Annotated in this window: 91 protein-coding genes and 2 pseudogenes (1 of these 93 running past the window's edge); 63 read left to right on the top strand and 30 right to left on the bottom strand. The window is 52.2% G+C overall.

Features of this window, described 5'->3' with window-relative positions:
- Nucleotides 1-1,028 carry the 5' portion of a hypothetical protein gene (locus tag NKF25_RS14955; RefSeq protein ID WP_253227453.1) on the bottom strand. 232 nt of this gene lie to the left of the window's left edge, so the window shows 1,028 of its 1,260 coding nt (coding positions 1-1,028); the start codon lies at nt 1,026-1,028; its stop codon lies off the left edge, out of view.
- A gap of 116 nt (nt 1,029-1,144) precedes the next feature.
- On the opposite strand from NKF25_RS14955, the gene NKF25_RS14950 reads away from it, so the two are divergent.
- The 17 genes from NKF25_RS14950 (at nt 1,145) to NKF25_RS14870 (ending at nt 31,741) form a co-directional block, all read left to right on the top strand.
- Nucleotides 1,145-2,083: a DUF4268 domain-containing protein gene (locus NKF25_RS14950; RefSeq protein WP_253227452.1), complete on the top strand. Its 939-nt coding sequence runs from the start codon at nt 1,145-1,147 to the stop codon at nt 2,081-2,083.
- A gap of 155 nt (nt 2,084-2,238) precedes the next feature.
- Complete coding sequence (locus NKF25_RS14945; protein ID WP_253227451.1) at nt 2,239-3,078, top strand: BrxA family protein; 840 nt, start codon at nt 2,239-2,241, stop codon at nt 3,076-3,078.
- A complete protein-coding gene (locus tag NKF25_RS14940) occupies nt 3,078-6,797 on the top strand; it encodes a hypothetical protein (protein WP_253227450.1) in 3,720 nt (1,239 codons plus the stop codon). Before NKF25_RS14945 ends, NKF25_RS14940 begins: the two co-directional genes overlap by 1 nt.
- A complete protein-coding gene (locus NKF25_RS14935; RefSeq protein WP_253227449.1) occupies nt 6,794-7,384 on the top strand; it encodes a BREX protein BrxB domain-containing protein in 591 nt (196 codons plus the stop codon). Before NKF25_RS14940 ends, NKF25_RS14935 begins: the two co-directional genes overlap by 4 nt.
- Nucleotides 7,381-11,187, top strand: a complete 3,807-nt coding sequence (locus NKF25_RS14930; RefSeq protein WP_253227448.1) for a hypothetical protein — start codon at nt 7,381-7,383, stop codon at nt 11,185-11,187. Before NKF25_RS14935 ends, NKF25_RS14930 begins: the two co-directional genes overlap by 4 nt.
- 80 nt (nt 11,188-11,267) lie before the next feature.
- Nucleotides 11,268-15,476 (top strand): BREX-5 system adenine-specific DNA-methyltransferase PglX, encoded by a 4,209-nt coding sequence (pglX, locus tag NKF25_RS14925; protein WP_253227447.1) that lies wholly within the window; start codon nt 11,268-11,270, stop codon nt 15,474-15,476.
- 2 nt (nt 15,477-15,478) lie between these two features.
- Entirely contained in the window at nt 15,479-17,629 is a 2,151-nt protein-coding gene (gene pglZ, locus NKF25_RS14920) for a BREX-5 system phosphatase PglZ (RefSeq protein WP_253227446.1), read from the top strand.
- Between the two features lie 6 nt (nt 17,630-17,635).
- A complete protein-coding gene (locus tag NKF25_RS14915) occupies nt 17,636-20,545 on the top strand; it encodes a helicase-related protein (RefSeq protein WP_256490540.1) in 2,910 nt (969 codons plus the stop codon).
- 337 nt (nt 20,546-20,882) lie between these two features.
- Nucleotides 20,883-23,861 carry a DEAD/DEAH box helicase family protein gene (locus NKF25_RS14910; protein WP_253227444.1) on the top strand — a complete coding sequence of 993 codons (2,979 nt, stop codon included), beginning with the start codon at nt 20,883-20,885 and terminating at the stop codon, nt 23,859-23,861.
- Between the two features lie 103 nt (nt 23,862-23,964).
- Complete coding sequence (locus NKF25_RS14905; RefSeq protein ID WP_253227443.1) at nt 23,965-24,954, top strand: hypothetical protein; 990 nt, start codon at nt 23,965-23,967, stop codon at nt 24,952-24,954.
- Between the two features lie 769 nt (nt 24,955-25,723).
- Nucleotides 25,724-26,215 (top strand): hypothetical protein, encoded by a 492-nt coding sequence (locus NKF25_RS14900; protein WP_253227442.1) that lies wholly within the window; start codon nt 25,724-25,726, stop codon nt 26,213-26,215.
- A gap of 386 nt (nt 26,216-26,601) precedes the next feature.
- Nucleotides 26,602-27,039: a hypothetical protein gene (locus NKF25_RS14895; RefSeq protein WP_253227441.1), complete on the top strand. Its 438-nt coding sequence runs from the start codon at nt 26,602-26,604 to the stop codon at nt 27,037-27,039.
- Nucleotides 27,036-27,368 (top strand): hypothetical protein, encoded by a 333-nt coding sequence (locus NKF25_RS14890; protein WP_253227440.1) that lies wholly within the window; start codon nt 27,036-27,038, stop codon nt 27,366-27,368. Before NKF25_RS14895 ends, NKF25_RS14890 begins: the two co-directional genes overlap by 4 nt.
- Nucleotides 27,365-27,844 carry a hypothetical protein gene (locus NKF25_RS14885; protein WP_253227439.1) on the top strand — a complete coding sequence of 160 codons (480 nt, stop codon included), beginning with the start codon at nt 27,365-27,367 and terminating at the stop codon, nt 27,842-27,844. Before NKF25_RS14890 ends, NKF25_RS14885 begins: the two co-directional genes overlap by 4 nt.
- Nucleotides 27,845-28,963, top strand: a complete 1,119-nt coding sequence (locus tag NKF25_RS14880; RefSeq protein ID WP_253227438.1) for a hypothetical protein — start codon at nt 27,845-27,847, stop codon at nt 28,961-28,963. It abuts the gene before it with no gap.
- Nucleotides 28,964-29,400: 437 nt separating this feature from the next.
- The gene (locus NKF25_RS14875; RefSeq protein ID WP_253227437.1) at nt 29,401-29,859 is read left to right on the top strand and encodes an ester cyclase; all 459 of its coding nucleotides are present in this window, start codon (nt 29,401-29,403) and stop codon (nt 29,857-29,859) included.
- Nucleotides 29,860-30,679: 820 nt separating this feature from the next.
- Nucleotides 30,680-31,741: a saccharopine dehydrogenase NADP-binding domain-containing protein gene (locus NKF25_RS14870; protein ID WP_253227436.1), complete on the top strand. Its 1,062-nt coding sequence runs from the start codon at nt 30,680-30,682 to the stop codon at nt 31,739-31,741.
- 59 nt (nt 31,742-31,800) lie between these two features.
- Here NKF25_RS14870 and NKF25_RS14865 read toward each other — a convergent pair whose 3' ends face one another.
- Nucleotides 31,801-32,922 carry a hypothetical protein gene (locus NKF25_RS14865; RefSeq protein ID WP_253227435.1) on the bottom strand — a complete coding sequence of 374 codons (1,122 nt, stop codon included), beginning with the start codon at nt 32,920-32,922 and terminating at the stop codon, nt 31,801-31,803.
- Between the two features lie 223 nt (nt 32,923-33,145).
- Here NKF25_RS14865 and tnpA point away from each other — a divergent pair, with 223 nt between their 5' ends.
- From tnpA to NKF25_RS14815, 10 genes are all read left to right on the top strand, one after another.
- Nucleotides 33,146-33,526 (top strand): IS200/IS605 family transposase, encoded by a 381-nt coding sequence (tnpA, locus tag NKF25_RS14860; RefSeq protein ID WP_253227434.1) that lies wholly within the window; start codon nt 33,146-33,148, stop codon nt 33,524-33,526.
- A complete protein-coding gene (locus tag NKF25_RS14855; RefSeq protein WP_253227433.1) occupies nt 33,523-34,797 on the top strand; it encodes a transposase in 1,275 nt (424 codons plus the stop codon). Before tnpA ends, NKF25_RS14855 begins: the two co-directional genes overlap by 4 nt.
- Nucleotides 34,798-34,841: 44 nt before the next feature.
- Entirely contained in the window at nt 34,842-35,030 is a 189-nt protein-coding gene (locus tag NKF25_RS14850) for a hypothetical protein (protein ID WP_253227432.1), read from the top strand.
- A 229-nt stretch (nt 35,031-35,259) separates the two neighbouring features.
- Nucleotides 35,260-35,487: a hypothetical protein gene (locus NKF25_RS14845; protein WP_253227431.1), complete on the top strand. Its 228-nt coding sequence runs from the start codon at nt 35,260-35,262 to the stop codon at nt 35,485-35,487.
- Nucleotides 35,488-35,826: 339 nt separating this feature from the next.
- On the top strand, nt 35,827-36,258 hold the full coding sequence (locus tag NKF25_RS14840; protein ID WP_253227430.1) for a nucleotidyltransferase domain-containing protein: 432 nt from the start codon (nt 35,827-35,829) through the stop codon (nt 36,256-36,258).
- Complete coding sequence (locus tag NKF25_RS14835; protein ID WP_253227429.1) at nt 36,251-36,685, top strand: DUF86 domain-containing protein; 435 nt, start codon at nt 36,251-36,253, stop codon at nt 36,683-36,685. The genes NKF25_RS14840 and NKF25_RS14835 overlap by 8 nt, the downstream gene beginning before the upstream one ends.
- A complete protein-coding gene (locus NKF25_RS14830; RefSeq protein WP_253227428.1) occupies nt 36,658-36,870 on the top strand; it encodes a hypothetical protein in 213 nt (70 codons plus the stop codon). Before NKF25_RS14835 ends, NKF25_RS14830 begins: the two co-directional genes overlap by 28 nt.
- 1,402 nt (nt 36,871-38,272) lie before the next feature.
- Nucleotides 38,273-38,671 carry a type II toxin-antitoxin system death-on-curing family toxin gene (locus NKF25_RS14825; RefSeq protein ID WP_253227427.1) on the top strand — a complete coding sequence of 133 codons (399 nt, stop codon included), beginning with the start codon at nt 38,273-38,275 and terminating at the stop codon, nt 38,669-38,671.
- Between the two features lie 18 nt (nt 38,672-38,689).
- Complete coding sequence (locus NKF25_RS14820; protein WP_253227426.1) at nt 38,690-38,875, top strand: hypothetical protein; 186 nt, start codon at nt 38,690-38,692, stop codon at nt 38,873-38,875.
- A gap of 156 nt (nt 38,876-39,031) precedes the next feature.
- Complete coding sequence (locus NKF25_RS14815; RefSeq protein WP_253227425.1) at nt 39,032-39,208, top strand: hypothetical protein; 177 nt, start codon at nt 39,032-39,034, stop codon at nt 39,206-39,208.
- Nucleotides 39,209-39,636: 428 nt separating this feature from the next.
- On the opposite strand, the gene NKF25_RS14810 is transcribed toward NKF25_RS14815, so the two are convergent.
- Together NKF25_RS14810 and NKF25_RS14805 are read right to left on the bottom strand one after the other, a co-directional pair.
- Complete coding sequence (locus NKF25_RS14810; RefSeq protein WP_253227424.1) at nt 39,637-40,773, bottom strand: DUF1214 domain-containing protein; 1,137 nt, start codon at nt 40,771-40,773, stop codon at nt 39,637-39,639.
- A 398-nt stretch (nt 40,774-41,171) separates the two neighbouring features.
- Complete coding sequence (locus NKF25_RS14805) at nt 41,172-42,311, bottom strand: DUF1214 domain-containing protein (protein ID WP_253227423.1); 1,140 nt, start codon at nt 42,309-42,311, stop codon at nt 41,172-41,174.
- Between the two features lie 1,285 nt (nt 42,312-43,596).
- Between NKF25_RS14805 and NKF25_RS14800 the strand changes: the two genes are divergently transcribed.
- Nucleotides 43,597-44,169 carry a dihydrofolate reductase family protein gene (locus NKF25_RS14800; RefSeq protein ID WP_253227422.1) on the top strand — a complete coding sequence of 191 codons (573 nt, stop codon included), beginning with the start codon at nt 43,597-43,599 and terminating at the stop codon, nt 44,167-44,169.
- A gap of 172 nt (nt 44,170-44,341) precedes the next feature.
- Here NKF25_RS14800 and NKF25_RS14795 read toward each other — a convergent pair whose 3' ends face one another.
- From NKF25_RS14795 to NKF25_RS14785, 3 genes are all read right to left on the bottom strand, one after another.
- Nucleotides 44,342-45,190, bottom strand: coding sequence for an ABC transporter permease (locus tag NKF25_RS14795; protein ID WP_253227421.1), 849 nt, complete (start codon nt 45,188-45,190; stop codon nt 44,342-44,344).
- 2 nt (nt 45,191-45,192) lie between these two features.
- Entirely contained in the window at nt 45,193-46,242 is a 1,050-nt protein-coding gene (locus NKF25_RS14790; protein ID WP_253227420.1) for an ATP-binding cassette domain-containing protein, read from the bottom strand.
- Nucleotides 46,243-46,452: 210 nt separating this feature from the next.
- Nucleotides 46,453-48,096 carry an alkaline phosphatase family protein gene (locus tag NKF25_RS14785; protein ID WP_253227419.1) on the bottom strand — a complete coding sequence of 548 codons (1,644 nt, stop codon included), beginning with the start codon at nt 48,094-48,096 and terminating at the stop codon, nt 46,453-46,455.
- A 677-nt stretch (nt 48,097-48,773) separates the two neighbouring features.
- On the opposite strand from NKF25_RS14785, the gene NKF25_RS14780 reads away from it, so the two are divergent.
- Entirely contained in the window at nt 48,774-49,730 is a 957-nt protein-coding gene (locus NKF25_RS14780) for a VTT domain-containing protein (RefSeq protein WP_253227418.1), read from the top strand.
- Nucleotides 49,731-49,769: 39 nt separating this feature from the next.
- On the opposite strand, the gene NKF25_RS14775 is transcribed toward NKF25_RS14780, so the two are convergent.
- Nucleotides 49,770-50,765 (bottom strand): DedA family protein, encoded by a 996-nt coding sequence (locus NKF25_RS14775; RefSeq protein WP_253227417.1) that lies wholly within the window; start codon nt 50,763-50,765, stop codon nt 49,770-49,772.
- Between the two features lie 250 nt (nt 50,766-51,015).
- Between NKF25_RS14775 and NKF25_RS14770 the strand changes: the two genes are divergently transcribed.
- From NKF25_RS14770 to NKF25_RS14755, 4 genes are all read left to right on the top strand, one after another.
- Nucleotides 51,016-51,513, top strand: coding sequence for a hypothetical protein (locus NKF25_RS14770; protein ID WP_253227416.1), 498 nt, complete (start codon nt 51,016-51,018; stop codon nt 51,511-51,513).
- A gap of 286 nt (nt 51,514-51,799) precedes the next feature.
- Nucleotides 51,800-52,318: a TrkA C-terminal domain-containing protein gene (locus NKF25_RS14765; RefSeq protein WP_253227415.1), complete on the top strand. Its 519-nt coding sequence runs from the start codon at nt 51,800-51,802 to the stop codon at nt 52,316-52,318.
- Nucleotides 52,318-53,535, top strand: coding sequence for a cation:proton antiporter (locus tag NKF25_RS14760; protein WP_253227414.1), 1,218 nt, complete (start codon nt 52,318-52,320; stop codon nt 53,533-53,535). The genes NKF25_RS14765 and NKF25_RS14760 overlap by 1 nt, the downstream gene beginning before the upstream one ends.
- Before the next feature lie 327 nt (nt 53,536-53,862).
- Entirely contained in the window at nt 53,863-54,675 is an 813-nt protein-coding gene (locus NKF25_RS14755; RefSeq protein ID WP_253227413.1) for a diadenylate cyclase domain-containing protein, read from the top strand.
- A gap of 913 nt (nt 54,676-55,588) precedes the next feature.
- On the opposite strand, the gene NKF25_RS14750 is transcribed toward NKF25_RS14755, so the two are convergent.
- Nucleotides 55,589-56,884 (bottom strand): O-acetylhomoserine aminocarboxypropyltransferase/cysteine synthase family protein, encoded by a 1,296-nt coding sequence (locus tag NKF25_RS14750; protein WP_253227412.1) that lies wholly within the window; start codon nt 56,882-56,884, stop codon nt 55,589-55,591.
- A gap of 579 nt (nt 56,885-57,463) precedes the next feature.
- Between NKF25_RS14750 and NKF25_RS14745 the strand changes: the two genes are divergently transcribed.
- The 6 genes from NKF25_RS14745 to NKF25_RS24245 all read left to right on the top strand — a co-directional run bounded on the left by NKF25_RS14745 (nt 57,464) and on the right by NKF25_RS24245 (nt 62,564).
- A complete protein-coding gene (locus tag NKF25_RS14745) occupies nt 57,464-58,138 on the top strand; it encodes a hypothetical protein (RefSeq protein WP_253227411.1) in 675 nt (224 codons plus the stop codon).
- A 345-nt stretch (nt 58,139-58,483) separates the two neighbouring features.
- Nucleotides 58,484-58,669, top strand: a complete 186-nt coding sequence (locus tag NKF25_RS14740) for a hypothetical protein (RefSeq protein WP_253227410.1) — start codon at nt 58,484-58,486, stop codon at nt 58,667-58,669.
- Nucleotides 58,670-58,896: 227 nt separating this feature from the next.
- Nucleotides 58,897-59,148 (top strand): hypothetical protein, encoded by a 252-nt coding sequence (locus tag NKF25_RS14735; protein WP_253227409.1) that lies wholly within the window; start codon nt 58,897-58,899, stop codon nt 59,146-59,148.
- The gene (locus NKF25_RS14730) at nt 59,145-59,624 is read left to right on the top strand and encodes a nucleic acid-binding protein (protein WP_253227408.1); all 480 of its coding nucleotides are present in this window, start codon (nt 59,145-59,147) and stop codon (nt 59,622-59,624) included. The genes NKF25_RS14735 and NKF25_RS14730 overlap by 4 nt, the downstream gene beginning before the upstream one ends.
- A 705-nt stretch (nt 59,625-60,329) precedes the next feature.
- Nucleotides 60,330-61,271: a DMT family transporter gene (locus tag NKF25_RS14725; RefSeq protein WP_256490538.1), complete on the top strand. Its 942-nt coding sequence runs from the start codon at nt 60,330-60,332 to the stop codon at nt 61,269-61,271.
- 180 nt (nt 61,272-61,451) lie between these two features.
- The gene (locus NKF25_RS24245; RefSeq protein ID WP_256490537.1) at nt 61,452-62,564 is read left to right on the top strand and encodes a Xaa-Pro peptidase family protein; all 1,113 of its coding nucleotides are present in this window, start codon (nt 61,452-61,454) and stop codon (nt 62,562-62,564) included.
- 7 nt (nt 62,565-62,571) lie between these two features.
- On the opposite strand, the gene NKF25_RS14715 is transcribed toward NKF25_RS24245, so the two are convergent.
- The 3 genes from NKF25_RS14715 to NKF25_RS14705 are packed head-to-tail and all read right to left on the bottom strand — an operon-like array spanning nt 62,572 to nt 66,065.
- Entirely contained in the window at nt 62,572-63,732 is a 1,161-nt protein-coding gene (locus NKF25_RS14715) for an amidohydrolase family protein (RefSeq protein WP_253227406.1), read from the bottom strand.
- The gene (locus NKF25_RS14710; protein ID WP_253227405.1) at nt 63,725-64,891 is read right to left on the bottom strand and encodes a Xaa-Pro peptidase family protein; all 1,167 of its coding nucleotides are present in this window, start codon (nt 64,889-64,891) and stop codon (nt 63,725-63,727) included. The genes NKF25_RS14715 and NKF25_RS14710 overlap by 8 nt, the downstream gene beginning before the upstream one ends.
- A complete protein-coding gene (locus NKF25_RS14705) occupies nt 64,884-66,065 on the bottom strand; it encodes a Xaa-Pro peptidase family protein (protein ID WP_253227404.1) in 1,182 nt (393 codons plus the stop codon). Before NKF25_RS14705 ends, NKF25_RS14710 begins: the two co-directional genes overlap by 8 nt.
- A gap of 173 nt (nt 66,066-66,238) precedes the next feature.
- On the opposite strand from NKF25_RS14705, the gene NKF25_RS14700 reads away from it, so the two are divergent.
- The 4 genes from NKF25_RS14700 (at nt 66,239) to NKF25_RS14685 (ending at nt 70,231) form a co-directional block, all read left to right on the top strand.
- Complete coding sequence (locus tag NKF25_RS14700) at nt 66,239-67,318, top strand: extracellular solute-binding protein (protein ID WP_253227403.1); 1,080 nt, start codon at nt 66,239-66,241, stop codon at nt 67,316-67,318.
- Nucleotides 67,319-67,350: 32 nt separating this feature from the next.
- On the top strand, nt 67,351-68,421 hold the full coding sequence (locus tag NKF25_RS14695) for a polyamine ABC transporter ATP-binding protein (protein WP_253227402.1): 1,071 nt from the start codon (nt 67,351-67,353) through the stop codon (nt 68,419-68,421).
- Nucleotides 68,418-69,359: an ABC transporter permease gene (locus tag NKF25_RS14690; protein ID WP_253227401.1), complete on the top strand. Its 942-nt coding sequence runs from the start codon at nt 68,418-68,420 to the stop codon at nt 69,357-69,359. The genes NKF25_RS14695 and NKF25_RS14690 overlap by 4 nt, the downstream gene beginning before the upstream one ends.
- 95 nt (nt 69,360-69,454) lie before the next feature.
- Nucleotides 69,455-70,231, top strand: coding sequence for an ABC transporter permease (locus tag NKF25_RS14685; protein ID WP_253227400.1), 777 nt, complete (start codon nt 69,455-69,457; stop codon nt 70,229-70,231).
- A gap of 308 nt (nt 70,232-70,539) precedes the next feature.
- On the opposite strand, the gene NKF25_RS14680 is transcribed toward NKF25_RS14685, so the two are convergent.
- The 3 genes from NKF25_RS14680 to NKF25_RS14670 form a co-directional block, all read right to left on the bottom strand.
- Nucleotides 70,540-70,977, bottom strand: coding sequence for a hypothetical protein (locus NKF25_RS14680; protein ID WP_253227399.1), 438 nt, complete (start codon nt 70,975-70,977; stop codon nt 70,540-70,542).
- Nucleotides 70,978-71,409: 432 nt separating this feature from the next.
- Nucleotides 71,410-71,907 carry a nitroreductase family protein gene (locus NKF25_RS14675; protein ID WP_253227398.1) on the bottom strand — a complete coding sequence of 166 codons (498 nt, stop codon included), beginning with the start codon at nt 71,905-71,907 and terminating at the stop codon, nt 71,410-71,412.
- A gap of 1,688 nt (nt 71,908-73,595) precedes the next feature.
- Complete coding sequence (locus NKF25_RS14670; RefSeq protein ID WP_253227397.1) at nt 73,596-74,108, bottom strand: hypothetical protein; 513 nt, start codon at nt 74,106-74,108, stop codon at nt 73,596-73,598.
- A gap of 45 nt (nt 74,109-74,153) precedes the next feature.
- Between NKF25_RS14670 and NKF25_RS14665 the strand changes: the two are divergent.
- Nucleotides 74,154-74,441: pseudogene (locus NKF25_RS14665) on the top strand (TRAM domain-containing protein); the annotation flags it as partial.
- A 457-nt stretch (nt 74,442-74,898) separates the two neighbouring features.
- Here the strand turns inward: NKF25_RS14665 and NKF25_RS14660 are convergent.
- Nucleotides 74,899-75,549: an HAD family phosphatase gene (locus NKF25_RS14660; RefSeq protein WP_253227396.1), complete on the bottom strand. Its 651-nt coding sequence runs from the start codon at nt 75,547-75,549 to the stop codon at nt 74,899-74,901.
- A 177-nt stretch (nt 75,550-75,726) separates the two neighbouring features.
- Here NKF25_RS14660 and NKF25_RS14655 point away from each other — a divergent pair, with 177 nt between their 5' ends.
- Entirely contained in the window at nt 75,727-76,260 is a 534-nt protein-coding gene (locus tag NKF25_RS14655) for an HTH domain-containing protein (protein WP_253227395.1), read from the top strand.
- A gap of 134 nt (nt 76,261-76,394) precedes the next feature.
- Here the strand turns inward: NKF25_RS14655 and NKF25_RS14650 are convergent, their stop codons facing one another.
- Nucleotides 76,395-76,541: a hypothetical protein gene (locus tag NKF25_RS14650; protein ID WP_253227394.1), complete on the bottom strand. Its 147-nt coding sequence runs from the start codon at nt 76,539-76,541 to the stop codon at nt 76,395-76,397.
- 738 nt (nt 76,542-77,279) lie between these two features.
- Between NKF25_RS14650 and NKF25_RS24480 the strand changes: the two genes are divergently transcribed.
- Together NKF25_RS24480 and NKF25_RS14640 are read left to right on the top strand one after the other, a co-directional pair.
- The gene (locus NKF25_RS24480; protein WP_253227393.1) at nt 77,280-77,504 is read left to right on the top strand and encodes a hypothetical protein; all 225 of its coding nucleotides are present in this window, start codon (nt 77,280-77,282) and stop codon (nt 77,502-77,504) included.
- Between the two features lie 259 nt (nt 77,505-77,763).
- Entirely contained in the window at nt 77,764-78,366 is a 603-nt protein-coding gene (locus tag NKF25_RS14640; protein WP_253227392.1) for an ArsR family transcriptional regulator, read from the top strand.
- A 429-nt stretch (nt 78,367-78,795) separates the two neighbouring features.
- Here the strand turns inward: NKF25_RS14640 and NKF25_RS14635 are convergent, their stop codons facing one another.
- Together NKF25_RS14635 and NKF25_RS14630 are read right to left on the bottom strand one after the other, a co-directional pair.
- Nucleotides 78,796-79,032, bottom strand: coding sequence for a hypothetical protein (locus NKF25_RS14635; RefSeq protein WP_253227391.1), 237 nt, complete (start codon nt 79,030-79,032; stop codon nt 78,796-78,798).
- A 681-nt stretch (nt 79,033-79,713) separates the two neighbouring features.
- A pseudogene (locus NKF25_RS14630) lies at nt 79,714-79,818 on the bottom strand (PEP/pyruvate-binding domain-containing protein); the annotation flags it as partial.
- Between the two features lie 100 nt (nt 79,819-79,918).
- Here NKF25_RS14630 and NKF25_RS14625 point away from each other — a divergent pair.
- Nucleotides 79,919-80,338 (top strand): hypothetical protein, encoded by a 420-nt coding sequence (locus tag NKF25_RS14625; protein WP_253227390.1) that lies wholly within the window; start codon nt 79,919-79,921, stop codon nt 80,336-80,338.
- A gap of 795 nt (nt 80,339-81,133) precedes the next feature.
- Here NKF25_RS14625 and NKF25_RS14620 read toward each other — a convergent pair.
- Complete coding sequence (locus tag NKF25_RS14620; protein WP_253227389.1) at nt 81,134-82,039, bottom strand: ATP-binding protein; 906 nt, start codon at nt 82,037-82,039, stop codon at nt 81,134-81,136.
- A 997-nt stretch (nt 82,040-83,036) separates the two neighbouring features.
- On the opposite strand from NKF25_RS14620, the gene NKF25_RS14615 reads away from it, so the two are divergent.
- The 4 genes from NKF25_RS14615 (at nt 83,037) to NKF25_RS14600 (ending at nt 88,608) form a co-directional block, all read left to right on the top strand.
- Nucleotides 83,037-84,362, top strand: a complete 1,326-nt coding sequence (locus NKF25_RS14615) for an orc1/cdc6 family replication initiation protein (protein WP_253227388.1) — start codon at nt 83,037-83,039, stop codon at nt 84,360-84,362.
- Nucleotides 84,363-85,434: 1,072 nt separating this feature from the next.
- A complete protein-coding gene (locus NKF25_RS14610) occupies nt 85,435-86,661 on the top strand; it encodes an orc1/cdc6 family replication initiation protein (protein ID WP_253227387.1) in 1,227 nt (408 codons plus the stop codon).
- A gap of 698 nt (nt 86,662-87,359) precedes the next feature.
- Nucleotides 87,360-88,253, top strand: a complete 894-nt coding sequence (locus NKF25_RS14605) for a ParA family protein (protein WP_253227386.1) — start codon at nt 87,360-87,362, stop codon at nt 88,251-88,253.
- A complete protein-coding gene (locus NKF25_RS14600; protein WP_253227385.1) occupies nt 88,213-88,608 on the top strand; it encodes a hypothetical protein in 396 nt (131 codons plus the stop codon). Before NKF25_RS14605 ends, NKF25_RS14600 begins: the two co-directional genes overlap by 41 nt.
- Before the next feature lie 335 nt (nt 88,609-88,943).
- On the opposite strand, the gene NKF25_RS14595 is transcribed toward NKF25_RS14600, so the two are convergent.
- Entirely contained in the window at nt 88,944-89,252 is a 309-nt protein-coding gene (locus NKF25_RS14595) for a helix-turn-helix domain-containing protein (protein ID WP_253227578.1), read from the bottom strand.
- A gap of 356 nt (nt 89,253-89,608) precedes the next feature.
- On the opposite strand from NKF25_RS14595, the gene NKF25_RS14590 reads away from it, so the two are divergent.
- Complete coding sequence (locus tag NKF25_RS14590; protein ID WP_253227384.1) at nt 89,609-90,454, top strand: hypothetical protein; 846 nt, start codon at nt 89,609-89,611, stop codon at nt 90,452-90,454.
- Nucleotides 90,455-91,446: 992 nt separating this feature from the next.
- Here the strand turns inward: NKF25_RS14590 and bglX are convergent.
- A complete protein-coding gene (gene bglX, locus NKF25_RS14585) occupies nt 91,447-93,636 on the bottom strand; it encodes a beta-glucosidase BglX (RefSeq protein WP_253227383.1) in 2,190 nt (729 codons plus the stop codon).
- Nucleotides 93,637-93,870: 234 nt separating this feature from the next.
- Here bglX and NKF25_RS14580 point away from each other — a divergent pair, with 234 nt between their 5' ends.
- Nucleotides 93,871-94,536 carry a sugar phosphate isomerase/epimerase gene (locus NKF25_RS14580; RefSeq protein ID WP_253227382.1) on the top strand — a complete coding sequence of 222 codons (666 nt, stop codon included), beginning with the start codon at nt 93,871-93,873 and terminating at the stop codon, nt 94,534-94,536.
- 395 nt (nt 94,537-94,931) lie between these two features.
- Here the strand turns inward: NKF25_RS14580 and NKF25_RS14575 are convergent, their stop codons facing one another.
- Nucleotides 94,932-95,819 carry a glycoside hydrolase family 172 protein gene (locus NKF25_RS14575; protein ID WP_256490534.1) on the bottom strand — a complete coding sequence of 296 codons (888 nt, stop codon included), beginning with the start codon at nt 95,817-95,819 and terminating at the stop codon, nt 94,932-94,934.
- 402 nt (nt 95,820-96,221) lie between these two features.
- Between NKF25_RS14575 and NKF25_RS14570 the strand changes: the two genes are divergently transcribed.
- From NKF25_RS14570 to NKF25_RS14545, 6 genes are all read left to right on the top strand, one after another.
- Nucleotides 96,222-96,533: a hypothetical protein gene (locus NKF25_RS14570; RefSeq protein WP_253227380.1), complete on the top strand. Its 312-nt coding sequence runs from the start codon at nt 96,222-96,224 to the stop codon at nt 96,531-96,533.
- A 76-nt stretch (nt 96,534-96,609) separates the two neighbouring features.
- Nucleotides 96,610-98,136, top strand: coding sequence for a sulfatase (locus tag NKF25_RS14565; protein ID WP_253227379.1), 1,527 nt, complete (start codon nt 96,610-96,612; stop codon nt 98,134-98,136).
- 105 nt (nt 98,137-98,241) lie between these two features.
- The gene (locus NKF25_RS14560; protein ID WP_253227378.1) at nt 98,242-98,985 is read left to right on the top strand and encodes a ThuA domain-containing protein; all 744 of its coding nucleotides are present in this window, start codon (nt 98,242-98,244) and stop codon (nt 98,983-98,985) included.
- 152 nt (nt 98,986-99,137) lie between these two features.
- Entirely contained in the window at nt 99,138-99,866 is a 729-nt protein-coding gene (locus NKF25_RS14555; RefSeq protein ID WP_253227377.1) for a TIM barrel protein, read from the top strand.
- A gap of 251 nt (nt 99,867-100,117) precedes the next feature.
- A complete protein-coding gene (locus tag NKF25_RS14550) occupies nt 100,118-101,503 on the top strand; it encodes a glucoamylase family protein (protein WP_253227376.1) in 1,386 nt (461 codons plus the stop codon).
- A 626-nt stretch (nt 101,504-102,129) separates the two neighbouring features.
- Nucleotides 102,130-102,411 carry a hypothetical protein gene (locus NKF25_RS14545; protein ID WP_253227375.1) on the top strand — a complete coding sequence of 94 codons (282 nt, stop codon included), beginning with the start codon at nt 102,130-102,132 and terminating at the stop codon, nt 102,409-102,411.
- Between the two features lie 216 nt (nt 102,412-102,627).
- On the opposite strand, the gene NKF25_RS14540 is transcribed toward NKF25_RS14545, so the two are convergent.
- The 7 genes from NKF25_RS14540 to NKF25_RS14510 form a co-directional block, all read right to left on the bottom strand.
- On the bottom strand, nt 102,628-103,590 hold the full coding sequence (locus NKF25_RS14540; protein WP_342766334.1) for an oligopeptide/dipeptide ABC transporter ATP-binding protein: 963 nt from the start codon (nt 103,588-103,590) through the stop codon (nt 102,628-102,630).
- Nucleotides 103,591-103,727: 137 nt separating this feature from the next.
- Nucleotides 103,728-104,786 carry an ABC transporter ATP-binding protein gene (locus tag NKF25_RS14535; RefSeq protein WP_253227373.1) on the bottom strand — a complete coding sequence of 353 codons (1,059 nt, stop codon included), beginning with the start codon at nt 104,784-104,786 and terminating at the stop codon, nt 103,728-103,730.
- Entirely contained in the window at nt 104,786-105,817 is a 1,032-nt protein-coding gene (locus NKF25_RS14530; RefSeq protein ID WP_253227372.1) for an ABC transporter permease subunit, read from the bottom strand. The genes NKF25_RS14535 and NKF25_RS14530 overlap by 1 nt, the downstream gene beginning before the upstream one ends.
- Complete coding sequence (locus tag NKF25_RS14525) at nt 105,804-106,820, bottom strand: ABC transporter permease (RefSeq protein WP_253227371.1); 1,017 nt, start codon at nt 106,818-106,820, stop codon at nt 105,804-105,806. Before NKF25_RS14525 ends, NKF25_RS14530 begins: the two co-directional genes overlap by 14 nt.
- A gap of 273 nt (nt 106,821-107,093) precedes the next feature.
- Entirely contained in the window at nt 107,094-108,872 is a 1,779-nt protein-coding gene (locus NKF25_RS14520) for an ABC transporter substrate-binding protein (protein WP_253227370.1), read from the bottom strand.
- A gap of 139 nt (nt 108,873-109,011) precedes the next feature.
- Complete coding sequence (locus NKF25_RS14515; RefSeq protein WP_253227369.1) at nt 109,012-110,115, bottom strand: Gfo/Idh/MocA family oxidoreductase; 1,104 nt, start codon at nt 110,113-110,115, stop codon at nt 109,012-109,014.
- Nucleotides 110,112-110,933 carry a sugar phosphate isomerase/epimerase gene (locus NKF25_RS14510; protein WP_253227368.1) on the bottom strand — a complete coding sequence of 274 codons (822 nt, stop codon included), beginning with the start codon at nt 110,931-110,933 and terminating at the stop codon, nt 110,112-110,114. Before NKF25_RS14510 ends, NKF25_RS14515 begins: the two co-directional genes overlap by 4 nt.
- Before the next feature lie 189 nt (nt 110,934-111,122).
- On the opposite strand from NKF25_RS14510, the gene NKF25_RS14505 reads away from it, so the two are divergent.
- From NKF25_RS14505 to NKF25_RS14495, 3 genes are all read left to right on the top strand, one after another.
- The gene (locus NKF25_RS14505) at nt 111,123-112,244 is read left to right on the top strand and encodes a Gfo/Idh/MocA family oxidoreductase (protein WP_253227367.1); all 1,122 of its coding nucleotides are present in this window, start codon (nt 111,123-111,125) and stop codon (nt 112,242-112,244) included.
- Between the two features lie 169 nt (nt 112,245-112,413).
- Nucleotides 112,414-113,178, top strand: coding sequence for a sugar phosphate isomerase/epimerase (locus tag NKF25_RS14500; RefSeq protein ID WP_253227366.1), 765 nt, complete (start codon nt 112,414-112,416; stop codon nt 113,176-113,178).
- Between the two features lie 647 nt (nt 113,179-113,825).
- Entirely contained in the window at nt 113,826-114,584 is a 759-nt protein-coding gene (locus NKF25_RS14495) for an IclR family transcriptional regulator (protein WP_253227365.1), read from the top strand.
- The last annotated feature ends 759 nt before the right edge of the window (nt 114,585-115,343 follow it).

Here is a 115,343-nt window from a genome sequence, read left to right as displayed (position 1 = left end):
ATGTCGTATTCGGATTCACCAGTGAGTATCGGTTCAAAGAGTCCGCCACCGAATTCAGGTGGACGGCCAAATGCCTCTAAGTCCTTACGGGCTTTCCATGGTTTCGCCAATACGTCGTAGAACAAGCTTAGGAGACATGTACTGTAGAACGAACCCTGAAATCGATTCAGACCGTTGTTGCTCTGTCGCCACTCGTCGTGGAGATCGATCTCTAGGACATCGCGATCACGCATCAGTCGAATGAACGCCAATCGGTCAAGTGTGAGTGCAGCGAATGCTGTTCGCTCTGCTTCAGTCGCACCACCTGGAGCATCAACGGCGTCAACGAGTGGAGTATTGACACCATTGTGGTCGTAGTCACCTTCACCAATGAGTACCTCAGAATAGAGATCATGGAACTGGGAGAGGCCACCAGTGGCTCGTCGGACGTTGTGATGGCCGAGTTGCTGGAAGAACCGCGCCAAGACGCCTTCCGGGTTGGGAAGTCCGGTGAGATCTGAATAGGTGACCATATCGTTCTCACGGGCGGCGTATTGGACGACTGGTTTCAGACTTTGTGATTCGACGACTGGGTCGAGAGTGACACGGCCGTTGTCTCGTTCTTTGAGTTCGTATAAACCCCATTCGAACCCATCAGTGGCGATCCCATATTCATGCCGAGCCGAGTCAAGATAGCTCAGAAGTTCCGTTTTTGCGGTATCGATATCGTTGACCGCCTTATTTTCGCCAATCACATTTGCAGGGAGGTTATCTACTCGGAAGTCTGGGTACTCATCGTCACCACCTGCTGGGGAGTTTGGCCGAGGGATGACCTCGTATCCGAGAATGTTGAGAACTGGCCAGATAAGGTGGTCTTCTACAAAGCGTTCTGGAAATTGCCGGATATCTGTACCATTGAATTCTTCTTTTCCTTCGATGATCTCACCGAGCCTGTTAGGGGGGATGTTTCTCTCGTCGAGTTCACCGAGAAATGCATCGACGGTTTCCTGAAGAGCGGACACAGCATCGGCGATAGTTGCAGAATCCATCTAAGTGAAGTTTGAATACTTATTTGTATTAATATTTTTATATTCAGTCAAACTACTTACGGCTGGTTCTCTACCGGGGCATCAACATTTACATTCAGTCTGTAATGATATAGAATATGTTTCCCCAGAAACTACATTCAGTTGAATATCTCAGTGCAAACACTATTTGGGATCACGAGGAACACGATTTTACACCATGGATTGTCGAGCATATCGACCAACTCGGGAGAGCAATCGGAATCGAAATCGATGAGATTGAACGGGAGGACGCTGTCGGCGGATATAGCGCAGACATCACAGGGACGGAGGTGAACACTGATGGAAAGGTCGTCATCGAAAATCAGTTTGGAACCACCGATCACGATCATCTCGGGAAACTTCTCACCTATGCTGCCGGGATTGATGCAGAGTTCGTTATTTGGCTTGCAGAGGAATTTCGAGATGAACACCGCTCAGTGCTTGAGTGGTTGAACACGAGTGCTCCAGGAGGTGCGATGTTCTTCGGTGTGAAACCACGAGTACTGCGTCTGAATGGTGCTGAGCAACTAGGGTTCGATTTTATGGTCGTCGTCGAACCCAACGATTGGGAACGGAAACTACAGGACTCAGAGTCATTAACTACGCGAGAGCAAGCATACAAGGACTTCTTCTCGGAGCTGGCGGATGCGTATGAAGACGCAAACCCGCGTTGGTATCGAGTTAAGGCACAACCACAGGGTTGGTTAGGGTTCGGTGCTGGAGTAAGTGGCTGCACATTTAATTGGGCATTTCATCATGGGCCGGAGTTGGCTGTTGAACTTTACATCGACACGAGCGACAAAGAACGGAACGAAGCCATCTATTCCGAACTCAAAACTGACCAAGATGTGATTGAGGCTGAGTTGGACAACGTGGTCTGGGAGCAACTTCCGGACAAGCGAGCGTGTCGGATCAAGGTCGCACAGCCAATCGATGATCACATTGAGGGGCTGAGTGCGATGCAAAAGGAGTCTCTTATTGAGTGGGCTGTTCAGGAAATGGATGCGCTTCGGGCTGTGTTTGAACCTCGGCTGTAGTATGAGTAAAGCTTTCTTAGACCTGCAGATTTCGTTAATTCCGATGTATTTTGAGATACAAAATCACATTAGACCTAACAATGCCAGTACTATGCTATTGGAACATGCCTCCGTATAAACAAAAGATAAAGTACATCGGTTTATTCTACCAACGTATGACTCTCGTATCCGATGGGGGTAGACCCTCCTTGACTCCCTTATCTGGTCAACTCTCCGCGGAAGAGGTGAATATGGATTTGACGATGTGTGGTCTTCTTATCGAACGAGCCGAGAAATTGGCGCAACTCTACCAGGAAACCAGAAACTGGAACGAAGTCAAAGACATCTGGTTTTCTGAACGTTTATCGAATCGAAGTACGAAAGGAAGCTCGCAGAAGATCTACCGCGTCCTAACATCACGACTCAGAAACGCCCCTTCCAGCCTTCCGAATCCAGCCACTCTTCCAGCAGTGCTTGATGAGTGTACAACGACCCGCGACAAAGCTCAAATACTCTATCTCTATCTCGTTGCAGATGACTCGCTCGTTCGGTACGTCGTTCACGAATATGCTGCTCGACTTGCTGAAGAACAGCATGAACCTCTCGACTTCTCCAACGAGACGCTTACCCACCTTCTCAGTCAACTCGAATATTCGAACGGTGATTCATTCGACTACGCTGATTCGACGATGGAACGATGGTGTGAGGGTTTCAGATCTGTGATGCGCGAGATTGGTGTGCTTGAAGGGCAACAATCAGTTGTCGGGTCATCTCCCTCATTAGGAGATATTCCACTACTGGTCGCGATGGGCTATTCGTATGAGGATGCTGAAGATGATTGGATCACCACACCACGAGGATTGCTCTATCTCTTTCAACCGGAGAATCGCTGGGAGGAACTTTTCGACCGGGTTGCAAACACCGATGCGTGGGAATACGTCGAGCTTCACGGCGCTCTCGACTTGCGACCCACCGACGAACCATATTCATGGATCCGTGATGGGGGTGAGGTCTGATGGTGGACAGGGGTTGGTTCGACGACCTCCCAGATGACTTCGAGGAGTCAATCCGTATCGACCGGGACGAACAGGATCACCGCCAACAGGCGATTCGGTCGTATCACATGACCGCAGACTCCCAGCGATTCGTCACGAATTTCGTTGACCGGATGCTCGGTCAGTCAGATGATATGCGAACGGGCTCGAACTACTGGCTCTACGGCTACTACGGAAGTGGGAAGAGTCACCTTCTGACGGTCCTTGATGGACTGTTGGACTCCGACTGGATCGATGGACAACGAGACTCCGTCTGGTCAGATCTTGTTCAAGAGTCTGGTCATAAGGAATTCGAGCAACTCGGCGAGCACTGGCGAACGATCCATGACGAGTTCTACGTCATCCCGATCTCAGTCAATCTCTTGAAATACCAAGGGCAGAAGCAGCGAAGCTTCAGTGAGATCGTTCTTAAACATGCCCACCAAGACCCAGATTTGACCGGAGTCGACGATGATATCTCTGAAGGATTGTCTTCTCAGCTCGACGTTGCCTACTTCGAGAAATGGTTCCGGACGACAAATGTCTGGTCTGACCGAGAGAGCCGTGCAGAAGTTGTCCTTGAAAAAGTCAGAACAGCCTCCGGGAACTACGACTGGAAATCAGATGGTTTCTGGAAGGACGTCCAGAAATACGGAGTACTGGCAGATGTCGTCCTGCCTCAACTCTTCGAGGAGGTTAATGGCACCCGTGATGGGTATACAGACCTACAGCCATCCGACATCGATCCAGAGGAAGTGGTGAGCAGGCTGGAAGAACTTCGGACCGAACGAGAGGCGGAGCTAGAGAAACCTGTAAAGCTTGTACTGCTTCTCGACGAGGTGAGTCTCTTCATCGGAACCGACTTCGAGCGCCTGACTGAGCTCCAGACGCTTGCCGAGAACGTCGACGACATCGGCGATGGCGACATCCAGATGGTTGCGACCGCACAGGCGAAGATCGAAGATGTCCAACCGAAGTTCGCCGCACACGGTGCCGACTTCAGCATTGTCAAGGATCGCTTCCCGCACCGCTACCAGCTCCCCAGCAAGCACGTCGGTGAAATCGCGAAACGACGACTTTTCAAGAAATCAGAGCACGGGGAAGCGGCGATTCGAGAGCTGCTTGATGAGGCCTCAGTGAAACCGACCGAATCGCTGGTCTACAACGAAATTAAACAGAACACAAAACCGCCACTCGACAAAATTGATGTCGAAGAGCTCGTCGAATTCTATCCGTCCCTTCCCTACCATGCGCCGTTGTTCCTTGAGATTCTATTCAATCTCCGGCAGGAGGCCAATGACCCAGCCAAATCGATCTTCTCTGGTACTGCTCGTGCGATCCTCGCACTCATGCATAGCCTCCTGAAAACATGGGTCGAAGAGAGAGATGCTGACGAAGTCATCAATCTCGTGGATTTCTATGAGCTAGTCAAGCCAGAGCTTCGGGAGATACTTACGCAGGACATGCGCGTTATCGAAGGCTCAGATGCAAGTCGAGGAATTGTAGATGAAGTCGAAGAGGGGACACTGGAAGAATTCGATCTCGCCGTGGCGAAAGCCGTCTTGCTGTTACAGCATGTTCATGACATTGTTCCACTCAATGAGGGGAATATCGCGGTTTCTGTGATGGCCGATCTAAACGGGCGCTCTTGGATCAGTACCCAGAATCGTGTCGAGGAGTCTCTTGGTCGCCTTCAGAAGTACATTCGACCAACTGAGGATGAGACTGGAGCACGATATCGGTTTGCCACTCAAGAAGAACGGATTATCTACGACGACACAGAGGCGAATGAAGCCGATCCTGACTGGGATGCTGTTCTGAAAGCTCTTGACGAACATCTCTGGGAACGGATTACTCAGGATCTCTCGCTTCCAGAGTCAGTGCCATATGGAGACTCTGGTGACGAGTATCCTATTGCGTATGGATTCAGTATCGACGATACTGACTTCGATACAACTGTCGAAGCTGACGGTGGGCTGAACGTATCTATCGAAGTGCAGGGAGTCCGTCCAGATCACACGTCTGATAAGAAGGATGAAGAGACGCTCTACTGGTCGATTGATACGGAGGGTCTGGATGATCTCCGGAAACACATTGTTAACTGGTGGGCCCTGCGTGATGCCATCTCGACGCTCAATGCGCCTCCTGCTGTCGAACGTGATCTCGATCGACGAGCAAGTGCCGTTCGGAGTAAGCTCGTCAGTGCAATGCAAAGTGGTTCATACACAGTGAAAGACAGAACGGATATCAGTGGACTCTCTAAAGCGGTACAAACCGCTGTTGACGTTGCATACCCCGATGACTTCCATCCGATGATGCTACAGGTGACAGACGATCGCCTGCAAGAGTTAACAGAACTCTCTACGGAGGATCCACTTCCTGCATGGGCACAGACAATTCAAGTTCCGTCGTCCGATCCGTCTGCAAGTCAAGGGAAGAAATCGATTCAGCGTAATGTGATGGCTCTCACTGGACGGCAGTTGAAAGACCGCAAAGATGGCCTCAACATGAACACGGTTCTCGACGGAATTGCCTCAAAAAAGCCATTCTATGATGACGCTCGTCCAGCACTCTGTGCGATAATCTGGGGATTTTGCCGAGAGGGGCGATTAGTCCCTGTCGACGAAGACGGCAACACGTTGGAAAATTCGGCAGTCCTCGATCAAGCTCGTCTCTCGACAACGAGACTAAAGCTGCTTCCGCGAAAGCCAATCGGGAAGCTCCTCGAACGGGGTGGATTCAAGGATACGATCGAAACGGTCGCAGATGGGCTCATCCACCTCCAGGAAGCGAACCAACAGTTACGCTCGTCACTCACTGGGTTGCAGGAGGACGTCCAGTTGGTCGTCGATACTGACGTACATTCAGATGCAGTCACTGGATTGCTTGAAGCATTCATAGACGAGTTAGCCGATCGAATCGAAGCAACCTCCGATCGATTGGCTGTCATCAGATCACAGGGAGACGGTCTCGGAGATGCAATCGAACAGACGAACGAAGCACAGGAATGGCTCGACGAAGTGATCGACGTTTGGAATCGACGTCTTGAGTCGCTCTATCGGTTCGATGCACAGCTTACCGCAGGTGCTGCTCGGTTCGAATGGGTAGACGAGGAAATGCAGTCGTTAGTCGCTACTCAACGTGAAGCGCTCGACGGTTTCAACGGGGAGTGGTGGACAACGGATGGCTGGAAATCGCTCGTGAGTGAGACGACGGCGGGACTCGGTACAGACCTCCAGAAATCCTGGGATGACTACGTCGCAGAACGTGGGGTTAGCGACCTCGTCGACCGTATCGCAGACCATCCCTGGGTTATCCCCGCAACTGAGTTGCCGACAGGAGTACAGATAGCATTCGAGCGAACCTACATTACGCCACTCCGCGAGCTCCGACAATGGTACGAAACGATCGACGAGGCCATATCGTCGATCTCCACAAGCGATGAGGACACCGTGATTTCGGCTGCTGACGACATGTCTGGCGCGGAATCACTCGCTGATGCTATCGAGTATGAGGTGGAGGAACTGGAGTCTAGACTTGACCAACTCACCGAAATTGTTGGCGATCGAGCTCCAGATGACATCGACCAGATTGGTGTGCTTCCTGACGACCGGCAGAATATCGATCGACGACTTGAGCGCCTGGTCGAGAGCCGAGAATTGGACATCGAAACGACAGACTCGGGGGTGATCATCCGATGACGGACTCCCCGTACAGAGCGTTCAAAGAGAAGCTCTGCACGTTCGCCGACGGCCAAGCCGGGATCCGGAATCCGTTCGTCATCGCTGCTGTCGATCCAAAAGTCGAACACCGAACTGCAGACCGGCTCAGTTCGTGGGCGACAGGAGCAGATGAAACACCAGCTATCGATGACGGTGTAACCGTCCAGCCAGTCTGGCTCGACGAGCTGCTTCCACAGACCAAAGTGTACAACCTATGCGTGGCGCTAGGTGGTGAGACGACTCCGAAGCGTATCGAGGGGACGATGCAAGATCGGCTCGCCGAAGAACTTGTCCAGGTGATGATCGAGCAGGAAATAGACGCAAGAAGATTGGAGACACAACAGCATATCGTCCTACTCCTCAATCTCGGCAGTCTGTACCCGTTCACGCGTGCGTCTGAACTCCTTGATGAACTTGACCGCCGAAACGTTAGGTCGACAATCGGGATTCCATTCCCGGGTGACGTTATCGGTGGAAAACTGAGTTTCTTTGGCGGCGATTCACGCCATTACTACCCAGCGCATCAGATTGATGGCCAGATTCAGGAGGTGCATCTCCAACAATGAGTATCAACGATCTATTCAGCAGTGATCCGACGCGACCACTTGAAGAAGTACAGAAGGTCAATGCTCGTGAACGAGCAGCAAATGACGTCAAAGAGTTCTACGAGACAGATAGTGCAGAGCATGTCCTCACCGAACTCGGGAAGGTAATCGAAAGGTATCCGGGAGAAGCAGCCCGATTCCTCTACTTACATGCGACCTTTGGATCTGGGAAGACCCACCTGCTGAAGCTCATCGGTCTCGTTGCCGATAGCGAATCAGAATTTGCGTCCTTGGGTAACGAACTCGCAAAACAGTGGCCTGGTTTCGATAACCTCGCCCAATCGATCAAAACGTCACACGTTGACCGACTGAAACCGGTATTTTTGAATCTACTGGACCGCGATGCCTCGAAGGAGCCACCACTTCCATTTCTCATCTTCGAGGCCATCGGTCGCGAACTTGGATATCCGACTGACCCGAACTGGCTGCTTGAGTGGGCCTGGCGCGTGGATATGGAGTACGATGGTGTCTGGGATGCGCTTTGTACAACAGAATACGACGGTCAAACATTCAACGACGTGCTCGAAGAGCGTGCTTCGCTGCGGCGATGGCTCTACGAGACGCTCCCATCACTAACGGAGACAACAGGAACCGAACTCAATAGCCGTGACGGGGTGAAAGCATCTATCGAGAAAGCCGAAGACGAGGTCAATCCCGAATCGTTCGACCCCGATGAACTGGTCGAACGTGTCGAAACTGTGACCGAGGCTCTGAACAAGAAGGGATCGAATACCGAACTTCTACTTGGACTCGATGAGGTTGCACTCTTCGTCGGTGATAGTCGCCATCGTTATCGTGAATTCGAGGAGACGATGGAAGCACTCCAAAATGGGCCAAATCCAGTCGTCATTACTACAGGACAGTACTCGCTTCCAAAAACACGGGAGAGCCTCATTGGAGAACCTCCTGAGAAGCACTGGACGTACCAACAGGTGCCGCTTGAAGGTGCAGACACGGAAATCATCGTTCGGAAACGGTGGTTGCAGAAGAATACAACTGGCGAGAAGCGAGTCTCCTCACTCGTTTCGTCGATGCCCGATGTCTCGTTAGAGGCATATTCACCAATCGAGAGTACCGACCCTGACCCGGTCGAATCCTACCCGTTCCGCGAGTATGATCTGACCCTGTTACGGAAAGTGATGCAAGAACTGATTACCCAAGGTCGGGCTACAGAACGTGATTACATCCAGGGACGAGCATTGTTGGTGCTGGTGCGGTCGCTATTCACCAAATTCGGCTGGGCCACGGCGGAGGAAGGGAAGCTCGTCACGTGGGACGAACTATTCGACCTACTCGTCGAGGAGACGACCTATGTGCCGCTTTGGGTTCAGGAGATGCTCGACAACACGCTGATCCCGACATTCGATGGCAACGAGGATGCATGGGAAGTGCGCGTATCGAAGGCCCTGTACCTACTGAATCAGACGCCTGCCGTCCCGGCGACGCCGGAAAATCTGGGACGACTGATGCTCGACGATGTGAACGCGTCGATAGACGACGCTGTCGAGGAGACCCAGTCGGCGCTCAACACGCTCGTCGACAAGCGGAAGGTGCTCACGGAGACCAACGAACAGGGCGACAAGGTATACACGTTGGTCTCAGAGAAACAGGAGAGCATCCTGAGCCGAGCGCAGACGAAAGCTGAACAGATTTCCCCGCACCAGCTCTCTGCGTGGCTGGAGACGCGGCTTCGCGAGAACGACGACTTCTTCCGGAGCGATAACAGCCTCCACGAAGCCGACGTTGGTGACGAGCGACGTGTTCCACTCCGATACGAGTATTCGATTCTCGATCCAGTTGGCCGAGCCCCCACGACCGAGTACGATGCCGTCCGAATTCGTGTGTTAGCGGATGACCCAGATACTGTCACCGACCAGGTGGCGACCTGGCAGGAAGTGAATGATGGACGCGAGGGCGGTGAACACATCCTCATCTCGATTGACGTCCAAGAGACGACGCTCGACAGAATCCGCAACGTCATTGGGATGGGGCAGGTGCTGGAAGAGGAGACAGAGAGCCACGAGGAACTCGAACGGGAGCACCGGACAGATAAACGGCGTCTGGAGTCATCCGTGAGCGACCTCCTCGAGAACGCATCCGTCTACACGGTTGATGACTATCGCGGTGAGCGACCGAATATCCTCGAGGAAGTTGTACAGGACCAGGTGCAGGTCGTCTTCGGTTCGACGCGGAAGGTGCTCTCACGACCACTCGTCGAGGTCGACGATGCGAAGGGACTGGCGAAATTCTTCCGAGGAAGTGGCAGCTGGCCGCTCGGAGACAGCGATGCCGTGATGCTGGGCGTCGATACATCGAGTACAGAGATTTCAGACACTGGCTGGTGTCGAGAGTTCACCGACGAGTACGAGTCACAGACCGCAGTAGACGTCGAGACACTACTCCAGCAGACACGAACGGCGAATGGTGACTATCGGGGGACACCACAGGAATCGATTGCCGCGTTGCTCATCACACTCGCGACGTCTAACGAGAAAGTCGCGCTCAAGCAGGATACCGACTACGTGACTGATCCTACGTCGATTGGTCGGCAAGTGCGGACGAAGGGAGGCCTCACTTCGCTCCAGGTACGGTTCGGCGTCGATACGGTCAACCCCAAAGAGATTCGCAAGGTCGTGTCGACGGTCCTCGGCCACGATCCAGAAGGGAGCGACCTAGATGCGTGGGTAGCCGAACTAGCCTCGTGGGTAGAAGCTAATAGCGTCCTCGTCAAGCGGACGTTCAAAGGAGTCTCCAGAGAGTTCGGCGTCTCTCTGGATTCTCTGGAGACCGTACTGGAACCGGCGTATAGCGGCGATGACTTCACCACATCGGAGTTGGTTGAAGACGATGTCCAGTCGGAGGCAGAGACGTTCGCAGATGCACGCGAACTCTTTGCTGTTGAAGATGGAGAGAAGGCGCTGTGGGAACAGTTCACCGCCACCCTCGATCTGCTGGAAGAGCTGTACCCAAGCGCGACAATCACGTCGCGGATGCAGACGACCGCAGAGAGTGGATCCGTGCCGACGAAATCGACAGTGAACTCACGGCTGGCAGATGCGACTGGACATCGCGTCGACGAGCTTACGACGCAGTATCGTCGGGTGACCGGGGAGAGGTGTGATGTCTCTAATCCCGAGGGGATTTGTGCGGAGTTGACTAAGTGGATTCGAGAGAACGAATCGGTAATACAGACTCTTCTCAACGATGTCACCGCCACGTTCGACAGCATCTCGTCCGGTAACCTCGAATCGGTATTTGAAGTCGCGTGGGGCGGAGACGAGATCGAAGAACGCGAACTAGTTGGCTCCTCTATTGAACAGCAGCTTGAAGACTTTGAAAAGGGTCGAGATATCCTGAGAGGTGATCCAAGTCTATGGTCGCAGTTAGAAGCAAGGTACAAAACGCTCCATACTGAATACCTGGAGTCTCCCACCACGAGGTCAGTCAAGACTGCGCTGGATGCCTCACGTCCACCATCGATCGAAGAAGTTCAACGACTCATCGATATGCCGATTATCGGGGGAGATGACGTATGGGGCGATCTCCGACACATTGCCGAAGAGCTCAGGCAAGAGCTTCCGAACACCAACGTCACCAATGAAGTGACGGCGTTCGTCGACGCGAACGACCGACCCACCGACAAACGAGCGACAGAACTCCTCGACGAAGCAGAAGAGCTGCTGGCCAGGATGCGTAAAATCAGAGAAGCTCTAGACGATGTCGAAGAAGGCAGCATCGTGCTAATCGAACCAAACCAAAATTAATCGTCTGAAAATAAGTTTGAGAGTTTGGCAACATTAAAGACACTCCTGTCAGTCGGTGTTAGCATACTGAGTTACATTCTATGGAAGTCGATTCACTCTCTCAACGGAAGGCGCAATTGGATAAGGCCGAACGCGAACATCTCGAAGATGTCGTCGAGGATTTGCGTGAGCGGGTTGAGAACAACGTCCGATATCAACTGACGCAGAAAGGCCTCAACGACGAGCCGGAGAATGCGGACGGACTTGACGAAGACACACAGCAACTCGTTGAAGCAGTCAAACTCGAAGCCGTCGACAGCCACACCTGGGACGAGGCGTTCGAGCAGTACGTCACAGGTGTCGGGTACACCATTGTCAACCGCCTCGCAGCGCTGCGCTGTATGGAGGTCCGTGACTTCGTCAACGAGGAGGTCACCGTCTTCAAAGAGAACGGCCTGACGCCTGCAGCAGAGACACTTGTCCACGAAGAGTTCCTGTTAGAAGATGAGGCCATCCTCGAAGCCTACCACAATGCCTGTGATGAGTTGGCCGAGGAGATCGAAATTCTCTTCGACCGTTCATCGGCTTACAGTCTGATCGACCCAGACGACGACACGTTCGAGGAACTGTGCGGGATGCTCGACGAGGTCCCCGACGAGGTATGGCGTGCGGACGACGTGCTTGGATGGATCTACGAGTACTACAACCGTCCTGTCGTCGAAGCACTCGACACCAAAAACACCCTCGAGCCCGACGACGTCGGCCCTGCGAACCAGTTCTATACGCCTCATTGGGTTGTGCGGATGCTTGCTGACAATAGCCTCGGGAAGCTCTATCTCGAAGCAACCGGGCAAGAGTCAGCGGTCCCTGCAGCTGAAGAACTCTCCATCGAGGAACGGAAAGAGCGTCTCGTCACTCCCGAGGACGCACCTGGCGTCCCGGAACTCTGTACCTATCTCATCGCCGACGAGGACGAACAGGACGCACCGTCGTTCGATCACCCCTCGGAGCTCCGCGTCATCGATCCCGCCTGTGGGAGTGGGCACTTCCTCCTCTACGCCTTCGACATTCTGGAGCGCATCTGGTGGGCGGAAACTGACCTTGATCGAAGCGAGATTCCGGCGAAGATCCTCGAACACAATCTCTACGGCGTCGACATCGATTTGCGTTCCTGCCAGCTCTCGGCGTTCAATCTCTACCTGAAGGCCCGGACCCGAGCTGAGGTAGAGGATGGAGGCTTCGAGATGCCCAACGTCGGCATCGTCTGTGCCAACGCTCGCGTGGCCGAAGTCGAGGAGGCTGTCGCCGTTCTCGACGAAATTACGGGTGAGGGAACAGATGTACGCGAGGCACTCGACGAGATTATTGGGGAGTTCCAAACGACGGAGGCGCTCGGGAGCCTGCTGGACGTCCAGAGCACACTCTCGGAGGAATTCATGGACCAGCAGACAGATATCATGGAGTGGAGCGGCGAAGGTCCGCACACGTTGAACGGGTTCCTGAGACAACTGCGGGAGGCTGTTGATGAGCGTACGTCCGATTCTTTCGGCGAGCAGAACCTCCGGAGCTTCCTGAATCTGCTTGTGGTGCTGACGCAGGACTACGATGTAGCGTTAATGAATCCTCCATACGGGATGCGAGGTAGGATGCCAGGCGGCGTCAAGTCATATGTGAAAGAACACTACGATTACTATCCGGAGTACTATATTAACTTCTTCGAGGTCTGCGAGCGTCTTTCTAAGACCCACGGACGAGTCGGGATGTTAGTCCCGTGGTCTTTCATGTTCCGCAAAGTTTTCCAAACATTCCGGGAAGACTTCGTTGGAAGCAATCGCGACTTCGACTTCCTTGCGGAATTCGGATACGATATCCTGGACAATGCGACTGTTGGCACGGTTGGAACGGTGGTCAGAACCGAAACAGACGGAGATAGTCAAGGGGACTTCATTCGATTGCACGACGTCCTCAAAGCTGAAAAGGAATCGACATTCATTTACGCCGCATTTGTCGAAGAATTCGACGGTGCAATCAGACGACGCTACCGACGTGACACCTCCGAGCTGGCGATGGTTCCGGGCACACCTATTTCGTACTGGGTTCCAACGGAGCTTCGGGAACTCTATCAGGCAGAAACTGTTCTGGACGCGGACAATGCTGACCTGCCCGAGAGAGACAGTATCGGGCTCGTAAAACAGGGGCTAGCGAGCGGAGATGACGGTCGCTTCCTCCCAGAATTTTGGGAAGTCGAAAGTAGCCACACGACATTTACGCCTGTCTCGAATGGGGGGCAGGATACGTGGCTCCTTCCGAAGAATACACAGAGTATCAACTGGAAAAACGATGGTGAAGAGGTTCGCAGATATTCGGGCTCGTATATCCGTAGCCCTCACCTGTATTTCTCGGAAGGAATTACCTTCAACCGTCGGAAACGAAGCGGGCGTCACTTCGGATATATGCATCCCGAATCGGTATTCACGGAGTCGGGGACCGCGATCTTTCCGGATGATGAGGACCCGTGGGCTCTGATTGCGTATCTCAACAGTAGACTCGTAACGTATCTCAAGTTGGCGCAGACGTTCGAGCGGAAGTGGGAGATCGGGACTGTTTCTCGCCTCCCCGTTTCAGACGCAGTCTTCGAGAACCGGGCAGAACTATCGAATGCAGCGAAGACACAGGTCGCCAAGGTTCTTGCACGGCGGAGCATCGACTTCACCTCACCACACTTCTCGGGGAGCCTCGCTGCTCAGATGCTGGGGTACGGTAATCCGCATCCGCCCGACCATCCACATCGAACCCTGCTGGAGGACATCGACTGGGAGACTCCACCAACGGTCAGTCCCGAAACTAGCTTCGACAAAATCGCTACACAGGGTGAGCAGTATCTCCACCGACTCAACCGGGGCCTGGAACGAGTTGCACGGGAGACAGACGTCCTCTTGTTCAATCAGTTTGAACTCGAAGAAGAGCTCCAAACCGAAATTCTTCAGGAAGTTGAACTTCGAACAATCGACAATCCCCTCACTGAGCTGGAAGAAAGCGAACAGGAGGGGACCTATGCCGAGCTAGAAGTATCAGTCGAAAGTGTAGTGAAAAACCTCCTCCACCAACTTTGTATAGACACTCTGATCGAAAGTGACGATGATATTGTCCCAATTTCGGCTGTGGAGGATGAACCAGACATTCTAACACTTATCGAGAGGAAAATGCAGAACCTGTTCGGCGAGCACGCTTCAGCACGCCTCGCAGAGGCTGACCTGGTTCTCGGGAGTCAGACCGCCGACGAGGAAGCGTACCCGAACCTCCGCAAGTGGCTCGAAGACGATCTATTCGACTACCACGTGTCCACGTTCGACCGCACGCCAATTCTGTGGCGACTCACCACTGGACGGCTCGTCTCCGACCCGGAGGGGGAAGGGTTCGCCTGCCTCGTTGACTACCACCAACTCGACGAAGGTGTCTTCGACCGGCTTCAGAATAGATACCTCGAACCGCGAAAAGCCCTCCTTCGGGAGCGACGAAGTGCCGCGAACCGACGACGTGGTGACGAGTCGCTCTCTGCCTCAGAGAAGGCCGCAGCGGCCGAAGAGTATGCCCACTGTGAGAGCGGTCTCGAACAGATTGGTGTCTTCGAGGAGCGACTGTCTGAGTTAGCCCAATCGTCGCCGCGTGAGTGGCCCGAGGAGAATCAACAGACGGCAGCGGATGCTGTACAGTCAGTGGCCGACTTCAGAGATGAGACCGCGTCACGTCTGGAGACGCTCGAGGAACTGGCCGAACTCGACGACGTCGACATGGGCGATCTATTCAGCCCGTCGTTCTACGAGACGGTACAAGAGAACAAGGAGGAGTGGATCGACGCCTTGGACGATCTCCAGTCTGCGTTCGAGGCCTACGCGGACGATGGTTCCGAGCCAGTCGAAGCACACCTCTACGATCTCTTCGAGTACTACGACGATCTCGTCGGTTCCACGCACTATGCGAGCAACGGAATTCTGTTCATGACGTACTACTTCGGGAAGTTCGAGGACGACGGACAAGCCAAAATTGGCGACGGAGGTATCACTGAACGCCAACGTCTACTTTCCGAGTTGGCGACTGGGCTCGACGAGTACGAAGAGCTCGCAAACGAAATTGCCGAGGCGTGTGACGCTGTTGCGAGCGATATTTCCTCCGGCTGGGAAGACCGAGCGTTAACAGAGATCACAACTGCGGGATACCGACCAAACAGGAAGCACGGCGTTGAGATCAACATTCGGCCACTCGCCGACGCAAAGATCGTCCCGAAGACGGTGGAAGACGACGTTCTCTGATCATGCCTGCGACGAAGACCCTCCCACAGTGCGCTCACGACGCCATCGAGAGCGCTATCGACGAGGCGGCCGACGAAGACCCCGTCATCCTCTGGTGGGACGACGGCGGCTATCTCCGAGACATCGTCGAACACGCGAGCACCAAACTCCACTGTGAGTTCCGTGCGGCCGGTCAGACGCCGTTAGATCTCCGTGCAGACGCCCCACGAGATCAAACCGTCTGGTACGTTCCCCAGCCCAGCAGCGACGACGTGGACTGGTTCAAGGACGTTGAACACACGGGCGGCGTCGTCGAGCAACACATTGGTGAACTCGCGGCACGCTGCTTCGGGAACGACCGCCTTCATGCGGCGACGATTCGCACTGCCTACGAAGACGCCGAGGACCGCGAGAAGGTTTCCCAGACGCTCTACGAGGAACTAAACGGTGAGGGCGGCTTGCCGTCGCTCCAGGGCCTCCAGACGAAGATCGTGCTGGACGGCCACGACGACCCGGTGCAATTCGTCCTCGAACATGGCACGGGGAACCTCCCCGATGGCAACGACCTGCTGAAGATTCGTGACCTGCTCGTCGACGACGGCGTCGCGGCTGTCGAAGGGGAATCCGACGCTCACACCATCGTCGAGCGAACACGCCGCTGGGCGGTCGCTGAGTGGCTCGTCGACGAAGGACTCGAGAAGACCCTGCTCCCGGAGGAATACCATCCCGAACCCAACACGGGATTCGGTGTGTCCAGACCTGAACTCCGCTCGGTGTTGAGCAAGACCGCACAGAAGCGTAAACTGGCGAACGTCTACCTCGATCCAGACCAGCGGTTCTGGCACGACGTCCTCCGCACCTACGACGAGCCGTGGAAGCTCGTCGACTGTCCGGTCGACGCCTCGCTCGAACACCGACTCTGGAACGAGTGGACCCAATCGTTCAACAGCAGAGACTACGAGACCTGTGTCACCCAAGCAAAGCAGCGTCACGATCGGCTTGACTCGACCTACGGCGATGTTCCGTGGACGAACGTCTGGGAGCAGGCCATCGATGTTGCCACGCTCGCTGAGGAACTCACGACGTGGGAAGAGCGCGGCGATACCAGTGACATCGTCGACCTCTACGGTGACGTTGACGGAGGAACCTGGCAAATCGACAACGCCGTCTTCAACCTCATCGTCTCTGGCGAACCGGAGACCGGACTCCCCGGTGAACACCCGTCGACGGCAACGCTCGATGGTCTTCGTTCCTCGTTAACTGAATCGCGGTATCTCGAGTACCTCACCGACCTCGGTGACCTCGTTGTCGACCAGATCGAAGCAGGCTCACCCTTCGTTGGCGAGAAACACGCCTACCAGTTCTTCGCCGAGGAGCAGGAGCACCTCCAGAGCGGGCAAAGCGTCGCGCTGTTCATCGTCGATGCGCTGCGCTTTGACCTCGCCCACGAACTCGCAGAATCCATCCGACGAGAGATTTCCCAGCTCGAAGTCGAGGAAAGTACGTGGGTCGGTACGCTCCCATCCGATACCGAGTTCGGAAAAGCTGCGCTCACGCCCGGGAGCAAGTTTAGCTTCAACATCAATCTTGACGACGGAGAGCTAGTCCCCGAGCGTAACGGACGGGAGATCACCAACCATCGTCGCCAGACGCTCCTCGAGAACGACGGCTGGAGCTACATTATGCAGGACGAAGACGACGAGGTTGGTTGGAGCAACACCCGCGTCGCCTACTACTGGAACGACATCGACGAGACTGGCGAGAAGGAGTTGACGAACTTCGAGGAGTTGTTCAGCGACCGAATCGAAGCAATCTCGCGGATTATCTGTGAAAAGCTGCGGAAAGGGGAGTGGGACCGCGCGTACATCCTCTCCGACCACGGCTTCGTCTCACTCCCGAGGCACGTCGACATCGATGACCTGCATCCGCCAGCCGAAGCGGAGAAGGTGACCCGCCGATGGGTCGCAAGCAAGGATCTCGACGACGATTCACCGGGAGTGTTACTTGACGAGGATACCCATCTGGGCTATCTCGACGAGGACGCCAGAGTCAGCATCCTCGCTGATCCGATCCAGCGCTTCCGCAATCAGGGACTCCCAGACGCTCGGTTCTACCATGGTGGTGTCCTTCCCCAAGAGTTCGTCCTGAACTTCGTCACTATCACGCAGGAATAACCACACATGAACGACCTCGAACCAGGAGATACGATACTCCTCAACGACAACACTGCCGAGGTCATCAAGACGTACTCGGTCGGTGATCTCGAGTATTTACGGGCCTACGTCGAGGATGTGGGCGTCAAGACCGTCTGCATCGACGACGTGGATATCGAGCGCAAGCGGGACCAGTTGGGTGCTCTCGAACCTGCGACGGCCTCTCAACTGCACCCCGAGCACGAGTCCGTCTCCGCGGAATGGTTCGATCTCCGTTCACAGGCGCTGCAGCTCCAAATCGCCCACGAACAGGGCCAGCTGCTGAGTATCTCGAACTCGCTCGTCCGTCTCGAACCGTACCAGCTCGCCTGCGTGAACTGGGTGATGCAGAAGCTCCGACAGCGAGCGCTCATTGCGGACGACGTCGGGCTGGGAAAGACCATCGAGGCAGGACTCATTCTTAAGGAACTCACCGCACGCAACCGCGCCGACCGCGTCCTGTTCGTTGTTCCGGCCCACCTCCAGAAGAAGTGGGTTCGTGACATGGACCGCTTCTTCGACATCAGCCTCACACCAGCGGATCGGCAGTGGGTCGAGGGAGAGCGACGCCGTCTTGGCGAGGAGGCGAACATTTGGGACCAGGACCACCAACAGATGGTCTCGAGTATGGCGTTCCTCCGCCAGGAGGAGTTCCGCGAGGAGCTCGACGACGCGTTCTGGGATGTCGTGGTTGTCGACGAGGGTCACAAGGCCGCCAAGCGTGGCGAGTCTCCCAGTAAGACGTCGAAGATGGTTGAGCGAGTGGCCGACAACTCCGACTCGTTACTCCTGCTGAGTGCGACGCCACACGACGGCAAGGGCGAGGCGTTTCGCTCGCTCATCGAGTATATCGATCCCTTCCTCGTCGCCGAAGACCAGGATCTCTCGAAGGAGGCGGTCGACCGCGTGATGATGCGCCGTGGGAAGCAGACCATCTACGATGACGACGGCGAGCGGATCTTCCCGAACCGCGAGGTCGGGACGATTCCGGTTGAGATGACCCATGAGGAGCGCCAATTCTACAGAGCGGTGACTGACTACGTCAAACACGTCTACAATCGCTCTGAGCAACTCAACGAGCCCGCTGTGGGCTTCGCAATGGCACTGATGCAAAAACGCCTTGTCAGTAGTATCGGAGCGATCAAGGCGACGCTCAGTCGTCGACTCGCAAATCTGGTCGACCAGCAATCCACCACGACCAATCTGTCTGAAGAAGCATCGGCCTATCTTGAGGGCGAGGACCTGGACGAACCGGACCAGCAGAAAGCGGAAGAAGAACTTGCAGGACTCACGATCACAGAGAGTGACGCTCAACTCGAAGAGGAAATCGAGACGCTCCGTGATCTCGTCTCACTCGCCGAGGGTATCCCGGTCGATTCGAAGGCTCAGAAGGTCCGCCGATATATTCAGCAACTCCTCGAGGAACGACCCGACGAGAAGGTACTGCTGTTCACGGAGTACCGCGATACACTCGACTATATCCTCAATCTGGTGAAGGACGAGCCGTGGGCTGACGAGATTCTGCTCATTCACGGGGACGTCGACAAGGAAGATCGGGCTCGCATCGAGGACGAATTCAACCATGGGCAGTCCCGTCTGTTGTTCGCGACGGACGCAGCGAGTGAAGGGATCGATCTCCAGCACAGTTGCCATATCATGATCAACTACGAGTTGCCGTGGAACCCGAACCGTCTGGAACAGCGCATCGGTCGTCTTCACCGCTACGGTCAGGACAAGGAGGTCAAGGTGTGGAACTTCTCGTTCGAGGATACCCGTGAGAGTGAGGTCTTCGAGATGCTCCAAGACAAGGTCGAGAACATCCGTGGCCAGTTAGGGAGCACTGCAGATGTGCTGGGAATGCTCGATGACATCAACGTCGACTCACTCATTATGGAATCGATCCAGAATGATGAGCCAGCGAGTGCGACCAGGGAGGAACTGGAAGAACTCATTGACGAGCGACAACAGACGCTCGCAGAGTGGTATGAACGAAGTCTCATCGACACAACGACGTTCGATGAGGAAAGCCGTCGCAAGATCCAAGAGGTGATGGATCAGTCCGAAGATGTCTATGGAAGCGAGGCCGAAATTCGAGAGTTCTTCGAACAAGGTATTGGGGCTCTCGGTGGGAACGTCGAAAAAGCTGGAAACAACCTCTTTCGCGCTGAGTTGCCCGAGCCGCTTCGGCAATCGCCAGATGGTGAGCCGTATGGACCGTTCACGTTCAATCGAGAGTTCGCGATGGATCACGACGGGATTGAGTACATCTCTCCTGACGCAGCACTGGTTCAAGACCTCATGCAACACGTACTCGACAGCGAACGAGGGGCGGTTGGTCTCAAACTGCTTCCATTCGTCAGTGATCCTGGAGTCACCTACAACTACCGTGTCAAGTTCGAAGATGGGACGGGTGAAGTGATCCGTGAGGAAATCATCCCGGTGTTCGTCGATGCAGCACACCGAGATCCTCAACAACGTCTCGGGCATCGAATCATTGAGGGAGACAGCATCAAAGGGTCGTCTGATGAAGATCAGGTGCGCTCCATTCTTGAGCATGAGAGTGAGATGCGATCGTCTGCTGACCGGTACGTAAGTCAGCGCGTCGAGTCCCTGAGAGACGAACTACAGGAACGCAGGCACGAGGAGACTGAACAGGAACTTAACGATCTCGAAGCCTATGCCGAAGCTGAACGCGAGCGGATTGAGATGTTCATCGCCAACTATGAGCGAAAGGCAGAGGCCGGTTCAGATATGGATATCGCGATTCGGCGGCAGCGAGACCGGCTCTCGAAGCTCGAACAACGAATCGAGAAACGGCGTCGTGAGCTCCAGCGGAAAGCGCGAGTCATCTCACTAGCACCCGAGGTCGAAAACGTCTGTCTCACACTTCCGATATAGCCTTTTCAGGCACAGACACTCCTCGACAATGATCTGGACGACGATCTCATTGTGATGGTCTGGTATAGAGATACCGAAGAAGGATTCATTCTCATCGGGTAAACGCTCTAGTCGGAAGTCAGAACCCAAAACAACTACTTTGGTGAAAAGCCAGAAAATCAATTTTTGCATAGTTAACAAATCACGAAACGTGCTAACTGCAATCCTCTGTAGCGGTCGTTATCAAAGAGTTCTGTTCCCCTAGAGAAGTGGTGATTTCCTCATCTAAGAAGAATTGTTAGAATAAACTAATATGGGTAAATTCATTATTCCACAATAGAAACGATCACGACATCGAATGGGATACTTTTCTGAGAATAATGGTTTGATTGGATTTGACCAATTTAATAATCAAACTAGTGAAGGCCTTCGGGAGTGTCAACAAGGAGGCTTCTGGGCAGTAAGAAGCCATCTCACTGCGTATCCAGAAGAACCTGCCCTTATATCGATGCCAACTGGTTCTGGCAAGACAGCCCTAATGATGATGATATCATTTGCCCTTAGTGAGAAACAAGTATTAGTGGTAACTGCTTCTGATATTCTTCGAAACCAAACAGCCGAGAAGTTCCGTGAACTAGATGGGTTGAAAGATGCAGATATACTTGAAGACGAGATCGAGACACCATCTGTAAAGATAATCAATAATCGCGTTACGGACGAAGAACAGTGGGACGAGATCGACGAAGACGTCGTGGTTGCCCTACCACAAAACATCAGCAGTGTCTACAACACTAGGCAATACGACAGGGAAATTGTTGATCCTCCGATCGATAAGTTCGATCTAGTTTTCTTTGATGAGGCACACCGGAGTCGAGCACCAAGCTGGATGAACCTCCTCAATACATTTCAAAGTGCTAAACAAATTCTTCTGACTGCAACTCCTTTCCGCCAGGATCGCCAATCGCTCCCTGGTCGTTTGGTCTACCACTACCCGCTTAGTAATGCAATAGAAGAAGGGCTGTATCAGCCACTCTCACTAGATTCAATATCAGCTAGAGAAGAAGACGAACCAGATCAGGTGTTTGCTGCCAGAGCAAAGAAAAGGATTCAGGAAATGAGAAACTCGTTCGATGATGCCAAAATGCTCGTCCGCTGTGGAGGAATTAAGGAGGCAAAATCATTAGAGAGAATATACCAAAGTGAAGGATTAGAAGTCAAAGCAATCCACTCGGATCGGACTTCAAAACAGAATTCTAAGAGATTGAAAAAACTCCGGGAAGGAGATATTGATGGTGTGATTGCAGTTGGAATGCTTGGAGAAGGAATCGATATTACAAATCTCAAACTTGCAGTTCTACATGAGCCACCAAAATCATTCGCGTTCACACTACAACTCCTAGGTCGGGTGACAAGACCAACAGAAGATGGTGAAGTCCAGGCACAGGTTATCGCGGATCCCGTTGATTTGGCAAAATCTGGCGTTGAGGATGAGGTGAAAAAATTATATCATGAAGACGAGGGCTGGAAAGACTTGGTTCCCGAAATCGCATCTGATTATACTGAAAGTCATAGTCCGGTTTCAGTGGGTAGCAGCCGGAGGGTGCTTCGGGGTGTGGACGAAGGGGACCTCGAACCTTATCTTAGCACTCGTCTATATGATGTGACACCGGACCAGTTTGGTCCATTGAATACCATTGATTTAGGAGATGACGTAGTCGCATACAAACTACCCAGAACCGATGATGATTTTGTTGGGTTAATTACTCAAAGAAAACAGAGACCAACATGGGGAAAGAAGACACCCCTGTACCATCGCCAGTATGATCTTCATCTGTTCTATTACCATGAGGATACTAGGACGCTGTTCGAGGCCACATCTTCTCCCGGTTCGCTAGCAGACGAAATAAGGGAGATATTACTAGAAGGTGATGCTGATTTGTACGGGGGTGAATCGCTGGTCAGGGTAATACAAGGTGACGAGGATATTGAATACCAAGTTGCAGGGTTAGCGAATGCTCTCGGCAGTTCAGGGAGTTTACCAACATACAAGATGTTACTTGGCGATCGAGTAGAAGGGGCAGTGAGACAAACGGATGCAAAGGCGTTTACGCATGGACACGCCGTTGCGGAGGTCGATGGGGAGACAGTAGGCATCAGCAACGATCAAGGGCGTGTCTGGTCGTCGGGCAGGCGAAAAGTTGACCAGTTTATCGACTGGTGCAATGACATCGGAGATAAGCTTGAGAGGTTTGAGGATGTGACAACACCTCCGAGGTTAGGTCTCGGAGAAATCACGCGAATTAGGTCATTCCCTGAGTCGGTCATTTTTGGAACTTTGAATCCTAAGCTACGTCGTATTGATGTTGAAATAGATACACAGACAGTGGCCTCTTCAGGCGTTCGTCAAGAGATCAAAGAACTCGCTCTGACCTCTTTGCAGTGTTCGGGAACTGACTCGGGAGTTGTTCAGTTCGAATTCATTCCACAGGAGGGAGCTGTGGCGCTTTCAGGGGAATATGACGTCTCAAGCAACGAAGTAAGAGGGGAGATTACTAAATGTCAATTTATTATCGATGAAGAAGGTGAGAGATCTGAATTACCTGGGGATAGCTTCTTTGACAAATACAAACCATATTTCTACACAGGAGATGGATCCCTCGTCTCGAATGGTCGGGGCCATAGAATTCGACATGAGCTATCTGATGTACCTGATGAGTGTTTCATCGATGAGTCACGTATCGACTGGGAAGAATGCGCTACATGGAATGAATACGACATCACAAAGAATGGAAATTCCACAGAACCGGAAAGGCGGATTGATGTCCACGGCTGGGTTGAGGAATATATTGAAGATAACGGGGAATCTGGCCAAATAGTCTTCTGTGATCACACACAAGGCGAGATAGCAGACTATGTTCAAATTGAACATTCTGACCGACGAATCACATTCTATCATTGCAAAGCCCGAAATAAAGGCAAGAACAGTGGAGCCCGATTAGAAAGCGTTCGGGAAGTCGTTGATCAGGTACACAGAAGCATATCATGGATAAAATATAGCGGTCTCCCTGAACAGATTTTATATCGACTTGAGAACACTGAGTATCCACATTTCATCTCTGGGAAGGATAAATTTGAAGAATTCCAAGTTGACTTCCTGCCGATGGAGTGGGATTTCACTGTCTGTGTCGTCCAACCAGGGCTGGATCACGAAAATGCTAGATCTAGCGAGAATTTAAATACGGTTCTGCTTACCTGCAAGGAGTGGTTAGAGGGTGTGGATGCAGATTTTCGAATAATTGGGGATCCCAATAATCAGGTTCTCAGTCTAGACGGATAATATAGAAATACTGTATCTGCACCAAAAGGAGTCCAGGACAAAGAATGAATCTGGTAGTCAGAGGGCTCGAAAAGATTATCTGTTGTACGTAGATATTCTAGCCATGTCTATTTACACAGAACTCTTTGACGAAGAATCGATGCTTGAGTGGGTAGACGATGTAATTGCGGGCAGTGATAAGTATATATTCGGATCAGAGCTTGAAGACTTTATTGACAATCGTGAATACCAGATCCTACGAGCAACATTCTCGGAGGTTGATGAGGAAAAGATTCGGTCAATTGCAGCTAAGAAAGCAATTACGAATTCAAACTTTCCCAACCATGCCGAATGGGTCCCCGAGATTCCGGAAAACAATCAAGTGATTCGGAGGTATAGAGGATTCGATAGATTCCTATCAATTATATCCAATAGCTGCCTCTGGTTCTCAAATGTGAACTCATTCCCCGATTCGTTTGAGGGAACTCTTCCATCTCCGAATGCCGAATTTGAGCGTTCTGTAGGAAGCAGAGCTCACCGTGAAAACCGGCGTCAAATGGAAAATGAATCCACCTACATCAACTGTTGGCGTCAAGGTACGGATGAGTCTCAGGTTTTTTGGGATGCCTATATTGGCGAATCTCTCGGATTAGCGATTCAAACGACAGTTGGGCGGTTTCGTAAAAGCCTTGAACTTCCAGTAGCCGAGCCTTACATTGACTACTATTTAGGAGACAAAGGTTCTGGTGACCAAATCGGAGAATTTAGCACCGAGTATCAAGAGGAGCTTCAAAAGGTGCAAATTGGAAACGTGGAGTATATTGATTTTAATTCTGACTTTGTACCGATGAGTATGCACTCGTATGCCCGATACTTCCATAAACGTGGCGGATTTAATCATGAAAAGGAATTTCGTGCAGTGTACGCGAATCCAGTGCATTCTCAGGACATTATGACAGTGTCTGTAAATTTAGACAAACTGATTGATTCGATCATTCTACGACCCGGATCCTCGGCTGAATTTGCAGCGTTAGTGCAAGTAGTTTTAGAAAGTGCTCGAATTGATGCAGACGTTCGTTTTTCTGAATTCGACCAACAGCCAGAGGTAGACTGACGAAGTAATCAATTTGAAAATTCAATCTATCCAATTGAACGAAGATAATTAGCGGTACCTAAAAATTGAGTTTCGAACCAAGCTACTCCCATAAATCTTTGAACGTGCTGTCGAGCGGGCTGTGTCCGAAATGACGGAGGACCGAGATGGACGGAGCGGTGTGTCATAAGTAAGGACCCGTAACTTAATCACCGATGGAAAGCACAGTATTTCGATCCGACTTGATATTCTGATCTTTCCCCGAGCAAGGAGGAGACATCGAGACGGAGTATTTTTAGAAAGTGGTTAATCTTTATTTCGAGGATCTTTTTTCAATCTCCAAAAAGCGGTAGGCTCATGAACGTATTCAATACAATCAGCAGCATAAAGCCTGTCAAGACGCTTTGTGACTGTCGGTCGAGAAGAATCTGAGGAATCAACTAGATATCCAGTAGTTGCATATCCGTCTGTCTCGTGAAAAGCATCCAAAATTTTATTCATAGTATCGTCGGTTCTAACGGGCATATGTTGATGGATCATTTTATCACTACAGTCTTAGTACTAGCTACTAGTACTTGCATTTACTGTTAATCGTACTATTAGCCTTTACGTATCGTTAATACTAAGTTGATCACAGTACACTATCTATTAAGAAGCGCGGGCACCTTCGCAGAAAGGCCGGTGCTGGAACACCGACCGCGCTTCTGGGATGCAGAAGCATGACTAGCAATACCCTTTCCGTAGAAAAACGCATCGACTACCAACCACCAGTTTTCGGAGGACAGCACTGATGGCGTCCTTCGACGAGAAACCCAACGGCGGTGCCCTCTCCGTCGAGGCCCACCTCGGCGAGACCACCTTCCACCCCGTCAAACGCCTCGAACCTACACCCGACACCGCCGCCCAGGACCCCGACCAACCCACGCCCACTACCGACGAGCCAATCACTCGTGCGTACCTCGTCGAACTCCGCGTGGGCTTTCAAACCCGAACCAAGACCACCACCGAAGACCCCTACCTGTACTGCATCTACGCCACGCCGGACTGCCAGCAATTCTTCGAACGCCGCTGCCCGATCGAGTACGGCGAAGAAGGCTTCCAGATTCCCGAGGATACCGACACCTACCGCTCGGTCGCCACCACCAAAACGGGCAATCCCAATCTACCCTCGACACCACCGGGTGAAACCCACGCCAAAACCCGCGCACACTACCAGCACATCCTCGATCGGTGCTACGACATCGACGCCACCACCCACACCACAACTGAGGTGCCCGCGTAGATGTCCCCCACCGAACGCCCTTCCCGGAGAGCGCTAGCTGTCGGCACACAAACCCACGACGAGTACCGGTCTGTGAGTCAGAACGGTTCCCTATCAGAATCGGTCGGTGTGTGCGTAAGCTATTTCTCCCTAGTCGGGAACCTGCAACCAAGGCAGACGAGCCTGAAACGCCAGCGGGCGTATCCTTATCGACCCAAACGCGGCCAGAACGTACCGTACTCCACGAGCACCAGCCACCGGCAACGCCACACTTGGTTCCCACCCATGAAACTCACATCCCGGAACCCCAGCAAGCGACGACGACTCCAGTCCGACCACGATCATCCCAGCAAACACACGACCCTCGTCACACCTGACGGGCACCCATACCAGTGGAGGCGAGCGTAATGGCCCACTACGATCGTGAGCCATCGCACACACCCACTAGAGACGACTACAGCAAGGGGTCACCGGACGACGAAATCACCGAAGACGAGATCGCAAAGGCGTTCGAGCAGTGTCCACACTGTGGCACGTACGTCGTGCAGTACAACGGCGCCCATTCCTGCGAACCAGCCGAACAGTGGCACAGCGTAAACAGGGAGGAACTCAGACACCGCATCGAGACCAACCCCTTCCCTGACGACGATCCAGTTCTCGTCCGCGAACACAAACGGTACAACACCTACGCCTACCACGAACCCGACAGCGACGGGACATCCCTCTGTTCGGTCAGTACCGACCAGGCGTTCTGCACACGTCCTCGTAAGCACGCCCACGATCACTTCCTCGCCCCCTGCCAGCGCTGTGAACGCATTCGCGAAAAACAGGAGGCCGAGCAATGACCGACCAGCGGACGGTCCTCGCACTGGAGTGTACGGACCCAATCCAGATCCACACCCAGCAACGCACGTTCATGGGCGTCGTCTACCAGTGTGAGCATTCGGAGCCCTCACTCTCCTGCCGAGGACCAGAGCCCGGTGAGCACGTCCTGTACATCGCCACACCATCGAACGACCTGTACCGGCTGCAGTACCGCTACTACGATGAGTACGAACACACCGAGGCTGACCTCGATCGGTACGGCCGCACCCCTTCAGGCAAGTACGCCTGGTTGCGCACCTACGCGACGGTCGAGGATATCGTCGATCCGACGGGAGGTGAGCAGGCGTGAGCGATACACCACGACCGTTGAATCCCCGCGATGCCAACGCCCTCGTTCATCGTCTCTCGCCCGGAGACTGCGTTCGCATCACCACAACGAAGCTCCCGCGCACGATTCTGACGGTCAAAGCAACGAACCCACCGACACACGATGGTCCACAGCTTGTCCTGACGGCCCCACCGATCACCACGACCGCACAGGACGGCCCACAGCAAGCCACGTTCCACTGCACCAGTCAGTCCAACACTGATTCTGCCATGACGGTTCTCGAGTACCTCCACACGCCTAGTGACACGACATCTCGTTGTATCGGCACGCTCACCACCATCGCCCACCTCCCACGTCTCTCGACGCCACCAGAGGACACTGCAGTGCCAATGAAAATGCACGCCGATGAAGACACCACCATTTCCACTGAATTCACCGAGGATACGACCCTGAAACCACCACAAACAGGAGAGTCGATTTCGGGAGGTGATCGATAGATGGCGGCAACCACTGAATCAGTCACGCAGCCACACCAGTCCCAGCCCAGCCCAAAAAACATCCAGAAAACCTTCTGGACGGACAACCAGGGCGACGCTCAACTCGATGCACTCGCCGCCCTCAACGACTGTTCGCAGGGTGCACTGCTTCGCTCACTCGTTGAGGAGACCTACACCGAAGCGTTCGACGACCTCGATCCAGCACATATCGAACAGGGTCAAGTTTCCGTCGACGATCTCCAGGCACTCGCGAACGACGAGATCACCGTCGATGAACTGGATTTGACGTCGATCACTACCGAGTCTGTCACAGAGTACGAACCGGATTCGTACTATCTCACTGTAACCCCCGACGATCTTGCTGAACCCGGTCCAGAACTCGACTGGGAAACGTTGCGTGATGCCGTCGAAAACCCGGAGGATGGTGGGTACTGGAACGACGAGCTCGAAATCCATGAGAGCCGAGTTGGTGACACGACGCTGAAAGCCAGTCACCGCCCTGCTGCACGAATCCTCACTGGGGTTGCTCGCTCAAAGGCCTACGAGAACGGCATCGTCCCCCACGACATGATCGAGGATCTCGTCAATGAGTACTGTCTCCATCTCACGAATCGGCTCACTGACGGCGAGCAAGAACGCGGGAAAGTACATATCCGCGAGACGTACACGAATCTCATTGCTAACCAGCTCTACGAGAATCCCTCACCGGTTGCAAACTCCTACTACACGACGAAGACCAACCTCCACGCACGACTTCAAGCAGAGATCGATATGGCCCAACGAGTTGCCAATCGCGCCGAGACTGTCACTGATTTCGACGCGTGGCAACAGACACAGGGCTGTGCCTTCGACGATGAGAACCTTCGCCAGCAGTGGCACTCGGAGCTCACGACGTGGCTCGAGGACATTGCCCGGGCAAAACACGCTGGGCGTACGTATGCCATCGAACTCCGTCGCGACAACTACGACAATGCGGATAATGAGGGTGAAACAGCCTTTGACGGGCTCCATGCGAATATCCACGATGCACTCGAAGCCTTCGATACGCTGCCGGCGGAGGTGAGAGTCGACTGTATCGAGGCTCTCGAGGATAGATTGCTCGCCGTTATCGGTGAATAGCCCCAAACGAGCTTGAAACGCCGGGGGGAGGAGTAGCGACAGCTCTCAAGTTCAAATAGAAGTCGGGTAATAGCAATCGAGACGTAGCGACGAGTATCACCGAATAGCTGTGAGAATCGTCAAATTCGCTCCTTCGAAGAATCGGAGGAAACACACGAAATCAAGAATGAAAGAATCAATGGAGAATTGCCACGGACACGTCGTAGGCGAGTAATGAGAAGCGACATACTACTCACAACCACTCGTTCACATCTTCTGCCTAGTGAGGGTAAACGTCTCTCGGAAACGTCACAACGATATCGTAGAGGTACAACAATACGGACTGACTGAAGAAACAGACATTGGAGAGCGGTATGGCGGTCCGGCATTCTCCACCCGAGTTCATAACTAAGCACCGAGACAGCGTCAGAGCTGTGCGGACACGAGGAGAAGCTATCATGAGTACCACAACCGAAGCAAATGAGCAGCTCACACAGCGCCTCAACGAAGAGGTTTGGGAACATCACAACTTCGATGCGATCGATGAGTTAGTTGCCGAAGACTACGTTCTTCACGACCAATCCATGCCAGAGCCGATGCGTGGTCGGGAGGTATATCGAGAAATGGCTGAAATGGGTGCCGGCATCATCGATGGACCGCTTGTCACTGAACAACTCATCTCCACCGACGATTTTGTGATCGGACGTTGGTCACAGACGGGTGAACACGTTGGTGAGATGATGGGGATTGAGCCAACGCACGAAGAGGTGACCGTCACGGGAATCGACATCAACCGGTTCGAGGATGGGAAACTCGCCGAAACGTGGCAGGAAGTCAATATTCTCGGCATGCTCATGCAGATCGGTGCGCTTCCGGATGAGCTCGTCGCCGGGATGGGAATGGACAACCAATCGTAGAAGGGCAAGAGCCGGCGGTGTAATTCTTTTTTATAAGAATATCGGAGTGATCGATCTCTACACAGAGAGGGCACGAGTAGCGCATGTCGACAACGCGACGCGAGTGATATCACTCCTAACACGCGAATCATGAGAGGAGATATCCGGTGAAACCCGCTCTCGATGCCACCAACCACCCCTCAAACAGAGTGATATCACAATTCTCGCTGTTCTTCTCGTCCACACGATTCCACCGAAACCGTCCGACCGATGAAACCGAAGACGGGTCTCACGGGGGACTGCACCACGAAGACACACGAACCACGACAGAACACGCCACACCAACAAACCACGCCGTTCCGGACGACCACAAGTCGTCCGTCACCACAAAAGCTCTCCTACGGACTTCTAGAGTACATGGGTATTTAAAATTTTCTCCAACTGCAAGCGATTTAATTTTGTTTGGTTGCTAGTTTCGGTAGTCTTTCTCCCGTGTTGTTGAAGAAGCACCGTCTCGATGCGTCGGTTTCGTCCCTGCACCGAGACGAATGTGCAAGAAACGCGAACGACGAGAACACGACTGATTGTGATATCACTCGTCTGTGGTGCCTTCCACTCTTCCGGTGGAACTTCTAAGAAAATCGCACCGTTGGTTCGCTCCACAAATTCGAAGTATATCCTTGATAGTCACCTCGTACACTCGATACGGCGCCTCACTTCGTTGTGACCTGCCTCGGCAGTCAGTTCGTCGTGTCCAGAACGACGCCAACTCAGTGGATCGACCTATTCGATGACAATACCCGCCACGAAAACTTTGGCGGAGGCACAGCAATACACGGATATGGCTGACAAATTGCTCATCTATGGTTCGTACGGCTACACGGGTGCGTTGATTTCGAAGACAGCGATCGATACGGGCATGTCACCGGTGTTAGGCGGGCGACGAGCCGAACCACTGGAGGCACAGGCAACCGAGCTCGGGCTCGAACATCGAACGTTTAGCCTCGAGCATCCGACGATCATCGAAGAGACGGTCGAGGAATTCGATGCCGTGTTAAACTGCGCGGGACCGTTTTCATCGACAGCCGCTCCGTTGCTCGACGCGTGTATACGGACTGGAACAGACTATCTCGACATCACTGGAGAGATCGACGTTCTCGAATCGACCGCAACACGACACGACGACGCCGTCGAGGCGGGTGTGACGCTTCTCCCTGCAGTCGGATTCGACGTCGTCCCGACCGATTGTCTCGCCGTCTTTCTCGCAGAACAGATCGACGATCCAACTCATTTGCGGCTTGCACTCGACGGCTTCGAGACCTTCTCACCCGGGACGGGAAAATCGATGGTTGAGGGACTAAGTCGTCCAGGTGCGGTTCGTGAAGATGGTGAAATGCGAACTGTCCCGCCAGCGTGGAAGACCCGTGAATTCACGTTTGACGACGTTCAAAAGGAGGCTGTTACGGTACCGTGGGGAGACATCTCGACCGCATTCCACACGACGAACATTCCGAATATCGAGACCTACGCGACGGTTCCGGAGTACGCTATCGCGGCAATGAAACGTTCGACTCGAGTGTCTCGAATTCTCAAAGCACGCCCGTTCCAAGCGGTCCTAAAGTCACTGATCGACACATTCGTCTCCGGTCCGACAGCCGCAGAACGTGAGCAAAACGTGACGCGAATCGTCGGCGAGGTCGAAAATGAGGCAGGTGAGCAGGCGAGTGCTTACATACAAACTCCGGATACGTACGACCTGACTGCGGAGACCGCCGTTGAATCCGCACGTCGGGTACTTGAGGACGAAGTAGATGTGGGATACCAGACTCCTGGGGAAGCGTTCGGTGCCGACTATACACTCGAATTTTTGGGCGTCGAGCGTCGAGAAATCGACGTTCTCTAAGTGCCTAGAAAGACTTCGAGAATGCTGTCCATCTCTACGTGGTTGCAGGCTGGTTGCTGTTAGGTGGTTCGGAGGTGGTCGGTGCTCAGCTCGTAGACCTCGCCTTTCTGTTTGAGTCGCTCGAGTTCGTACGTGGCGAGTGGTTTAGGGAGCCCGAGTGTTTCGATGGCGGCTCTGTAGTACTCTGCGACTGGCGCACCTTCGTCGTCTTCTACCTCGAGGTCGACGATGAGAGGTCTCATGTTGGGGTGAGTTCCACCGTAGAATTCCACGATGTGATCGGATCGGCGGGCCCGTAGTTTATCAGTCGAAGGTTCATACACGTCGCCCTGTTGTTTCAGTAGATCGATTGTATTCTCGGCGATAGACCGGTTGTAGCCGGGGTTGTCAAACTCTCGGAGGACGTCGTAGAGAGAGGCGGGTTCTTTGTCCTCATTGTCGCACAACTGGTTGATTCTCTTGATGACGAGCTCTTTGTACACGTCGTTTTTGCTGATGGAGTCATTGGTAGTGATCGTACGTGATCTGTCAGTCTTGACTACGGCTGCGTCAAACTCGCCAGTGCGATCCGGATTCACGCCGAGTGATTCATTGATGTCGCCGAGGAGGGTAGCGGCCCGATCGATGTGCTCGGTCGTAACTACATCACTGACATCGAATTTTGCGACCGACACGGCCAGCTTCAGTATCGTCCGGGTGACGCGGGTGTGTGGCCACGCATCTGCACCTTGGTCGTCTCCTGTCGGCGTAATCTCCGCGGCTTCTCTCTCGGCGTATGCTCGAACGTCGTCTGAGATTGTCACCGAGTAGGTCTGACCAGTAGTGAGAAGCATCTCGAGTTCGCCGGGTACCATCGGGTCTACGTCGCGGTGTTCAGACGTCTCGAACATGGGTACGACAACGTCCACGGCATGTTGGAGGTCTATCTCTCCCGGAATTTGCTCTCTGATCGGTTCATACTCGTCCCAGGAGCCGTATTTTGGTGGCACGTAACAGAAGAGTGCAGCGTTCGTTCGAACCGGTTCTGGGGTCGACCCGACGGAGTAGCTACCGACCTGCATCAGTTCCGCGAGTTCGCGGGCGGTTTTCGAGTTGTACTCGTCGATGTTCCCAAGATACAGGTGTGTGGTCTCGGTCTTCGTCTTCGTGTCGTCGCCTGTGTCGAATACCGCTCCGGGCATGAAGCTCTTGCCTGCTGACGACCCGATGAGGGTGCTATAGGTTGCTTTACTGATCGATCGTCCCGATGGACGGTCGGCAAGTGTGTTTACGGAAAGTTCGAGGCGAAAGCCTCGCCCTTCAGGGCGGGGATGAAGCCGACTAACAGTATTCAACCACCGACGACAGCACAGACGAGGTTCCAACGCAATCGTTAAGCCATCCTACTGTGCATAGTATGCATCGATGGTAAAGAGTACCCGTCACGCGAAATACGAACTCTACTACCACATAGTGTTCGTGCCGAAATATCGGCGTTCGTACCTGACGGGGAAGACGAAGGAACGTCTCGAAACCATCTTCGCGGAAATCTGTGAGGACAAAGACCTCGAACTGGCCGAGTCCGAGGTCATGCCCGACCACGTACACCTGTTCATCGGGAGCCCACCCAAGAACGCCCCGTCCCTCATCGTCAACTGGGTTAAGGGCATCTCCGCCCGCAAATACAATCAGCGGTACGACGACCGCGTGAAGTGGACTCGTTCGTACTACGTTGGAACGGCGGGGAGTGCCTCGAAGGGCGCTGTCGAACGCTACATCGCTGAACAGGAGGGTGAGGGCGCATGAAGCGCGTCAACACCTTCGAGGTAGTGCCACAGACTGAGAACGACAAAGAGTGCCTCCTACGGCTACTCGACGCCTCCGCCTCCCTGTGGAACGAACTGACCTACGAACGCCGTCAGAACTACTTTGGTGACGGCGACGTGTGGGACACTTCCGAATACCGAGGGCGCTACAACGGCGTCGTCGGAAGCGCGACCGTCCAACAGGTCACGCGCAAAAACTCGGAAGCATGGCGGTCGTTCTTCGCCCTCAAGGAGAAAGGCGAGTACGCCAACCCACCGTCATACTGGGGCAACGAGGAGGACGGACGCGAACTCCGCACCTACATCCGAAACAACCAGTACACGTTTCGGTGGGGCAAGCGTAGTCGTCTCGAAATCCCTGTCGGCCAAGAACTGAAAGACGAATACGGACTCGGCTACCACGAACGACTCCGCCTCGAAGTCCGAGGCAACCCGAAGTGGGACGGCAAACAGGGTCGTCTGGAACTCGAATACGACGAAGTGAGCGACACGTTCAGGGCATTCCAACCAGTCACCGTACCTGATTCTCGACTGGATTCACCACTGGCTTCCGAAGAAGCCGCCCTCGACGTTGGCGCGAACAATCTCGTCGCCTGTTCCACGACCACTGGGAACCAGTACCTCTACGACGGTCGGGAGTTGTTCAGACGGTTCCGCGAGACGACAGACGAAATCGCCCGTCTACAGTCGAAACTTCGTGAGGGACGCTACAGTTCCAAACGGATTCGATGGCTGTACCGACAGCGAACCCGTCGTCGTGACCACGCACAGAACGCGCTGGTGCGCGACCTCGTTGAACGGCTGTACGACGAAGGTGTAGCGACGGTGTACGTGGGCGACTTGACCGACGTGTTGGAAACGCACTGGTCGGTCAGGGTGAACGGGAAAACGCACAACTTCTGGGCGTTCAAGAAGTTCATCCACCGTCTCGCGTACGTCTGTGAGGAATACGGCATCTCCCTCGAAGCCGAGTCGGAAGCGTGGACGAGTCAGACGTGTCCCGAGTGTGGCGACCACGACGCGACAATTCGCCACAAGGATACGCTGACGTGTCCGTGCGGTTTCGAGGGACACGCCGACCTCACGGCGTCAGAGACGTTCCTTCGAGAAAACAGCGATTGCGAAATCAGGCCGATGGCACGGCCCGTGCGATTCGAGTGGGACGACCACGACTGGTCGGGGAAACCATATCCTCATGAAAGTCTCAAAGAAGCGCGCACGAACCCGCAAGTTGCCTCCGTGGGTCGGTAGCCGAACCCCCAACCGAGGAATCCTCGCGCTTTAGCGCGGGGAGGATGTCAATCGAGGAGATGTTCAGCGACGTCGGAAGCGCCGGCGGCCACGACGAGATGGCTGCTGCCCAACTCCCGCTCGGGATCTTTGGGGACGTCTCCGAGGACGAGGCCGACTTAATCCGGATCGCCGGCAATCTCATCGAAAAGCGCTTCTTCGAGGCCACGGGACACGACAACCCCTACTCCTGACCCCAGCGGCCGGTTTGTGAACGGTACGGTTATTCCAGCGACTTGTCCGCTATGATGACGAGATGCTTGTGTCGGTGACCAACTGCAAGCCCGACAAACTCGCTGGTAAGGCATGGCGCGAACGCGATGAGGCCGGTCGCTATTCACTCTGGTCAACCGGCAGTGGGGAGATCCGAGCCTACTTAGACGCCTCAGACCTCGCGGAGTGGATTCGGCTCAAAGAGACCGGGTGAGTAAGAAATACTCACAAGAACTCGCTCGCCGGACGATGGACGCGATGCACGAACTGTCGAAGAATCGGCTTGGGAAAATCAAATGTCAACGATCAAAGGACGGATTGAGCTACCAGGAGACGCGTCTTGTGCTCAAGGCCGATGTGGAGCTTCCCGGAGAAGTCTTGAAGCAGAACACGGACGCGGACGATAATCCGACCACAGACGGGGTTGCCGGAGAGTAGCGTGGTCGGAACCAAATCACGCCCGAGAGGGTAACAACTCTAACACGAACACCACCACAACCACGGTCGTGGACGCCCCGAATTGACACAGTTCGGGACTGACGCCGGACGGCTACTTGTGAGTACGGCAGTTGTATCGGCGTCTATCGGCTACAAACCAGCGGGAGGGGGAGAGGTGGTACCGGCCACCGCGTCTGTGGTCGGAACTCGTGGTTGAACCGCTGATCGAGTGTTTCAGGGTTATACTCCGAGATAGTTCGCGAACAACACATTCTGCCCCTGGCTCCCACCACTCCGATCAACGGAATTCTTTAGTGGTGAACCGTCATTATTCCACGTATGGACTCAATTGACGGACACTCGGAGTTGCTCGCCGTCCTCGGAGAGTCACTCTGCCGCGACGCAGATATCGAGTTCGCGGTGGTGTTCGGCTCACAGCTCACGAGCAACTCGCGTCCGTCATCTGACCTCGATCTTGCCGTCAAGTTCACAAAGAGCCTTTCCTCTCACGAGCGATTCCAAAAGCTCTGTTTTCTCTCGGGTGACCTCCAACGAGAAGGTGCCCCATTCATCGATTTGTCTGACATTGAAACGCTACCACTTGAAGTAGCACACGACGCCGTCAATGGCGAGTTCCTCTGTGGTGACGAGGATGCATTCCGCCACTTCAAAGCAGATACAGAGTCACTGTTTGAGGAGCAACACGAAGATATTCGTCGCCATCAGCGAGACGTAATCGACCGCATAGCCGAGGACGGCCTCCATGGCTGACGAGCGGGTTGTCTCGACAAAGCTTGAGGAAATCGAGCAGTACCACGGGGAGCTGAAGGAGAAACAACAGTCACTCACCCGCACCGAACTTCTCACCAATACGACCGAGCAACGTGCTGTCGAGCGGATGTTCGAGAATGCGATTCAAGCGTGTTCCGACCTCGCACAACACATTGCAACGCACGACTTTGATTTTGCGGGTGTCGCATCCAAGGAGGCAATCCGGGTGCTCGGCCAAGAGGAAGTAATTGACGAGCAAACGATGAATACACTCGTCGCTGCGGTCGGGTTTCGAAACGTCCTAGCTCACGAATACGGCAGGGTTGATTACGTTGAAGTGTATCAGACTCTCCAGAGCGGATTAGAAGTGTATGATGCGTTTAGTCGGCAAGTCGCCCAATGGTTCCAACAACAGGGCAGCACATGACCGACCGAAACCTCGCCGAACTTGGATTCGAGGATTTATGGAAAAACGAGATCCTCAGGAAATACATCGACGGTGAGCTATCTCGTGAGGAGGCGATCGAACTCGTTGGACTCGAAAACGTCCAGCGAGCCGACCGTGAGACAGCAGTTGTTGAAGAGGATGTCGACTGGGGCCTCGACGCGTGACGATCGTTGCGGTCGCAGATACAGCCCACTGATTCACCTTGCAGAAATCGACGCCCTCAATTTGCTGACGGCAATCGACGAGCTGCTCATTCCTGAAACTGTGTATGCAGAACTCGACGAAGGCGGGATTCCACCTGAGTTCTCAGACCTTGGGTGGGAGCGGATTGAGGTTGTAGAACCAGTCGAGAGCAGTACTGAACTAGATGCAGGTGAGCGAGCGGCACTGGCAGTAGCTCTCGAACGAGATGATGTCGTCTCTCGAATGGCGTGGGAAATCCAGCCGTTTGTAGCAACGAGAGATGGACGCACTATGCCTACCGCTTGACCTCCGCCTAAAGACGGAGGTATGCGCTATCGGTATCTATCAAACTGCTACAGTCGAATCCCGATTCGGGATAGAATCACAGCAGACAACACGCCGATCGAGCAAACACCCAACTACATATCTGCCGCCAAATCAGCGAGAGAGGCAATCCTCCAGCAAATCAACAGTGTACCATCGGTTTGCATTCGATGCCCGGGCAGTCACGTATACTCATCTGGATCGGGGTGATACAGGATCAATCCCAGCCGAACAGCTGGGAGAAGCAATTGAAGCAGAAGGCGTCATCTCCAGACACGAAATAATCTTCCGTCATTTGTTTACAAATGCTACATCGGCGAAGAGAAATCCGCTGTCCACTTACCTTTGCACTCGCACCCATGACAACAGGTAACATCTGGAATTTCTATAAAGATTTCCTTGGCGATGTAGTGACAGGGGCAAAGTCGCAACTGAGGATTCCGCCGAGTGGATTCGACTCAAAGAGTCCGGTGTGAGCAAGAAGTACAGCCAGGAACTCGCTCGCCGGACCATGGACGCAATGCACGAACTGTCGAATGGACGCTTAGGGAAAATCAAACGCCAGCGATCCAAAGACAGATTGAGCTACCAGGAGACTCGTCTCGTGCTCAAGTCGGACGTCGAGCTTCCCGGTGAGGTTTCGAAGGAGAACACGGACGATAGCCCGACCACAGACAGGGTTGCCGGAGAGTAGCGTGGTCGGGACGAAATCACGCCTGAGAGAGACACACATCTAACACGAAACCCCACACAACCGCGGTCGTGGACGTCCCGAATTGACACAGTTCGGGACTGACGCCGTACGGCTACTCGTAAGTACGGCAGTTGTATCGGCTAGAAGCTAGCGGGAGGGGAAGAGGTGGTACCGGCCACCGCGTCTATGGTCGGAACTGCGTGATTGAATCACCCGAGAAAGTCACTTTCAGTACAGCGTGAAGTGGTTCTGAGGACGGTGTCAGGAGTGCGTGCGAGAAAAACTATGGAGTACGAGAGTCTCCTTCGCTAAGAAACCAATTGTCCATCAGAACGATTATCGGGTGGCGTGAGAGACCTAGTAGTGTGAGCGAGGACGTCGCGTATCCTTCCATTGAGCTGATCCTCGAACTCCACGAGCAAGTCGTCAAGGAGGGAGAGAATACGGAACCAGGAGTTCGATCGGAGGAGCCGGTTAAATCTGCCCTTCAGTACGTCTCAGAGGGATTTTTTGGTGAGGTACCACAGTCGGTCCACCAAAAAGCGGTTCAGCTGATGCGACTGCTTGTTGCAGATCATCCATTCGTTGATGGAAACAAACGAACGGCGCTTCGTACGGTAGTCGTCTTTTATATGTTGAACGGGTACACATTCGAATACGGCGACGAAATTCGTGCGTTACTGCATCGGTTTGCGACAGACGAAGCCGCGGTCGATACCGAGACTGCAGTCATCTACTTCAGAGCGTGTTCTCGTCGGAACTGATAAAGGGCCACAGAGAATATGTTCACAATAGAAATGGCGTCTAGCACCGAATCCTCGAAAGCAATAGATAAACAAGTCCGCCGACTATACGAGCGGTATCAGTCGGCGGAGAGCGACGAGGAGCGCAAAAAGATTGCCCTTGAGATGGGGAAGCTCGACGGACGCCGTCACGCCGACATCTACGCAGCTCTTGAGAACGAGTAACTACTGTTCTACAAGAGTACTGTTCGTCTATCAATTCGAGGACTATACTACTAAGGGATGAAAGCCATTTGCGTTAGTAGCTAATACTAACAAACGGTCAGTCGAGAGCTGACAACTCTCTATGGTTGTGCGTACAAGAACGACGGGTATCGCGTCATGGAAGAGATGGCCGAGCGTGTACCCGGCGTGAGCTACAAGGAGTCACGAACGCTGTGTGTGGACGATGCAATGGGCGTCGGTGGTCATCACATCGAGATCACGTTCGCTCATCCTGACCTGGCGGGATGGATGCGAGCACACGAAGCAAACGCGGGAGGAAACGGAGGGCGCTGATTATAGCGTTGTAATCACGGGGGTTCGCAGAACCCCCGCTTGAACCACACCACTACACGAGATTCACACCGCTTTGCCGGTGAAACATGGTGTTAGTAATCGGTTGGTTACCGTGGAGTACGTCTATTTCTGCGTCTATTTCTGCGAAAGCGAGGGGGCCGCTCTCGCGATCCCCCTCTATTACAACGGTATAATCGATCGGATCCGATCGGCGTAGCTAACCCAACGACCCCTTCCAGAGAAAACAGTGACCTGAACGACGACCCGGGAAAGTCGTTCTGTTGAAATCGTCAACAAATGCACGAATCGAGTGCTGAATTCAGAGGACAAGTTCAGCACGACCGTCAGGACAAGACAGCAGCCGAGCCGACAGTCGAGAGCGCGCCGACGCAGTCAGTAGCGGCCAATACGGCTAATCCGCGCTCGCCTCACTTGACCGGCTGAGCTTTGGGGAATTGATAGCTCCCGTTGATGATTGGCTTGCGCGGTTGGTAGAGCCGGACGACATAGTGCCAGTCCTTTGGCGTGAAGATGAAATTCGGCTGGTTGGGGTTCCCACCGAAGTGGATGGTGACACTGCCGTCATCGGCTCGCTCTGCGGTCACGTTGTTAATCGTGTACGCGTCGTACTTGTTCTTCTCGAAGTAGAGATCACGGTTGTAGACGCTGACCGACCAGAACGCGTCGACTGGGACCTCCTTGACGGTCAGTGTGTAGGGCGTTGTGCCGTCGTTCTGGGCGGGGGTCTCTGTGAGGATTACTGCTTCCGACGGCTCCGGGACGCCAGTCCACCCCGATGTACTACCGAGGAAAAATTTCACGGGGTCGACCTCGCCGACGTCACCATACAAACCCGAGAGGTTGTCTACCGTGAGCACGACTGTTTTGAGCGCATTGTTGATCTCTTCGAACGATTTCTGATCCCAGTTGGGAATCTCAAACGAGCCGGCTGATGACTGATCCACGGCGATCTCGTCCTGGAGTTCCCGAACTTGTTTCAGATCGTTTGGGTCGTTCGGGTCAACAAATGTGCGAATCGTGACGCCAGCATACCGACTACCTACCAGATCTTGTGTTATGGTGTACGGGCCAGGTTCGTAGACACACATCTTCCCATATTGTTCTTCATTCTGCACATTCATCGACTGGTAGCGGTCACCGGTGTCGGGTTTGGTGATGGTGACTGGCTCGGTCAGATCGAACACCCCCTGTGAGTAGAGCGTGTCACGATTCTCCTCGGCGGCAATCTGCTTATCAATGGGACCGAGATTTCGATAGTGATAGAACTGTCCGAGCCCGCCCTTGTTGACGTTTGCCTGGAATACAGCATGACAGTTGGCGCGTGGATAGTTCGCCCACGTTACTGGGACTGCATCGCTATTGTCCGTTGTCTGTTGCTCGGCTTGGTTGGTAGTCTGGCTCGGCGTGTCTTGCTGGGCGTTGGCGCTGCCGCCGCCCATCGCAAGGAAGCTGGCGAGGCCCATCCCGCGAAGTGCGGTGCGGCGGGTTGCCTGCAGCGGTTCGAATTCCGTTTCAGTCGTTTTGTTGTGTGTGTCTTTGTCCATGGCTCATGTCCCCCCCTCTCTCATTCGGCGCCCAGCAGTACTGCTCCACCCAACTCCCACTCTCATACGACAACTCCAGATAAAGAAATGGTGGTATAATTGCATAATATGCATATATAATAGAAGTAGCAATTGTTGGGCGACCAATTCAGTTGGAATCTGAAATAGGTTCTCTCGCCACCGAGCAGCCAGATTCGTTCCGTTTCGAGATTGTGAGCGTGCTGCATTCGCACCTCGTATCTTGCACCAGCTTGACGAGTCACCACGCTGCTGTCACAACTGGGTTGCTGAATATAGAGGATAAGTTCAGCACAACCGGTAGTACGAGGTGAGAAAACAGTCGAAACTCAACATCCCAGCGATTTGGTCCTGAATGGCATGCTCTCCGCCCGCGCGTGTCATTTAACTGGCTCTGCTTCGGGGAACTGATAGCTCCCGTTGATGATTGGCGTGCGGGGTTGGTAAAGCCGGACGATATAGTGCCATCCGTCTGGCGTGTAGATGAAATTCGGCTGGTCGGGATCACCACCAAAATGAATCGTGACACTGCCGTCAGCGTTCCGCTCGGCGGTCAGATTGTTAATCGTGTACGCGTCGTACTCGTTCTCCTCGAAGTACAGGTCGCGGTTGTAGACGCTAACCGACCAGAACGCGTCGACGGGAACATCTTCGCCGACGGTGAGTTCGTATGGCGTTGTGCCGTCATTCTGGGTGGGAATCCGTTGGAGGAAGAGCGCCTCCGACGGCTGCGGGACGCCGGTCCACCCCGACGGACTGGCGACAAAAAATTTCACCGGGTCGACCTGGCCAACATCACCATACGCGCCCGAGAAGTTCTCGAGCGTGGTAAAGACAGTCGTGAGCGCGTCGTCGAGTTGTTTGAATGATTGTGGATCCCAGTTGGGAATCTCGAACGACCCAGCCGATGCTTGTTCGACGCCGATCTCGTCCTGGAGTTTTTGGACTTTTTTTACATCGTCCGGGTCGTTAGGGTCAACAAACGTTCGGATCGCGACGCCGGCATACCGAGTCTCTGTGAGCTCTTGTGTAATCGTGTACGAGCCAGGGTCAGTGACGCACATCTTCCCATATTGGCACTCATTCTGGACATTCATTGACTGGTAGCGGTCACCAGTGTCTGGGAGCGTGATGGTAACTGGCTCGGTCAGATCAAAGACCCCATATGAGTAAAGCGTGTCACGATTTGTCTCGACGTCCAACTGCTCCCCGATAGGGGCGATATTCCTGATATTAAGGAGCTGTCCGAACCCGCCCTTGTCGACGGTTGCCTGGAATGACGCATGACAGTTGGCGCGTGGGTAGTTCGCCCACGTCACCGGGACTGCATTGGCATTGTCCGTCGTCTGTTGCTGGGCCTGCTCAGTAGTCTGACTCGGCGTGTCTTGGTTAGCACTGGCACTACCGACGCCCACTGCGAGTAAGCCGGCGAGCCCTGCTCCTTGAAGCGCACTTCGGCGGGTCGCCTGCAGCGGTTTGAATTCCGTTTCAGTCGTATTGTCGTGTGTGTCTTTGTCCATGGCTCATGTCCTCCCTTCTCTCGAGTGATGTCCAACACCATTTCCCCATCCGACTCGCACTCCATACGATAGACTCCTACAAAGTCCTGTCTCCAAGATAACATAAATTCCAGCAATAATGGCGTGAGAACTGGTTAGCCACCTGATCAGTATTGGTATGAAATCTGTTTTCTGTGTACTGAACGACCTACCCATTTCTTGTGTCCGCTCGTGGCTTGATTCGTGTTCTGCGATCAGCACGACCGCCGAAATCGGTTATCGATGGAGAGTTTCCAGCGAAGCCGTAATTTGTGGTTCGTTAGAAGAAAAGGTGTGCAACTGATCCAGCCTCTAACCTGTGGTCGTCAGAGAAACGATGTGAGACTGAGTTCGTCATGACTCGAAAGGAATTGTTCAATGCGTTTCTCACGCCACCCAAGCGGTGACAACACACTCGCTGCCGCCCGCACCAACAACTCCCAATAAAATCCAGTATCATACTCGTCTAACTCCTCACTTGCCAACATCACCGCTCACGCGACTACTTTGCATCGTCAACCACCACATACGACACACTCTGACCGGGGGCACGATCCACCCCCAAATCCGCTGCCCGCTCCAGTGCTGCCACACTCCGCGTCGACTGCGTATACTCCTCCTTCTTCTTCGAAACCCGATTCGTGATCACCAACTCACTCGGATCAACCGCCCAGTGTCGCTCGTTGCTGCCAACAGTAGCAATATTTCTCTGAGCGACTATTTTTATGGAGTTCACCAACGGCACGTGATTTCACAAAAGTATGCGTCAATAAAGATGGGGTTGTTTACTCTCCAGACAACTGTGCGACAGTACGAGCACAACTAACTCAGTGACAGAGTTTCCATCGACGATACCCGCTAGAATGGTCCAAAACATTGAAATAAACCACGAAGTGACAGAATACTTACTAGAGCGGCGTCCATTGACCTCATTGAAGCCACAGACACGGAGGGCGTTACACTGTCGTACCGCCCACCCACAGACGGGCGTAACACCACTGCCCCCACAGTACCAGCGGAGATGAGGAACGGACGCAATTTGCGTCCGTTCTGATGCGTAATTTTCACTCGGTTACTGTGGGGTGTAACAAATCCTTCTTTTCTCCTCTCATTCGCGAGGCGAAAGAATGACTTATTCTGTGTTACACTGTTTGTTTGGGGTGCGTTACGACAGTGTAACGCTCATAGCGATCTGCGATGGCACATAGCGGGCTAGTGGCGTGTAGTCTTATGCGACTCGAACGCTTTCTAAACGACGATTGAAGGGATGAAGACCCAATACTACACAGCAACGAGCATCGACGGGTATCTCGCCGATGAGAATAACTCACTCGACTGGCTCTTCCAATTTGGAGAGACCGAGGAGATCGAAGGTGTGGACGAAGACTACTCGCGGTTCATAGACAAGGTTGGTGCCTTGGCCATGGGCTCGACGACCTATGAGTGGATCATCGAGCACGAAAGCATACTGGAGGACCCAGAAAAGTGGCCATATGAGGTTCCGGCGTGGGTGTTCAGCAGTCGGGAATTACCGGAGATCGATGGTGCGGACATTCACTTCGTACAAGGGGATATTGTACCCGTTCATGCAGAGATGGTGAAAGCAGCAGACGGCAAGAACGTCTGGCTTGTCGGTGGGGGTGACCTTGTATGTCAATTCCATGATCACGGTCTACTTGACGAGATTATTCTCAGCGTTGCTCCTGTCACGCTCGCTTCGGGTGCTCCACTATTACCACGAAGGATCACCACTCCACCACTGAAATTGGCTAGCGTGCAAAAATATGGCGATGTTTTTGCGATGCTAACCTATGAGGTGCAACTGGCCAGTGAGAACTAATCGATAAAACTCCGCTTCTGGAGATACTATGGACGTGTGGAGACAGAACGACGCTCAATTCGTATGATTCTCTGCTCGAACATGTTCTAACCAACGTTCAACGATCGAGAAAGACAGTGTTGCAAACCGTTAGTATAGATCACGAATCGAGCGTTTCAGGACAGCCACGCAGTTACCAAGCAGCTGAACTCGACGCCCGGCCGAGGAAGTACACCGCGATTGCCCCGAACAGCAGATCGAGGGCGACGAGCACGACGAGTGACTGACCGATGACGCCCCACGTCCAGCCAGAGAGCATGATCGCTCGGGCGGCGTCTATCCCATAGGTGACAGGGTTCATCGAACTCACGACCTGAAGCCAACCGGGCAGTGCGTCGACCGGGACGAACGCGGTACTCGCGAACAACAATGGGAACTGGATGAGGTTCGTTGCGATACCCGTCACTGAGACGTCGCCAGTCACGATACCCAAGACGTTCGAGAACGCCATGAACCACACCGAGAACACGAGCGCCACGCCGAGGATGCCGACGACACCGAGCAGGCCGGTCGTCACCGATGTACCTAAGACGTACCCGAGTCCCAACATGATCAGCGTCGGCACCACGATTAACAGGAGGTCCGAGAGGATCTTGCCGGTGAAGACGGCCGTGCGGCTCATCGGCGACGCGAGCGTTTTCTCGAACATTCCAGACTCGATATCTTGGACGAATCCCGTCCCGGAACCAGCCGCTGTGATCAGTGCGACTTGGATAACGATCGCCGGGACGAGGTACGCGAGATAGTCGCCGCCCGGCACAGCCCGCCCCGCGAGTTTCCCGAACACCTGGCTGAACAGCACGAGGAAGATTATCGGCTGCACCAATGCGAAGACGAGCACGAACGGTTCGCGCACCTTCTTCAAATTCCAGCGCAAGAAGTTCGTCCAGACATCGCCGAGGAAGCTGTTGCCGCTCGTTTTCTCTGGGTGTCGTTGGTATTCACTCTCGGGCTGTTTGGTCGTGGTTGTAGTAGTGGTCATTATCATGCCTCCATTCGGTGCCCGTTCGGTCGGATTTCCCTGTCCGCAGCGTCGTTTTTCGACTCGCCTGCCAGTGTCAGGAAGACATCGTCGAGCGTCGGTGACCGGATATTGAATCCCGTGATAGTCACGCCTGACTCCGTGAGCCGCACGAGGAGGGTGGTCCCGATCCGGCGAGCATGAGTGGCCGTGACACTGAATCCGTCTTCGGTCGGCTGAATACTCTCGATTTCGTCCGAAGCCACCACCTCAGAGTCCTCGATAATTGCTCTGGCGTGTTCGACAGCTGTCTCGCTCGGGTCGTCGAGGGAGATTTCGAGAACATCGCCACCTACCTGGGCTTTGAGTTCGGCCGGCGAACCGGTCGCGACGATTTCCCCATCGAGAATGAGCGCGAGGTCGGAACAGAGCGCATCGGCTTCCTCGAGGTACTGGGTCGTGAGGAAGACGGTCGTTCCCTGCCGGTTGATCTCACGGAAGTACTCCCAGAGCCGATTACGCGCTGCCGGATCGAGTCCGGTCGTCGGTTCATCAAGGAAGACGATCGGGGGGTGGTGAACCAGCGTCATCGCAACGTCAAGGCGCTTTTTCTGTCCACCAGAGAGCATCCCCGCTCTGTCGGCCGTCTTGGATTCGAGCCCGACGAGTTCGAGAAGGTCGTCAATCCGGGCACCCCGCTTGGCACTCGGGACACCGTAGGCACGGCAGGCGAAGTTGAGGTTCTCCCGGACGGTGAGCACCGGGTCGATACTCGTTTCTTGTGCCATATACCCAATCGACTCGCGAACTGACCGAGGATCCGTCTCAGCGTTATATCCATTGACGCTGATCTGTCCAGTAGTCGGTCGAAGCAGCGTCGTGAGCATCTTGATCGTCGTCGTTTTGCCTGCTCCGTTTGCTCCGAGAAAGCCGAAAAATTCGCCTTTTGGAATCTCGAGTGAGACGTCTTTGACCGCTTCGGTGCCATTCGAATACGTCACTCCGAGGTTCGTTGCTTCGATAGCAAATGCTGGACTGGAGCCGGTTTCGGTTGAATTTGGTTGGCGTTGCATTATTAGACCACAGGATATAGTAGGGAGGCACGAATCGTGGAGGTTCACTCGAACATATTCGATCAGTGTCTCAGACCGAGTTCGGACGCCGTCACGATCGACTCGGTGTCCTCAGTGAACTACCCCGCTCTGCTCGGCCTGGCGGCCTCGCTGCGTACGGACGGAGTGCAAAAGTTATGTTCCGACGTGAATTCGAGACGATCAGCGAGACTAGTGTGAAGTCCGGGTGTGGCCGTGGATCGGTTGGCCAGTTTGTGGGTCAAGGAAGAGCTGTTCCGCTCGTGGCGTCTCGAAGTCGAACATGTTCTCAATACTGCCGGCGAGTTCGTCGAAGGAGGCGTCCCCGATCCGTCCTGTCTTCCAATTATCCTCGACAAAGCGGAGGATCGAGGACTGATCAGTACGGGTGCTATCGATTGCGTTCACACGACTATAGGGAGAGATCACGAGAAGTGGGAGGCGCGGGCCGTAGCCGTACCGGCCCTGATAGCCACCGAGGGGCCTGTTGGACCCAAACTCGCCGTCGCCGGTCAAGACATCGTATCGTGTCTGGGATGGATTGACGGCGGGAGGGAACACGTGGTCATACCAACCATCGGAGTCATCATACGCGATGATAATCGCGGTGGAGTCCCAGTAGGGTGTCTTCTGAATCGCGTTGATTGTCTTCACGAGGAAGTGCTGCTCGTCGAGCGGATCCGAATACCCTGCGTGTCCGTCTTGATATCGCGCCGCTTTGAGGAAATTCACAGCTGGGAGTCGGTTGTGATGGAGAACCGTAAAGAAGTCCGTGAGTCCGTACTGATGGTTGGCTTGACCGTCGTAACCGAACTCATCGAGGGACGCTGGTCGGCGATGTGTCGGGTTTGCTGTTGATTCGTAGTACTGGAATGCTGCATGATGGGCGCTGTAATCATGGCTGGGAAGGTCAGCGACGTTCAGATGGATACCATTGTGCCGGAAGCCGCCCTGGAACCAGCCCCACGAGACATCCGCATCATTTAACAGGTCGCCGATGTTCCGTCCAGTCATCGCCAGCCCCGGATTTGATCCACGTTCATCCCATGCCGGGTCGGCATCATTGATGATCGTCCCGATACCATTCGAATTGACTGCTGCGAGCGTGCCCACGTTCTGCTTTCGTCCAGGGTTACCGAGTTTGGTTCCGCTCGCATCAACCCAGTACCCGCCGTGCGTCTGGCCGGAGATGAGATTGAGCGCGCCCGGTGTTGAAGGGCCAGTGACGGTTCCGAACGAATTGTCATTCAACGCAAAGTGCTGTGCGTAGTTCCACAGCGCCGTCACGGTATTCCCGTCATAGTAGTCCATCACGAGGCCGTTCGGCGAGTACTGGAGCGGATCCCACGTACTACCCTCAGTGTTCTGAACGAACGTGTCCATCTGGCCGTGATTGAAGGCGCGCTGTTCGGCCGTATACCCATGCTCCATGTCGGCCGTCACAGCATGCTTCCGGGAGAGCCGTCGCGGATTGTATGCGTTCGGATTCGACTCACGAAGCGACTGAGTGAGCCCGTTTACCGGGGGTGTATCAGGTTTCGCGTGAAACTGTGGGACGCCAGGTGGATTCCTCGCTTCGGGGTATGTCCCGAAGTAATGGTCGAAAGAGACGTTCTCCTGGAAAATGATGACAACGTGCTTGATCGGTGTCGTCGTTGGATGGTCGCTCGTTGAGTGATGAGTTCCCGTGGACGTTGTCCATCCCCCTTGGGACTGCCCAGGCTTCATGGCCATCTCATAGCCGCCGACAGCGAGAGCCCCGCCAAAACCGGTTGCTCCGATGGCTTTCAGCAAGGTCCGTCGAGTGGGTCGTGTTGTGGTCTCATCTTCAGTCATTAGCGGGGAAGCCAAGGAGGGCTGTATCTACCTCTACGCCTCCGAACTTTTAATGTATTCAGGCGCTACGTCCCCTTCCTCAAGGAGCAACGCAGGGAGCAAAGCGACCGAGTAGCGCAGTAGGGTGGGGTAGTTCACATGATACCCATCGGAACACTGAGAATGATCCATTCTTCTGCGACGATAGATTCACGATCGGCAGTCACACCAAATCAGAGGTGGAATGATAATTTCGTCGAAAATTGCTAGGACGAACGCCTGCCGACAGTCCAACCAGTGCATTGAACACTCTGTGGTTCGAACGAATATCCGTGGGATTGATCACGCGAGGAACTATTCTGGTATCCCTGACAAAGGTACTTTCTTGCGACGCTATGAAGTGGTACACCACGATGGGAGCAGCATGTCCTCGATGCAAGTTTCATTATCCGTCTCGTTACGATCTCTCGTATCGTCCTTGGTATCCGCGACGCTATCGATGACATTGCAGGAATTGCACTTAGACTCGTACATCTCGTCGTCAGATATACATTCAATCAAATCAGCTTCCACCCCGGCAGTTACAATCATTCTCACACCTTTTGAAATTATTTTCTCTAGCGCTCACCAAGAGAACGTGATTCTACTCAGTGGTATCGCTATGACGCTGCTCGCATGGCCTCACGGGTGGGATGGTCGTGTTTGAGGGACTTGTTCACGCCGTTCTTGGATTCATCACACAGTACGGGTATCTTGCGGTATTCATCTATATGGTTCTCGAAACCTCGTTTCTATTGCACTTCGTGCCAAGCGAGGTGGTCGTCCCATTTGCGGCGAGCCAGCTCGTCCACGACCCCCTCTCGTTCGTTCTGTTCGTCATCGATGCAACGACGGGGGCAACGGTTGGGAGTCTCCTCGCGTACCTGTTCTTTCGGACATATGGCCGAGAGGTCCTCGATCGGTATGGGTACGTGATCCACCTCTCCGAGCAGGATCTCGAACGAAGCGAGGCAATTTTTATCCGGTATGGTGAATCGTCGGTGTTCTGGGGGCGAATGCTCCCGTTCGTTCGGGCACTCATCTCGATTCCGGCTGGACTGGCCGAGATGGATTTAGAGCGATTCGTTCTCTACTCGGCAGCTGGTGCAGCCCTCTTCAATACCGGTTTGACGTACCTCGTCTACACGGGTGCAAAGACTGCCTCACCACTCGAACTCGTTCTCGAAGCGATCCGCACACCAATCAGCCGCGAAATCGTATACATTCAAACCCACGTCAAGGTTGTCGTCGTTCTCGTGGGTGTCTTCGTACTAATCCTTGCAGCAATGTGGATGGCACGGGAATGGATTACGTCGAATCCTGACGTAGCGAAATTCGTCGCACTCCACGTGATACGTCTCGTTGGCCTGATTACGGGTAGTATATTCGTTCTTGGCGCATTGGCGAATCCAGAACACGCTTTTACAGTGATCACGGCTGTCTGGAATGATCCACTATTTTGGACACAGCTTGGATTCTCCGACCAGATCGCACTCCTGCTTACAGGAGTTCTCATCGCGTTGAGTAGTCTGATCGTCTACGAAATCGGTAAACTCATCGAGGTCACTCGTATATATACTCTTTTCAAGCAAATCGTGATCTCGATTCGTCGGTAACCGAAGTGTTGACCTTTTTAAACAGGAAGAAAACCCGCCTCACATCCGTGTGAGTGTGAAAAACTGTCTGGCCCAGATGAGCTGGACGAGTTTAGCGATTGGAACTCGCTTCCCAAGCTCGAATATTGCCAATGCACTGCCAAGAAATGCAACACCAGTGAGTATGAGCGCCATTTGTGGCGAGAGTCCAAGATGAGTGAGAGATAACGGATCGTTCCAGATACTCGTGATCGTTCGAAACGACTGGCGTGGAGTATCAGTGGCACCCACTAGGAAAAGGCCGCCAACGAGACTCCCAATCCCTCGAAGAACGTGGAGAATGATGCGTTGTGCGGCGGTTGGATTCTGTTGGATGTAATCGCGTTTCATCCAGAGACTGCCCACTGCGACCATTACTAAACTAGTGGCGATTATCACGACTCTTGGGTGGAGCTGTACATACGTGAGGATCGCCGTGAATTCTGTTGTAATTTGTTGGAGCATTCCGGTCAGTTCGGGTGTAATCTGCTGAAGAACCCATCCAAGCGGGGAGACCTTTCCGGCACCGCTGTAGACGAGAAACGTGAGAAAGATATTGAAGATGAAGGAACCACTGGCAGAATACGCCACGAATTTGCGAAGATCCATCTCGGCAATTCCAGCGGGAATCGAGATGACCGCCCGCATGAGTGGAAGCATTCGTCCCCAGAAGACTGAACTCTCTCCCCAGCGCCGAAACCAGTGTCGTCCGCGTTGAATGTCGTCCTCGGAAACGTGGATGAGATAGCCATAGCGGCTGAGGACAGTGTCGCTCTGTTTCCCGAGAAGGTAGTATGCAAGAATACTGCCGACAGTGGCACCTGCCGTCGCATCAAGAACAAAGAGCCCAAACGAAATCGGGTCGTGAACAAGTTGAGTCGCTGCGAAGGGGACGACAATTTCGCTGGGTGCAAAATGGAGGATGAACGCTGTTTCGAGGATCATATACACGAAAACGGCAACGTACCCGTAGTGGGATACGAATGAAAGGATACTGTGAGTTAGCCAGTCGAACATTCGAAGATACATTACGAGAATTGGACTATCAACTTTTCCCCACTCGGTCAATGGAACTCAAATCGACTGTTCGGTCCTCGGAGGAGTGACAATTTCGAGAAAAAATCGAGATCAAGAACGGTATTGCAATCCTTACCAGAGTTCGTGAATCGCCTCGGGACCTGACCCCGAGGCTTCCTGCTTCGATGACGTTGTCAGACTCAAGGAGTCTGACAGCCAGCCAGATTCCCCTGAATCTGGCGAACGCGCTTTGCAGACACGGACACAGCCCTGCGACAAGCGGCTCAACGAGTTGCAAGCCCGCGAATTCGAGAAAGGGGCCCATCTACTCACCGACAACGTCAAAGAAGACCGTATCACTGTTGAGGGAAATACTCCCGAGCGTATCACGAAAGACGACGGAAAGATCTACTTCCGACTCCCCGATGAGGACGATGCGCTCGGTCGCGGTGGTGCCATCGCTCATTCAACGGCGGATCACCTGCCGATCCAGCTATTTAGCCGCTATGACAATGAGATGCTCGCGTCGATAACGAATCGCAAGCCCGGCGAACTCGCGGGGAAAGCGTGGCGTGAACGCTATGAAGCCGATCGTTATTCGGTGTGGTTCCCGTTCACAGAGGCACTTGATGGGTTTCGACTGCTTGCTGTATCTCGCGTGCTTTCACTCGCCCATGGGCAAGAAAGGGAGCGATCACCGAGATTTGATATCGAAGCTTCGATTTCGCTTCTGATTTCCCATCAATAGTCGAAAGAATAGCGAGAAGCATACCACCAGTATTGCGATATTCGATAGAATCATCTACCGATTTCGACCGGATTCCATCCACTGACTCTATGATGACCTCGTGTGCAGCTTCTTTCTCGAGATTGAGATAGATTGTAGTGAAGGTCATTACCGGACTAGGTAGTTGGATCCCCAATTGTATAGCTTGGTCGAGAAACTATACAGATAGTGAGCGACTCTGCTTCAGAAGAGCTGATACAATACTTCTAAACTGAAGTTTATCTGCCTCGGGAGACATATACATCGTATGACGGTCTACGAAACGGATGTTCCGGGTGTCGGGAAAAAATATGAGATCGAGATCGACGACACAACTCGATTAGTGATCCTTCTCCATCATGATGGGCGACGTGAGGTATATCTTCGTCCTAGCGATGATGCGGATAGCGAAAAACTCTTCTCACTTACTGGAAAGCAAGCTCGTCAGGTTGGGTCGATCCTCGAAGGTGCATATTTCCAACCTGTCGAGCTAGATGACGTTACTGTTCCGCTTGGGGATGCCATAATCGAGTGGATTGATGTTCCTTTGAGTTCCAGCATTGTAGGCAAGACACTGCAATCAGTGGCGCTCCGTAATCGAACAGGGGTCTCTGTGATTGCGATTCAACGAGGAGAAGAAACCGTTTCGAACCCAGACCCAGAAGAAACAATCCAAGCAGACGATATTCTAGTGACGATCGGCACACGGGACGAACAGGCGTCCCTCTCTGAGCTTATTGCTACTGGTCAATCTGAAAACAGCGAAGAGAATGAAAACCACTACTAATGGCCAACGTACTCCTTATTGAGATTGGAATTGCCTTGACAGCTATTGCCCTAGCAGGCGCACTCGCAAATCGCATTAGTTTGTCCGTTATTCCGGCCTATATTCTTGTTGGAATTCTCATTGGACCACACGAACCGACATCAATTGCCGGATTTTCTCTCCAGCTCGTCGAAAATCGAGAAGTTATCAATCTCCTAGCAGAGCTTGGTATCGTCTTTCTCTTATTCTTTTTAGGACTCGAATTTAGTATCAATCAGTTGCTCGAAGCACGAACCCAGATAGGGACGATTGGATTCATTGATTTTCTCATCAATTTTGGACTTGGGATCTCTATTGGAGTGGTATTTGGGTGGTCTCTGCTCGAAACACTCTTTTTAGCAGGGATTATTTACATCTCCTCAAGTGCCGTTATTACGAAGTCACTGCTCGAAAACGGGTGGATTGCAAATCCGGAAAGTAGTCCAATCTTGGGAACACTCGTCTTTGAAGATATCCTCATCGCGATCTATTTAGCTATTCTTTCCGCAGTCGCTTTCGGTGGAGGCGATATCGCAAGTGCTGCTGTCTCGATTGGGACTGCATTCATTTTTCTCGGAGTTTTAACGGTCATTGCGTGGTATGGAACCGGACTTGTCGAGCGATTATTCAGTACCGAGTCCGATGAACAGTTCCTCCTACGAGTTCTTGGTGTAACGATACTCATTGCTGGTGCCGCACTCGCAAGTGGTGTAAGTGAAGCAGTTGCTGCCTTCTTCGTTGGAACAGCGTTCAGCCAAACCAATCACTTAGAACGAGTGGAGAGAGTTATCTCACCGGCACGTGATCTCTTCGCAGCAATCTTCTTCTTATCGATCGGGCTAACCACAGACATCACGGTGCTTGCAGATGTCGTTGGACTGCTGATAGTCGCGGTTGTACTGTCCGTTATCGGCAAAATCATCAGTGGTGCAATTTCGGGTCGGATATACGGTCTGAGTCCGAAACGATCCTTTCGAGTCGGCTTGGGAATGGTTCCTCGAGGGGAGTTTTCATTGGTAATCGCAGCACTTGCTGGTGGAATAAGTGGTGTTGCGTTTCAATCTGTGATTCCTGCATTTACTGTTGGGTATGTGCTATTCATGAGCATTATTGGAACAGTACTAATTCAGCACGCAGATCGAATTACCGAAACTTTGGTTCCATTTGTAACTCAATTCTCGTCACTAGAAGACTCGTGACAAACGATCGTGTTTAGAATGGATTTTTGGTTAATCTAGAGGAAAAATAGCGAGACACACGTTCTCATTCGGGCGTTAACTAGAGTGGAGAAGTAAATTCCTGGGAATTATCTATATTCCTGTAACCGAACGGCAGTATGAGAAAGAGTCAGGCGACTCTTCGATGTTAACGATAGTGATAATAAACTGAAATCTGAGAGAGATTTTTCAGTATCGGAGACTACCCAATAGGGATGAGTACTAGCTTTGGGAACTATTAGACAAGAAATTGACAGGCAGAGGTATCTAAGGGAACAAGCACAAATTACACACCGACACTATCCCACAATGGACCAGTTACAAGATCTGTACAAGGAAATCATAGGAAATGTTGACACTACTCTGTTGTTTAATCCTACTAAGGTACAATATAACAAATGGAAAAGCAGCGTTAATGTCATCGTTGTGGCTATAGAAAACAGTTTTGACGAAGAGCAGTTTATTGGGCTGCCTATAGAATTTGAAGATACATCTGAACTCTTTCGTTTTGGACTAACGGGTGCACTAAATCACAAATATATTACTGACGACGAAACGGTGATTTGTGCCGCACAGCTCTTTAGCGATAGTATTGATTCATTTACACGGATCGACGCTGCCCGAAGCGAAACAAGCAAGCTCTATGATTTCTTTTATCACTCGCGAGCAAAACAACCAGAAATCAAAGCCATACTTGAGTTAGCGATTGAATTAGGGAAAAGTGGACAGAAAGGGAAGCCGGTTGGAGCTCTATTTGCAATCGGTGATGCAGGCACTGTAATGAAGTCGTCTCGCTCACTCTCCTACAATCCTTTTGACCAGTCTCACGTATATGCTGGCGACCGGGTTGTCAGTGTAATGTTGAAGGAATTTTCACGACTCGACGGTGCATTTGTTATTTCTGACGCAGGAAAGATTGTGAGTGCGTATCAGTATCTGGAACCATCAATTGAGAATCTCGACATTCCAAAAGGACTCGGGACACGACATAACGCAGCAGCTGCGATTACAGATGAAACAGACGCTGTTGCGATTGTTTTGAGTGAGGGAGATAGTCGTGTCCGTGGGTTCAAAAATGGGAATTTGATTTTCAATATAGATCCGAACGAGTACCAATCGTGATGGACTCACGATGATGCTTCAAGAGTATTCGAGACGGCCCATTACCAGAACAGAATACTGAACTCGTCAACTTTCGCGAGAAGCGTACCGAGAGTCAGCAAGTCGAGGACAAGTATCTCGATGTCCTTGAACATGCGAAGATCGTTGCCAAGACGAACGACGTGATGGTCGCACGGTTGGGCTATCGCGAAGTCGCGACCCCCTACGGCTGTGCGTAGACGAACGATGGCTATCGGGTCATGGAGGAGATGGCCGAGCGCGTTCCTGGCGTGACCGACAAGGAATCTCGAACGTTATTGGTAGATGACGCGATGGGTATCGGTGGGCATCATATCGAGATCATGTTCGCCCACTCCGACCTTGCCGAGTGTGGATGCGAGCACACGAAGCCAACGCGGACATAGCGAACAGAGGTCGCTGATTAGAGCGTTGTAATTACGAGGGTTCGACGAACCCCCTCTCAAACCACACCACCACACGAGAGTCACACCGCACTACCGGTGACACATTGTGGTAGTAATCGGTTGATTACGGTGGAGTGCATCGTTTTCTGCGAAATGGAAAGGGTCGAATTTGCGATCTCCCTCTATTATAACATTGTAATCTAGGCCTCGAGAGACGAGAATAGATCAATTGCCGCTCGAGAGCTTCATTACGCAACCCATGAACATGTATTGTATGGCGAAAGCCGAAGATTATCCCGAACGTGTCATCGATGGTTTCTTCCCGGTTGCTCAGTTGCTATTCGACGGCTGGCCCGTCTCTATTCGCTGTCGTGTGCAACAGTCTAGTCGATTGAGCGACCCATAGAGTTCTTCGTTTTGAATGTAGGTACAGAACTGCGCGCACAGCCGACAGCAGTCCGCGGCATTCGTGAACGTCCGGACACTCGTATCGAAACGACAAGAGCCGTCTATGTGGCGGCGTCAATAGCGTTCTCAAGATCAGCAATGATCTGTCCAGGATCTTCAATACCCACAGAAAGGCGAACAAGATCATCAGTGACGCCGGAAGCAGCCTGTTCAGCGTCTGTAAGCTGTTGATGGGTTGTACTAGCTGGATGAATGATGAGTGTCTTTGCATCACCGACATTAGCGAGCAAGCTTGCTAGCTCTGTCGATTCAACGGTTTTTCGCGCAGCGTCGTATCCATCCGCGAGACCGAAAGTGATCATGCCACCATAGCCGCCTTCGAGGTATTCGGTAGCCGTATCGTGGGTTTTGTGGGACGAAAGACCGGGGTAGTTCACCCACGCAACCTCCTCATGGTCTTGGAGATATTCGGCTACTGCCATTGCATTCTCGCAGTGACGGTCCATCCGAAGGGAAAGCGTTTCGAGTCCCTGTAGGGTTTGCCAAGCGTCGAAGGGCGCTTGCTGGTTTCCAAGATCACGGAGTCCGCGGGCAATCGCAGCGTATGTGAACGCCTCATCTCCAAATGTTTCCGCGAAGTTGACACCATGATATGCAGGGTTATCTTGAGCAATCTCACTATATTTCTCTGGGTAATCGCTCCAAGGGAACGAGCCACCATCAACAATCACGCCACCAATGGTAGTACCGGAGCCGTGAAGCCATTTTGTGGTCGAGTTCCAGACCAGATCCGCGCCATGTTCGAGTGGACGACAGAGGTAGGGTGTCGCAAAGGTATTATCGACGAGCAAGGGAACGCCGTGGTCGTGAGCGATGTCGGCAATCTGCTGGATATCAGGTGTATCGAGGGCTGGATTCCCGATCGTCTCAAGATGGACGTAGGCAGTATTGTCGTCGATGGCTTCGTCGTATTCCTGATAGTCGAGTGTGTCAACGAATTTGGCTGTGACACCTCGGCGTTCGATTGAATGGGTGAAGTACGTGTAGGTGCCTCCATATAATGAGGAGGCAGTGACGATATTATCGCCAGCTTCAGTCAGCAAGAACGTTGCAAGGTTCAACGCAGCCATCCCAGATGCAGTAGCAACGCCCCCGACACCGCCTTCAAGAGCGGCAAGCCGGTCTTGGAGTGTTTCAAGAGTTGGATTCATTAACCGGGAATAGATATAGCCCGGCTTCTCGAGCGCAAACTGGGTTGCTGCATCGTCCGCGTCTTCAAAAACGTATGAAGTGGTCTGATAGAGTGGTGGCGCTCGTGCCCCAGTCACAGGATCAGGATCTTGGCCTGCATGTAGTGAGTCAGTAGCGAATGAACTATCAGTAGGATCGTCGCTCATGCATTCCTAAATGAAATCTAGGATATTATGTGAACGTATTAAGGGAAAGCTTGCCGAGATCGTTGACAACATTGTGAGCTGCCAACCGTAGTCACCAATTCATTCGGATCAACCGCCCTACGCTCAAGCCGATCAACCCACGACCGCAGTTCCTCACAGACTGCTTCTGGATCACGATACTCATCGACCGCTCGAATCAACGCTTTCTGCGCATCGTTGATATACAACGGCGAACTCCGCTGGCGACACTCGATGCCCCCAGTCATTTCCCCCAACGTGGTAATCTTACCGGACAGTAGTACGGTTTTTGACCTCAATTGCGTTTCATCCTCTCCCGACCAGTAGTCTACGGCGTCTTCGATGACAACCCCCCGGGCAAGCCCTTCATCGATTACCTATGCACAGCAAACCACCTTCCACTGCACTAGTCAGCCCGATTCTGCCATGACTGTTCTCGAGTACACCAACACCGCCACTGACACGACTATCCGTTGTATCGGTCGGTTACCACAATCGCTCGCCTGCCGCGGATCTCGACGCCAACAGAGGACACTGCAGCCACAGTGGAGGTGCCCGCCAATGAGTAACACCACCACTTCCGCTGTGTCCATTTGTGCCGCTGAGGATGTCTCAGTCAGCGACCTCGCCGAACACGTTCAGACGCTCGCTGACTCTATCACCGAACTCAAAGCGGAAGTCGCCGAGAAAGACGAGCGAATCGACGACCTCGAGCAGCAAGTGGATGAACTCGAAGCCGAACAAAACACGCAGGAAAAACGGATGGATGCCCTTGGGATGGGAACCGAGAGTGTCAACGATGACATCGCGAACCTCGAAGACAACATTGACGCCGCGAACAGCAACCACAGTGACGAACAGAGTACACCCACAGACGATTGGACCCCACTCGAGCGGCTTTCGCTGATTGGAGAAGATGCACTCGATGATCACGTCTCTGCCAGCGACAGACGCGCTGTAACCGTTTTCGAACACTGGGAAGAGTGGTCAACCAAGACACCGCAAGGAAATCTCCTCAAGACGAGTGACAACCTCAAGTCGCTCCTCTCCACAGCAACCGACGAGCATCTCGCTTGGAAGCAGGTGTACCGCGCTTGCCGTCGTATCGAACAGCTATCGCAGGGACGGCTCACGTTCTTCCAGCACGACAAACACGGCTGGATGCTCAAGCAACACCGGCCGTTCTCGTCCACCCAGACCACCACAGAAATGACAGCGTCGTCAGTGACCACGTAGGCCTCCCCGTCAGGACACCCATCTCGAGAGAGACATACATCTAACACGAATCAAAATACCACGACACGAACCACTGCAAGCAACTATCGTCTACTGTGAAGTACGTCTTGTTTTGCGGTTGATTTGCGGTTGGAGTGGAGGCAGTGGGGTGTGAGTTGGTTCTGACGACGGTGTCAGTGGCTCGTGGACGAGAACACATGACCATGAAACCTCCTTCGCTAAGTGGCGACGAAATTCGTGCGTTACTACATCGGTTTGCGACTGACGAAGCCGCAGTTGATACCGAGACTGCAGTCATCTACTTTCGAGCGTGTGCTCGTCGCAACTGATAAAGGGACAGAGAGTATGTTCACAACAGAAATGGCGTCTAGTACCGATTCCTCAGGGACGGTTGATGAAGAAGTCCGCCGACTATACGAACGATATCAGTCGGCAGAGAGCGATGAGGAGCGGCAGAAAATTGCCCTTGAGATGGGGAAACTCGACGGACGCCGCCACGCCGACATCTACGCAGCTCTTGAGAACGAGTAACTACAGTTCTACGTTAGTAGCAAATACTAACCAACGACCGTTGGTGTACAAGATTACGCAACGAGATCTATCTTTTCGAGCTTCCAGGTGAGGTTTCGAAGCAAAACACAGACGATAATCCGGCCACTGCGTCTGTGGTCGGGAATACGTGGTTGAGTCAACCGAGATCGCCCCGGCGAGTCGGGAATGACGATGGTGCTTACGTGACGCGACCCATATTCTCTACTATGGCAACTGAAATCTCCGATCGTGCCCGTGAAATCGCTGACGCACGAGGAGTTCCTGAGTCGGAGGTTTTCGAGCAAGCCCTCGAACTCGGAATCGCAGATCTGTGGGAAAACGTCGTCCTCGGGAAATACGTGGATGGCAAGCTATCTCGCGAAAAGACGATCGAATTAGTTGGACTCGAAAATGTTCAGCGATCCGATCGCGAAGCAGCAGCCGTTGAAGAGGATGTCGACTGGGGTCTAAACGCGTGACGATCGTTGCGGTCGCAGATACAGGCCCACTGATTCATCTTGCAGAAATCGACGCCTTCTATTTGCTGACGGCAATCAATGAACTACTGATTCCGGAAACTGTGTATGCAGAACTCGAAGAAGGAGGAGTTCCACCTGAGCTTTCAGATTGTGAGTGGGAACGGATCGAGGTTGCACAACCAGTCGAGAGCGGTGCTGAACTGGACGCAGGCGAACGAGCAGCACTGGCGGTAGCTCTCGAACGAGACAACATCGTCTTTCTCACCGACGACCTGGCAGCACGAGAGTTCGCTCAGGACCAGAATATCGAAGTCCATGGTTCGATTGGCGTGATCGCACTTGCGCATCATCGAGGTGTCGTACCCAGCGATGATGCTGCGTTGCTTATGCGAGCCCCTCAATCGGAAACGAGTCTCTTCATCACCGACGCGATCGTCGAACGTGGGATCAAACTGCTACAATCGAATTCCGACTAAACCGCGAGTACAGAGCGCCAGCTCTTCGAGACGGTCCAGCGTTCGGAACAGAATACCGAACTCGTGAACTTCCGCGAAAAGCGAGCTGAGAGCCAGCAAGTCGAGGACAAGTATCTCGACGTCCTCGAGCACGCGAAGAACGTCGCCAAGACGAACGATGTGATGGTCGCACGATTGGCTATCGAGAGGTTGAATCACACTACGGCTGTGCGTACACAAACGACGGTTATCGGGTAATGGATGAGATGGCCGAACGCGTTCCCGGCGTGACCGACAAGGAATCTCGAACTTTGTCGATCGACGATGGCATGGGTCTCGGTGGCCATCACATCGAGATCAGGTTCGCACATCCTGACGTAGCCGGATGGATGCGAGCACACGAAGCCAACGCGGGAGGAAACGGAGGATGCTGATTATAGCATCGTACTCACGGGAGTTCGCAGAACCCCTCAAGGTGATTTGCATGGACAACCCATTCTCCGACTGTATCGCGATGTCCTGGACCATACGAAATTTCGGTCTCTTCTCAAACCCACTCCATCGTCCACTTTTGACCAATCGTTGCGAGTACCGACGTCATCTTAAGGTGGGTAAATACACGAACGAATTCAGTACAACTCTTAGCTGTTCACAGAATAGCTTAGTGAAGGAAAAATAGACTACGAACCTGGGGACTCTTAGGCACGGCTGACACACAACCAGTAAATGGATCGCGACCGAGTATTAGCAGCTGCGCCACTCCTTGCAGCAGTACTCTGGGGCGGTATGTACGTCGTCAGTAAATGGGGATTCCAAAAAATTCCTCCACTCACCCTTGCATTCTTACGAATCGGACTCGGTGCTGGGACACTCTATCTTATCGTACGGATAACGACGCCACCCAGAACATTCTCTCGCCGGGAATGGTGGCGGTTCACTACACTCGCAATTTGGCTTACGGCGGCACTCACAACGCAATTCGTTGGAACGGATCTCACAAATGCGAGTCAGGGATCGTTACTGACCGTATTGACCCCAGTATTTATGATATTTCTCGGGAGGGAGGTGCTCGGTGAGCAGCTTACCCGTGAAAAAGTGGCCGGGATCGGTCTTGCGCTGATTGGGACACTCGTTGTTATAGTGGGACAGTACGACTTGAGCACCCTTACCAGTGGAAACCTCTTTGGAGTCGGATTATTATTATCCTCAGCGTTTTGTTTCGCTGCGTTCTCCGTGTTTGGGAAACCGCTCATTGAGCGCTATTCCGCACTCGAGACGGTAACATATTCAACAGTCCTCTCAGTTCCTCTGTTTGGTATGCTGGTTCCAGTGGAACTGTACGTGAACCCAACTGCGTTGAATTCAATTCCGATGACGCTCCCAATCGTCGGTGTGCTCCTGTACCTTGGGCTACTAAGCACGGCAGCGGCGTGGTATTGCTGGTATAAGGGAATGGAGTACGCAGATGCAAGTACAGTCGCTGTGTTCTTTTTTGCACAACCAGTTGTCGGAATTCTACTTGGGGCAGTATTTCTTCATGAGAGCGTTGGTATCGAAACCATCGGCGGAGGGCTACTCTTGGCGATCGGTGTGTACATTGTTGATACAGAGAACCAATCGTCAGAGAAGCAACCTCGCCAGAAAGAAGTTCCTCCAAGAGGGAACTAGCTTAAATTCACGTTGTGACTAGCGCCCAGTAGTAGTTCCAGCATAAGTCACAGTAGAGCAATGCCTTGGTGAACTGTTCCCTAATATCGAGTTGGAAATCAACGAATCACAACATGGCAGTTTGGTCGCGTTCGTTGCCTATTTCCGTAGATACTAACAGCAGGACCCTTATTTTTAATCATGAATGAGCGCCATCTTCAGCGACAGGATTCGTTGTTCGAGCAGCTCCCACAGAACGTAGACACGGCGATTTTAGCCCCAAGTAAATCGTTGTACTATCTGACTGGACTCTCGATGCACAAAAGCGAACGTCCGACCCTTGTGTTTTTACGTAGATCCGACCCACCAGTTTTGCTGCTTCCGCGCTTAGAAACTGGCCGTGCACGAGCGACACTCGGGTCCGACGTACAGATCGTCACATACGAAGATTCAGTCGATCCAATAGATGCAGCACGGAAAGCACTTCGAAAACTCCAAAGTGAACTGGCCAAACAGACATCAATCGGACTCGATTTCCGTGGGACACGGTTATTAGAGTATCAACTTCTCGCCGACAGTTATCCATGGGAGAACGTGCACGATATCGGACCCGCGATTTCGCGACTTCGGGAGGAAAAAGATAGCAGCGAAATCGAGAAGTTGCGAACTGCTGGACGAATTACCGACCGTCTGCTCACAGAGTGTATCGAGCAGATCGAGCCAGGAGATTCCGAAGCAGATATCGAACGGGAATTTCGAAAGCGAGTCCTCGATAGCGAAACGGACGAATTCGGTGGTGGAATCGTGACTGTTGGGGAGCGAACCGCGCTCCCACATACCACGACGGGAACACGCAAAGTAACAAGTGGAGATCTCGTAATGATCGACGTCGGCGTCGTCCTCGAAGGATACCACTCGGACATCACACGGACAGTCGCAGTCGGAGACGTCGATGCGGAACTCGAAACGATCTACGAGACGGTTCGACGAGCTGCTCGTGCCGCTCGTGAGGCTGTCGCGCCGGGAGTACCGTATCAAGAAATCGATCGAGCTGCACGCACAATCATCGAAGACGCAGGGTACGGTGAGTACTTTGTTCATCGTGCCGGTCATGGCCTCGGCCTGGAAGGCCATGAGCCACCCTATCTGGTCGAAGGGAACGAATCAACGCTCTCAGTCGGGAACGTGATCACGGTCGAACCGGGAATATATATCGAGGACCTCGGTGGTGTCCGAATCGAAGACGATGTCGTTCTCACGGACGAAGGGGCCGAAACATTGACGCAGACGACTCGTGAGCTCGTTCGATTGTGAGAAACAGTTAGTACAGCGCTCCGTCTTTGACGATGATGCTCGGAGAACTGGTTCCCTCGATATCTACGAATGGATCGTCGTCGAATCCGATGACGTCTGCGGGGGTTTCGGGGTCGAGCGTTCCGAGACTGGATCGGCCTAATTCCTCCGCTGCGGTGTGCGTCGCAGCCGTCAAGGCAGCTTCCTCACTCAATCCGTTTTCGACGAGAGATTGTAGCTCTCGATGCAAGCTGGGATGTGGAGTGTTTGGAGAGCCAGCATCACTGCCTGCGAGAAGTCGTACATTTTCCCTACTGGCCTTTTTGACGACCTCCGTATGCTGATCGACTACTCGTAAAGCATTCGTACGGGCGTACTCCGGAGCAGAGCCGGATGCAATCTCTTGATAGACAAACAGGGTGGGGTCGTACGCGATGTCCTCGTCCTCCAATTGTGCGAGCGTCTCGTCGTCCATGAGATTACCGTGTTCGATCGTATCAACGCCTGCCACCACTGCATTGCGGATGCCGTCAGTTCCGACAGCGTGAGTCGCAACAGGGAGATCGAATCGGTTTGCCTCCTCGACAATCGCAGTCAGTTCCGCACGTGAAAGTTCAGCGGCGCCTGGATCTTCACCGATGGCTTGTCCATATACGCCACCAGTCGCACTTACCTTGATTACGTCAGCGCCTGCGCCACGAAGTTTTCGAACGGCCCGCCGGCATGCATCGATGCCGTCGCTCTCGATTCCCCAAAACGGATCATGACCATCGGAGATGATTATCGTTCGACCACTGGCAATGGTTCGAGGTCCGGGAACGCGTCCAGTGCGAATTGCCCGACCTACTGCGATGGCAATGTCGTCCGTGCTGCCGAGATCTCTCACCGTTGTCACACCGCCTTCGAGCTGTTTTCGGGCGTTCTCGATCGCTCGAATGGTCGTCTCACTCTCCGTTTCATCGGTGAGTGTCGCAACCGGATCATCAGTTCCATCCCAGACGAGATGCACATGCATGTCGATGAGCCCGGGTGTAAACAGAGTCGCGGTCACGGTATCTCGTGCCTCTCCAGGGTGTTCTTCAGACTCACTGATGATACGTCCGCCCTGAATCGCTAACCACCGGTCGTTCCGTCGCCCGTGCACCGGATCCCAAAGATCGCCGTGACAAAGAATATCGAATTCAGGCACGTCGAATCACGTCTGCCTCTGAATGAGTGAGTCGTTCGGTACCGGTTTCAGTGATAATGAACGTATCTGAGTGTCGGAGTGCTATTCCATCGTTTTCGAAGTAGAGTCCGGGTTCGATACTAATCACCATTCCCGGTTGCAGTGTTCCTGAATCACGGGCGTTGAGTGCTGGCCCTTCGTGAATTGTAATTCCCTCCCCGTGACCAGTGCGATGAATGATATTCGAGCCATATCCTGCACTTCGGAGAGAATCTGCCGCCGTCGAATCGATGTCGGCAACGGACTCACCTGGACCGATCTGTTTGATGGCGTCTTCTCGGACGGTCACGAGAGTCTCCATCGCCGTTTCGACTGTGCCAGGGACATCACCAACTAGAACGGTTCGTTCCTCCTCACAAACGTAGCCCTGTATCGAGGGCAGCGCGATTCCGACGACGCTTTCTCCATCCTCGATTGGTCGTGCTGATGAGATACTGTGCGGTTCGAGAGCATGATCGCCGGTAAGGACACTTGCAAACCCATATTGTCCAAGTTCGTTTGCAGTACCGATGTCGTATCCCGGATGTAAGTCAAGGTACGTCTCGTAGTAGGCGTCTTGGATAGCATCGACTACGCGGAGTTCCGGCGTACCAGCACTGATAGTAGAAAGGTACGCTTCCATCCCGGCACCCGCGAGATCGCTAGCCCGCCGAATCATATCGAGCTCCCAGTCAGTTTTCACAGCCCTGAGTTGCTGAAACTGTTCGGTAAGATCGATAAAGGAACAAGGAGAGCGAACAGCGACTGCATCGATCCAATCCGGACGTGCAATTCCGCTATCGATCCCAATCGATTTGGCTCCTGTTTCGGAGATTGCTGCTGCGATAATCTCGAAGGGATCGTCAGCGTCCTCGTAGACCAGAAGTCGATCTACCCATGCAGTTCGTTTTGCTTTCCGTCGTTCGAGGAACGGTCCGATGAAGACGCTCGATTCATCAGTCACGAGCGCTGCGACGGGACGGGAGTACATTCCAGCGAAAGTTCCCGAGAGGTAGTACGAATTCGACGGAGAGAAGGCCATCATTCCGTCAACATCGAGCTCCGAGATCGTCTCTCGTATCCGGTCGAGGCGGTCGTCGTCGATAAACCGCGACTCCGGATCTGGAATTTGCTCACGCATTGGTAATGGTCAAGCTGTCGATGTCACGCGGGTAGTAAGTGAACCGCTCGACGCCGTTTTCAGTTACGACGACCGTGTCCGAGTGGCGGAACCCACCGACACCGTCGATATAGAAACCGGGTTCGACCGTGTACAGTTCCCCGGTTTGGATCTTCCCCTCGTACTCCACATCGAGGAATGGGCGTTCGTGGCCCTGCATACCGATGTTGTGTCCGATGTGATGCTGTGTTTGGTCGGCGACTCCCTGTTCTTCAAAATAGCTTACCACGGCATCCTCGACAGCCGCATATTCGACGCCGGGAGCGATGGTATCGATTGCGATTTCCTGCGACTCACGCATGATTTCGAAGTACTCCTGCTGTTCGACACTCGGCTCCCCGACGAACAGCGTCCGTTCGAGTTCGGTAGTATAGCCACCGACATTCGGCTTGACGATGGTGACGATGTTGTCACCCTCCTCAATGGGAGTCGTTTGGTCCACACTGTGCGGTTGACTCGTCACATCGCCCGTCGTGAACTTACATTGCATCGGACTAGACCAGTTTTTCATCTCGTATCGACTCCCGAGTGTATCGAGCATCATTTTCGTCCCCTCCGCCTCGACTTCCGAACTGATGACCACAGGTCGCCGTCCGATTTCGATTTTCTCCTGTAGGATACGATGACCAAGGTTGGCCCAGACGCTCGCCTCTCTGATGAGGTCGAGTTCATTTCCACTCTTCACCTCCCGCATCTCCGTGACGTAATCCTCAACGCCGATATCACCACTGAGGAGCGTGGAAATCGATGGGCCGGTGTAGCCGTTTCGTCCGGGACTTCCGTCACTGTCGACAGCGACCGTTCCATTCGCGATACCCAACGATTCACACATCTCGGCGACTCGTTCCATGGGCTTTCCCTGTGGATAATCGAAGTAGACGGTCACACCATCGATGTGGAAGTCGGGTCTTTCGGCGTGTTCTTGTTCTAACCGCGGAACGACGATTTCGCTCCCCTCGTCCGAAATCCCCAATACACAGGGGCGTTCCGTCGGAAGGTGGTACATTCCACTTAGATAGTGGATGTTGAGCGCCCCGAAAAGGAGAATGCCATCGTATCCATCAGCGTTCGCCCGGTCGAGAATCTCGGTTTGCCGTTCGGCATATTCATCTTTAGGAATGTGAAGTGTTTGCATTCCTCATGAAATCGGAGGGAGAAGATAATGAAATTTTCCTATATATTTGTAACACGAATAAGCATTAGAGTAATAGAATTTTATCCAAAATAGTATCGGCATAAGAAGAGGATGAGGAAATAATATCCGTTTTACCTGGGTTTATATATACCTGTCTGGACCTACTCTATGGTATGGACAAACAAAGCATACTCCGGCGCGAATATCTACGGAGAGCCGGTGCATTCGGTGTTACCATCGGCGGAGCAAGTATGGCAGGGTGCCTCGGAAACGGCGGCGGTGGAGGCAAACCCAAGGCTATCCGGCTAGGTACATGGGGAGGAACCTGGCAAGACCTAATGATAAAAGCCGTCGTCAAACCATACAAAAAAGAGACAGGAATCAACGCCGAGTATGTTTTGGGCGACAACACAGATCGTCTGAACAAGATAATCGCACAGAAGAAGAACCCACCAGTCGACGTCTCCCAACAAGACGGGTCGGGACTTGTTCGAGGGTCGAACGCAGGTCTCTGGCGGAAGTTGGATTCGGATACCGTTCCGATGCTGGACAAAATCCCGGACAACTTCAAGGGAGACGACTGGGTGATGCAGATTTTCGCCGCAAGTGGTCTTCTCTACAACCCGAAAAAGGTGAAATCGAAACCAACTACTTGGGACGCCTATCTGGACCCACAGTACAAAGGGAAAGTTGGGTTGTTCACAGAGGACCCAACTCACGACGTTCTCGCGTTTTCATTGGCGAAGACCGGAGGAAAATCGTTCAAGAACGTCGACAAGGCTTTCGAGATGTATGAAAACGTCGTCAAGAACATGGACCCCGAATATATCACCTCCAGCGAGGAATACGGGAAGATGTTCAGTCAGGAGAAGATCGTTCTCGGTCGGTACTGGTCGGCACGGGCGGCACAGTGGGAAAGCGAGGGCAAACCCGTCACTAGCATCATCCCGAAAAGCGGCGCTATGACGACCAACTTCGGCAACGCGATTCCAAAGAATATCTCGGATGACAAGGCCAAATGGGCGGGGAAATTCATCGACTTCACGCTCCGAAATCAAGCTGCGAAAGTCGTAGCCAAGGAGATGTACTACACGAATCCGAACCCAAAGGCAAAATATCCGGATTCCGTCTCGGAGAAACTTGTCAAATCCGAGGATCTCAAAAAACTGAACGTGCCCGATTTCGACTGGATCGCACAGAATCGTTCGAGTTGGCGTGAACGCGCGAACAAAATCATCAATAAGCACGGATGACCATGAACCGATCAGTCGTTACCTTGTCCGGTGTGACGAAACAGTTCCGAGAAGTAACCGCTGTCAAAGAAATCGATCTCTCGATACGGGACGGCGAACTATTGACGCTCCTCGGCCCGTCCGGTTGTGGGAAGACGACGACGTTACGGATGATTGCAGGCTTTGAGAAAGCGACAGACGGATCCATTGAGATTGACGGGCAACCCGTTACTGGTACACCACCTTACAATCGAGATACGGGGATGGTTTTCCAACAGTACGCTTTATTTCCCCATATGACGGTTGCCGACAACGTTGCATTCGGGCTCGAGATGCAGGGCCGTCCGGCGAACGAAATCGACCAGCGTGTTCGAGACGTGCTTGCCATGGTCCGCCTTGAGGGGCTCGGCAGCCGGTACCCGAGCGAACTATCTGGCGGTCAGCAGCAACGAGTGGCGTTAGCTCGTGCATTGGTTATCGAGCCGTCCGTCCTGTTGCTGGACGAACCGCTGTCTAATCTCGACAAGAAATTGCGTGAGGAGATGCAACTCGAGATACTCAGATTGCATCGGGAACTGGACGTGTCGATGGTCTACGTCACGCACAACCAGGAGGAGGCGTTGACAATATCCGACCGCATGGTCGTAATGAACGAGGGGGAAATCCACCAGATAGGAACACCGGAGGAGGTCTACCAATCGCCGAACGACGAGTTCGTCGCCGATTTTATCGGGAACGCGAATTTGATCAACGGAACGATCGAAACCGTAAATCCGGATGGGTACGCCGTCTCGCTTGAAACAGGGGATCAGGTCCACTTGGGCCAACAGACCAGTGATGTCGCCATGAAAGCTGGACAACCAGTCACCCTCTTGTTTCGACCGGAGAGGTTTAAAATACAATCCTCGTCTGGCAGTAATGGGAAAAACTCCCTCACTGGAACCGTCGTCGAGGCGACGTACCTCGGATCTCGAATCGAATACTTCGTAGAAGTCGGAACGGACCGCCGCCTGCACGTCGCACAGCAAAATTTAGACGGGGGCAATCCGCATTCAGCGGGTGAAGCAATCGATCTGTCTTTCGATCGTGAATCGCCGTTCGTTATCCCGGGAGGAGCTTCATGAGCGACGGAACGGGTACCGGATCCCGCTGGAATTTCGATACACAACGAGTTCCCCTCGTCCACGAACGACTCCGATCGTTTATCCAACGTCACAAGAACGAATCGTATGCGGGTTATCTGCTCGCTGGACCATACCTCGTCTACATGCTACTCCTGTTCTTTCTCCCCATCCTGTACTTATTCGTGGTAAGCTTCTACCACAATAATCCCGTAGCGACGATGGTTCCAGGATTCACGTTCGACAACTACGTCAAGTTCTTTTCCTCCGAACTCTATCGACGAGCGTTATTCGTCACCGTGGAGATAAGCGTCGTCTCAACGCTCTTTACCATCATCGTGAGCTATCCGATTGCCTACTTCATCGTGTTCTCCAACTGGCGCTATTCGAAGGCCCTCGTCCTTCTGGTCATCGCGCCAATGCTCGTCGGCAATGTCGTTCGGGCGTTTGGATGGTTCGCGCTCATGGGCTCGAGCGGAATCATCAATCAATTGCTCGGTGTTTTCGGCGTTCAATATACACTCTTGAACACAAAACCAGGAGTTATTCTCGCGATTTCGTCTGTACTCATGCCCTTCGCGATTCTCATCCTGATGAGCGTCCTCTATACCATCGACCGAGAGCTCATCGAGGCGGCGTTCAACCTGGGGGGGAACCAACTACAGACGTTCCTCTACGTCACGCTTCCGCTCTCCCTTCCGGGCGTTATCGGCGCGACGCTCATCTCGTTCGTCCTGACGATGGGGACGTTTTCGACGGCGGTGTTCATCGGGATGCCACAAGTTCCGATGATCGCACCGTTCATCTACGACGCAGCGACCACGGATTTGAACTGGCCACTCGCTTCGGCGATGTCGTTTATCCTGCTGGCCGTTTCGCTCGTTCTCGTCTACCTCTACACTAAAGTGGCAGACATTCAGGTGGGAGGTGATGCGGTATGAGTAGCGACATCGGTCGTTCACGACGGTTCCGTGCCGCAAAGTTACTCGGGAAGGTCGACCTCTCGAAATCCATCGGTGGGGTTACGCTCTCACAGATGCTCTATACACTGTTGCTGTCGGTCGTGTTCCTCTATCTGCTGATGCCGGTTCTGTTCGCCATTCTCATCAGTTTCAACCCGTCCGACCTCTACGCATTTCCGCCGAATGGTGTGACGTTAAAGTGGTATCAGGCGATTTTCTCTCGATACACGTGGGTGTCCTCGTTCGTCGTCAGTATCCAGTATTCCATTTTCGCGACGATAATCGGCATCCTGCTCAGTTCGGCAACGGCTTATGCCATCGGTCGGTTCGATTTCCGCTTCCGGAACTTGCTTGATGCGGCAACGTTCCTTCCACTGATGATTCCACAGATCATTCTTGGACTGGCACTCCTCCTCACGCTCCAGCACGTTGGCCTTGTGGGGAACCTTCTCGGCCTATCACTTGCGTTAGCGGTGTATACGACACCGTATGCAACCCGAAGTATTCTAGCGGCGATGAATAACTTCGACCGAAGTGCGGAAGAAGCGGCGATGAATCTCGGTGCCGATGAGATTCAAACCTTCATCCGGATTACCTTCCCCTCACTTCTCCCGGGCCTGCTTACGGCTGCGATTTTCTCGTTCGTCGTGAGTTATTCGAATCTACAGATTGCAGTGTTTCTGCAGGGTGCAGGGATGACACCGATTCCAGTGCGAATCTTTGCACAAATGCAGTTCGGTGCGAGTCCAGTTATCGCAGCGGTCTCGACAGTCAACATTGTTATCGTGTTGGTTGCAATTCTCATCGTCGAACGGCTGTTTGGAGCAGCCGAAGCGCTTGGATACACCTAGCCAAGATTTCTACTCCCTCTCACTCATCATCCAATGACGGACGCAAATTCTAGAACGCAATGTGTTTCTACTTATACAATGCTCAACAGAACACCAAACACGTGACAGCGGAAGGGGGAGAGCCAGTACCAGCTACCGCGTCTGTGGTTGAGGATGATTAATCGACTCAATCGAAAATTCTTTCGTACACGAGAAGTTCCTCTAGCGGAGGTATTCGAACAAACTCTTGAACTTGAAATCGCGAACCAGGGGAAATCGCTGTTTTCGGGAAGTACGTGAATGGGGTCGCGACGTTAGTTGCCGGGAAATCATTCGTCGAATGGGCATGGTGTCCCAACCTTGAGATGGCCACACTGGTGATCTGTTGATACTGCCCTTTCACACCGAATACAGTCCTCTGGTAGTGCACAGGCATCATAATAGGCAGTTAGAAACGTACCTCGGAGTATCGGTTTCGTCTCTGTCGTCCCAAGGTCAGCTACTAGAAGATTGTCTTTTGCATTTTCGACAATGATTTCGAAATGAGTCACAAGAGGATCATTTTGTTCTCGGCTACCTTCAAGTGGGTTTCCCTCTACGCAGTACGCACCTCGATCAGAAGGAGCAAATGACTCTGCAAGCGTTTGAAGTTGTGCCTTGAATGGTCGAAGAACTCGCTCGTGCTCATTGTTCATGATTATGTATTTGTCTTCTACTTGAGCAATATCGGAGTCAATACGCTCTAATAGTATCGTTGGTCGGTCCATACAATATTCAATGATAAGTATCGTCCTGAACGTTCATCGAGATCGTTAAAGAATCAATCAAGGGATAATAGTATTCAAGCAGCAATGGAGTATCGACATAGCAGGTCAGCAACATCGATCGCGAGCGGAACCCGATGATCTTACGTTCCGATCGTCGAGTTTTCAGATTATAGGTCCGAAACCAATGATCGTGTACTGGGTACTAGAACAGGGATATTTCGAAATACCCCGTGAAAATGCGCGGGGGAGAACTTGAAAAATGGCAGAAATTTGTCTCTGGTTCAACTGAATGACGCCAAACTTGACTCGATATACTGTCCTACCTTCTCGTCGATAGCCGATTCTCTCTGCCCAAGCGGCGACACCACACCTGCTGTCGCACCACCCAACAACTCCCTGAGGACAGTATGATCAAGGACGAAATCGACTAGCCTATAGCGACTCTCCAAACCGATTCTTCGAGACGACTTCTGCAATCGATCGCCGTCGTTTCGTCCCCATCCCGGACCCTTTGGGATAGCCAAAGCCGACAACAGCTCCGCTGACGAGCTCAAGTGGAATACCAAACTGTCTCTTCAGGGCCTCCTCCTCAATGCCAGTGTAGATACAAGAGCCGACGCCGTGATCCCAAGCTGCAAATTGCATGTGGCTGACTGCACGTCCGACATCGACGCCGGAGGAGGGGTAATCGTCAGTGAGGACAACGACAGCAAAGGCAGCATCCGCGACCCACTTCCCGCTGGTGCTCACCGTAGCCAAATCGTCGAGAGTGTCGCCATCGATCAGAAGAAAGTGCCAGTCCTGGCGGTTTCGACTTGAGGGAGCCAGTCGTGCAGCCTCTAGCACAGCACGTTCGATGTCGTCTGAAACGGGCTTATCAGCGAATTCACGAACTTCGAGTCGATGTTTGACAGTCTCCGTGAGGTCCATACGTATACTCATCGCCGAACATCCATAGCCATTTTTTACGTCAAAATCTATGGACTTTCTCTCCCATCGTCGATATCGAGATCGGGACTGATCTCCTTCACATCGACCGTCATCGTCTCGTGACCGTTCCGGTGAGCCTGTCGGCAATGCGGTCAGCCACCTTCACGGTTTGTCCTTCACCGGTACCGTAAGACGAGGATGGAAGCCATGGTTGTTCAGTTCCACAGAAGATCACAGTATGGATAATCACGTGGGGTCTTTCTACAGCCGTTGAACGCGAACGCGAGCAGGTGGACATTCTCCGGCAATTCTCAAACGAGGTTTTTTCTCATTTCGGAAGATGACAGCGTCGTCAATGACAACGTAGCTCTCCCCGTCAGTACACCCATCCCGAGAGGTGTACCAATCTACCACGAATCAAAACACTACGACACAAACTGACCTAAGCAACTATCGATTACTCTGAAGTGCGTCTTGTTTTGCGATTGGTTTGCGGTTGGAGAGAGGACGGTGATGCGTGAATTGGTTCTGACGACTGTGTCAGTTGCTTCTGCTCACAAGCGAACATGAGAGATACCTAGCTACTGTTCTCTGAGTTGGCGAATGCCACGCAGTCCCGTCGTTTAGCGGATCCCGTAGGTCGGGAAGCGAGTTCGGATTGTCAATCTAGTTTTGTAGATATTTTATATACTAGAGTGTTATTTGTGGAGGAAGCAAATAATTTATGCAATTCTACGTTTGGCAACAACACTAATGAGAGAAAGCTGAATGGTGGATCATACGGGGAACGATGCCTGATGAAACCGAACAAAACGTGCGGAGCGATCATAACCAGGAGCACATTATCGGAGATTGTAGCGGACGGGAAGGTGAGCTATCCATCTCGATCGGTCGAAATCCCGGAAGCTCGTGAACGAGTATGGACGGAGACCGATACTATCCTGACTGAGAGCGAGGAAACAACAATTCCTCGAGGGGATGCAGTCAAATGAAAATTACAGCAATAATTCGGTTCATCCGCCTCGAGAACGACGGCGATCGAAATCGCCACCCCCTCTTGCAGCGACATCGGATGTCTGCCCTCGTTATCGTCTTGCAACTTCTCTTGATCGTGTGTGTCGCTCCTAGTGTCGCAACCGCCGCCACGAAGGACGAACAACGGCTTGGGACCCAGTCGAAGAACCTGGAACGGATCGATGGTGGGACACTCAGCGCTCTTGAAACGGGATTGGCCACCGACTGTGCGCCAACCAACGGTACGAAGACGGGCAATTGCACCGCCACCAAGACGAGCACTTCCAACGAGTGTTATTCAGGTCCGAATAGAACGACGGCTACGCAACCGAATCCCGACGATACCGGTAACAATAGCGCGCCGACCGACCACTCCACTGATTCAGGGGCCACTGTGACTAGCTCATCGAATACACACACTACAATGTCCGAACCAAACACGAAAGCATCGCAAAAAGCGGACCGAGCGAATGCCCGCGGGTTCGGTCTGTTGCCAGACATAAACTCACCGATTATCGCGATAATCGGAATTCTCTGTGTAGTCGGTGGACTGATCGCTCTTGCCCGATAAACTATCCCGCCCTGCTCGGTCTAACGGCTTCGTTGAGGGAGAGATATCCCTGCCTCCAAGACGCGCTTTGCAGAAACCGAAGTGGTTCACAGGCCGAAACGTTTCAAACGAAAATACAAGGTAACACAATGAGATCCGATTCGATACAAAAATTGTTGATCGTCGCCGGAATACTGCTGTTCATCTCGGGTATTGGGTTTGCGTTTCTCAACTCGGGATTCGGCGATTTCGGTGACAGTTCACCTTCGGAAAAGTCGCAGAATACAACGCAGCCACCAGCGAGTACGACACCCACGAAATCGAATGCGACGTTGACGGAAAAATCGAGTACGAGTAGCACGACGACTTCAACATCATCACCAACAGCTTCTGCTACAACATCACCATCGACACCGACGACTAGTACAACAACTACAACATCATCTTCAACAACTACGACTACAACACTATCCTCAACAACTACGAGTAGCACGACGACTACCACATCATCACCAACGACTACGACTTCAACACCGTCCTCGACAACTACCACATCACCTCCAACTACGAGTAACACGACAACTACCACATCATCGCCAACAACTACCACTACAGCACCATCCTCGACAACTACCACATCACCCCCAACAACCACGACTAGCACGGGAACCGGAATTACGTTTTGACATCCTCCCCCGCCCTGAAGGGCGAGGATTCCCGACCGCGTTGGGATATTAAGGTTCGCGGTTCACTCACCTCCCAGTCAACAGATGAAGACAGCTCAGACCCAAACACGGACGAATCTGACGGCTTGCTTGAACCAGCCGTCGAGGAAGGAGAGCGACGGAGTGTTGAAATCAACGACCTAGGAGAACAAGGGGACGGAATCGCTAGTGTTGAACGCGGCTACATTATTATCGTTCCCGACACGGAACCCCAGGAACGAGTAACGGTTGAAGTCACGTCTGTGATAGTCACTGGCCGACGTACTCACGCTTATTCCAATATGAGTAATCGAGCATCAGAGCAAACGACGAGAAGAATACGGTACTCACAACGACTCGAAAATACCGACGAGACTCCAAAACCAGCCGAAGTCCCTTTGAATGGGAAACGGGATTGGCTTTCTATCGAAATCGAACAATAGGCTACGCTACAACATACAACTCACCGATCAAAACACTAATTTTAGTGGACATTGTGAGTAATATTGTCGGGTGGTGATTTCACAAGCGATTGGGAGAGAAACGACCCGACAAGCGTGGGTATTAGGAGACCATTCACCCACCACTCACCCACGTTTTGCCATCGCGAACCGAGTATTTTAGATTCCACACCCTACTGCGAAGACAAGTGATTGATGTAGAGATCCATCGATAAAATAAGATTCAACGGTGTTGTTACTGACGACGTAGGCTGAAATAGTCCTACGAAAGGAAGTCGAAGATGGTTCGCCGAAGCTCGGCTGGTGAGTTGGCAACAACGTCAGTGTGGTCAGTCGCCTGAACGGAAGCGCCATGGCAAAACCGGATTACAGTGCTGCCTGCTTGGGCGGCGGCGCGAACACCATTGACAGAGTCTTCAATAACAAGGCATGTAGAGGGAGAGACATCGAGCTCGGCAGCTGCATGCTCGTAGATGAAGGGTTCTGGCTTACCAGGCAAATCGATATGTTCAGCACTCACCAGTACATCGATTGGCGCCAAATCAAAGCGCTCGATAACCGTTTTGATCCAGTCGGCTGGTGCTGACGAGACGATTCCGACGTTAACGTCCCGGTCACGAAGCGTCGCAAAGAACTCTGGAATTCCAGGAGTCATTGATACTTGTTCGCCATACACTGTCTCGGCAGCTCGTTCGAACTGTCGTGCATAATGCCCGGGAGCAGCCGAAAGCCCATAGGTGGCTGCAAGGTCTTCGAGACTCTCACGGAAATTACGACCATTCACGTCTTCAAGAGTAGGATTACCAGTTTTGGTATGAGGAAAAATCTGGCTACGCCAGAACTGCTGCCAAAACGATTCTGAATCGACGAGGACGCCATCCATATCAAATAGGACAGACTGAACCTGAGACATACTATAGATCACCCGTCCCCAAGATAAGCCGATTTCGGCACCAGTTGTCGTAGACAAGAAGTGAACAAATGCCACTCGATCAAAGTATGTAGAAAACAGCCGAAGCAAAAAAAATGATATCTGAAAGCAATTTGTAGAAAGGACGGGTTTATCCTCCAGCAACCTGGACACCATACTATGTCATCAATAGAGCTAACCTCAAGTCAGAAAACGATCCTGACTGCACTTGTCAACCTCCATGGTGAGAGTGAAGGCACAATTAAGGGCGAAGACATTGCAGACGAAGTTGATCGGAATGCAGGGACGATTCGCAACCAGATGCAATCGCTGAAAGCACTCCAACTCGTCGAAGGTGTTCCGGGTCCAAAAGGTGGATACAAGCCAACTGCAACGGCGTATAACGCCCTGGACATACAAACCCTCGACGAGGCCGCTGAAGTGCCACTCTTCCGCAACGGTGACTCCGTAGAGGACACGACCGTCGAAAAGATTTCCTTGAGTAGTGTTCATCACCCAGAACTCTGTCGTGCCGAAATCCATATTCAGGGATTGCTAACTGATTTCCATACCGGTGATACAGTACGTGTTGGACCGACACCACTCTCGGATTTAGTTATCGAAGGCCAACTCGACAACAAGGACGATACCAACAATATCCTAATTCTCAAGATTCAAGCAATGGAAGCATCGAGTGAAAACTCGGCCCATTAGTGGTGATCACTCCGACTTCCAAATCAGCAGCATATTTATTTTACAACTCATCAAACTCACAACTCACCCACATCCCAGTCACCGACCATCTGAGCACGTCGCCGTCGACGTAGTCGATTTTGTACACCATCGCCTCATCCCTGATCGTTCAAATCGTCCTCTATGTGATCGAGTCGCTCCTCCAAATCGTCGATTTGCAGTTGCTGTTCAAGCAACATCGAGATGAGAATTGGCGTCTCGACGAACAATGGCTTGTGAACCGTGCTAGGATCAGTATGCAAGTACGCATACTCAAGGAGGCGATCGAATACTTCCTGATCCGTCGGTCGAAGTGCTCGGCGATACGCATCCCATCTAGACTCGATGTGGCTGCTTTGCATCATTGCAGGTAATCACGACTACCGAGAGTCCCTTAGGCAAGCCAGGGCCGCTTCCAAATATACCAATAGAGGAAATCAGAGTGAGTACTGTTCATGCTGGCTACCACTCTGAAGCCAGATCTGATATTCTGTTACCGTCAGTTTGGAGCGAATCAGTACGTCTCTCTCCAGAACGTTCTCTACGGGATGAGCCTCAAAAAGTCCAGTAGGACCGGTCGTCAGCAGCCCGATCGAATCCTTTCCGATTGTATTTTCCGAAACCTCAGTTGCCACCAACGCTCATTGGGAGAAAGGTAAGGAAAGCCGTTGGCAGGGCTCTCACAACCAGCCAGACCGTCAGCGCCGCATGATGGCGTCGGGAAGTTGCGCTGGCCAGGTGTGAGAGCGCAATTGGACCATCGGACGGAGGCATAAAACGCGTACCGGTAACACAAATGCAGATTGTAGTAACTTACATTCGCAGTCGCTGGTATCAGGTTGCATGTCCCGACAACTGCTCAATTTTGAAACAAAAGATGACCATCTGAACTCTATAAGTTATAGATTCTATTTTCAATGGTTATATAGTGATAATGGAGAACCTCAAGAGTAGCTATGCAGAACTCTTATGTACCTACGACCCATTTAATAGAATAGATTGTGACAGAATATTATGATCTCATTCTCGGCTTGATCCCACTCGCATTGATTGGTGTTACCGGCGCAGTCAGTGCTGCTGGGCTTTCGATGACAGCTGCAGTTCCTGTCGGTGCAACTGTTTCCGTCCTCCTCATCGGGCATGCACTATTCGTGAATGGCCCCGTCGATATTTCTCCAGAATCGACATCAGTTGCTCCCACTCCCCAGACAAACTCGGCTGACTAAGTGCGCATCCCTGCGGTCTAGTTTTCGGCATGAATACTCGCAACCTGCTTGGAGGGCAGCATGAGATCAGCAAAAACTCATGCTTGGCTGATTAATCTCAACAGACAAGGCATCGAATGAGACCGAGTTAGTACATTATATTAATCATCGTTCTGCTACTTGATGCCTAAGAGGACCATATATGGTTCGTAGTATGACGACTATAGTAGTGAGTTAACAAATCTTTTTGGTCTAGTAGACTAATAGAGTAGTGAGTATCATGAGTGACTCTCCACGGGACTTAGCATCGGAGTGGGAAACCGAACTCGAGGGTCGGACGACTGTCGAGAAGGTCTACGAAGTGCTCCTCCAGTTGAACGATCCACTTCGGGTCTCCGAGATCGCAGACCGAGCAGGAGTGGCGCCAGATACCGCACGGAAATATCTGGAGTTCCTTGGAGAGATGGGAGTCGCGAAGAAGCTCGGCAATGAGCCGGTGACGTATGGTCGGAACGACTCGTACCTCGAATGGCGGAATATCGATCGCCTGCAACGAGAGTACACCATCGAGGAGCTAAACGATCGACTATCGGAACTCAGTGACACTATCTCGTCGTTCCAAGAGACCTATGAGGCCGAAACGCCTGATGAAGTCGTCCCGCAGGAGCACGGCTACGAGAGGCTCGATGAGACGATGGATGATCTTCGACAGTGGAACGCAGCGTGTGAAGAAGTCGATAGGCTCGTCGAGGCACTCGGACATGGCACACCAAGCGCACAAACGGAGACGGTGAAAATTTCGGATATGGTTCAGTTCTTCCAGCAGCTGCAGTCCAACCAATTGAATTCTTCTGCAGACACACGTTCAGAAAACCACTCCTAATCAGATAGATGGGAAGTCGCCGAACAAGGAGATTCTGCGAAGAGTTGCACGGAAGCTTGGGAATATAAGTCTCGTTACGCAGGTCAACACGTTTCCACCAAACAAACCAGCGACCGTCGAGGTCGTCTTTGATGCAACTGCGTATCCGGAGCATATCTCACGTGTGTATGTCGATATCGAGCTACAGTTCAATGGCAATTTCCACATCCACTATGTGGAAAGGTGGGAAGATGGCCGGAAAGAGTGTCGCTGGGATAGTCACGAAAATCCCCATAACGCTCGCGATCACTACCACCCGTTTCCAGCAGCAACCACTGATGATGCAGTAGATCGGCAGTATCCCAACGACTTCTTTGATGTAATTGGAGAGGTTATCACGGATATTCAGGCACGGTGGGGAGACACATTCGAAATCGCGGACTAACCTCGCTATTCAGCCCCGTAATCAGTAAGCCGGAGCTTCCCTTCGACTTCGTAAAGATGGCCCTTATTGTGCAGCCGTTCGACGATATCATCGGCAGCAGGCCGTCCAAGATCCTCTTCTTCCTTCAAAATCGCATACGCTTGCTCGTACGTGAGCTCTCCTTCATCCGGGAGTGCACTCGCGAGCGCATCAAGCGCTTCTTGGGCAAGTGGTGTGAGCGGCGATTTCCCATTTGGACCCATTCGTACTCCCAAATTAGAGGACACGATAGGTAAACCCTCGGACAGAGTTTCCTCGTGACACTATCTCGCTCATTGTAACAAGGGGAATAAGCAAACGACGTGGAAGGATGAGTTGGTCTGGGCACAGGAACCCACGTCGTCTGTTGGGGTACACTGACTGCAATCTACGCTTGGTACCCGACGGATAAAGACTTCAGCCAACCAGAGTGGAAGTGAAACTGAAGACACGAGAAGATTCGCGGCACCAACAACGTCAAGCCGAGAGCACACTGTCAAGGCGAATATCCATGGGTTAGTATATAATACTAACCGCCAATTCCCAACAAGATCAAATGCTCTAGTGGTGGTCTTGCTCTCCAAATCATCAAGAGTACTGTACTCAAGCAGAGGAACTCGTTAAGAGTCTCGAAGGGTAGGGGACACCCCCCACCGTGTCCGCATAATTTAGCCGCAATTAATCTGAATCTCAAGCTTATCATCATCTATCGACTTCTCGTATTGCAGGTCCACTCCCTGTTCTTTTCGATGGATTACCCCCCACCGAGTCCGCATAAATTCGAGACCAGGCGAGGTCATCGAAGCCATGCTTTCCGTGGTGCCTGAGGTCCCATGTTCGATGTTGCGACAGAACTGTTTGTTTTCCGCGGAATGGAAAGTATGGTAGCGACCAAACGCGATACCCATTCGATCGACGATTGCATCGCCCAGGACGTTGAGGAACCTCCCCTGTTGTCCCGCGAACGACGCGTCCGGTAGGTCTTCGGCTGTCGCACTCGAGCGAACGGCGTACGTCTCTCCCGGAATTGATCGCCATCGCGTCGAATGCGTCTTCGATCGCATTCGCCAAGGCGAATCTTCTTCGGTTAGTATGCTATACTAACCATCAATGCCAAACAAGATCAAGCGGTCCGGCGATGGCTTTGCTCTCCAAGTCACAAAGCCTGCCCGAGCCGCTGGACTCGTCGAAGAGGCCGACGACGAGCCGACCCGTCTCGCAGACATCCGCGTATTCGCATTTGACGGCCTTCTTCTTGTCGTCGACCTCGACCGAATCACCGACGAGAATATCGTCGAACTCGCGACATCAGCCGCGCTCGACACCGTCTCGATCCACCGAGTTGCAAACGCTTCACTTCAGATTGCAGGGAACGGCTATCAAGTCCAACTGCCAGGTGCCGCAGATGCAGGATTTCACGTCGGTGATCGAGCACCCTGCACACCAGCGCCAAATCTACTCGTGATTGCAGCAGAAGAATCGGGACGATTGGCAGCCGATATAGCGATGATTCGTCGAGAGCAGGTGTAAAATCGTCCGCTCTTGGTTAGTATAATATGCTAACAGATAGACGGATCCAGCCGGTCAATCGAATTGACAATGGTGCCCGATCTTGAGAAAACACCCCCGCATTGAACTACAAATGAAACCAGTGCCATGGAAAGGGGAGGGTCCGAAGAATAGAGGTGGATGGTATGATACTCAAAGATAGTGCTGGCTTTCGTAGTAGTCACACCACCTAACCGTCTCTTCCAACTATATAAACGGACACACCACTACTTCCATCATATGTCTGACGCACGTCAGACCTTCGTTTCCAACCCAACCATCTATTCCAATCTTTAAGTCAGTCTCCCCCCATCGTTTCCAACTTCAGGCTGAATAGCCAGGCATTCCACCATTTCGAACCATTCCAAAACTTCGAGGTATATAAAGAAGACACCCCACCGTTTCCAACTCACTCACCGAGCGTCGTTTGTCTATTCGCCTGTTCACGGAGATTGTCTAAGTCGTCAATTTCACCGTCCTCTTCTTGTTCGAGCGCATCGATCACGGTATCGAGTGGCGTGTCGAGCTTGTATTTATTCAGTCGGCCTCGGCCGCGCTGATCTCGATTCACGTTTTTCAGTATCCCGTTATCACACATCTCAAGTAAGTGTTCGTGCGCTCCACGTCGAGTAAGGGGGGTCACGACCGAATTTCCGAGCCACCGTTTTGTAGTACTCGTAGATATCCCTCGTCCCTGCTGGCGTCTTTCCCTGGGCAGCGAGATTCGTTACAGCGAGCAAGACGTACTTTCGATGGAGGTAGAAATCAAACCACTGATCAATCAAATATATCTGCAAGCTGTTGGAGGTTTACCAACTGCCAGCGATCATCAAGACTATCTCGCAGCCCGTTTTCGAAGCCAGACTTCGAGAAGAGTACGTATTCTTCCTCACGTTCACTCGTCTTCCACCGGACTTCATGCGCTTTCTCGCGCAAATCCTCTACCAGAGACATGCCGACGGGGGCGTTCGTCCACTTACACTCGCCAAAGAGTGCCGCTGGTGTCCGATCATCGAGCCCAACGAGATCGATTTTATGTTCACCGTACCACCACCGACCAATCGCTCCATACGAGCCGTTTAATTTGCCAGCTTTGGTGAGGTGCCAGAGTGCCTCTTGGCAGATATCTTCGAAGGTCGATGCAACGAACCGATCCAATTCTGGCATAATTCGGTCTTCGAGCACAAGCTCGGGTGCCTGTTCGATGCCCGATCGATTCGGCTCGACAAAGCGAAACCAGAACCGAAGAAATTCATCGCTGATTCCGTAGATCGACCGTTTTGACTTCTTTTCGATCGCCGTAACGGGGACCTTGCGTTTCACGAGTCGCAATCGACGGAGCCGTTGGAGATACCCCGAAAGTGGTCCAGAACCGATGTCCGTCTGTCCAGCGATCTCGTTCGGTGTGGTGTATCCATTCGCAATGGCCTCGAGGATACTCATGTATCGTGATGGATTGCGTAGTTCCGTCCGAAGTAAGAACTCTGGTTCATCGTAGAGGATCGACGTTTTCGAGAGGTGATTCTGGAGGAGATTCGCTTCGAGTGACTCGTCGTAGTCAAAGAGCGTGACCACGATTTGCTTGCCTCCTGTGAGAGTCTCTCCCAGGTAATCGACTGCATCGTGCCAGTCCTCGATACGTGGAACTCGTTCGCCTTGGTAGGCTGCTAACTCCTCGACCAATTTTTCTTGTTGGACTTTCGCCGAGTCTTGCGATGCGAGGTGATAGAGATGGGTGCGGTTCTCACAGAACGCCTTGATCAGCTCTGTTTTGCCGACTCGACGATGGCCATAGATGATGATAGGGCGGGGTAGTTCACTAGCTGGAGAGACGCACCCCTATCGACTTGTTCATCGAACCTCCGCATACGGAGAGTCACCTCTATCGATTTGTTCATTGGAGAGAAATCCAGAACGGATAATATAGAATCAATGAAGAGAAAATGTCGAAATTGAGAATAGCGATTCTCTAGACGTGATCGACGAATATATCTGGACAGTGATTTAAAGACCACACTCACACCCCTATCGATTTGTTCTAGCGGGAAAGAGCGTAGAGAGGTAGTCAATTACGGGGAATCCACGAGAAGATAGCATACCAGAAATCGCACTTTGATAATCTCGGAATTTATATACCCAAATAGTACCGTATTCGGCTGATTGCAGGCATATGGAACAAATCGATAGGGGTGAGACGATAGGAGTAGAATCTGGAAAACAGAGGAAGCAACAAATAGCGGCACGCTTCTGTTCTCTGTCTTGCGATTCTTTTGGTCTCTCTTTTAAGTAGCCGTTTGTCGGGAAATAGGCAGGATGGACGTAATTAGAACAAATCGATAGGGGTGTGTTCTTCTAGCTAGCTCTAGACTAGTACTAGAAAGAAAAGAAGAGAAGAAAAAAGACGATTCTCAGTTCTGTGTTAATCGTGGCGTAGATGCGACCACGACCACATTTGAGGATTCGACCACCCTCTCCGCCTTTGTGGTTAGAACAAATCGATAGGGGTGAGAGGGTGTGCTGGACTCATCGTGAGTCGATCCAGGCGGGGACTTATTAACAAATCGTCGGAGGTCAAGGAAGGCAGTAATGTAACCTCCCGATATCCTGTTTCTGAGCGCTATACCGGAAGAAAAGAAATCGACGGGGGAAACTTTTAGTATCCTGATAGAGTGGGTCAAGTATGCCCACAGACCCTGGTCCCGAGGAAACCCCTAAGTCTACGGGTTCTATCAAAGATCTCATCCTCGAGCAGGAGGAAGCTGCGAGTCTCATCAAGAACCGTTCCCTCCTCGAACCGAACGAAATCGTTGATGAAGAACGGATCGTCGGCCGTGATACCCAGCTCACGGATATTACTCAGCATCTTCGCGTTGCGATTAGTAACGAGCGGCCACCGAATCTCTTCCTCTATGGACCGTCTGGGACCGGAAAATCACTCATCATTAATGCCGTCTGCCAGAACATCGTTGAACTCTGCGAAAGTCGTGATATTCGGTTCGGTGTCATCCAGATGAACTGCCAGAACGTGGGGACCCTCGGTGCGGCCGTTTATGAGCTTGCCCGAAAGGTGGCAAACAACATCGGAACGACTGTCGACGTTCCAGAACACGGCATTCCAACCAAGAAAAAATGGCGCGAACTCTACCGTCTTATCAACGAACATTACGATACGGTCGTGGTCATCCTCGATGAACTCGATATGCTCGTCGGTCGTCGCGATAAGGATGAGCCAGCCTTCTCCCGGCTTCTCTATCAGCTCTCTCGTGCTGGAAGCACCGATGAAATCAGCGCTCAGGTTTCCGTGACCGCCATTACTAACGATACGAAGATGATGGAGAATGTCGGTAGTCGTGCTCTCAGTTCGTTTACCCCTGAGGATGTCCATTTCAGCGACTACGACGCCAATCAGCTCCGGGAAATCCTCCAGGCCCGTGAAGATGCTTTTCATGAGGATGTACTCAGTGACGACGCCATCCCGCTCGCAGCAGCATTCGCCGCACAAACCAATGGGGACGCACGGAAAGCGATCGATCTGATGCGAACAGCGGGGTCGATTGCAGAAAAAACAGGTGCGGACAAAGTCCTGGAAGAGCATGTTCGAGAAGCCCAAGATAAGGTTGAACAGAACCGCGTATTAGAGGTAACTCGTGGGATTAGCACGCAGAAGAAGCTCTGTCTCTTCGCAACTGCAGCTGTGGCACGTGAAACTGGAACTGGTGCAGCGAAAAGCCCGATTGGGTACCGAGTGTATCAGTATCTTACGGGCACTCTTGGTTCGGATCAGTATCACCAGGAGACGTACGTGAATAAGATGAAGGAACTCACGACGTATTCGTTGGTCGAGACAGAGCGGAAGAGCCAAGGCCCACACTCGGGCAGCTACCTCGAGTTCACGTTTGGTGAAAACCCAGAGACCATCATCGAAACGCTCCGGGAAGATTCGCGCCTAGACGACGTCCATGATGACGAACTCCGTTCTGTTGTGAACGCACAGCTCAAGCAGTAACTTATTTCTCGAACAAATCGATAAGGGTGTGGGTGTTATCGATAACCCAGCTCTACCGTTGACAAGAACAAGTCGATAGGGGTGTGTCTATACGGCTTGGTGGTCTTTCACACAACAAATCGATAGAGGTGACTCTCCGAATTTCGGGTTTCTGACATTCTATGAAAGCAGTCGCAACCATCTGGATTTTGTGAATAATTTACAATTCCCACGCAATTCGAGTAGGGTAGATGAATTTCATTGATCACGTTTTCCTTCGCGGTAATCGAAACCGTCTCTGTGTTTCGTCGAGAACAGATGGCACGAGCGCATGCATACAGTGAGATGGAAGGAGCCCGTGATCTCAGAACAGATCTTGCACGGCAACTCAATCGTGATAAGGGCGCGTTAGTCGTGACCTCAAAACGCTGACCTGCCATAGTGGGGTAGAGTTGGCGTCGCCCTGGATATTGAACAAGCAAACCGTTCTCTCGCTTTTTTCCTTAACCCGACAGTATTGAGCACCACCTCGACTTGCGATATCTAGCGAGGCCACACCACCTTTGCACGTGAATGGAAACAACGGTCCCATGAACAGAACACACCACTCTTGCATGTGAACATCACCGTATAACCAGTTCAGACAGAGTTCTGGAACCAGAGAGACACCACTCTTGCAAGTGAAGCTAGTCGTGGAAAGGGGTAGGTGATGAGAAATGCATCTAAACCACGGATACAACTGAACGAGAGAACTAACTCGTTCAAATAACTAACAAAAAAGCAGTCGCACACCACTGCTGCAAGTGAACTCATGAATGACTGTCGGTACTGACCGAAGAAGACAAATTCACGAAGACTATAACACTTCCCGGAAATTCAGCGGATAAACGCTGTATCTCGCCTGTTTTCACTTGAACAGGTGGTGTGTCAGCCAATGTGTCAACGCTTTAGTTGTAATCGTGCACTGTTGTTCTCTTACTAAACTCTCTCTTACTAGCTTCACTTGTAACAGTGGTGTGTGTCTGTTCTAGTGTTCACTTGAATCAGTTGCAGCTATGGTTTTATATGGATGGGACATAAGTATTGAGACAGAATGCGGCGGTTCACCCGAAAACAAAATATTTTCACAAACAAGGACGCGCTCAACGAGTCCTATCAACCCGAGCGTATCCAAGAACGCGATGAGGAGATCGACGCGTACATGAACGCTCTACAACCCGTCGTCGACGGATGGGAGCCAAACAATATTTTCGTATACGGGAATACAGGAGTTGGGAAAACTGCAGTCACCGATTTCCTCCTTGATAGACTCCGTGAAGACATCGAACAGTACGACGACATTGACCTTCATGTACTCTCACTCAACTGTAAAACACTCAATTCGTCCTATCAAGTTGCTATCGAACTGGTGAACGAGCTCCGACCCGAGGGTGCTGAAATCAGTTCGACAGGATATCCACAGCAAACGATCTTCAAAAAACTCTACACTGAACTCGACAAGCTTGGCGGAACAGTCCTCATCATCCTTGACGAAATCGACTCCATCGGTACTCGTGATGAGTTGCTCTATGAACTTCCTCGTGCGCGATCAAATGACAAGCTCACCGAGACGAAAGTTGGTTTGATTGGTGTCAGTAATGATTTCAAGTTCCGAGATCGGCTCGATCCTCGTGTCCAAGACACACTCTGTGAACGGGAACTTCATTTCCCGCCGTATGACGCGCCTGAACTCCAGAATATTCTCGAGTCTCGCGTTGATGTTGCACTTGCAGAAGGGTCTATCGAAGATAGCGTCCCACGCCTCTGTGCTGCGCTCGCTGCAAAGGATAGTGGCAGTGCTCGTCAAGCACTCGATCTCCTTCGACTCGCGGGTGAGCATGCTGAAAACAGAGACGATGACATCATTACAGAATCGCATGTCGAAGCAGCAAAAGAGATGCTCGAACAGGAGCGCGTTGAAGAAGGGATGCGAGAACTAACCGTCAATGGTCATTTTGCCCTTCTAGCAGTCGTCTCAATGGCTGCAAAAGGTGATACGCCGTGTCGTACTCGACGTATCTATGAGGAGTACACCGACCTTTGTCAGTTTGCAGGTGTCGATCCGCTTGCTCAGCGGTCCGTACATAACCATCTGTCTGATCTAAGAATGTTGGGTATATTGACTGCCGAGGAGAATCGGAGTGGATCCCGTGGAAATTACTACAGCTATGCACTAGATGTTCCCTTCTCTAGTGCGCTGTCGGCGCTCTCTGATGTGCTATCTTTAGAAGAGACGCTGACGAAGTTAGAAACGCTCGCACAGCAAAATGACGTTCTGTAGTTCTGGTTTTCACTTGCAACAGTGGTGTCTGACGAAGGTAGATTTGTAGTACCGATCTGGTTGCGTGAGATCAAAAATAACCATTTGTCCCCAGACCATCTGGCGGGACCACACCACTCTTGCATGTGAACCGCATCGTGTGACCAGTTTAGAGAGAGTACGGGAACCAGAGAGACAACACTGCTGCTAATGAAGCCAAGAGCGAAGTCGGAACTATCCCTCTCACACAGCGGTTTTCCTGAGTTAACAAACAATGAGTTGATCTTTATCTGTGACGAGGATGGGTATCTCTGTATTGATACCGGCTATAACGATGAACTCAGGAAAACCGCTATGGTGGCCGTCACTGAAATTGAGAAACCAGGACCTGATAGTGCTGTTCTGTGTCGATATCTTTGCCCTGAAGGACGTGAGAGGAACCAATTCTTTTCGTAATTCATTGGACGAGGTGGACTGTGGAAATGTGGTGTGATGGATACAGCACGTCCAGTGTATTTGCCCAATTTGTCTCACATCTCAAACTCACCCTTTAACCTCGATTACAGAATCTGCATACTATATACAAATACAGGATATGTATATTATGATTCTGGCGCTTTCTACCTGACAGACAAGGCTAATACGAGACCTTGCTATCCTCTTCATCTCGTTGTCTGACGTACCTTTTTGTATCTTGTATATGTATACAGCAAATGCATATGGTCACTGTATCGAGTAACCGGATACTACGTGCTGCAACCTACGTTGAAAAAGGCGGGGTTGGCAAGACAACCACGTCTGCACACGTAGCTGTTGCAGCTGCACGGGAGCATGGCCTTAACGTGCTCCTCATTGACTTAGCAGGGAAGCAAAACGACTTGTCCACTCACTTTGGGATGAACGATGAGGTCGATGATATCGATGCTCCTATCTCCGCTATCTTTGGCGAAGATTGGGAATTCATCCGAGACAATATCCCAGATGTCGTTGATCGCATGGTCTATGATACGGGAGAAGGTATTGACCTTATTCCTGCAGACCCTGGGCTCGGCGGTGCAGATAATAATCTCGCAAACGTTCCCATTGAGGAGCGTTTTTCGAAGCTAAATGAGTTCATCACCGAAGACCTGAGCGATCGTTACGATTTCGTGTTGCTCGATTTGCCGGGCAAAGAGGACAACATTGCGTTGAACGGATTGTTCGCCGCCAGAAACGTCATTGCACCACTCAAACCTGGTGCGTTCGAGCGGAATCAGCTAGATAATCTTCGCGACGATCTCGATGACCTTCGCGAAGAACATCCAATCGATCCGCAGCTCGCGATGGTCATTCCGACGATGGTGAAGAGCTCGACGAACTTATCAAAGGAATTCGTTGCTGAACTCCAAGAAGCATATCCAGACCAGGCAGCCCCGGTTCCTGTCCCGAATTCACAGGATATCTCGAAGAAGCAAAACGAAGGCTGCACACTGTTCGCTGTCCCTGAAGATGAGCTGTACAATACAGGGCAGCGTGTGCTAAACGCGTACCGTGAGAACACCACCGAACTCCTCAACCGACTCACAGAGACCAATGAGCCAAGACAAAGCAGAAAAGCTCCTCCAGAGCAGTAAAAACCAGAAACGTTCAACGTCCGAACCGTCCCAGGCCGACGAGACTGTTGAACTGACGCAGACTGTTCAGAACGCCTATGAAGCAATTGACAACGGCGATGCCAGCTCAAACATCACTGTTCGAGATACGAATCTCGCAGCCCTGTTTCACGGACTCGAGGAGTCTGGCGAGCTCGAAAACGTTGCCGCAGATGCACGCCGGGCGCTCAACCGAGAAAATGATTCCAATGTGAATCGAAGCCAGACTATTGGGGATCTCATTCGAGTTGGGTTGCAAGAAGTGGCTCCGAATACAGTTGATCAAGCGATGAAGGCAAAAAAAGAATACCTCCTGTCTAAAGAAGACGAATTCTGATCTCTTCGTTTGTTTTCTACTTCTGGTTGTGAATTCCGAAGTTATATCCTGGATGTGAAAACAGAAGGAATATGCTGAATATGTATACAATTCGCTGATGCTGGTGAACAATCTGTACCCTACCTTGTATGGACTGAATCACTCATTTCTGATGTGAATTCTGTATTCGCATATAGTATCTGTATATTGTATTCGGCCTCCGATATCTATCCGTTGAATGCCTGTTGGAAATCTCTTACTAGATTATTCTACTGATGCAGATCTGAATTTGGAATCCTTCTTCTGTGTTTGTATACAATATCTGTATGCTGTATCCGTATTCAGTATATGGTGATTCACTCCGAGGAAAGCTGAGACAATTGGGATGTTACTGCATTTGTCCAACTGTTCACTTCATGTTGTAGCCACTCCGTCATCTCAGGGAGTGGTTGAGCGACATGCAAATACTTGACACCACCACTATTGACAGTACGAGGATACCGAGTGACCAATTCCTGTTCATATAGCGGTTGTAGTTGCTTCCCTACCGTACTCTGATCACGGTCGAGAATTTCAGCAATTTCAGCGATTGTGCTGTGTGGATAATCGAGGACAGTGAGGTATACACGAAATGCTGCTATATGTACTCCACAGACCGTGGCCATCGTCTCCGTGAGCTCCAACTCGGATTTTTCATCCAACAATCTGCTCCGCATTCTTCTGACTTTCCAAAGTCACTATTGTCGCTGACGACTACTGACGAACTCGAGCAGCATCCGTACCGGGATCCAGATCGATTGCAGACGGCCTACGAGCAAGCAGGAACAATCGCGGGCACGGCCACCTACTTCGATGTGTCAGAGACGGCAGCACGCATCTGGCTAATTCACTACGGGATCTATGACCCCGACACGCAGGGGCTTTCCCAAGTTGCAAACCAATTGGAAGAGCTATCGCCCCAGGATTTGGGCCTCCAACCATTGGGTGAGCGTCGATGAAGACACCGAATTTCGGAGGTGAGATGTCAATCGGATTGTCACCCGACGAAGTTGACGAGAGCGCGGTCTCGGACGACGACTTTGCCGCCGCGATGGGAATGGACATGGCAGAGCCGAACACAGGTACGACCAAACAGGAGGTCCCCAGCCGGGAGACGATGTGGACAGTGATCCAACAGCAGGCCGAGCAGATCGATACGCTTGAACAGCGCGTTGCTGACCTCGAAACGGCCACCGAAAAGGCGAGTACGGCACGGACGGATCTTGCCGCAAACACACACGAGGCAAACGAGAACGCAAAGGCTGCGCGGGAGATATCGAAAGCGGCCACAGCGAAGGTGAGCCAACTCGAAGCCGAGATCGAAGACGATGGCGAACCGTCGAACACCGCTGGTCTACCGGGTGACGTCGATCCGGCTACGTCCCCGCTGGATCTGTACGCGAACTGTTCACCGTACCAAGTGAAAAAGCGGCTCGTGGACGAGAAAAACAAAAAGAACTCGTGGCGGGCGGTAACAGCTGCTCGGCGATGGGACGAGTTTGCCACACGGCGGAAAAACGGCTCGGGCGTCTTCTGGACGCGGACGGATCTGAAGCAAGCGATCACTGCCATCGATGGCGAGAAACCGCACGGGACGACGGTCACTCGCGTGTGGAACGCGCTCGTCGAGCTTGGTGGCTCGGACGTGACGGTCAAAGAGCGCCGTGTGAGTCAGCGACAAGAGAAAATCAAGATTGTGGCGATGGACATGGATACAGTTGAAGGGCTGAATGAAATGCGGTATCACGAGTTCGATCTTCTCGACAATGGCGCAGTCACGGGTGGCGTCACACCCGTTGTGACCGGACGTGACGGTAGTGGGGTGTGAGAACGGCGCGAAAACAGAACACGGTTGATACGTTGGACGAGACCTGACGTGTAGACTGCCTCTGGTTGCGGCTTGGGGTGGTTCCTCACGTCTCCAACGCCTCTTATTCGAGTCACAACTAAGAAAGAAGCACAATTTATTCAGATGTGGTGTAACTGTATGTTACAGCTTCCTTGTGGTTTCGGTCTCGTATCTGATCACAACGGCTGTGACTCATCATTTTCATGTCTATTTATTTTGCATGCAGTCCCGGCATCACGGCGATCTTCGCTAGTGCGGTATTTTCACTGTCTGTATCGTTTGTATGCGGGTGGAAGCGTATGTAGATGGTTAGACCGACTGAAATCGTGCATTTTAGGTCCACTATTACTGGCGGAGTCTCATCTTTACAACTTCGAAAGGGGAATCGATGCATATCTTGGTATAAAGAAGTAACTACGATCTTCTCTCCTTGTCCGATTATTAAATAGCTTACTATCTCGGGGGCTTTCCATTTTCTCCCATTACAAATATAGTCCTGTAATTCCTGTCCTGATCCTTGTTATTAATTCACTATCATGGGAAATCTTCATTTACCTTGTTGACAGTTATGGTAGACATCATCCTTGATTTAAGATCCCTGGTGATCTCTTCACGAAGTTTCCGACGATAGTGAATGCTCTTTCCTATACTTCCACTGCTGAACCGAAATGAATTGACCTTTGTTATCGAACTAGCGATTCACGTGAATGACATTCGATTAGCACTCCGAACGACAGTAGCAAGACCAGTGTCACATTGAAAGGCTAATCTCGAGGATATCAACCTTCGATGAGACGTATTCACTATCGCTGAAAATATCGATTTTGGCCGCAAAGCAGCTCATTGTGAATCGGTGATGATCCCGAGATACACTGTATTCGTAGTCTCTTCGTTGAGACCAATCAGATTCCAGTCCGAGGGAGAAACTTGATCTCAAACGGACCCAAATCTAGTCGAACCAGAAACCGTGCTCACGCTCGAAGTTCAAAAGAATCAGTCAGCCGAATGTCATCGGACGCATGCCCGATCATCACGTCGAACTCGCCCGGTTCTGCAGCGAAGACTTCATCAGCGGTCCAGAAAGCGAGATCGTCGCTTTCTATCTCGAATGTTACTTCGCGGCGCTCGCCAGGTTCGAGTTCTAGCTTTCGGAACCGTTTCAACTCCTTGACTGGACGGGCGCGGCTGCCAACGAGATCATGTATATAGACCTGAACAACTTCCGTTCCTACGACATCTCCAATATTTTCGACGGTCAAGCCTATCGAAAGCGGTTCATTCATCTTGATAGTCGATGCACCGAGTTCGAGATCAGCGTATTCGAAGGTCGTGTAGCTAAGCCCGTGACCGAACGCATACAGCGGGTCGTTCGGAATGTCGAGATAAGACGTCCCCCAGCCAGCTTCTGCGCGGTGTTGCGGTCGACCGGTCGGTAGATGATTGTAGTGGATCGGTACTTGGCCAACCGTCTGCGGGAAGCTCATCGGAAGCCGACCCGATGGTTGATGGTTGCCAAAGAGCACGTCTGCGATAGCATCGCCAGCTTCCGTTCCGAGGAACCACGTTTCCAGAATCGCAGGAACGTTCTCGCTTAGCCAGGGGAGAGCGAGTGGGCGTCCGTTCATAAGTACGGCAACCACGGGTGTTCCTGTTGCCTGCAGCGCTTCGAGGAGTTCTTGTTGCTCACCCGGGAGATCGATGTCAGATCTGCTCGAAGCTTCGCCTGAAAGTTCATATGACTCACCGACTGCGACCACCGCTACATCTGTCTCCTCTACGGTCTCGATGGCTTCTTCTCGGAGAGTTGCCGATACCATACCGGAACGGTCGCATCCCTGCGCATATCGCACCTCAGCATTATCGACTGTCCCCTCGATACCGTCCAGGACGCTCACGGCGTCTTCTGGTCGACCGCAACCGCGCCAGTCACCGAGTACGTCGTCCGCGCTGTCAGCAAGTGCACCGACGACGGCAATTGAATCGACATCGTCCAAGGGGAGCACATCACGTTCATTCTTCATGAGTACGATGGACTTTCGAGCAACATCACGGACGATTTCTCGATGAGTCTCATTCAGGACGGTCTCCTTTCGGCGCTCGTCGTCGAAGTAACGATACGGGTCCTCGAAGAGGCCAAGACGGTACTTGGAACGAAGGACACGACGCACGGCGTCATCGACCAACGCCTCATCGATAGTTCCGTCTTCAACGAGGTTGACGAGTTCATTTGTGTAGATATGGCCGACCATGTCCATATCGGATCCTGCTTCGATAGCGAGTTCAGCGGCGTCACGCTCATCGCCAGCCACTCCGTGATAGATGAATTCGCGGAACGAATTCCAGTCGGAAACGACGAATCCGTCGAACGCCCATTCGTCTTTGAGCACATCTCTGACGAGACGTTTGCTTGCACCCGCAGGAATCCCTTCGAATACGGTGAACGCATTCATTACCGTGCCGACGCCCTCAGTTACCGCGGCTTCGAACGGTGGTAAATGGATGTCACGGAGCGTACTCTCAGAGATATCGACCGTGTTGTATTCTCGTCCAGCCTTGACCTCACCGTAGGCAGCGTAGTGCTTCGCGCAAGCGAGGACAGTGTCTGCGGCAGTGAGGTCGTCACCCTGGAACCCACGGACCCGTGCCGCCGCAAGTTCACCCGCAAGATAAGGGTCCTCGCCGCTCGTTTCCATCGATCGTCCCCATCGGGCGTCTCTCGCCACGTCAACCGGTGGACCAAATGTCCAGTGAATTCCCGACGCTGAGGCTTCGGCGGCGGCGACGTTAGCACTCGCACGAACGGCGTCAGGGTCCCAACTCGCGGCTTCGCCGAGGGGGATTGGCGAGAGTGTTCGGAAACCGTGGATGACGTCGTAACCGAACAATAGCGGAACGCCATGTTCGGTCTCCTCTACAGCGATACGCTGGTAACGTTCACGGTTCTCGAGGCCGTCCGCGTTCAACACGGAGCCGACCTTCCCGTTTCTGATTTCATCTTCGAGATCGACATCCTCAACGGCTGGCCCTGTCTGTTCGGAGCCGTTGAGTTGATTCAGCTGCCCGACCTTCTCTTTTAACGTCAATCTTGCTAGCAAACCATCTATCTCGTTTTCGAAAGGTATCTCTTCTTCTGGATCCTCAGAATCTTGATTAGCGGCCATCTTCGGTAAACAATACGATACAGGACCACAGGTTCAATGTTTTGGTTCCCCTGTGATCGTTAATGAAAATCTCACAGTATAGTTGTCTATTAGTAGTCTGCTCTTTAGCATTGATGCCAGAAATCACGACCAAAAGACTATACATTATGTGTTAGAGTACACCATATGGCAAACAATGGGATACAGTTGTACGTACTACGTGAGCACGAGTCGTCTCTCCCGAAGCTAATTCGAATGGTATCGGACGCTGGCTTCACTGGTGTCGAATTCGCCTTTCGACTCTCGGACGCCGACCAAGACGCAGTTCGAGACGTGCTCAACGAAACAGGAACCGAGGTTGCAGGAGCCCATGTTCCTATCGAATGGCTAGAGACTGACTTCGACGAGACGATGGACCGCTATCAGAGACTTGGTTGTGAAACCGTCGTCATTCCGTCGATTGATGACTCGTACTTCGAGTCTAAATCGACCGTCGCAAACGCTGCCGACCGCTTGATGCAATTGGCCAAGCGGATCGACGACCGAGGCATGCAGTTTTGTTATCATAATCATGCCCACGAATTCGTTCGCCTCGAGGACCAATGGGCGTTCGACGAACTCGTCGCGGCAACTGACGAATCGGTTTCGTTCCAACTCGATCTCCCTGCAGCCCTGTACGCCGGTGCTGATCCGGTCGCACTTCTCCATCGGGTCGGCGATCGGACGCAGACGGTTCACTTCTACGACCGGGACATAGACACGAAAGCATCCGTCTCGTTCGGTGACGGTGACGTCGATCTCTCGGGATGCATTGCAGCAGCAAGGGAGGTCGACGTAGAATGGGTATTATACGAGGGTGATTACGAGAAGGACACACTCCAGGGCGCAGCATCGACGATTTCAGAGCTGATCGCCGACTGAAAGACGGGTGCTTTCCCGCTCTCGAAATATGCTGTGACCACATCCTACGCGATCACTTCCCATGAGTGCTCGCTCGAGGCATAGATTTCATCCATAATCAGGATTGTTTTCATGGAGAACTCACTGGGGGGATTGTCTGTTCGTTTTTTCCTGAGTGCGGTGATCCAGTGGTACGAGGGGTGTACGCAGTCCCGGACGACTGGAGATCAGATGTCCATTCGAGACGATGTTTCCTGAACTCGTGGGGCTCGGCCGATGCTGTTAGCTCGGAGGACCACGAATCGTAAGTCGATTGCTTGTAGTCGAATCGATATGGATCTGCCACCCACAGCCAACAATGATTGCATTCATTGGGATAACCAATGTGTTCGGTCGCGACATCGGAAGTTTATGGCTCAGCGAGGTCGACGTTCACGTCGTTCCGGAATATCAGGGAACGGAGCATGTGGTTCTCGCTGATACCAGTAGGCGACCGACGCGATATCGTCGGAGCGTTCAAACAATTCCGAGCCATCATGGCCGATGTCCTGAATGGTCACTCGGATATCCTCGTGAAATCGAATGGGGTCGGGAATGTGCCAGCGGTATAGTCCATGTCGTGGCGGTCGACCACGTTCATCGTCGTACAACGGGTATCCGAGAAAAGCTGTCGAGTACGTTTGTGCGTCGGCATACGTAGACGAACCGGGATTCCAGAAACACCATGCACCACCGACGTAATCTTCCGCCCCGCTCCCACAGATGGTCGGAAACTTGTCGTCACCATCGAGGTAGAACTTCACCTCGCCCTCACCCCACCAATGCTCGCCGAGTGCAGTCCACGCTAAGTATGTGCCGACGTAGTGGCCCTCACCTTCGACCCCATCGAGGATGGTGACGTCCTCTCCAAGTGAAACCGGGTTCTGACGCCGCCATTGACTGTGAAAGTACGCAACATCATCGGACATCGACGGCACTTCCGAGTAATCGAATTGGTAGAAAAACACTACGTCGTCGGGGTGGTCGGATTCGATAGTCACCCTGGCATGCTCACGAAACGGCATCGGGAAGTAGCTGTTGAAGCCACCACTCGGTGCGACGATGATCGGCATGGAATCGACGGTGCATCGCTTCCCATGACCATTACAGAAGAAGTCTCCAAGCGGGACTTCGACCGATGGATCGGGTTCGTCGTCCCAATACATTCGAAGGACGAGGTTCCGCAGAGGGTAATCATTCGAGGGAGTCTCTTCGGCCGTAGTTATCCAGATGTGTTTGATGATTCCTGGTCCGTCGGTATCCATTAGTTCGACTGTCTCACCGCTCCCGACGGTTATCGATGGTCGTCCTTTCCGACTAGGTCCTAATTTACTTGCATCCTGTCCTCCCTCTCCGACTTTGCCGTCCGGGTTTTCTGCGGTGATAGAACGGCTGTCCTCGTTGCTGAGCTCCGTAAGTGAAGCAAGTCCAAAGGTCGAACGCATATCAATCCTGTATTTGCTTGATTACCCCTTAATCCTATGCAACCCAAAACGAATTTCAGTAATGCTTCTGAATAAATGGAACCTCCATTGGATTTGTTATTGGCTTGGATGAAATATACGTCTATGAAGCGCGGACTCGTAGTACTATAAGATACCAACCGTTCCGAAGAACTCCTCGAAGAAGCCGGTGAGTACGCGAACGCAACCGGTACCGAACTCCGGTTGCTTTCGCTCATCTCCAAAAAGGAGTATGAAGACGATGCGCTGTCCTCGATTGGGGATCTCGAAAACGTCACGTACAATGACACTGTCGTCCTCGCTGGAGTCAAACAAAAAACTGAGAAGATAGCTGCGACGGTATTCGAGGACCGAATGGTCGACTATGAGCGCACTGTGATGGTCGCAGAAGATGACGAACACGCCGAATGTACGCTCGAAGTAGCTGAAAAACACGGATGTGACCACATCTTTGGAGACACGGTTCAGCGGCCGATTCTCAGCTTTGATGGGTTCGTCACTGACTCGATTATGTAACGTTGTGTCCACACAGCTGCAATTGTCGTAGTAAATGCACCGTAACACTCATTTAACTCCTACCGAATAGGACGATATGCGAATTCTGTACATTGACTGCGACTCGCTACGCCCGGATCATCTCGGCTGCTATGGGTATCATCGCAATACGTCTCCGAATATCGACAAGCTCGCCGAAAACGGCTGCCGGTTCACGAACTATTACGCCTCGGACGTTCCCTGTCTTCCATCACGGACGGCATTGTTCACCGGCCGGTTCGGTATCCATACCGGTGTCGTCAACCACGGGGGTATCGCCGCCGACATCCGGCAACAAGGAGTCGGTCGCCAAGAGGGGAACAGAGGAACGTATCGGTCGTTCCCGACCACGCTCCGCCAAGAGGACTTCCACACCGCGTTCATCAGTCCGTTTCCACAACGTCACGCTGCCTGGCATGTCGTGGATGGGTTCGACGAGTGGTGGGATACGAAAGGTAGCGGTCACGAGCGCGCTGACGAGGTCTACTCGTATGCCGAGGATTGGTTGCAAAAGCACTCAACTGACGAAGACTGGTTCCTTCACGTCAATTTTTGGGACCCTCATACCAACTACGACACACCGATGGAGTATGGACGCCCCTTCGCGGACGATCCTGCTCCCCAATGGCTTACTGAAGAACGGATCGCCGCACAGAGGGAGAGCTACGGTCCACACAGCGCCCAGGATCTTCATCATGAATACATAAACGGTTCAGACGTGCTCGATCTACCTCGTACACCCGACGAAATTTACGACCGGGAAGCGTTCAAACAGTGGATTGACGGGTACGACACAGGAATCAGATACATGGACGACTATATCGGTAAACTTCTCGACCTGCTTGCCGACGATGATGTGCTTGAGGAGACGCTTATCATCGTCTCGGCTGACCACGGTGAGAACCAAGGGGAACTCAACGTCTACGGTGACCATCAGTTGGCGGACGAGTGTGCATGCCGCATCCCCCTAATCATAAGTGGACCGGGTGTAAAATCGGGGGTCGACGAAGGACTCCACTACAACGTTGATTTTGCTCCCACGGTGACAGAACTTGCTGGGGGAGAGATACCGGAGGGTTGGGATGGGCGCTCGTTTGCCGATACGCTCACAGCAGGCAACGACACTGGCCGTGACTTTTTGGTCTTGAGTCAGGGAACGTGGACGTGTCAACGAGCAGTTCGATGGGATGATTGGCTCCTCGTACAGACGTACCATGACGGGTGGCACGAAATCGAATCTCTACTACTGTTCAATGTCGACGAAGACCCACACGAAACGACCAACTTAGTTGACGAACACCCGACGGTGGCCGAGCAGGGTCTCTCATTGCTCCAGCGGTGGCATACAACGCGGATGATGGAGAATGCGACTGGTGATAATGGTGGTATAGCTGGTACGCCGCGTGCACTCACCGACCCATTACTAGAGGTCATCCGTGAAGAATTACCGTTTTACCAGCGAGGAAACAGGGAGACGTACGTAATGCGCCTCCGCGAAACGGGTCGCGAGGAGCACGCAGAGACAGTCGAGCGCGAGACTGGCGTCCTTGAGCGGACTGACAAACTATTCCCGGAAAGGATATGACTCCAATACGGACTCCACCAAACGGACGCTGACTCCATATTTCGGATTCGTTTCCTTCCTGAGAAGGGGTAGACTTATTTTGTCGGTCGATGCACGAGACTACATATGACGACAGTTACTGTCTGGAACGAGTACGTCCACGAACGAGACCACGACGAAGTATCCGAGCTATATCCCGACGGCATTCACGGAGCGATTGCAGACGCTCTCGAGAAACGTGGGTTCGAAACGAGAACGGCCACGCTCGATGATCCAGACCACGGACTCACCGAGGAGGTTCTTGCGGAGACGGACGTCTTGACCTGGTGGGGGCATGCTGCCCACGATAAAGTGGAAGATGAAATAGTTGGACGGGTGAAACGCCATGTTCTCGATGGCATGGGGTTACTCGTTCTTCACTCGGCGCACTACTCGAAGATCTTTCGCGCATTAATGGGGACGTCTTGTGGTCTGAAATGGCGCGAGGCGGCCGAGACGGAGCGATTATGGGTCACCAACCCTGCCCATCCGATAGCCGACGGGATTGACGACTATTTCGAGGTGCCGGACGCAGAGATGTATGGCGAACACTTCGACATTCCCGAACCGGATTCGCTCGTATTCACCTCATGGTTCGAAGGTGGCGAGGTATTCCGCTCTGGCTGCTGTTACTTCCGAGGTACGGGGCGCATCTTTTACTTTCGGCCGGGTCACGAAACCTACCCAGTGTACCACCAAAACGAAATCCAGCAGGTCCTAGCAAACGCCTGCGAATGGGCCGCTCGACCCGAAGACGGGTCCGAAGTCGTTCGCGGCAACCACGAACCCATTGAAGACATCGATACTAGCGACACGCGGTCAGTCCACTGATCGGATAGCGGCTCAACAACGACTTTTTGATACAACGGTGAGAAACCGTGCCAACCCGATAACGCTCTGCTCGGTATATCATCATTCGTCATCGCTCAATTACTCAACGGTGGAATCCAAAGAACGATAGTCCCCCATATTCATCATTAACCGTGACTCGAACTGCAATAAATTTGTACACCGTTCGTGATCTAGATGAGCCTCTACTGGATGTCTTAGATCGAATCGCTGATGCCGGATACGACGGAGTCCAATTCGCTGGATTCGGCGAGCCAACGGTTGCTGAGGTGTTGGATAAACTTGAGGAAACCGGCCTTACTCCAGTCAGCGGCGCCCACGTTGGACTCGAGGATTTACAACGAAATCTCGAAGAAACACGAGCCACTTTTCAGGAACGACTCGGTTGTGATTCCGCGGTTCTCTCTTATCTCGATGAGAGTTATTTCGCGGACTCCGAAACCACCAATGAGACTATATCCATGGTCCATCGTCTCTCGGAGAAAGTCGAAGACAGTGGATGGCGTCTCCATTATCACAACCATGACCAGGAGTTCGTCGACCTCGGTGATGAGACGGGCCTCGACCGCCTGCTTCGTGTTGCGACCGACGTCGGACTTGAGCTCGACGTCGGATGGGCGCTCACTGGTGGAGAGGATCCAGTCACGTTGCTCGAACGGTACGACGACCGTATCGAGATGGTTCACATGAAGGATATGGCTGACGGTGAGTTCTGCGAAATTGGTGAGGGCAACGTGGATATGCAGGCGTGCGCGGATACTGCTCGTGACGTCGGCGCGACGTGGCTTATTTACGAACACGATCAACCATCCGATCCTGCCGCGTCTCTCTATCACGGAGCAGCGTACCTAAACGACCTCTAATTTTCCACACGCGTCCTGGCACCTGGGATCGAGGTACGATTGGAGTCGGTCTCTGTCAGTTTCGTCCCCCTCTGTTTGTTAGGACGCTACCAAGTACCATCATGGGTGTTGGCTTGTCGGACCGTTCGTTCGCGGAATCTGTTTAGGGCTCGCTCAATTCAATCAATAATTGTTCATAAATTTTAATACCGAAACGATACTCATAATTATTGGTGCGCAAACCTATGACAAGTAGCCAGTTCACTAGCCACATGCGTAGAAAATTCCTCCAGACTATCGGCCTAACAGGTATCACGGCAGCGGCGGGGGTCAGTACGGTGACGGCTGACGGAACGGAGGATGAAAAAACGGTTGGACGAGCGTCTTCGGGAACAAACCACCGTGAGAATCGGCTTCGCGGTATCGCCCGTCGTCACTACCGTTTCTTCGAGAAATTCACATCTGACCGCGGGCTTCCAGACGACACTGTCGACGTCAGCGGAGATACGGTGACACGGTCATACCGTACTTCCCCGTCGAACATCGCAATGTATCTCACGAGTACTATCGGCGCAGCAGAAATCGGTGTCGTCTCCGATCACGAAGCTCAGTGGCGAATCCGGACCGTCGTGGAAACGCTCGAATCGCTTGAAAAGTGGAATGGACTATTCTTACGATGGTACGACATTCGGACCGGACGACCGTGGATGGAAACACATAGCGGGACGAAGTACGTCTCCACCGTCGACAACGGTCATCTAACAGCTGCACTGGTCGTAATTGGACAGAGGTATGACGGCGAACTTGCCGACCGTGCGCAGGCCCTTGTGGCGGCCCAGGACTACGCGCCGTTCCACCACCCGGATAATGGCCAACTGCGTGGTGGATACGACTTCGAGTCCGGGTTGACCGATTGGACCTACGGGATGGTTAACAGTGAGCCTCGCGTCGCCAGCTACTGTGCCATCGGCAAAGGCGACATCCCGGATACACATTGGTGGCGACCTAACCGAACGTTCGAGCCGGAAGATGATTGGACACAACAAACCGCACAGGGGGAATTTCAAACATACGACGGGGTTGAGGTGTTCGAGGGTCATTACACATATAATGGGACAAAATACGTTCCGAGCTGGGGTGGTGCCCAGTTCGAAGCACTGATGCCCTCATTGTTTATAAAAGAGCAAGAGTTGGGAACGGAAGGATTTGGGAAGAACAATGCCCACTGGACCCGGGTGCAGATCGAGTTCGCCGAGGACCAAAATTGGCCTATTTGGGGGCTTTCACCCTGCGGAACGCCAAACGGATATGGTGCATTTGGGGTCCCGGACCAAGGTGCTTGGAAAGATCACTATACTCCTGGTCCGATCGTCACACCCCACGCGACGTTCCTGGCGCTAGATTACGCTCCCCATGCAGCCCTCGAAAACGTGAGGCAACTTCGGAAGATGGGAATCGACGGAAAGTACGGATTCTACGACTCTGTGAACGCAGAAACGGGTGAACTCACGAAGAAATTCTATTCCCTTGATCAGGGTATGTCGATCACGGCTATCGCAAACCATCTCTCTAATGGTTCCATCCGCAATTACTTCCACGACAGTGAGATCGGCGAACGTCCAGAACACCTCCTTGAACGGGAAACCTTTACAATTTAACGAAAGGTCACAGCACAAATCGAATTCTCCAGTTTTGGAACCCGACTGTGATCATCCTCTAAGACCCGGTGTGCGATCGACCTCGCCGAAACACTCGTTAAATCTATTTCTTCGCTCCCTACCGATGCGGTTGAGACGATCGATTGGCGAACACACCATCGATGATCGTGGTATCTGCTGAAAGAGTTATTATCCCATGATGTAATCCCAACATTCATATCTTCCCTCTGGGTACCACCAGACATGAACCACGCTGAAAACAGGATATGGAGCGTTATTATAGGAATAATATCTGTTCTAGACCAAAATGGTCGTTTCCGGGAGCATGACATCTAGCTCAACTCGTGCGAGCGGGGACAAAGACGCAACAGGATTAGAACCGTTCCTCAATACGATCTGCCCATATTCGTGGATTTTAGCTATTGCGTTTGGTCTCAATTTCCTTTTTGCGTTCTTCTCATTGTTGAGCCTCGCGTTCCTCCCGTCTTCCGCCCCTAGCTATCCTATCGCCCTCTTCACAATCCTTCTCAACGGAATAGTGGTCGTCATCCTCGCACCGATGCTTTATCTTTGCCGTCGTCACAATTTTTACTAATCCAATTCTGACGATCACAGAGACCCGCAATATGGAAGATCTTATGGGAAAAATAATGTATGTGGGAGTAATATCGTTTTGTATGGCTACCACAGGTAGAGAGAGTGGACCGTTCGATGTTGTAATTGAGATAGTATCGGCAGCTCGCCGATCACTCCTAGTCGCAATGGCGGCGTTCGGCCTTCTACTAATATTCATCGGAATGATCATTCTCAATGGCATCTATGCCGGGTTGTTCGGCATTTGGGGTACACTATTGATTTTGGTTGCGGTCATTGGAATTGCGGGTCTAGAGCTCCTCAAACGCCTCTAATGTGTCCTCCTCAGTCATCAACCCCCTCGATAAAGAACTGACACCCTCCCCCCACGGATAATTACTTCTGGCGATGTTCGTGAGTAGCGGAAATCGAACTCCAGCAATGCAAATCTGGTCCTATAGTACGTGGCTAGAATGGGGCCACGAATTCGATCGGTCGAATCGGAATCGGGTTTCAATTCCAGCGGTAATCGGATGATGCTAATCGCGCGGTCAGAAGTCCAACTCCTCTTGCACTCGTCTATCGGTGCCGTCTAGCTCTCGACTATGCCAATATTCGTGAGTCGAATCCTGCCGGAAACACGCTGCTTTCTGTCCTTCTCCTGTGACATCGAACATTGACGGCGTCTCCTTCTTACAAGCTTCGCGAGCGACGGGGCAGCGGGTGTGGAATCGGCAGCCCGACGGTGGATCGATTGGATCCGGGATGTCGATCGAACGAACCGGTGTTTCGATCATTCGTCCCTCGTCATCTGAGTGGAGCTGCGGCGTTGCCCACTTCAAGACTTTCGTGTACGGATGTTGCGGATCTTTGATGATCTGCTCCGCTGGACCGATTTCCACCAATTCTCCGAGGTACATAATACCGATACGTCCGCCTGCCTTCTCTGCGAGATAGCGGGCGTTTGCAAGATCGTGGCTGATGAACAGGAATGATGTCTCGAAACGTTCCCTGAGGTCCAGCATGAGTTCCATCATATCCACTCGGAGCGAAACGTCGAGCGCAGACACAGCTTCATCCCCAAGCACCAGATCCGGGTTCATCAACAGCGATCGAATCAGTGCGACACGCTGCTGTTCGCCACCCGAGAGCTGGTGTGGATAGCGGAACGCATAGTCCTCGACAGGCTGAACGCCTACCGTCTCGAGCAGTTCGAATACACGGGCTTGCCGATCCTCTTTCGAGAGATTCGGATGCCACTTTCGGAGGGGAGCGCTCAGCGTGGCAATGACCTTCTGATTTGGGTTCAACGCACTTCCGGGATCTTGATGAACCATCTGAAGCGATCGACGGATTTCGCTAAATTCTATTTCGACGTCACCCTTCCCTTCCTTTGCATCCCAGATGTCCTGTTCACGATAGGAAACTGACCCGTCTGTCGGGCGTTGGACGCCAATCGCCGTTCGTCCGAGCGTCGTTTTCCCACAGCCGCTTTCACCGACCAGAACGACCACGTCCCCGGAATGGATATCCAGGGAAACCCCGTCGACTGCACGAACGGGTTCCGGTTCTGATCCGAAGCTGAACAAACTACTCGACTCTTCGAAGTGGACCTCGACGTTGTCGAGCGAAACGACCGGCTCCGATGTACTCATTGGTTCACCCCCAAATCCAGCGTAATCTCATCGCGTGCTGTTTCAGGATGGAAGCAGGCAGCGAGATGCTCGTCATGTTTTCCTTCGATGCCCAGCATCTCTGGATTCTGGTTCGTGCATTTTTCCGTCGCAAGCGGACACCGCGGATGGTACGAACACCCCTCGGGCGTGTTTACGGGATCTGGGCTTCGACCTTCGATCGCAGCCATTTCGTCGAGCGGACCTTCCAAGTAGGGAACTGCTTTCAACAGAGCACGGGAGTACGGGTGTGCTGGGTTCGTCGTCATGACGTTCGTCTCACCCACTTCGACGAGATCGAACGCATACATTACACCCAGCCGGTCAGAGAGGTCCGCAACTAACGAAAAGTCGTGTGTGATAAACACGATCGTCAGGTCGTACTTCTTCTGGAGTTTCTCGATAAGAGAGATGATTGAGCGCTGCATGAGGAGGTCGAGTGCGGCGGTTGGTTCGTCCATAACGAGAATGTTTGGCTCAAGCAGCAGCGCTAGTGCGATGAGGGCACGTTGATTCATCCCGCCACTGAGCTCGTGTGGGTAGGCGTCGAGAATTCGATCGGGATCCAAGTAGAGATCGGATAACAAATCGTGAGCGTGAGCCATTCCCTCTCGAACATTCTTGTTGTGTGCCTGCAACGTTTCTCTGAAGTGGCCGCGGATCGTGAGCGTCGGATTGAACGAGCTCATTGCGCCCTGAAACACCATCGCAATCTCTTCCCAGAGGATGTTTGAGAGTTGCTTTTGTGTTGCCGAAACGAGATTAATCGGTTCGCCGTCTGGTGGATGGTAGATGACTTCGCCGGTTAGCTCACCTGGCTCCTCTACCACGTTTAACATTGCCGCTGCAAGCATGGATTTGCCGCTGCCACTTTCCCCGACGATTCCGAGTGTCTCGTGTCGCTGAAGATCGAGCGAAACGTCGTCTAGAACCCTTGCATCGCCTCTGTCCATCGAGAACGTAACTGATGCGTTCCGGATCTCGAGGACAGTATCTGTGCGACCAGCGCGACTTTGTCGTGGTGTTGTTCGTGACATTAGTAGTTCGACTCCATTAGCGTCGGTGAATCGTTATCGGTCGAGTTCTTGTCCGTCTTGCTATTGTTCTCGTGGCGAGCTCTGACACGGGGGTTGAACAGTCTGTCGCAACCCTGAGCGAACATCACGAGCCCGAACGAAAGCAGCATCACGGCCAGCATAGGGGCGAGCAACCAGTGGGCCCCCTTCCATGAGTATATCGCACCAGACTCGGTGTAGGCGTTATTCAGCATGGTTCCCCAATTCAAGTTCGTGAACGGGAGGACGCCAAGGAAAGACAATCCCATATACGCAAAGATCATCCCTTTCATGGAGTTAACGAGATTGATCAGTACGTATGGCATGATGTTCGGCAATAAATCGTTTTTCAGGATATAACTGGTATCGAGTCCCATGATCCGTGATGCTTCTACATAGTCTGCCTCCCGCAGCGAGAGCATCTCCGATCTGATCGCACGTGCGAGACCAGCCCATCCCGTAAGTGAGAGAGTGAGTCCGATGACAATTGGACTCTCCGGCTTCACGATCCAAATCAAGATAAGGAGCAAGGGGAGCCCAGGCAGCATCATCAGCGTGTCGCTCATGAACATGATGACGGTGTCGAGTTTACCCCCTTTGTATCCTGCGACCAATCCCAGGAACGTTCCGACGACGATCACCCAGAGCCCACCGGAGAGCATGATCTCCAGCATAACCGGCGTCGCGTGAACCACCTGTGCGAAGATCCCACGACCAAGTTTATCGGCTCCGAGCGGGAACGCCATCGTTTGGAACGGAGGCAGCAAACGTCCTGCCTGGTTCGGTTTGGGATTGCGTACCACGGCAACCCCTAACGTTCCCAGGAGGAGATAGAACACGATAATGAGGAACCCAATTCGAGCCCGGAAGTCATCCCATATGATGGAAAATGGCATGACGACGAACTCTTCAAACGCCCGCTGAGCGCGGTCAGTTCGCGTCAACGAATATTCAGAGACGGCCCCAAACGGGCTATCTTCAGGGGTAGAACCGTTATCGTTAGTACGACTCACGACCCTCACCTCCCGTTTCGATCCGTGGATCGACCATTCCGTACGTAATGTCGGCGATGAAAATCCCGGTGACTGTCGCTACCGTCACGAGAATGAACGACCCCATCATCAGCGGATAATCCCTTGACATCGTTGCCTTGAACATAATATAGCCTATTCCCTGGTATCCAAATATCTGCTCGAGGATGATTGACCCACCGAAGATGCTCGCGATACCCATCATGATTCCAGTATACATTGGAAGGATCGCGTTGCGCGCCACGTATCGGAGTGCGATTCGATGTTGTGGCAGGGCCCTGATACGAGCGGCTCGAATGTAGTCTGACCCGAGCTCGCTAATCGCGTTGCTTCGCAACCCGAGCGCCGTCCCACCGAAACTGACGAATACCATCGAGAGAACCGGTAGCACCGCGTGATACACCACACTCTTCATGAACGGGATGTTGAAGCCGGGTTCCAGTCCGGATGCGTATGCCCCGTTCGTTGGGAAGATTCCCCACATGAATCCCAGAACGTACACGAGGACGATTGCCAACATATAGTACGGGATTGACCCGGCTATGAGCGTGTATGACGTCACTCCAACGTCAAACTTTCCACCCTCTTTATACGCCATTAGCCCGCCGACGACGACCCCGATAGTAAGACCGAGGAACAATGTTACGGTAGAGAGGAACAATGTCCACGGCATCGCTCGCCAAATTACGTGCGAGACCGGTTCCCCAAACCACACGGACGTTCCGAAATCGCCGTGCAGCGCAGAGGTCATATAGTTGATGTACTGAACGTACAACGGCTGATCGGGATACACGTTCGTGTATGCAGCGGCGAGGTGGTTGATTTGTTCCACCGACATCGACGTCTGGCTCTGCATAAGCTTGTTCTTGATGTACGTTTCTGGTCCGCCTGGAAGCATTCGGATTAAGAAAAACGAGAGACTCACTGCCAGGTAAACCGTGGCGAGTGCATACGTCGCTCGTTTAACGAGGTATCTCAGATTCATATGTTGTACTTGGGTGCTACCGATTTCCGTTTCGCATCTGCTCGAGGCATCGATGTTTCACACCGAGGACCCGTGTTCTCATCACTCAACATCCGATAGATGGAACCAATATAGGATTCATAATAAATGTTTGGTCTTGATTATTCCAAAGGAAGTATCTATACTTGCTGAGGATTAATTAACAAAAGCTCTGACTCTTTCTTCGATTCTTCTCTTCGAACGGTGAAAGTCGAAAAGAATAGCTGCTACAATGCGCGTTCCGTACGTATTATTCTATTTTACTGCTTTCAATTTCCCTTGTCGTGGAAGCCAATTGAACAAGCCGCCGTAGTACGTCATGGCGTCATCGTCTTTCGAGGGATATTCCCAACCGTCAGTATCGTACCATGCTTGGTCGAGTTTTTCCTGAACTGGGAGGCACGGAAGGTTGTAGTTGTACAACCACGCCAGTTGACTTATGAGGTCTTTTTCTGTGGACTTATCGACCTTCTTCTCGAGTTTGGCGAGCAACTCGTTCGGGTCAACGGTTTGTAGCTTCCCGTTGGGCTTTCCAACTGGTGGGGCTTTGAACGTGTCCGGAGGACTAATCGCGCCTTGCACCCCCGGATCTTCGTACACTAGACGATACGTGTAATACGGATACGCGATACCGGCAGCCCACCCGTAGGTGGCAACTCGGAAGTTACCATTCGGCCAAAGGGTGCTGAGGTAAGAGCTGCTGTCGGTTGTTTTCACCTGCGATTCGATTCCGAAGTCGTTTAGCTCTGAAACCATCGTCTGAACGGATGCGGTGAAGTCACTCCAACCAGCAGGTGTGTTAATCGGGAGCGAAAACTTCTGACCATCAGGTTGGTGCCACTTGCCGCCCTTCTTTGTGAATCCCTCCTTTTTCAGGAGAGTGGATGCTTTTCCAGTATTTTTTTGGTACTTGTTCATTTTCCCAGCTAAGTCCCCGACCCATCGATCTTGAGTGGCGTTGGTGATACCGTTCGGGATGTTAACCGGATGTTTGGTCGCATCGGAGTTCTTGGCAATCGTCTTCCGGTCGAATAGGTACGCGATCGCTTGCCGAACGTTTCGGTTTTTCAACACGGGATCATCGTGATTGAACCAAAGGCCCATTCCCCAGTTTGCGGGGAAATTTTTGTGCTTGACGGACTTGGGGAATGTATTACCGACGGCATTTTCGACGAATGCCTTTGTGCCATCGATATTTTGGGTCTTCATGGCTCCCCAGATCTTCTGATTACCGCCGCCCATCTGGATGAACTCTACCGTGGAAAAGTTGATATTATCCGCATCCGGGTGTTTCTCATATTTCTTCAGTGTGATTTTTCCAGGGTTTATCTGGTCAGGTTGCCAAGGGCCGTGTCCGTACGGTTCATCAATCGTCGCACTTGCCAGCTTTTGACGTACTTTCTGTAGTTCGTCCTCTGACGACGCCTGATCGTACTGCTTGACGTAATCCTTGTACAAGGAATATTTGACGTTGAGGCTCTGCGGGAGTATTGTCTGCTTGAGGATATTCCCGTTTGTCGGCTTTTTCAGTGTAATCTCGACGGTCGATTTATCCTTCTCCTTGACCTCGCCGATAGTATCGAGCGAACCGTTCATCAGGAACCCGAGCTTCAACGAGGACGCAACGTCTTTCGAATCGACTTTTGACCCATCCCACCATGTCAATCCATCACGGATGTTTAGCTCCATCGCGCCCTTCGTAATCGACCAGTCCGTGATCAAATAAGGGTAGTACTCCCCGGTGAAGTCATTTTGTGCGACAAATGGGTCCCAAATGTATCCGGTGATGGCACCCTGGAACTCTTTGAAGTTATACTGATTGTAGTGCTTTCGAGCGAGATTTCCGCTTCCCGCAGTCGTGGTCCATGACGCGTTGACCGTGGATCCGTCACCTGTACCGGACCCGCTTTTTTTATTTCCAGCGTCATTCTTGCTTTGGCTACCTGAACAGCCAGCGAGACTTGCGATACCGGCGATTCCGGCGGCGCGAAGCATCTGCCGTCTAGTCTTGGGAGTAGGCTCTATGATTGGCATGGTCTGCCTTGCCGCAACAACAAATTCCCATAATAAATAATTTGTGCTATTGTTCCAATTATAGACATGAATATGAATATAGAGATTAGATGTCTATATTCTGTTGGTTATTTGTAGACTCGGACAGCCGTTAAGGCTTCTAGAGTTCGACCCGCTGGCCAGATTCGTCACTTTGTTGAATCGCGGAGATGACACGCTGAACTGCCGCTCCATCCGCGAAGTCGGGACTGAACGCCCGATTCTCGGCAATGGCGGTAAGGAACTTTTCATGCTCATGAACGAATGTGTGTTCCCACCCGATGACGTGGCCCGGAGGCCACCAGACGTCTCCATAGGGATCATCGTCATCAGTGATGAGCACGGTTTGGAAGCCCCGATTATCCCCGGTATGGACTTCGAGTTCGTTGAGCCGAGCGAGGTTGAACTTCACTGCACCATCCGTGCCGTGAACCTCGAAGTTGTTATTGTTCGTTTCTCCGTGAGCCTGCCGACTTGCTTGTAGCACACCCATCGCACCGTTATCGAAGTCGACTTGCGCTGAGTACGCATCGTCAACGTCGACTTCGCGGGTCTCACCATCATCACCCCACTCAAATGGACGTTCGGTCGTAAAGGTGCGTGTGTGACCGCTCACGGTCACGATGTCACCGACCAGGTAGCGTGCGAGGTCGATAGTGTGGGAACCGAGATCTCCAAGTGCCCCCGCACCCGCATGTTCTTTCGAAAGTCGCCAGGACCAGCCGGCCGTTTCGTCGGTGAGAAACCCATTGACGTATCGTCCGTGAAAGTGACGGATCTCGCCAAGTTCACCCGCTTCGATGAGTCGCTTTGCATACCGGATAGCCGGGACGAAGCGATAATTGAAGCCGATCCCCGCTACGGCATTCGAGGCATCCGCCGTTGCCGCCATCCTCTCGGCGTCATCACGAGTTGATGCGAGGGGCTTCTCACAGAGGACATGGATATCTCTTTCCAACGCGGCGATTGAGGGCTCAGCGTGGAGATGATTTGGACCGAGGTTCAACAGGACATCGATCTCATCGAGAGCTTCCTCCCAGTCGTCAGTAATTCGGGTGAAGTCGTACCGCTCTGCTGCCTCGGCAAGCGACTTCTCGTGTCGACCGACGAGGATGTGGCGGTCAGTGGATGGCGCGTCTGGGAAAAAGAGGGGCAACCGGTCAAGTGCATTGGTGTGAGCTTTCCCCATGAACCCGTATCCGAGCATGCCGATTCGAAGTGTCATTCAGTGTTACCTTCGGTCATACTCACGAGGTCGTTCATTTTCGGGGCTGTTTCTCGCATCGAAACTTCGGCGTCTTCGGGGTACTCGTGCTCATAGATGAGCCATTCAACGTCTGCATCAACGGCTGCTTCAACGACCTCTTCGACGTTGAGATCTCCCTCACCAAGCTGAACGGATTCGCTCGTCTCGTAAACCATATCCTTGAGGTGGATTAGAGGGACACGATCGGCATACGTTCGAATGACTTCGGCTGGATCAGCGCCAGCGGTGCCGACCCAACCGACATCGAACTCGAACTGTACACGGTCATCTAGGTGATCGACCAGCACCTCGAACGCCGTCCGTCCCTCCGCATCATCGAACGTGATGAACTCGTGGTCATGATTATGATAACAGAGCGTAAGTCCGTACTCGGCGAGTCCATCGGAACATTCGTTAAGCAGTGCCGCAGTGTCCTTCGTCGCTTGGGGGGACGCATAGTACGTTTCGTCGAGCCAACCAAGGACGACGCGGTCGCAATCCAGCGTTCGACATGCCGAGAGAAGTCCTTCTTCTGGAGAGCGGATTTGATCCAATCCGGTCATGATGCTCGTGACGCCGAGCCCCGTTTCGTCGAGTGCTTTCGTCGACCCATCGTCGACGGATTCGATACCGAGTTCGATTCCACTATACTCTGCGTCGCCCACACGGGTAATAGTACGACCAGTGTCGTCATCGAGATGGCCGATCATCCCCATAATTATGGCTGTTTGAACCATGCACCTACCATTCTGTGCTCCGCATTTAACGCTTCTGTCCCTGTGAAATGATGATCGCAACCTCTCGAAGTGTAGCAGTTTGAGACTTTGGCGAAGGAATGAGGTCGAAGGGTAAAATTGAACACCTTTTCTTCTCCATCAGAATATAAAATCTCTCAGATATTCAAATAGAAATCAAACTGGAGTCTGGCGTTGAAAGTAAGAAAGATTATATCGATCGGGTCAAAAACGAATATCTGAAGGTCAATCATGAAGGATTACAGCGTTGCGTTTATTGGCACAGGAAAACCCCCAGAAAGCTCGAACGCGACTGGATTCGCCATGGCGTATAAACACGCAGAATCGTACAACCGTATCGATGGATGCAAACTGACAGCGTGTGCTGACATCGTCCGTGAGAACGCGATTGGGTTCGCCGAGGAAGTCGGTATCGCCACCGACAACGTCTTCGAAGATTACAACGAAATGCTCTCTGCAGTCGAGCCGGATATCGTCAGCATTTGCGTACCACCGGCAGTTCATGCGGACATCACCTTCGATTGTATCGAAAGCGAGATTCCACAGGCTATTCACTGCGAGAAACCGATGGCGGACACGTGGAAAGATTGTCGCCAAATGGTCTCGAAAGCTAACGAGTACGACATTCAACTCACGTTCAATCATCAACGGCGATTCGGTACGCCATTCGTCAAGGCAAAGGAATTGCTCGATGCTGGCGAGATCGGTGCACTCAAACGAGTTGAGTTCTCCTCACCTAATCTGTTTGACTATGGAACGCATTCGTTTGATCTCAGTAACTTTTATGCTGAAGAATCCGACCCCGAGTGGGTGATCGGGCAGATCGATTACCGAGAAGAAAACGTCCTCTTCGGGGCCCATAACGAGAATCAAGGTGTCGTCCAATGGCAGTATGAAAGCGGCGTCCAGGGTCTAGCCACCACAGGAATCGGAAATGGGAACGCAATCAATAGTCACAATCGACTCGTCGGTACTGAAGGCGTTATAGAAATCGGTGTCGGATTTCCGACGGATGACACTGGCCCCATGCTTCGAATGCGACGGAATGGGAAATCATCATGGGAAGAATTTGATGTGAACAATGAGGACGTTCATGGTCGCCGAGACGCCGAAGATTGGAAAGGTCAAACTGTACTTACGCGCGCACTGGCAAACGTCGTCGAAAGTATCGATGGGAAGCAAGTCCCTCTCCTCTCTGGGGAAAATGCCCTCCGAGCAACCGAACTAATCTTCGGTGCGTGGCAATCGGCTCGACGACGTGGACGGATCGACTTCCCTCTCAACATCGACGATAACCCTCTCACCTCTATGATCAAATCCGGCGACCTACAGCCAAAACCGGTGGACGAATAATCGATTAGCGTTCCAAAATTGGCAGACAGATTTCAATAATCTAAAATTCATCCATAAAATCGAAGATCATACGAAACTCATCGGGTCCAAAATTGCAAATTGATCGGATGACGATTTCGATGCAACGCACCAGAAAACCTAATTACTTGCCAATAAACAAACTAACTAGATGGTTAAAACCGCAATACAACTATACACGTTACGGAAATTTGATGTAAAAGAATCGACCAAAGTAAGAATAGCGTCGGAGACGGACGTCGATGGCGTCGAAATGGAATATTACGGGCCCCCCTCGGATGCGACATTAGCGGCGCTTGACGAAACTGGTCTTGAAGTAGCTGGTTTGTCGGCAGGACTCGACGATTTTCAACACTCATTAGATGAACTGGTAACTACCTGCAAAGCGTTCGATTGTGAGACTATCATCCTTGGTTACCTAGACGAAAAGCATTTCAGATCAGTACAAGCGACTCACCGGACAGCGAACCTACTTAATTCCCTAGCGGACACAGTTAACGAGCAGGGCCTCCGATTTCTCTACCACACCAATCGTCACGAGTTTACTTCCTCTGATGGTCGCACTCACTTCGATATCTTAGCTGATGAAACCGATGATGGCGTCGAGTTTGAACTCGACCTCGGTTGGATTGGTGTCACCGGAACGAATCCACACTCGGTACTCGAAGACTTTGGCCATCGTACTGCCTCTGTCCACCTCAAAGATATGCGCTTCGAAGAAGAGAAGTTTGTCAACCTGGGCGATGGTGATCTCAATGTTCGGGAAACTGCCCAGGCAGCTATCGATGTGGGAGTTGAATGGCTGGTCTACGAACACGAAGACCCTGTAGATCCGGTCGAATCTGTTGTCGCTGGCGCTTCGAAACTATCCCTGTTCAAGAAAAACGGACTGACCGCAGATTCTTTTTCATCCTAAATCTGACGGATCTCCTTATTTGAGCACTTACGAGCGTACCTTGCTTGAACGAAGCAGTAGCGAACTGGTGTCGCCAACCGTTTCGAAGGGGTTGACAACGAGAGTGGCTCGGAAAGTAAAAGGATAAACGGTCATAGCTTCTCATCAAATAAAACCCATGAACAATCCATGCAAAATATTATTCAGACAAAAAATCAATGCAACTTATGTGGTGAATTATCCCATATTTTGACACCTAACATTCGAGAATAACTGAGGGTTCATCTTGCCCTAGTTACTGTTGGTTGAGAATATTCACTACTGGTGAATCCTTCTCCCGCTCATTCCATGGTTGAGGTGTTTATACTATTCGTATTCAAGTGTCCACCGCGTCAGAGACCCAGATTTTCGGCAGTAGTAGATGGCCATTTTCATTGAGAACCAGATATCTATGTACAACAAATTCAAAGAAACGAGAGACTGCATGGACCTCAAATCAAGAAGGGGACAAATTTGAGCCTTTTACATCATCTATATATCTATGAAAATATTTGTTAAGGGCCTGGTGAAAGGGGATCTCTGGACTTCACGATAGATCTGGAATAAAATTCGGTATGTTTCCGACGATAGTGAAAAATTTATAATCCTCCGATTCCATCCTGCATACTATGACCGACAAAAGCGGAGTCAAAGCGGTTCGAACGACGTTCCGGATATTACACGCCCTCAAAGATATCGATGGTAGCGTCGGAGTATCAGACCTCTCAGATAAACTTGAACTTCCAGTGAGCACGGTACACAGTCACCTGACCACTCTTCACGACTGTGGATACGTCGTGAAGCAAGGGAGTGAGTACGATATTGGTTATCGTTTTCTCGAAACCGGAGGATTCAGGCGGAGCCAATCCCGTTTATTCGAATTTGCGAAACCAAAGGTCGATCAACTTGCTGAAGAATTCGGTGATAAAGTTAATTTGGTTGTCTATGATCATGGGCTCGCTGCTCATATTTATATCGCTAAAGGAGAGGAGGCGATTGAGACGGATACATACATAGGGATTCGTCTTCACTCTCACTCATCCGCTAGCGGCAAAGTGATTCTGGCGCATTTACCTGAAGAACTCGTTCACGAAACTATCGATAGATACGGGCTCGTTCACCATGGTCCAAACGCGATTACATCCCGGGATGAATTTTTCGAGGAGCTTGCACAGATTCGCGAAGCTGGAATTGCCTTTGATCGGGAAGAGCGTGTTGAAGGCCTCCACTGTGTCGCTGCACCCATTATGCGCGATAATGCACTTCCTGCAGCAATTAGCATCTCCGGTCCGCGCGGCCGAATGACCGGTGAAAGATTTACTGACGAAATCCCTGAACGTCTCCAAAATGTTGCTGATACTATCCGTATAAAACATCGTTACGCCTGAATTGCTTCCGACGGAGCTTCTTTCAACTTATTCATTATGCAACTGATCGAATTGTCTAAATTCTTGTAGTAGTTTCTATCTACTGTGTCGTTACATCACTAGTCTTGTAATGCCACAGAGATAGTTCGATTTTACAGGACTCTTGAAGCGTACGTAGAAGATAGTTAAGCTGTGACCATCCATTCTTGAGTTGTTATCGGTAGTGTAGACTAAGGCAAGTTTGATATAGCTGTATGTAATTTATAGATCTCAGAACGGGAGCATTCACCGATTATAGGATCTATATCGCCAGATTGAGCACAAGGAGGTGACCTCAATTACACTACCGCTTAGCGCCGTAAGCGGAAGTGCAAACGCCCCGGGACCCCTCACCTGTTCTATGCAAAGGTTGTAGTCCATGTTGGGCACCCTCCTCCCTACGATCATCGGATTTTTAGAGTCAATATTCTAACAAGATGAATCATATGTAATTCTGGATGGGTATAGAGTGTCTTCGATTAGGGTAGATTAAATAACAAAACAAACGACCGAATATTCGTCGGTCACTGGTCTGTTCCGGCGTCTCTGTATGTGGTAAACGGTTCCAAGCATTCGAGACGACACAGCAAAGATCTTGATGACAATTGTCCGTTGCCAAGTGTAGCTACTATCGGACGGAGAACGTTCAATCCATCATATATCTTGTTTGAGTGATGATTATCTTCCTAACCCGTACCGACCTTTTTCGACCCATTCGTTCTTTTTCCACCCGCAGTGAGG

This window comes from Haladaptatus sp. AB643 (genome assembly GCF_024136975.1).
Lineage (GTDB): Archaea > Halobacteriota > Halobacteria > Halobacteriales > Haladaptataceae > Haladaptatus.
Note: the sequence above shows the minus strand (reverse complement) of the source record. Positions and strands in the feature narration are given on the sequence as shown.

Excerpts from the sequence above, each read along its gene's own strand:
- NKF25_RS14830 (WP_253227428.1), top strand. The coding sequence starts at position 36,658 with ATGGTTCCAACAACAGGGCAGCACATGACCGACCGAAACCTCGCCGAA.
- NKF25_RS14895 (WP_253227441.1), top strand. The coding sequence starts at position 26,602 with ATGGCCCACTACGATCGTGAGCCATCGCACACACCCACTAGAGACGAC.
- NKF25_RS14550 (WP_253227376.1), top strand. The coding sequence starts at position 100,118 with ATGCGTAGAAAATTCCTCCAGACTATCGGCCTAACAGGTATCACGGCA.
- NKF25_RS14775 (WP_253227417.1), bottom strand. The coding sequence starts at position 50,765 with ATGTTCGACTGGCTAACTCACAGTATCCTTTCATTCGTATCCCACTAC.
- NKF25_RS14800 (WP_253227422.1), top strand. The coding sequence starts at position 43,597 with ATGAAGACCCAATACTACACAGCAACGAGCATCGACGGGTATCTCGCC.
- NKF25_RS14905 (WP_253227443.1), top strand. The coding sequence starts at position 23,965 with ATGTCTATTTACACAGAACTCTTTGACGAAGAATCGATGCTTGAGTGG.
- NKF25_RS14615 (WP_253227388.1), top strand. The coding sequence starts at position 83,037 with ATGCCCACAGACCCTGGTCCCGAGGAAACCCCTAAGTCTACGGGTTCT.
- NKF25_RS14835 (WP_253227429.1), top strand. The coding sequence starts at position 36,251 with ATGGCTGACGAGCGGGTTGTCTCGACAAAGCTTGAGGAAATCGAGCAG.
- NKF25_RS14760 (WP_253227414.1), top strand. The coding sequence starts at position 52,318 with ATGGCCAACGTACTCCTTATTGAGATTGGAATTGCCTTGACAGCTATT.
- NKF25_RS14580 (WP_253227382.1), top strand. The coding sequence starts at position 93,871 with ATGGTATCGGACGCTGGCTTCACTGGTGTCGAATTCGCCTTTCGACTC.
- NKF25_RS14875 (WP_253227437.1), top strand. The coding sequence starts at position 29,401 with ATGAGTACCACAACCGAAGCAAATGAGCAGCTCACACAGCGCCTCAAC.
- NKF25_RS14590 (WP_253227384.1), top strand. The coding sequence starts at position 89,609 with ATGTCAATCGGATTGTCACCCGACGAAGTTGACGAGAGCGCGGTCTCG.
- NKF25_RS14765 (WP_253227415.1), top strand. The coding sequence starts at position 51,800 with ATGACGGTCTACGAAACGGATGTTCCGGGTGTCGGGAAAAAATATGAG.
- NKF25_RS14525 (WP_253227371.1), bottom strand. The coding sequence starts at position 106,820 with ATGAATCTGAGATACCTCGTTAAACGAGCGACGTATGCACTCGCCACG.
- NKF25_RS14600 (WP_253227385.1), top strand. The coding sequence starts at position 88,213 with ATGAGCCAAGACAAAGCAGAAAAGCTCCTCCAGAGCAGTAAAAACCAG.
- NKF25_RS14810 (WP_253227424.1), bottom strand. The coding sequence starts at position 40,773 with ATGGACAAAGACACACACAACAAAACGACTGAAACGGAATTCGAACCG.
- NKF25_RS14870 (WP_253227436.1), top strand. The coding sequence starts at position 30,680 with ATGGCTGACAAATTGCTCATCTATGGTTCGTACGGCTACACGGGTGCG.
- NKF25_RS14705 (WP_253227404.1), bottom strand. The coding sequence starts at position 66,065 with ATGCAAACACTTCACATTCCTAAAGATGAATATGCCGAACGGCAAACC.
- NKF25_RS14855 (WP_253227433.1), top strand. The coding sequence starts at position 33,523 with ATGAAGCGCGTCAACACCTTCGAGGTAGTGCCACAGACTGAGAACGAC.
- NKF25_RS14710 (WP_253227405.1), bottom strand. The coding sequence starts at position 64,891 with ATGCGTGAGCAAATTCCAGATCCGGAGTCGCGGTTTATCGACGACGAC.
- NKF25_RS14700 (WP_253227403.1), top strand. The coding sequence starts at position 66,239 with ATGGACAAACAAAGCATACTCCGGCGCGAATATCTACGGAGAGCCGGT.
- NKF25_RS14890 (WP_253227440.1), top strand. The coding sequence starts at position 27,036 with ATGACCGACCAGCGGACGGTCCTCGCACTGGAGTGTACGGACCCAATC.
- NKF25_RS14755 (WP_253227413.1), top strand. The coding sequence starts at position 53,863 with ATGGACCAGTTACAAGATCTGTACAAGGAAATCATAGGAAATGTTGAC.
- NKF25_RS14610 (WP_253227387.1), top strand. The coding sequence starts at position 85,435 with ATGCGGCGGTTCACCCGAAAACAAAATATTTTCACAAACAAGGACGCG.
- NKF25_RS14655 (WP_253227395.1), top strand. The coding sequence starts at position 75,727 with ATGTCATCAATAGAGCTAACCTCAAGTCAGAAAACGATCCTGACTGCA.
- NKF25_RS14740 (WP_253227410.1), top strand. The coding sequence starts at position 58,484 with ATGTTCACAACAGAAATGGCGTCTAGTACCGATTCCTCAGGGACGGTT.
- NKF25_RS14865 (WP_253227435.1), bottom strand. The coding sequence starts at position 32,922 with ATGCCCGGAGCGGTATTCGACACAGGCGACGACACGAAGACGAAGACC.
- NKF25_RS14750 (WP_253227412.1), bottom strand. The coding sequence starts at position 56,884 with ATGAGCGACGATCCTACTGATAGTTCATTCGCTACTGACTCACTACAT.
- NKF25_RS14735 (WP_253227409.1), top strand. The coding sequence starts at position 58,897 with ATGGCAACTGAAATCTCCGATCGTGCCCGTGAAATCGCTGACGCACGA.
- NKF25_RS14565 (WP_253227379.1), top strand. The coding sequence starts at position 96,610 with ATGCGAATTCTGTACATTGACTGCGACTCGCTACGCCCGGATCATCTC.
- NKF25_RS14535 (WP_253227373.1), bottom strand. The coding sequence starts at position 104,786 with ATGTCACGAACAACACCACGACAAAGTCGCGCTGGTCGCACAGATACT.
- NKF25_RS14915 (WP_256490540.1), top strand. The coding sequence starts at position 17,636 with ATGAACGACCTCGAACCAGGAGATACGATACTCCTCAACGACAACACT.
- NKF25_RS14660 (WP_253227396.1), bottom strand. The coding sequence starts at position 75,549 with ATGTCTCAGGTTCAGTCTGTCCTATTTGATATGGATGGCGTCCTCGTC.
- NKF25_RS14940 (WP_253227450.1), top strand. The coding sequence starts at position 3,078 with ATGGTGGACAGGGGTTGGTTCGACGACCTCCCAGATGACTTCGAGGAG.
- NKF25_RS14795 (WP_253227421.1), bottom strand. The coding sequence starts at position 45,190 with ATGACCACTACTACAACCACGACCAAACAGCCCGAGAGTGAATACCAA.
- NKF25_RS14805 (WP_253227423.1), bottom strand. The coding sequence starts at position 42,311 with ATGGACAAAGACACACACGACAATACGACTGAAACGGAATTCAAACCG.
- NKF25_RS14545 (WP_253227375.1), top strand. The coding sequence starts at position 102,130 with ATGGAAGATCTTATGGGAAAAATAATGTATGTGGGAGTAATATCGTTT.
- NKF25_RS14930 (WP_253227448.1), top strand. The coding sequence starts at position 7,381 with ATGAGTATCAACGATCTATTCAGCAGTGATCCGACGCGACCACTTGAA.
- NKF25_RS14950 (WP_253227452.1), top strand. The coding sequence starts at position 1,145 with ATGTTTCCCCAGAAACTACATTCAGTTGAATATCTCAGTGCAAACACT.
- NKF25_RS14790 (WP_253227420.1), bottom strand. The coding sequence starts at position 46,242 with ATGCAACGCCAACCAAATTCAACCGAAACCGGCTCCAGTCCAGCATTT.
- NKF25_RS14850 (WP_253227432.1), top strand. The coding sequence starts at position 34,842 with ATGTCAATCGAGGAGATGTTCAGCGACGTCGGAAGCGCCGGCGGCCAC.
- NKF25_RS14725 (WP_256490538.1), top strand. The coding sequence starts at position 60,330 with ATGGATCGCGACCGAGTATTAGCAGCTGCGCCACTCCTTGCAGCAGTA.
- NKF25_RS14785 (WP_253227419.1), bottom strand. The coding sequence starts at position 48,096 with ATGACTGAAGATGAGACCACAACACGACCCACTCGACGGACCTTGCTG.
- NKF25_RS14675 (WP_253227398.1), bottom strand. The coding sequence starts at position 71,907 with ATGGACCTCACGGAGACTGTCAAACATCGACTCGAAGTTCGTGAATTC.
- NKF25_RS14815 (WP_253227425.1), top strand. The coding sequence starts at position 39,032 with ATGGAAGAGATGGCCGAGCGTGTACCCGGCGTGAGCTACAAGGAGTCA.
- NKF25_RS14900 (WP_253227442.1), top strand. The coding sequence starts at position 25,724 with ATGGCGTCCTTCGACGAGAAACCCAACGGCGGTGCCCTCTCCGTCGAG.
- NKF25_RS14595 (WP_253227578.1), bottom strand. The coding sequence starts at position 89,252 with ATGGCCACGGTCTGTGGAGTACATATAGCAGCATTTCGTGTATACCTC.
- NKF25_RS14640 (WP_253227392.1), top strand. The coding sequence starts at position 77,764 with ATGAGTGACTCTCCACGGGACTTAGCATCGGAGTGGGAAACCGAACTC.
- NKF25_RS14840 (WP_253227430.1), top strand. The coding sequence starts at position 35,827 with ATGGACTCAATTGACGGACACTCGGAGTTGCTCGCCGTCCTCGGAGAG.
- NKF25_RS14690 (WP_253227401.1), top strand. The coding sequence starts at position 68,418 with ATGAGCGACGGAACGGGTACCGGATCCCGCTGGAATTTCGATACACAA.
- NKF25_RS14680 (WP_253227399.1), bottom strand. The coding sequence starts at position 70,977 with ATGGACCGACCAACGATACTATTAGAGCGTATTGACTCCGATATTGCT.
- NKF25_RS14945 (WP_253227451.1), top strand. The coding sequence starts at position 2,239 with ATGACTCTCGTATCCGATGGGGGTAGACCCTCCTTGACTCCCTTATCT.
- NKF25_RS14635 (WP_253227391.1), bottom strand. The coding sequence starts at position 79,032 with ATGGGTCCAAATGGGAAATCGCCGCTCACACCACTTGCCCAAGAAGCG.
- NKF25_RS14500 (WP_253227366.1), top strand. The coding sequence starts at position 112,414 with ATGGTTAAAACCGCAATACAACTATACACGTTACGGAAATTTGATGTA.
- pglZ (WP_253227446.1), top strand. The coding sequence starts at position 15,479 with ATGCCTGCGACGAAGACCCTCCCACAGTGCGCTCACGACGCCATCGAG.
- NKF25_RS14935 (WP_253227449.1), top strand. The coding sequence starts at position 6,794 with ATGACGGACTCCCCGTACAGAGCGTTCAAAGAGAAGCTCTGCACGTTC.
- NKF25_RS14820 (WP_253227426.1), top strand. The coding sequence starts at position 38,690 with ATGTTCACAATAGAAATGGCGTCTAGCACCGAATCCTCGAAAGCAATA.
- tnpA (WP_253227434.1), top strand. The coding sequence starts at position 33,146 with ATGGTAAAGAGTACCCGTCACGCGAAATACGAACTCTACTACCACATA.
- NKF25_RS14625 (WP_253227390.1), top strand. The coding sequence starts at position 79,919 with ATGCCAAACAAGATCAAGCGGTCCGGCGATGGCTTTGCTCTCCAAGTC.
- NKF25_RS14880 (WP_253227438.1), top strand. The coding sequence starts at position 27,845 with ATGGCGGCAACCACTGAATCAGTCACGCAGCCACACCAGTCCCAGCCC.
- bglX (WP_253227383.1), bottom strand. The coding sequence starts at position 93,636 with ATGGCCGCTAATCAAGATTCTGAGGATCCAGAAGAAGAGATACCTTTC.
- pglX (WP_253227447.1), top strand. The coding sequence starts at position 11,268 with ATGGAAGTCGATTCACTCTCTCAACGGAAGGCGCAATTGGATAAGGCC.
- NKF25_RS14560 (WP_253227378.1), top strand. The coding sequence starts at position 98,242 with ATGACGACAGTTACTGTCTGGAACGAGTACGTCCACGAACGAGACCAC.
- NKF25_RS14515 (WP_253227369.1), bottom strand. The coding sequence starts at position 110,115 with ATGACACTTCGAATCGGCATGCTCGGATACGGGTTCATGGGGAAAGCT.
- NKF25_RS14495 (WP_253227365.1), top strand. The coding sequence starts at position 113,826 with ATGACCGACAAAAGCGGAGTCAAAGCGGTTCGAACGACGTTCCGGATA.
- NKF25_RS14745 (WP_253227411.1), top strand. The coding sequence starts at position 57,464 with ATGAGTAACACCACCACTTCCGCTGTGTCCATTTGTGCCGCTGAGGAT.
- NKF25_RS14505 (WP_253227367.1), top strand. The coding sequence starts at position 111,123 with ATGAAGGATTACAGCGTTGCGTTTATTGGCACAGGAAAACCCCCAGAA.
- NKF25_RS14605 (WP_253227386.1), top strand. The coding sequence starts at position 87,360 with ATGGTCACTGTATCGAGTAACCGGATACTACGTGCTGCAACCTACGTT.
- NKF25_RS24245 (WP_256490537.1), top strand. The coding sequence starts at position 61,452 with ATGAATGAGCGCCATCTTCAGCGACAGGATTCGTTGTTCGAGCAGCTC.
- NKF25_RS14575 (WP_256490534.1), bottom strand. The coding sequence starts at position 95,819 with ATGGATACCGACGGACCAGGAATCATCAAACACATCTGGATAACTACG.
- NKF25_RS14685 (WP_253227400.1), top strand. The coding sequence starts at position 69,455 with ATGCTCTATACACTGTTGCTGTCGGTCGTGTTCCTCTATCTGCTGATG.
- NKF25_RS14910 (WP_253227444.1), top strand. The coding sequence starts at position 20,883 with ATGGGATACTTTTCTGAGAATAATGGTTTGATTGGATTTGACCAATTT.
- NKF25_RS14520 (WP_253227370.1), bottom strand. The coding sequence starts at position 108,872 with ATGCCAATCATAGAGCCTACTCCCAAGACTAGACGGCAGATGCTTCGC.